A 115343-nucleotide genomic window follows, 5' to 3' on the forward strand; every position below is an offset into this window, starting at 1 on the left:
AAACGCTGTGTGTGCATTCAATTTGGCGATCTGTCGGTCAGATTTATTGCGATGACACATCAAGGCTTTGAGAAAAACATCAACTTTACGCCCGTGGGCGTCGTCATTCCAGCGCCTGCGCACGCGCCTGAGACTCTTTCGCCGAAGGTGAGATAGGCCCCAAGATCAGATCCGTAATTAACTGTGGTCGATGAACAGGAACCGGTTTCTCTGTATCGCTGGCTTCTGGAAAACAGCCTGTAACCGCAAGCCTTGTTTCTTGGTGGCTCTGCCAAATCTGTCGCTCTGTCTGGCGGAATAGTCGTATTTAGCTTTCGCAATTTTTGATTATTGCTGATCATCAGGGTGAATTTGATGTATTCTTGCTGAATGTGCTGGGAATTGACCAGGAGGACGACCCAAACAAAGCGCTTATACAAAATTAGAAGCGACTAGGGAGGAATTTGATGATGTACTATAGGCTAAAGGCGGTCAGGGGCTGTCGGATAATGATAGCTGCGCTGTTTTCTACTCTCTCTTTGAGTAATGCGATGGCGCAAAGTAACTCTGAGAGCGAAACCACAATCCCAGAGCCCGGGCCGTCCATCACCTTCACATCCTGGACCGGCCCTTACATGCGAAGTCAGATGCTTGGGTTTGTGCGCCCTTATGAGCAAGCCAAAAACGCCGATGTGCATGTTGCACATTACAATGGTGGCATCTCGGAAATCCGCGATCAGGTCGAAAGCGCAAATGTGATTTGGGATGTGGTCGACCTAACGCAAGCAGATTCACTGCGCGCCTGCGAAGAGGGCTTGCTGGAGAACATATCTGACATAGAACTGCCTGATGGCGTCGATGGTACACCATTTCGCGAGGATTTTGTCGAAGGTGCCCTGAATGATTGTGGCGTAGGAGTCATCGTATGGGGCACCGCATATGCGTATAACAATTCTCAATTCGCAGAAACGCCTCCATCAACCATTTCGGATTTCTTCGACACAGAAACCTATCCTGGGCCACGTGCCATCCGAAATGATCCGACAGTGATCATGGAATGGGCCCTTATGGCCGACGGCGTAGCCCGCGATGATGTGTATCCAACGCTCGAAACCGAAGAAGGTGTTGAGCGCGCGCTGAAAAAGATGGACGACATAAAAACCGGCCTGCAAATCTGGGAAACCGGGCGCGAACCCGTACGCCTGTTGAACTCTGGCGACATTGCTATGTCATCGATTTGGGCCACTACCGGTGCAACGGCCGCCCAGGAAGATGGTTCCGATTTTACGGTCAACATGGACGGCCGTGTGATTGAGCTGGATCTGTTCGGCATTCCAAAAGGAAGCCAGAATAAAGAAGAGGCCATTGATTTTATTCGCTTTGCTAGCAGCTCAAATTCGCTGGCCGATATGGTCGGGCACCTGCCAAATGGTCCAACCCGAAAATCTTCGATGACACTCCTGTCAGACGACGTTTTGGAGCGCATCCCGAACGGTCCGGCGTATGAAGACAATCTTTACATTCTGTCGGACGCCGAGTGGTGGGCCACCAACCACGGGCGCCTGGAAGAAGCGTTCCAGTCCTGGCTCGCAACCTCCGCCCGTCAGGGCGCTGCGGGTTCAACACGGTAAGCCGAAACAACAGGTCTAAGAGGTGCAAAATGAGTGATCAATCAACACAGAAACCTGACAATCTTGTAGCAAAGAGCGGCTTGTTCAAAGGTATGAATCCGACGATGGGTATCGCTTCGATGGTGATGATATTGGGGTTTGTGTTCTTCACGATCCGTGATGTTGAAGCTTCAAGTGCGATCTTTGCGACAGGTAAAAACTTCATCATCGGTAGCCTGGACTGGTTCTATGTACTGGTCGTTAACGCGGCACTGTTTTTTGTAATATGGCTTATGATCAGCCGGTTCGGACACGTGAAGCTGGGCAAGGATGATGACGAGCCTGATTTTTCAACGTTTTCATGGATTTGCATGCTGTTTAGTGCGGGCTTGGGATCTGGTCTGATCTATTGGGGCGTTGCAGAGCCGATGTTCCATATCCAAGGCAGCCCATTCCTTGAACGGGCGGGAATTGAACCAGGTTCGGTTGACGCCGCGGTTTCTGCAGTAACGATCACGAATTTCCACTGGGGTTTCCACGGTTGGGCCCTTTATGTGCTGGTTGGCCTCTGTCTTGCATATTTCTCGTACCGCCATGGGCTTCCTCTGACTTTGCGCACCGCTCTTTATCCTGTGCTGAAGGAACGGATCTATGGTCCCTGGGGTCATCTCGTCGATCTGATTGGCGTATTTGGTACAATCTTTGGCCTCGCAACCTCATTGGGGTTGGGCGTCACACCAATCGCCGCCGGTCTTGAGGATCTTGGCTGGATGGCAAACACCCAGACAAATCAGTTGATCCTCGTCGCAATCATCACCTGTCTTGGCACGGCTTCTGCTGCATCGGGTGTTGGCAAAGGCGTGCGTATCTTGTCTGAAGCCAACGTTATGGCAAGTGTTGGCCTGCTGCTCCTGTTCATCATTCTGGGACCGACGGCATTCCTGTTGGGCATAACCATATCCGGATTTGGAGATTACCTCTGGACGGTGATACCCATGGGTTTCTGGATCAACGGTGAGCCCGAAAACCAATGGCAGAGCTGGTGGACGATCTTTTACTGGGGCTGGTGGATCGCATGGTGCCCGTTTGTTGGACTGTTCATTGCGCGGGTTTCAAAGGGGCGGACGATCAAGCAATTCTGCTATTGCGTTCTTCTTATCCCAACCTCAGTCGTGATGCTCTGGATGGGTGTCTTTGGTGGCGCTGCAGCCGGGGTTGATCTGTTCTACGACGCAGGTGTCGTCGAGGCGGTCAACAATGACTACGCCGCTGGCGTATTCCAAACGGTCAAAGGATTTGGCTACACATGGTTGGTGTACCCGATCACAGTGTTGATTACGGTTCTGCTGATTTCGTGGTTTGTCACGTCTTCTGACTCGGGGACACTGGTGATGTGCACAATGCTGTCGATGGGTGACGAGCATCCGCCAATCAAGTTCCGTGTGTTTTGGGGTATTACCGCAGGCGTTGTTGCCGGTGTCCTAATGCTGGCCGGTGGGTTGAGCGCGCTACAGACAGCGTCCATCGTCGCAGGGCTACCAATCGCTGTGATCTTGTTGTTCATGATCTATGGTATTGTCTCGTCGCTTCACGCTGAGCATCCAGTGCCCGATGTTGAGGATAAGTACGAAATGGAGTTCCTCAACAGATAGGCAGCCATTGTGGTTCAATTTGTCGAGAGGCAGTTACATCTGCCTCTCGACAATTACAGACTTGGGTTTCGACCTGTCCGCGAAGCTTTCCTCGTTCTGATGTGAAGTTTGCCAAACTTTCTTGGAGCAAACGAATACGAAAGAACCTCTGCCTAATGGTTTCCACCAGCATCTCTGCTACCCGCGTGGTACAGAAACTGGATAGGCTTGTCCGGCTCTCTAAGGTGAGCCTCTCACACAATCCCGACCTGTGAACCAAAGGTACATTGTGGGGGATAGTCCGATCCTGGTCGTGATGGAGCGGTTTCTTTCGCCCATGCCTTCCATTGTCCCTTAAAGGTAATGCCCAGAGCCAAAAAACCAGGTTCGGAATGGAATGCAGGCTAAGTCTTCCGCCGTTTCGGGACAGAATCGCCACCTTTTGTAGATTTGGCCGCTGCGACTCGCGCTCGGTTCTTCTTGCTGCTTGACTTACCTTTGGGTGGAGGTGGACCCTTTGATGCTGTTCGGGCAGATTTGATATCGCCGCCTTTGGCTTCAGATTTACCGCCCTTACGTGCCTTTGACTTTGCACCAACCGGTTTGAACAAGGCATCTGTCTCGTCTTTTAAAGCACGCTGGCGTTCTACTTTGGCTGATTTGACGGCCCTTGTGGGGCGTTCTGCAGGGCTGGAAGGTGCCCGGCCCTCGGGTTCAGGCTTACGACGTCCATAGGTTGCAGTGCTGCTCCGTTCGGTCGGAGTCGTATCTCGTTTGCTCGTAATCGGTTTGCCTCTTTGCTTTCCGATGGGCTTGGTCCGGCCAGTTGCAGCAAAGTCCGGTGCCGTGTCCAGACGCACGAGATTCTTGACCTTTTCGATCTTCATCTCGGGCCCAACGGCTGTCAGAAACCCTTCGACGCTGGGCTCACGTATCTCGAAATAGGTCACATCATCGGCAATCCGGATGGCCCCAATGTCATCCTTCGTCAGATTGCCTGACTTGCAGATCATCGGCAGCATATAACGCGGCGACGCATTTTGATTGCGCCCCTCGGACAGCGAAAACCAGACGCTGGGGCCAAAGGCCGCGCGCGGTTTCTGGCTTTGCTGATCGACCGTCGCCAACTCTTCTGGCGCGGAATGACGCAGCTTGTACTGCCGCAGGTAAGCTGCTGCAATCTGCTCAGGGGAAAAGCTTTCTACCATTTTCTGAACTGCTGCACGTTCACTTTCCGTGATCTCTGCTTGCCAGTCATCCGATGCGAACATCCTCACCTGATCGCGTTCGGTCACCTCTTCGGCTGACGGGGCTGTCCCCCATTCGGCGGTCAGCTTGGCGAATTTCAGAATACGTTCCGCCTTTTTCCGCGACGCGGGTGCAACCACTAGTGCGCTAACGCCCTTGCGCCCGGCCCGGCCTGTTCGACCCGAGCGGTGCAGCAGTGTTTCATGGCTGTTTGGCAGTTCCGCATGGACCACCAAATCAAGGTTAGGCAAATCAATACCGCGGGCAGCAACATCCGTTGCCACACAGACCCTGGCACGCCCATCGCGCATGGCCTGCAAGGCGTTCGAGCGTTCGCTCTGGGTCAATTCCCCGGATAGGGCGACGACCGAAAAGCCCCGGTTTGACAGGCGCGCTGTCAGACGTGACACCATCGCGCGGGTATTGCAGAACACGATGGCGTTCGGCGCCTCATAATAGCGCAACACATTGATAATTGCATTCTCGCCGTCGCGCGGGCCGACCAACATAGCACGATAATCGATATCGGCGTGCTGCGTCTTTTCGCTGACGGTGCTCACACGTTCTGCATCGCGCTGATACCGTGTCGCCAAATTGGCAATCGCACGTGGGACAGTGGCAGAAAACAGCAAAGTCTGACGGTCTGATGGTGTTTCATCCAGAATGAATTCCAGGTCCTCTCGGAACCCGAGATCCAACATCTCGTCGGCCTCATCAAGAACCACGGCGCGAATGGCCGTCAGGTCGATCGAGCCCCGCATGATATGATCCCGCAGCCGTCCCGGAGTGGCGACAACAATATGTGCGCCACGCGCCAACGCACGGCGTTCATCCCGAATATCCATGCCTCCGACGCAGGACGCCAGAAACGCGCCCGCATCGGCGAACAACCAGCTCAGTTCACGCTTTACCTGAAGCGCCAGTTCCCTTGTTGGTGCTACAACAAGTGCCAGCGGTGCGCCCGAGGTTTCGAATGTCTCAGCGTCACCCAGAAGTCGCGGCGCAATCGCCAGACCGAATCCGATGGTTTTACCCGATCCGGTTTGGGCCGAAACCAGCATATCCTTCCCCTCCAGTTCGGGCCGGGTTACAGCCTGCTGAACTTGGGTTAAGGTGTCATAGCCCTTGCGAGCCAGCGCATTTGCAATGGTTTGTTTCACAGCGGTGGTTCTTTTCATCGGTCAGGAGATGGGATTGTGCGGTATTGCAATCAATGCATCATCCATAGGTAAAGACAGCCCCTTAACGAGTGTCTTGACTATTGTATAGCCACGAACCGGGGCAGATGCGCTGAAAATCCCGTATCCTGTCCGTACTGCTCCCTTTCAGTAGCGGCTTGAGACCCTCGCCACTTTCGGTTCGTTTTGTTGAGACGCGGCAGAAGCGCAGGCTTGGAATAATCAAAACAGGCGTTTTTCTGTAGAGCTTTCAACCGTCTGTAAACCAGCTGTCCCTGTCGGGCTGGCGGTCAACGTGACTACTCATTCGGGAAATCTACTACAAGCAGTCGGATTCGATAGCTTCTACGACCACGTTTTCTTCGAATTTAGGGCATGACGTTGAGCCAATGGCGCGGTCCCTCTTGCGTCTATGCAGACGCCAGCCGTTTCATTGCGCTCATGAGAGGCATAGCTCGCACACCTCCCTGCCCCGGCACTTCCTTTTCGTTGGCATAGACAAGGATGCGCTCTGAGGCGTCCAATTCTTCTGTCGCGATGTGAAACCCACGCGTGACCTTCGCTGATGTCGTCCGCTTGATCTCTATGGCCCAGAGGCCGCCGCGGGGAAGTTTCAATAACAAATCTACCTCAGCCCCTGCTGAAGAGCGATAGAAGCTTGCTTCTGTTCCGCGCGGTGCCGCGGCGATCAGGCTTTCGATGCAGAACCCTTCCCAACTGCCGCCGACAACCGGATGCCCCAGTAGGTCTTCTTGCGTTTCTATCCCAAGAAGCGCATGGGCCAGCCCGGAATCGCGAATATAAACCTTGGGAGATTTGACCAGACGCTTTCCGGCATTGGAATGCCAGGGCTGCAAACGGCGCACCAGCATCAGGTCGACCAGCAAATCAAGATAGCGCGCAACGCTCTGGCCCGATACGCCAAGGTTTCCCGCGAGTTTTGCCGCGTTGAGTAGCCCGCCCTGTTCATGGGCAAGCATCGTCCAAAACCGGCGCAATGTTTCCGCCGGGATGCGCAACCCAAAAGCCGGAACATCGCGTTCCAGATAGGTGCGGATGAAATCCTCGCGCCATGCCAGGCTGGTTTTGTCGTTCTTGGCAAGGAAGCTATCTGGAAACCCACCCCGCAACCACAGCGCAGAGATCGAGTCCGCTCCGGTTTCCGACAAAATGAAAGGCGTCAGCTCGTGATAGCTGACCCGGCCAGCCAAGGATTCTGCGCTTTGGTGCAGAAGCGTGTTCGAGGCCGACCCCAGCAGCAGGAATTGCCCAGTCCGATACCCTTGTCTTCGTCGTCGGTCAATCTGACCGCGTAATGCCTTAAACAGGCCTGGCATAAGCTGAACTTCATCGATCACCACCAGGCGCCCAACCTGCTCGTCGAGATAGAGGTCTGGCTCTTCGAGTACCTGGCGATCAGCAGATCTCTCCATATCAAGATAGACAGCGTCACGGCTTTCAGCGATATCCTGCGCGAGGGTTGTCTTCCCAACTTGCCGCGGCCCAAGCAGGACTACGCCCGCCTGGTTCTCGAGAGAGTCTTCAACTGACTTTCTATCACCGCGCTTGATCATACCTTGCATTTATTCCATTTGGTGGAAGATTTACAAGGATAAAATTCCAAATTACTGTCCAGTGAAACCCTATCGTCTCGGCCCTTCACCCCAGAACCATGACACGCAAATCTGGACCTTAGGTCGAGCATAATCGTGGAAAGCTGCGTCCCATTTGATCAAGAGAAAATTTAACCTGAGTACGTTCTTCTTTCTTAACTATTAAATTCGAAAAGTCCTCTTTGCGTCCCTCAATTTCATTTCCATTGCCCTGAAGGGCGAAGCCAACTAGGTACTTGCCGCGCACGAACCCCTAAGAATCTTCGAAAAATCAAATCGCAGAAAGGACCAGGATCATGACCATACCGGCAATCAAAAACGCTGACACAGGCACGCTGGCTGGCTCGGGAATGCATATTCTGGTCGATCATTACGGCAGCCTATACCTAACCGACGTAATGCGCATCGAAGAGGCACTGACCCGCGCGGCGCGGGAGGCTGGCGCAACGATACTGTCGGGCAAGTTCCACAAATTTGGCGGGCATGGCGGTGTGACCGGAGTGTTGTTGCTGGCAGAATCCCATATCTCGATCCACACTTGGCCGGAAAATGATTATGCCGCCATCGACATCTTCATGTGTGGCACAACGCAACCGGACAAAGCGGTCGCATATCTTGAGAAGCACCTGCGCCCTGCCCGAGTTGAAATTACGCGCGTCAACCGCGGTTTACCGGAACCAGTAGTCCCAACCGTCTAAGTAATATCCCATCAGTGCGTGCGATTGCAGTGTATTAGGTTCGGCATCGATCCGGTCGGTATCACCGCCAAAAATCTGTGCCGCTCGCCAAACATCATCGTCGAGATAGCTCAACCCATCCGGCAGTTCGATTCTACGGTCGGTCAATGGTTCAAATGTAGCCAGAACAAACCCCCATTCGCCGAAGCTCGGCACGTAGCTGTGATAGGGAACCGCCTGCAGTCCCCGCCCGGGCCTTTGCGGATTGCGGCTGCTCTCGATCGTTTCGGCCACCGACCAAAAGGCCTGCCGAGCAAAGAACGGTGATCCGGCCTGGGTGACAAAGACCCCCTGCCCGCTTAGCCGTTCGGCCAGCAAGCCGTAGAATTGCTTGGTGTATAACCGGGACAAGGCGATGGATTTGGGGTCTGGCAGATCAATGATCACCACGTCGTAAATCTGGGTTTCCCGCTCCAGAAATCTCCAGGCGTCTTCGTTGACAACCGTCACGCGCGGGTCGCTGAGAGCATTGTCGTTCAGCTTGGACAGATCTGGATGGTCGCGAAACAACTGCGTCACACGCGGATCAAGATCCACCAGCGTCACAGACTGCACCTCGGGATAGCGCAGCACCTCGCGCGCGGCCATGCCGTCTCCGCCCCCCAAGATCAGAACGTCAAGCGTGCGCGGCGCAAGGGCCATGGCCGGATGCACAAGTGGCTCGTGATAGCGGTGTTCGTCAAGGGAATCGAACTGGATCGAATGATCCAGAAACAGGCGCACCCGGTCGCGGTACCGGGTGACGGTGATCTGCTGATACGACGTGGCCTCGGACAGGATGACATCATCTTCGAACAGTTCGGCCTCGGCGACCGAGACCAGCCGTTCGGACTGCCACAGTGCGCCCAGAGTTGCCACAAAGGCCACCGCCCAGACTGCCACCTGGACCCGCGTAGCCCATTCCCGAAACACCAGCAGAGACAGGCCAGCCACGGCAAGGTTTAGACCGCCAAAAGCCAGACTCGCCGACATCAGCCCCAGATACGGGATCACCAATAGTGGAAACGCCAATGAGGCGACCAGCGCTCCGATGTAGTCGACGCTCAGCACGTTCTCAAATCGGAACTTCAGCGCCCCGATCTGTTCAAGCACCCGGGCAATTAATGGGATCTCCATCCCGGACAGGATGCCAATGGCAATCAAAGCGCCGTAAAGTGGCAAAGCCACCTGCCCCAACCACGCATAATTCAGAAACAGCACCGGCGCTAAAAATCCGCCAACGATGCCCAGTAGGATCTGCGCGCAGACAAAACCGGAAAACGCATCCGAGACAAAGCGCGACAGCCAAGCACCTACTCCCATCGCCGACAGAAAGATGCCAATTACCAGTGAAAACTGGCGGACGGAATCCCCCAGCAGATAACTGGACAAGGTGGCGGCAATCAGCTCGTAGATCAGCCCGGCGACGGCCACCAGAAAGGTGGCCAGCAACAACCACGCGGCACGCGCCTCAACCGCGCGGGGCGGGGTCATGACAAGATGACAGCCGCAATGATGATGGAAACTGCTACAAACAGCAGCCCAATCAGGATCGCCAGCGCGATGTTTTGATCCTTTTCGATTTCGTGGACGACCGAGAAGGGTGTCATCCAGTCGATCACCTTCCAAACAACCCACATCAGTGTGACGCCCAGAAGGGTATAAAAGATCGTGCTGATGATTTCTGCAATCTGAATTGCTGCTATATAATCCATTGATTCCTCGCTATTTTATCCGATTTGACCGATAGTACCCGCCGCCACCGCTGCCGACCCGAACCGAAGTGTCCAAGTCACGGCTTTCGGCCCAATACCCATGCCACGAGACATAACCCGTGGCGGCCACGGCCAGGGTTGAAATGACGATGAAAATGATCCTGAAAGCTGTCACTTTAATCCTCATCTACCCAATCAGTTCCCGACCACCGGGCGCGTTGATGCAACCATTTGCGCCCGAACTGAAACAGGAACAGCGCTCCAAAAACCCCGGCCAGCGCAAATGTCCAAAGACCGCTGGACAGTCCGGTTTTGACACTGACTTGCAACTGGCTGAACGGCTGCCCCGGCACATAGCCTGCGCCCCGCCCGTTCCAAAGCCCCTGCTCTGGCACGTCCAGTGCCAATGTGTAGTCACCCGTGCGATCTGGCCGAAACGTCAGGCTCGCAAATTTGCTGCCTTCACGCCATGTGCCGTCCGAGTCGCGACCGGTGTAATATTCGATTGTTCGACCCGCCTGGAACACCGGCTCTCCGTCCGGATCAAGCAGCTCGATGTCCAGATAGATCCAACTGTTTTCAACATTGCCCGAAAAGGTAACCTTCGTCAGTTGGCTATTGGCTTCAAGCGGGATTGTGATCTCGGCGGGGAAGTCGCCACGTTTTAGCGCCTGACGCTCTATCGCCCTCTCTCCTGATCGTTGAGAGAAGGAGACCGCCATCACAAGACAGAGGATCGTAAACACGAATGATACGACCAGCAGAAATCTATAGTTTGGGCCCTCGATGAAAGGTTGCAGCGGATGCACCCGATGTGGGTTCAGGTTCAATGAAACCCCAAAAGCTGCTTCGGCCTGATGTTTCGAAACATAGAACGAGCGATAGGTCTCGCGTTCGGACCCAGTGGTTGAAAACCCCAGCATCGCCGTATCAGACATCGCTGAAATCGTCGTTGTCTTTTCGCCCAGTGAAGGCGTCCAGGTGAATTCGCCCTCGACATAGGTGACCGCGCTTGTGGTGGTCTCGTAATACACAAAGCGCCCATCCTCGGTCGTCACAGAGGGAGGAGATTCCGCTGTTTCAACCCACCGCTCCGACATCCAGGCCGATCCGCGATAGCGTCTGGAAAACACCAGATGCCCCGCCTCAAGCGTTAGCCAGGCATAGCCGTGAGTTGGCGAATAGAGCTGATGGTCTATCCATTGATAGACCCGTCCGCCCCAGCGTTCGGCATGCTCGATCAGACCGATTATGGTGAACTCAGCACCATACAACGACCCACTCATCCCAATCGAAAGCGGAGTTTCCGGGCGTTTCTGATCCTTGAACTGGCGTAGAGTCCGGTAGTTGTTCTGTGCATCCAGTTCGGCCCCGCAATAGGAACAGATCTGCACGATCACCCTGCCCCCGCCCAGCACATCCAGACCGGCGCCGCAGCAAGTGCAGTTGATCGAAAGAAGACTTGGATTTCGGGTCATGACTGCCGCTGAACCTTCACATCAAACGCGTCGTACCACCGACCGTAGAACCAGATCGCATGACCCGGCCAGAATTCACCGGACAACAGTGCCTCGTCTCCGGCGGAAGCGTTCACGAATTCATGGCTTTCCCCGACCTTTAGCACCTCATCGAATTGTCCGCGCAGGGCGATGCATTCGGCATGTTCAACTTCGGTAACCGTGAATGTGGCCGCGTCGAAATCCAGCGTTTCGCCCAGCTTGAACGGAGGCATGAATTTCGGCGTGTCCTTTTCGGTCAAGCGTTTCTGCCGAACGACATCTCCCTCATCGAGCGATATCCAGCAGGTGCGGCCATCACCATCGACACCGCAGAACTCATCCCAGAACCCCCGCCCGTAGGAATAGCGCGCATGACCAAGAATCAATGTCGACGTTCGACCCAGTTGCACTTGATCGCCTATCCCGAACAAAAGCGGTGCATCGTGCATCTCACCCTGCTGGCCCGCCGATTGAACCTGGACATCATTGATCATCAACGTCGTACCGCAGGACGCACAGGTGGCAACCTTTATCCCTTTCAGCGCAATCGGGGTTTGCGCACCGCAGTTTGGACAGTTCAAAGTCTTCATGCTTTCAAGTCGCGCAAAGAAAATGAAAGTTCAAGCCGTTATTGGTTCTGGAGAATACACGTCCGGTGCCGCCTTGCCCTTGTTGCCAGAATTCAAACAGAACCACTTAGGTGGGACTGAACATGCTGGCGGTTATGTTAGAGATGCCGTCAGCCCCAGCAATCATCTGAGTTAGTCGTGAAATAGGATTTCAGCTGCGTCTTTGCTTATGGTTGTGCCCTTCCTGCCCGCAACGATATCCGCCAGATCGGCCAGTGCGCCGATGGCTGCGGATTTGCCGGTAAGCCGCGCAAACTGGGCGGCGGCCTCGACCTTTGGGCCCATCGAACCGGCGGCGAAATTGAACTTGGCCATGGCCTCTGGTGAGGCGGCTTTTATGCCACGCTGAGTATCGGTACCCCAGTCCAGATAGGCACAATCAGCATCCGTTGCCGAAATGAACAAATCGGCCCCGACCTCTCGGGCCAGCAGCTCCGAGGCCAGATCCTTGTCGATCACCGCTTCTATCCCCTCCAGATAACCCGGAGAAGTATAGGCCGTGGGAATGCCCCCGCCACCGGCACAGATCACCACGGTTTGCCGTTCCAGCAGCCATTTAATCGGCCTGATCTGAAAGATCCGTTTCGGCAGCGGAGATGCAACAACCCGTCGCCATTTGTCGCCATCCGCACGAATTTGCCAGCCCTTGTCGGCGGCCAATCGTTCAGCCTCGGGTTTGTCATATACCGGACCGATGAATTTTGTGGGGTCGTCAAAGGCGGGATCCTTGGCATCGACCTCAATCATGGTCAGCAGCGTGGCCAGAGGCGTCTCGGGCGGCAGACGGTTGCCCAACTCCTGCTCGATCATGTACCCGATCATGCCCTCGGTTTCCGCCCCAAGCACGTCCAGCGGATAGGCCTCATCCGGTTTATAGGCGTTGCCCTGTAGGGCCAGCAATCCCACCTGAGGGCCATTCCCGTGGGTCACAATCAGCTCGTTCCCCTCGGCAATGGTGGCCAGCGCCTGCGCGGCGATAGCGGTATTTTCACGCTGGTTCTCGGCGGTCAGGGCCTGACCGCGCCGCAGCAGCGCATTGCCCCCAAGGGCGACGACGATGCGCATGGCTCAGGCCCCCAAAGTAGCGACCAGAACGGCCTTGATCGTGTGCATCCGGTTTTCCGCCTGTTCGAACTGAATACCGGCGGGGCTTTCGAACACCTCTTCGGTGACCTCCATTTCGGTGATGCCGAATTTTTCGTGGATGTCCTCGCCCACTTTGGTCTCGGTATTGTGGAAGGCGGGCAGGCAATGCATGAACTTGACGTTTGGATTGTTTGCCGCCGCCATCAGCGCGCTGTTGACCTGATAGGGGGTCAGCTGCTTGATCCGGCTGTCCCAGACCTCGGGTGCTTCGCCCATCGAGACCCAGACATCGGTATGGATGAAATCAACCCCATCCACGGCGGCCGCAGGATCATCGGTGATGGTCAGCGTCGCGCCGTAGCGCGCGGCGGCTTCTTCTGCAGGACCACGGAATTCGTCCGACGGCCACAGGTCTTTTGGAGCAGCAATGCGTACATCCATCCCCATCATGCAGCCCGCGATCATCAGCGAATGGCCCATATTGGACCGCCCGTCGCCCACATAGGCGTATTTGATGTCATGTAGAGGTCTTTCGCCAAATTCCTGCATGGTTAGCAGATCGGCCAGCATCTGGGTCGGGTGGAACTCATCAGTCAGCCCGTTATAGACTGGTACGCCCGCATTGGCGGCCAGGGTTTCCGCCAGTTCCTGCCCAAAGCCGCGATATTCAATGCCGTCGAACATGCGGCCCAGCACGCGGGCGGTGTCCTTCATGCTTTCCTTATGCCCGATCTGCGACCCCGAGGGGCCCAGATAGGTGACACCAGCCCCCTGATCCATCGCGGCCACTTCAAAGGCGCACATGGTTCGGGTCGAGGATTTTTCGAAGATCAGGCAGATGTTCTTGCCCTTCAGATGCTGGATTTCAGACCCTGCATATTTTGCGCGCTTCAGATCGCGCGACAGGTCCAGCAGATAACGCAGCTCACGCTGGTCGAAATCGAGCAGTTTCAGAAAGCTGCGGCCTTTGATGTTGAATGCCATTGGTCAATCTCCTTTTTCAGTAATCCACGGGGTCGCGCCAAATCGGGCAGGTCATGCAATGCCCGCCGCCGCGTCCGCGCCCCAGTTCCGAGCCCGAGATCGTAATCACTTCGACCCCTGCCTTGCGCAGCAGCGTGTTGGTGTAGGTGTTGCGGTCATAGGCAACGACGACGCCGGGCTCTAACGCCACCACGTTGTTGCCATCGTCCCATTGCTCGCGTTCTTGGTTGAACGCATCGCCGCCGGTCTGCACGATGTTAAGGGATTTAATCCCCAGGCATTCGGCGGCCACATCGAACAGGTGCTTGTCATCGCGCCGGAAGTCGATCGTGTCCTCTTTGTTGCCGGGGCGCAGGCTGATGCATTGGATGTCGTTACAGACATCGACATAGGCAGTCGCGGTCTCACGGTCGCAATGGCTGAACACTGTATCCAGATGCATAGCCGCGCGGCTGCGGGGCATCTGACAGGCAACAACCCTCTCCGCCGCGCCTTTGGCAAACAGAGCGCGGGCGACCTGACCAACCGCCTGCGGACTGGTGCGTTCGCCCATGCCGATCAACACACTGCCATTGCCCCAGGGCATGACATCACCGCCTTCGACCGTTGCGGCACCGTGATCCTTGTCTGGGTCACCCCACCAGATCTCGAAATCTGCGTCGCGGAACTCGGGGTGGAACTTGTAGATCGCGGTCACCAACAGGGTTTCGGGGCGCCGCGCCGGCCAGTACATCGGGTTGACCGTCACGCCGCCATAGATCCAGCAACTGTTGTCACGAGTGAACTGCGTATTTGGAATCGGTGGAATCACAAAGCCCAATGGCCCCAGATAGCTGCCGAACATACCTGAGGGTTTGAACGGCATATCTTCGACCGCGATGCCGCCGATCAGATATCTGGCCAGATCCTTGGCCGCCATCTCATCCAACCAGCCGCGCAGCTCATTCAGCATACCGACGCCCACCTGATTTTCGGTAATGCGGCGGTCCAGAACCCAATTACGGGCTCCCTTGTCCTTCAGCGTTTCTGCAAGCAGCGTCTGGAATTCTAAAACCTGAACCCCGCGATCCTCCATCTTCATGCGGAAATCGGCATGGTCAGAGCGGGCTTTGTGCACCCAAAGAACATCGTCATAAAGCAACTCTGCCGCATTGCCAGGGGTCAGGCGGGAATGGGCCAGACCCGGTTCGCAGACCATCACCTTTCGAAGTTTCCCAATCTCGGAATGTGCGCCAAATCCAGTCATGATATCTCCTTTGATGTAATCGCGCCGGACTGCCAACGCAGCCAGACATGGATGGGCAACCCAGCCAACAGCAACAGGACGCCCCAGAAAACGACGTCTTTTCCAGCGCCGAAAATCGCCCAGAAGGAATAGACAAAACCGAGACCCGCCAGCACAAAGGCCTGCGGTGGCAGGCGGGTGCGTTCTTTGCGTTTTGCGCGGATCATAATTTCGGCACCTGCGCAAAGCAGGTAGGGAACCAGCGTGGATAGGGTGGCCAACAGAATGATGAATTCAAACTGTTCAGCCAAGGATCGGGTGTAGTTCATAGCGATCAAAGCGCTGGCTAGGAGGCTCGACGAGATCAGGCCAAATGCCGGCGTACCAGTCCGTGACACCCGGGCAAAACCGGCCGGGAACAATCCGTCACGCGCCGCGCCCAGTGGCACTTGCCCGGTCAGCAGCACAAATCCGTTGAGCGTGCCGAAGGTCGAAACGCAGGCCCCGACCGCGATGAATACCGCACCGCCAAACCCCCACATCACATGCGCAACATCCGCCAGCGGTGCGTTGCTTCCGGCCAGCGTGCCGGATGGCACCACCCCAAGCGCCACATAGGTCGTGGCGATATAGACCAATGCGGCAACACAGGTTCCGACAATCGTCGCAAGAGGGATCGTTTTGGTAGGGTTCCTGACATCGCCCGCCGGAACCGTTGCGGATTCGAGCCCCACAAAGGCCCAAAGCGTCAACGCCGCGCAGGCCGAGATCGCCGATATGTTCGACATACCGCTGAGGTTAACCGGCCGGAAGTTTTCAGGTTGGACATGGGACAGTCCCAGCAGGATCAGCACCAGCAGCGGGGCCAGCTTCATCACCGTGGTCACCACTTGCACAATCCCGGCCTGCCGAACGCCGCGCAGATTGACCCAGGTGAGCAGCCAAATCGCACCAAGTGAGACCGCCAATCCCGCGAGCGCAGTTTCCCCGATGGCGGGTACCATAAAGCTGAGATAGCCAGCAAAAGCGACGGCAACGGCGGCATTCCCAGACCACAGCGCAATCCAATAGCCCCATGCGATCAGGAAACCGGCAAAATCGCCAAAGCCCTCGCGCGCATAAGCGTATGGCCCACCGGTATTTGAAGACAATCGCGCCAGTCGCCCGAAGATTAACGCCAGAACAATCGCGCCTCCTGCGGTCAGAACCCATCCCGCCATCGAGATTGGCCCGAACGCGGCCAGAGAAGACGGCAGCAGGAAAATACCGGACCCGATCATATTGCCCACCACCAGCGCGGTGCACATCCAGAACCCAAGGGTTCCTTTGGGTTTAGATCGGGTGTCGGTGGGCATAATGCGACCTCATGCCAACGCGGAAAGGCTGAGCCCGGCCATGATGATGACGATCAGGATCAGTAAAAGCGGCCACATGAACCTGAGCCAGCGTTCATAGGGCACACGCCCCAGGGCAAGCCCGCCCATGACCACCGCAAAGGTGGGGTTAATCAGGTTCACCAAACCGCTGGCTGACTGATAGGCCGTCACGACCAAAGACCGTTCTACGCCGGAAAAGTCTGCTAGCGGCGCCATGATCGGCATCGTCAGAACCGCCAAGCCCGAAGATGACGGGACGAGGAAGGACAACAGCCCCTGCAAGGCGAACATCGCATTGATAAAGGCCACTTTGCCCAAACCATCCACGGCACCTTCTGCCCAATACAAAATGGTATCGGTGATGTTTCCTGCGTCCATGACCACTACGATCCCGCGTGCGATCCCGATCACCAGCGCAACGCCCAGCAAATCCCGGGCACCGTCAACGAAGGTCGAGGTGAATTCCTCTTCCCCGATCCGTGCGATCAATCCCACGACTATCGAGGACACAATGAACAGGCCGGACATCTCGGCCATCCACCAGCCTCCTGCCGCGACACCCCAGATCATCACGCCAAAGCTGGCCGCAAAGATCAAAAGGATCAGCCAATGCATACTCGTAAAGGTCGGAGCTTCACCGCCCGTGCGGCCACCTTTGAGGAAATGCGCCTCATTGCTTTCGCGCTTGTCGGCAACGATGGACAGATCCGGATCGGCTTTGACCTTGGCTGCATATCGCATGACAAAGACCACACAGGCCAACCAGCATGCCAGCAACAGCGCAAAGCGCAGCATTATGCCATTGGTGAAGGGCACCCCCGCCGCATCCGAGGCGATGACTGTGGCAAACGGGTTAATCGTCGATCCCAGCGTGCCAACCCCCGCCCCCAGCATGATGATGGCCACACCCACTACCGCGTCATAGCGCGCGGCAATCATCACTGGGATGATCAGCGCGTAAAAAGCCAGTGACTCTTCGGCCATGCCATAGATTGTGCCCCCCGCAGCAAAGAAGGCCATCAAGATGGGGATCATCCATTTCTCGCGCCCCTTTAGACACACCATTGCGCGCGCAATCCCGGCGTCAATCGCCCCGGTTCGCGTTACAACTCCCAAAAAACCGCCAATCACCAGCACAAAAAGTGCAACATCAATCGCCCGCGCTTCATAACTGACAGGGTCATAAAACCCCCCGATAGGGGCCAGTACGACATCATAGAACCCCTGCGGATTGGGCTCGACAACCTGATAGCTGCCCGGTACCGGAACATCGCGTCCCAGGGCTTCGTTAGCGACGCGGTCATATTGGCCAGCGGGAACAAACCAGGTTGCAATGGCGACCAGTGCTATCAACGCAAACAGAATTGTATATGCAGTTGGAAACTTGAGCTTCATGTCATCAAACTCCTAAAAGAGCTGAGATTGGGTTTCGAAACTTCCGGTCTCTTCATACAGTCTCAATATGAGATTACAAAGGATGAATGACCCCGAGGCGACCTGAACGGTTCTACATGAACGCCATTCGCTGGCGCTGCGCATTGACCTGCATCAATAGAATTCAGGCTGACGCCGGATTCAGGTTGGTCAGTTTTTGCTTTCCTACAGATCGTAAGTTGCTCATTTGAGTGCAGCGTTTAGCACCTTGCGATCCATCGCCCCAGTCTGGCAGAAACCCGCTTGAGACTGTGGTGATCATGTTGACATATCAGCCCATTTCCCTGAACCGGTAAGTCGCACATTTGCATTCGGCTTACCAAAGGCTAATGTGCAAGAAATTAAGGCGCAAATGCCCGTATCGAACAGTAACCCAAGGCTAACAACGTGAGCTCTGAAATTCCCAGGTCCCTGCCTGCCAGACATGAGTTGCGCAAGGTGCGCAACAAGGGGCTGTCATTTCTGGCACTGGCCTTCCTGTTCAGCATCTTTGTCAACCTGCTGATGCTGACCGGGCCTTTATTCATGCTGCAGGTTTATGACCGGGTCCTTGCCTCTCGGGCGGTTGAAACCCTCACGGCGCTGTTTCTGATTGTCGCTCTATTATATAGCCTTATGGCCATGCTGGATTTTGCGCGAGGACGTATCGTTGCGCGGTTCGGAGCGAGGTACCAGTCGCAACTGGACGAGCGGGTGTTCGAGGCAACGCTGCGAAAATCTCTTGTTCCGCAGGCCCGTGCAGCCCCAGCCACTGCCTTGCGCGACCTTGAGGCAATCCAGAACCTGTGTTCCTCTCCTGTTTTGCTGGCCGTAATGGATATCCCCTGGACACCGGTTTTTCTGGCAGCAATCTTCCTATTCCACCCGATGCTTGGATGGCTTGCCGTTGCGGGTGGTGCGATCCTGATTGTCATCGCTCTGCTTAATCAGGCACTCACTCATAGAAAGGTGGCCGCTGCGCAGCAGGCCTCGGCGCGGGCAGGCTCATTCTCGGAACATGCCAGACAAGCCGCTGAAGTTGTCCGCTCGCAAGGAATGCAGCATGACATCTCGCAACGCTGGCTGACCCAGAGGACCGATGCGCTGAGACAGACCATCTCGGCAAGCGACTGGACCGGAAGCTTTACCTCATTAACCAAGTCGATGCGGCTGTTCTTGCAATCTGCCATGCTGGCATTGGGAGCTTTGCTGGTTTTAAGAAACGAACTGTCCCCTGGGGCAATGATTGCAGGGTCCATCCTGCTTGGGCGCGCATTGGCCCCGGTCGAGCAGGCGGTGGGCCAATGGGCATTGGTGGAGCGTGCGCGATCTGCGTGGATTTCACTGAACCGATTCCTGGACACCACCCCGCCCGAGCCGGACCGGACCAAATTGCCTGTACCAGATGCGCGCCTGATCGCCAAAGGACTGACCGTTGTACCACCCGGCGCCGATTTACCGACACTCAGGAACGTTTCACTGAAACTAGAACCGGGCAAAGCTTTGGGCGTGATCGGCAAAAGCGGGTCAGGAAAATCCACGCTTGCCAAGGCCCTGTTAGGATTGTGGAAACCGGCCGTTGGCGAAATCAGGCTTGGAGGCGCTACGCTGGATCAATACGGCACTGATGATTTGGGCCAACACATCGGCTATCTGCCGCAGGAAGTCACTTTGTTCAACGGAACAGTGACCGAAAACATCGCCCGGATGTCCCAAAACCCGGATTCGGAAGCGGTCATCGCTGCAGCCAAAAAAGCCAAGGCACATGACCTGATCCTGACGTTGGAAAAGGGGTACGACACGTTTCTGGAAGGCAATGACAGTCAACTGTCGGGTGGCCAAAAGCAACGTATTGCTCTGGCGCGCGCTTTGTATGGAGATCCTGTCCTACTGATCCTGGACGAGCCGAACTCGGCTCTGGATGCTGATGGCACTGAGGCATTGAACACCGCGATCCGAGAACTGAAGGCCGCGGGTAAATCAGCCATCATCATGACGCACCGGCCACAGGCCATTTCCGAATGCGACGATCTTGCAGTTGTTGAAAATGGGCAGGTTGTGAAATCCGGCAGCCGCGACGAGGTGCTAAGCGCCATGGTTCAGAACGCAAATGCGATCAAAAAGGGTCTGGCACGGGTGGGTGAGTAATGCAAAAGCCCAATTATAATGACACGCGCCCTGTTTGGCGCATTACATTTCCTGCTCTGGTCGGGTTTCTCGCACTGGCTATTTTAATCGGCGGGTTGGGCTTTTGGGCGGTGCAGACCAGGCTGGCAGGCGCCATTGTATCGCAGGGCGTCATCGAAGTTCAAAGCAACCGCCAGGTAGTCGAGCATCCAGACGGTGGCGTGGTCGGCGAGATTTTTGTGCGCGACGGTGATTCCGTCACCGGCGGCGACATTCTGTTACGTCTGGATGACACGTTTCTGACCTCGGAAAAGACCATCGTTGAGGCGCAGCTGTTTGAATTACTCGTCCGAAAGGCGCGGCTTCAGGCCGAACGCGATGGCACTGATCTGACTGTTTTGACATCCGCGCTGAACGACGTTCAGAAACAAGAAGACATTGACCCTGAGCTGATCGCCGGCCAGCAACGCCTGTTCGAGGCACGTCTGAATACCCTAAATCAGCAGACTCAGCAGTTGAGCAAGCAACGCATTCAGATAGAAAGCGAGATCGAGGGCACCTTGGCGCAACTGGTCTCGCTGCGCCGTCAGGTCGATCTGATACAAGAGGAGCTGCAGGACCAGCAAAGCCTGCTTCAACGCGGTCTGACACAAGCCAGTCGGGTCTCCGCCTTGCAACGCGAAGAAGCCAGCCTGACAGGTGAAATAGGCAGGCTCGAAGCGGCTGCCGCGCGGCTCAAAGGCCAAATCGCGGCAACCGAGATCAAGATTGTAGAACTGCAGGCGACACGCCGCGAAGAAGCAATCACCGCCTTACGCGATGCGCAATCGAAAATCGCCGAACTGTCTGAACGCAGGCTCTCGCTGGCTGTTCGTCTATCGCGGCTGGATATTAGGGCGCCGGTTTCCGGTACAGTCTATGGAAGCCAGGTGTTTGCACTGCATTCGGTTGTACAACCGGCAGAACCGATGATGTATGTCGTACCACAGGAAATTCCTCTGCTGATTGCCGCTCGCGTAGATGCGATTCATGTGGACCAAGTGTATATTGGGCAGCCCGCCCTCCTGCGATTTCCCGCCTTCAACCAACGCGAAACCCCCGAAATCGAAGGGCATGTTGTCACGATTTCTGCCGATACGTTCACTGATGAGAACACCGGACACACATTTTATCGCGCTGAAATGTTACCTGATGCCAACCAGATCGAGCGCCTGAACGGACAACGCCTTGTACCCGGCATGCCAGTCGAAGCGATGATCAAGACGGACGAGCGATCCCCGTTTTCATATCTGATAAAACCGATGGCCGATTACTTTAACAGGGCCTTCCGGGAATAGATTCCGTTGTCTTTAAACCGCTTCGAGATTGCCCAACAGGATCGAAGTCATGTCAGTCGTGATCACTCCGTCTACCGCGACGACATCGACACCGGTTTCGTAGGTCACGTTTGAACTTGTGATCCCCGACAAATCGGCATCCGCGTCCAGAAACATCCACTCTGCCTCATACGCTGTGGGCAATCCGACGGCGATCTGCAAGATAGCCAGCGCATCCAGAGCGTTGATGAGGCCATCTTGATTGATATCCGCCGCAATCAGGTTTTCCGGTGCTGCCTGCCCCCATGTCGGGTCCAGTCCCACGGAAAGTCGCAAGACCTGCAATGCGTCCAGAGCGGTGATCTCGCCGGTTCCAGCCGAATAGGACTTTATGATATCCAGTTCACCGATAAATGTGCCCGAAGGCAGATCCAGATCGAACCTCCCTTCATCGTCGGCTTGGACACTAACCGTGCCGCCCCCTTCCGGGGTGAAACGTATTTCAGCGTTTGACAGACCGGGATTTGCAGCTTGTGAATCAATGGTAATATTCCCTTGAATGCCTGCCGAACTGTCCGGGTCGAGCACGCCCAAACCGTTCAAATCCACCGGAATATGGTCTGGCCCGCCAAATCCGGCGCCGAAGACATCTGAGCTGGTCAGCGGAGCACCTGACGCCGAAAACACCTGAACCACATTATCCAGATACTCGATCTGCGCACCTTGCGCGGTGGACGTAAAAGTGAGCTGTCCAGGTGAGCGCAGAAATGGATAGTCAAACAGATCCAGCCTGTCCGATCCGACTTCAAAATCGGTAATCGTTGTCATCGCGGTTCCGGTCTGCATCACAAAGATATCAGACCCGGAACCGCCGGTCATCGTAGTGGCCCCAATCCCCGCTATCAGGATGTCATCGCCGCCGCCGCCAAGTAGAGAGGCATCAAGGATGCTGCCACTGAGCATATCGTTCTGCGCGGTGCCAGTGACTGTCCCATAACCGTCCGCGACGATACCCAGGTCAGCGACCGAAAAAGTAAGCTGCGTCAACCCGGCCTCTTCTTGTGAGGCCGCAAAGATCTGAATTTCGTCCCCGACATGGGCCACGCTGAGCGATTCGACATTTTGCAGCCCGGTGCTCAACGTATCGGCAAAACTGTCCAGATAGACCAGTTGACCATCCGGTGTCAGGGTAAACAGTGTCACCCCATCATCGCCTCCCCCGGCCACGACAAACACCTGACCATTCACTTCGACCACGGCCAGGTCCTGAGCCGATTCAAAGCGGGTATTCAGTGTATCCAGCACATGATCGGTGGGTATCAACCGGCCATCACCAGACAGCTCCATGACGCTGATCGTGTTGCTTTCGCTGCCAGCAACGATGACCCAGGAATGGCCATGCGCCTGCGCAATTTCGACGGCCGTTGGGGCGCCAAAGCCCAAGGTCGCGACCCCATCGCCGGAATCTGCGAGGCTCAAGGTTCCTGCGCTGCTGTCCACCAAAAAGGTCGTTATCGAATTGCTGGTGGCGTCGGTTGCGACGACAAATTGATCCGACCCGGACTGAGCGGTCTTGATCGAGTCGGCCTGACCTGCAACGGCCCCCGCAAAGGTCAGTGAGCCGTCTGAGCCAACCGTATAGGTCGAAATCAACCCGCTGCCCTCTTGCGCCACGGCCAGAATGTCGACCGATCCAAAGGAAACCTGCACTAAGGCCGAATAGCCACCCCCACCGCTCAGGGTCCCGGTTTCCTGTAATTCTCCGATAGATCCGTCTGGAAGGATTTCGTAGCTGACAAGGCCGGTTGCGGACCTGACATCCAGAACGATGTGATCGCCCCCCAACAGAGAAACCGTTACCCCGGAACGTCCAACTGTGCCCGAGATTGTACCACTGAAATATTCTATGTCTTGCTGCTGGGGAACTGCGCCTTCGACGAGGTGCCATACAACAATGCCCCCTCCCTGTCCGGTCAGGCTGTACAGATACGTTTCCCCGTTAAACGTTTCTAAAGCCGTATCGCCGATACCTGAATCGAGCGCTGCGCTCCCTGTTGCAACTACTCCGCCGAACTGAAGCATCATACCAAATCACCCCACGCCAAAATCTGGCTCTTGAACAGGATGATCTGATGCCCGGTCCAATACCAAAGCGGGATTGTGGTGAAAACGAGGAGTTCGGTTTCAGTTTAACACAATTTTTTCTGGTCCGACCGCATGAACATCCGATGGGCAACACACATGAACAAAACGTCGCTGCCCATGATTTCAGCGCGGAAACAGCATGTGAGGGCAAGATGACCAAAACACCTGATATGACACGCAATCCTGCAAGTACCCGGCCCGATGCGGGTCAGCGGCAACAGATACGCAAGTGGATCGACAACAAAATGCGCCGCTGGGTCGGGCGCGGCATCGCAGGCAGCCTAAGTTCGGCCTTGCTTGCCCTTCCTGCGTTGGCACAGGCCACGACCGAAGAACTGGACACCTTCCAATTCGCTGATGCGATTCCCGGCGTTAACAGCGCAAAGCTACTGGCAAATGGCGATGTTCTTCTCAAACTGGAAGATGGGCGCACGATTTTGGTCTCGGCAGAGAATGTTCATATCCTGGACGGCGGCTCCATCATGATTGCCGAAGATGCGGCGGCGGAAGTCGCGCAATTCGCACTGGCCGCCGAAGCCGGGGGAGCCGCAGCAGCCGCTGGCGGCGTTAGCGGCGCCGGTGCTGTTTTGGGGGGCCTTGGTCTGGCGGGTGCAGCCGCAGCAGGAGGAGGTGGTGGCGGTGGCGGTGGAGATGACGAGGCTCCGGCGCCCGCTCCAAATTTCCAGAGCCTGAACCTTGCTGGTCTGCAAGCGAACGCATTGAACAGCGCCAGCGCAAACCTGATGGCACCGACCGGAACCACAACGGTCGAGGTGACAATCGGATCACTGACCAAGACGGCAACGCCCAATCCAGATGGCAGTTGGAGTATTTCCCTTACGGCGGTTGAGGCGGCTAGCCTTCCTCAAGGTGTGACAACAGTCACCGTTCGCAACCTGGATGGAACGGGTGAGGAAGTATCGGTCGAAACGGTAAGATTCGATGTGGACACTCTTCCACCGACGGTCAGCATTACGGGCTTTTCGGACGGGGCCATTCTGAATGCCGCCGAGCAAGCGACTGATCTTACAATCTCGGGCACTTCTGACGCCGAGAGAGGTCAAACAGTAACGGTATCTGTAAACGGGCAGACTTATACTGGGACAGTGAATGGCGGCGGCCACTGGAGTGTTACCGTGCCGGCCACAGACCTGGCCGCCCTGCCTGACGGGGTGACCGTTTCAGTGACTGCCGATGTCGACGACCGCGCAGGAAATCCGGCGATACAGACAAGCGCAAGCTTTGACACAGATTTTAGCGCTCCAACGATCACGCTTGATCCGGTCTCTGGCGGTTCGATTGGCCTGGGGGACATCGGCTCTGACCTGATTGTCACCGGGTCGACATCCGCCGCAGACGGGCAGACGGTCACCGTGACTCTCGATGGCCAGACATATACCGGCACCGCATCGGGTGGCACTTGGAGTGTTACCATCCCCAGCGGCGATCTCGGCTCGCTCTCCACCGGAAATCCGGCCTCGGTAAATGTTGTCGTTGACGATGTGGCAGGCAACCCATCGGTCCCGGCCACGGCTTCGGTACCGGTCGATCTGACGGGGCCTTCGGTGAATATCGCGCCATTGTCCGTTGGTGCGGTCCTCAACGCTGCCGAAACCGGGTCTGATCTGACAATCTCTGGCACAACAGGAAACGTTCAGGACGGCCAGGTGGTGACAGTCACCCTGGATGGACAAACCTACACCGGTACAGTCAGCGGCGGCAGTTGGAGCGTCACCGTCCCTGCAAGCGATCTTGCATCGCTGGCAGATGGGGGCGATTTCACGATCACGGCGGATGTGCTTGACACAGACGGCCTATCTGCACCGCAGGCAAGTGTCCCGCTTTCGAAAGATGCCACCGCGCCGACTGTAAGCATCGACAACTTTTCCGACGGCGCTGTCATGAATGCAGCCGAACAGGGCACTGATCTGACAATCTCTGGAACAACGAACGCTGAGGATGGTCAAACCGTAACCGTTTCCATGAATGGGCAGGACTACACCGCAACCGCCTCTGGCGGTACTTGGTCGGCGACCGTCCCGGCGATAGATCTTGCTGCCCTGTCCGATGCAGCAACCGTCAATGTTACCGCAGATGTCTCTGACGCGGCTGGAAACCCTGCCCTGCAGGCCAGCGGCAGTTTCACAACGGATTTCACAGCACCGGCGGTCTCTATCACCGGGTTGTCGGATGGGGCTGTCATGAACGCCGCGGAACAAGGAACCGACCTTACAGTGTCCGGAACCTCTGATGCGGCAGATGGCACGGTTGTGACCGTAGAAATCGTTCGGCAGGACGGCACAGTTGACGTCACCGGCACGGCGACCGTAACGGGCGGGTCCTGGACCTATACCGCCTCAGCCGCGGATTTGGCCGGACTTCAGGATAGCGAAACCTACGATGTCGAGGCATCTGCTTCGGATGCGGCTGGGAACACAACAGCGACATCAACCAGTTTTGACACAGACTTTACCGCGCCATCGGTCACGATCGACCCTCTTTCGGTCGGGTCAGAGCTGGATGTATCCGAAAAAGATAGTGACCTGACGATCACCGGGACAACGGATGCCGCCGACGGGGAAATGGTTACAGTCACACTGAACGGGCAGTCCTATACAGGCACCGCCTCTAGTGGCACCTGGTCAGCAACCGTTCCGTCCGGTGACTTGGGAGCGTTGGCAGACAGCACAACCTTCCAGGTTTCAGCGACGGTTACGGATTCTGCTGGCAATACCTCAACCCCGGCCACCGCGCCGTTAACCACGGATTTTCGGCCCGTCCTGGCAATAGACAACACTGGAACAAACGGCGCCGTTTCATTGGATGACGCGCAAAGTTCGGGTGTGGTTGTCTCTGGCACGTCAATAGGCCTTGCCGCGGGCGAGAGCGTAGATGTGACGTTGAATTCCGTGTCAGTTGGAACCGCTACGGTCGGCGCCGACGGAACCTGGACACTGGCGGTAAGTGCGGCCACCTTTGCATCGGTCGAGGCGGGAGATGATCTGGACTTTGGCGCAGCGGTATCTGTGGCAGGTGGACCCGACCCTTTGCCAGCTACGGATGAAAACACGGCCCATGAACCGGCAGCCTATGTAATTACTGAAGCCCGGCAAAGTGGATCCACGGTCACATTTGAAATCTACGCAGATCCTGATACGGATCTGTCCAGCGGTCTGGCGATCACAGCCGAACTGGGTTTCGATCCCTCAGTGGTGACGTTTGACACCGGATCAGATATCGAGAATGGGGCATTCGATTTGTTCCTGACGAACCCGGTGAGTGGATCAGCCGTCAGTTTTGCTGGCGCGGCGACCACCTATTCCGACCTGTCCCAACCCATCGTCACATTCACGATGACAGTTCTAGATGCCTCTGAACCGATTGTTCTGACGTTGACGACTCCGGATGGTGGTCCATCGGTGCTGCAGATCGGGACGTCAGGCGACGACACATTGATTGCAACCGACATCGACAACGTCATTCGTGGCCAGGACGGCGATGACACAGTGGATGTCTCAGGTGCTGGTCGGGACATTGTCGTGTTCGAGCCGGACCCAACAGCAAATGGCGTTGATACGATCACTGGCTTCACGACTGGACCCGCGACTGACACCGCTGATGCGATCATGTTCAGTGGATTGGATGTCGGCAGCCTGCGCGGCGACGGAACCGGTGTGGAAACGCTTTCAGTAGGGGATGCACTAGGCGCGGACACCGGAGTGGTTGGTTTGACGACAGAGCTGAGCGATCTGACGGCTCAAACCATCGAGACAGCGGTCGAAAGCCTTACCGGCGCCGAAGCAGGTGACGAGATCTATGTCCTGGCTACGGATGGAACTGACAGTGTGCTGGTCAAGGTCGACTATTCCGCATCCGATGCGGCGACAGTCGAAACGGTGGCCCATTTCACCGGATTGGATGACCTCAGCGGGCTTACTGCTGACAATATTCTGCATACCGATCCAACCGGGGCCAGTGCCTGACGCTCGACTACGCTGCCACCCTACGCGGGTGGCAGTACTCTCGATTTTCAAGAGGTAGAAATGGCACAGAATGGCCTAATTCCGATCAATTTCAACCGTCACAGTCATCGGTATTGGAAGCGTTTCACATCTTATGACTTTGCAGCTGAACGCACCGAGAGCGTGATCGTGGAAGAAGAGGTGCTCCAGATTGCAGCCACTTTTCCGATCGTGTTTCGCAGGACCGGCCCAGAAATTGAACCAATTGCGGTATATTCACTTCTTGCTGGTGAACCCTCGCCATTTGTTTCAACAGAAGGGCGTTGGCTGGCCAGCTATATTCCGTCCGAACTGCGTAGTCATCCTTTTACGTGCCGCCGGCTGGATAGCGGCAGCACCTTTCAGCTGGTGGTAGATGAAGGTTCGGGCCTGTTGACCGAAGAGTGCTCTGACAATCCCTTTTTTTCAGCTCCGGATAAGCTCGGCACTGAATTGAAAGAAGTTCAAGACTTCCTGAAAGCGCGCGCAACCTCTCAGATTAGAACTACCGAAATTTGCAAGATGATAGACGCTTTTGGGCTGTTTGAGCCCTTGAGCGACAATTTGGAATTAGGCTCTGCACATAACTGGTTGCAAATCAACTCTGCACGCCTGGAACAGCTATCGGCAAAACGCAAATTGGAACTGGTCGAAACAAAAGGCTTACGCCTGATCTATGGCCATCAGGCTTCATTATCCAATCTCAGATGGCTTTTTCAGGCGCAAAAGCAGATTTCCCAGGCCGGTGCATCTGTAAAATACACCGAAAATTCAGAACTTACCGGTTTCATGAATGCATTCGCCCAAGCCCAAACCGATGACGTAATCTGGCCCTAATGAAGTGTGAATGACAAATGCCCACATGCGGTCGCTTTTTGAGTTTTCTGATTTCTGCTCTCTCTTTCAGCATAGTATCGGCCTGTACCCAGCCACCTGACATTGCCGGGGTCGAGGCTTCTTTTTCGACCGGGGCCGTGGGTTTCCGCACACATGAACCATCTCAGAAACTGATTACCAGTTCCTTTGGCAAGCGTGTACGGCACGCTGTCGAGACCAGCCCCAACCTCGCGCGATCTATGTCCGCGCTGGATGTGGCAGTAGCCAACCACGACGCGGCAAAAGGGGCCTTTCTTCCGCAGGTTTCACTTGGAATCAACGCCAGATCCGAGCGGGTAGACTCGGACACAGCCAACGTGACCCCTTATCTGCGGATCTCACAGCTCGTTTATGACGGGGGGGCCGCGTCCGGTGATTTGACTGCTGCAGAAGCACGGGTTTTTGAAAGTCGCGGCGGCCAGTTATCAACAGCCTCGGCAACCGCTCTGGCTGCGATTGAGGCCTATATAGTGGTCTTGGATTTACGGAAAATCCTGGATATTTCGGTGAAAAATGTGGAAGTCCACCAACAGCTCGTTCAACAAATTTCCGAGAGGGCTGCATTAGGCGCTGGTTCGAACGCCGATGTATTGACAGCGCGGTCGCGGATGGCCGATGCACGGACGCGACTGGCGGATGCAAAAGCCAGAGTGGACCTCGCCGATGCCCGTTTTCGTGAAGTTTTTGGCAGCCCGTCAGGTGATCTGCAACCCCCAGTCGAAGCGCCGACGATCTCACAATCGGATCATAGTATCGTAACGGGAAGCCTGCAGATTCGACGTTCGGAAGCGGCCCTGCTTGCCGCCAAGGCAGAACGTTCTGCCGCTTTGGCACGCCGTCAACCCGGCGTGAATGTTTCGGCATTTGCGGATCGCGATGATAGCAATGACGCAAATTTCGGGGTCGACCTGTCCTTCAATTATGAGCTGGACTCTACTGGACAGCGCCGTGCCGCCATCACCGCGGCTGAAGCCAAAGTTCGCGAAGCGGAATTCGTTCATCAATCCCTAACGCGAGAAATACAAAGAGAGCTGGACACAATTCGCGCTGACCAAATTGCTGGAGCACAACGGCTTAGAGAGGCGCGAATAGCTGCGCAAGCGAATGCTGACAGTGTTGCAGCGGCGCGCGCGCAATTCACAATCGGACGACGCAGTCTGATCGAAATCCTTGACGCACAGCGCGACTATGTGAATGCGCAGGAAAGACTTATCCTAGCCGAACAGAACTATTTCCTGACAGACTACGCAATCCTTAGTTTGACTGGTGACATCCTGGACCTCCTTGGCATTTCAATCAGTTCCGTTGAGGGCTCTCAATGAAACAATTGACACCTGCCTTCGCAACGCCCGAGTTATCGTGCTTTGAAAAATGCCTGATGCACGCTGCGGCCCATCTTGACTGTCCGATCACTTTTGCTGGGATCCTCGCGGCCCAAACAGGCCCGAACGGAGAGCTTACAATCCGCGATTCATTGGAACTGGCACGGCGTGTTGGGGTCCAAGCGGGATACGGAAGAAGGGCTTTGTCAGCTTTTGACAACACTTTGGTTCCTGCGTTGTTGATTCTTGAAGGGGGAAGATACGTTGTGTTTCATGGCCGAACCTCAAATGGTCGGGTTCTGATCTATGATCCAGAGGTTGGTTCGGAAATAGGTGAAATTCAGCAAACCGATCTATCAGATGTCTATACAGGGTTTGCGATCCTGCTGCGGCGCAATCACCGTGAGGATTTAGCTACGGGGTCCAGTTCTGCTTCGGGCCACTGGTTTTGGTCCGCTATGACGGCAAATCGTTGGTCTTACACTCAGGTTGCGCTTGCGGCGGCGTTGGCAAATCTACTTGGTCTATCTACCTCGGTCTTTATCATGGTCGTCTATGACCGTGTTTTGCCAAACGAAGCCACAGAATCTCTGATTGCTTTGACAGCAGGTGTTGGGATCGCGCTACTTTTTGATTTCGCGCTCAAACTCCTGCGGGCAGGATTCATAGATCGGGCTGGCCAGAAAGTAGATATTTCGATGGGCCGTAGAGTCTTTGACCAGGTCCTCAACATTCGCATGAAGGCGCGCACAGGTTCGACAGGGGCCATGGCCAGCACCATTCGTGAATTTGAAACACTCCGTGAGTTTTTCACATCCGCCACCTTGGTGGCAGTCGTGGATCTACCCTTCATAGCATTGTTTGTCTTTGTCATTTACTTGGTCGGTGGCCCACTTGCACTTGTTCCAGCTCTGGCTGTGCCTGTCGTTTTGCTAGCAGGCATCATCGTGCAACCTATACTTTCTCGCCTTGCCGAGAAAAGCTTCACCGATGGTCAATCCAAGCAATCGGTTCTGGTCGAAACTGTATCCGGGTTGGAGACCATAAAAACGACAGCGGCGGCCCGGCCCATGAGGTCGCGGTGGGAGGCTGCCATACAGCTTCAGTCATCACATGGCGCGCGCAGCAGGGCAGTGACTCAATTTGCCTTGAATCTGACCGGATTTACCCAACAGGCCGCTCAGGTCCTTATCGTTTTCTACGGTGTTTTTCTTGTGATGGATGGTCAGGCAAGCATGGGCGCGCTTGTTGCTTCGGTCATGTTGACCGGCCGGGCTCTTGCGCCACTTGGGCAACTGGCACAGACCCTGACACGGGTTAATCAGGCCCGAAATGCCTATCGAAACCTTAATGCCTTGATGCAGGCCGACAGTGAGCGCCCCGAAGGGCGGAGCTGGATCAGTCGCGATCGCTTTGAAGGAAGATTAACCTTCGAAAATATCCAGTTTGCTTATCCCGAAAAACACGACAACGTCTTGTCCGGTGTTTCATTCACCATCTCGCCCGGAGAGAAGGTTGCAATCCTTGGTCCGATCGGCTCGGGGAAAAGCACGGTCGCGCGGCTAATGCTTGGCTTGTACGATCCAGACGCCGGGTCTGTTCAATTGGATGGGGTCGATATCAGACAGATTGATCCAGGTGATTTGCGGCGCAATATCGGCTCTGTTCTGCAAGATATTTGGCTGTTTTCCGGGTCAATCCGCGACAATATCAAAAGCGGCGCAATCAGGCCTAGGGATGAGGACCTGATTTGGGCGGGGCAAGTCGCTGGGGTCGAGGATTTTGTCTCTCGCCATCCCGGAGGCTATGACCAAAATCTGGCAGAGCGCGGTGAGGGATTGTCAGGGGGACAACGGCAGGCCATCGCCCTGGCCAGAGCCTTGATTGGTAAACCTCCGGTTCTTCTTCTGGACGAGCCAACAAGTGCCATGGACGTCAAAACCGAAGCTGAGGTCATTCAGCGACTCAAAAAGGCGACCCCCGACACTACTATGCTGATCGTAACCCATCGAAACAGCCTATTGGAACTTGTCGATAGGGTTATCGTCATAGAGGGCGGCAAAGTACGGGTAGATGGACCAAAAAGCATACTGTCACAGCATTCCGGAAAGCAACGGAGGCATCTGAATGTCGCAGCATCATGACCTAGCCTCGCTTGCCCGGGAAATGCGAGGCGGGTCACCGGTCAGGAGTTCATTGCTTCTCTTGGTAATCCTGACTTTCTTGGTGGCAGCAGCGTTTTGGGCCCATTTCACTGAACTTGATGATGTCACCCGTGTAGAAGGCCGCATCGTGCCGTCGGCGGATGTTCAGATGATTGAAGCTACGGAGTCCGGCATTCTGCAGTCATTGAATGTCCGAGAAGGCGAGGTTGTTGAAAAGGGGAAGTTGCTGATGGAGTTCGATACCACCCAAATCGACAGCAAACTCAGCCAAGAGGAACAGCGTGCATATGGTTTGAGAGCCCGATCCCAGCGCCTGCAAGCTGAGATAGACGGGACCGAGCTGACATTTGATACTATCCTGGTCCAAGGTGCGCCGACTGTTGTTCAGTCTGAGACAGCTCTGTTTCAAGGCCGGCGATCAGAGTTGCAGGCAGAAATCTCAATTCTGATGAGCCAACGGGAACAGCGGTTAAGAGAATACGAAGAAGGGCTTGTCGATACGGTGACCGCGGCCGAGACCTTGAAAGTTCTGGCCGAGGAACGGGCAATCATTACCCCCCTAGTAGAACAGCAGATGGAACCCGCGACGACACTATTGTCATTGCGACGCAGCGAGGCTGAGTGGCAAGGCCGCCGGACCAGGGCTGAAGCCGCTACCAACCGTCTGAAGACAGGATTGGAGGAAATTGATGATCGGGTTCGGGCGACACAAAGCAGGTTTCGAAGTGCGGCTTTGACCGAACTTGCATTGGCAACTGCGGAACTGGCTACTCTGGAACCATCACTGCCAGCCTTACGAAACAGAGCGGAACAGGCACAGATCAGGTCGCCGGTACGCGGCATCGTAAATCGCATTCATCGCACGACCATAGGCGGTATGGCACGGAGCGGTGAGGAACTGATCGAAATTGTACCGCTGGATGAGTCTTTGTTGGTCGAAGCCTATGTCCGCCCTGAAGACATCGCATTTTTGCACCCTGAACAGTTGGTTCGGATCAAGATTACTGCCTATGATTTTGCTCGATACGGGGCCTTGGACGGGCAAATTATCCGTATCGGGGCTGATACCGTGACGCGATCTGAGCGGGACGATGAAGAAGTTTTCGTCGTGGAAATCCGGACCAACCACTCGATGTTGGATGGGAACGGGGTAGCGGTTGAAATTATTCCCGGCATGATTGCCGAGGTGGATATTCTTGCGGGCAAGAAAACCGTTTTGGACTACCTGCTGCAGCCGATTGTCAAAGTCAAAGATCAGGCCCTTCGTGAGTAGTAATTGACCGGGCCAACGCCCATTACTTCTCGATGCCGTTCAGAATCTATGTGGGGCCCCGCCCATTCGGACTGAGCTTAGGATCCCGGAAGCTTGAATTGCTGGTCAAACAGTTGGCGGAACGTCCCGTTATGTTCGATTAGCGCATCAAGGTTGCCTTGTTCGATAACTTCACCGTCTTGAACAACCATAATGGTATCTGCCTGAAGCACAGTCGAAAGCCGGTGTGCGATTACAATGGTTGTTACATTCTCGGTCAACTTGTCCAGCGCAGCCTTAACAAGCGCCTCAGATTCCGCATCCAAAGCACTGGTGGCTTCATCCAAAAGCAAAATCTCGGCATTGCGCAGAATTGCCCGCGCGATCGCCAGACGCTGTTTTTGACCTCCAGAAAGAAACGCGCCGTTTTCGCCTACCTGCGTATCGTACCCATATGGCAGTTGTGAGATGAACACATCAGCATGGGCAGCCTTTGCGGCCTCAATCACCTCTTCATCGGTGGCACCAGGTCGCGCAAAACGAAGGTTCTCCATCACGGTTGTCGAGAACAGGAACGTGTCTTGGCCCACATAGGATATCTTCCGGCGCAAAGAGGCAAAACTCACATCGACAAGATTTTGGCCATCGATTTCGACCTTGCCCTGATCGGGATCATAAAACCGCATGATCAACCCAAAAATCGTGGACTTGCCACCACCGGACTGACCCACCAGAGCTGTCGTCTTGCCTGCCTCGAAGGTCAGGTTCATATCTCGGATTACTTTTTGCTCACCCTGATAGCCGAACGTCACGTTGTTTAGACGGATTTCACCCGGGCCGGATTTCAGCTTTTCAGGGTTCACGCTTTCGACCATCGGGTCTTCCTGATCGAGCAGCTCGAACATCATCCCCACTGGTACCAGGGCCGTTTCAATCACGACCCGCATTTTTGACAGGCGTTTGGCGGGTTCATAAGCCATCAAAAGGGCTGTGATGAATGACATCAGCTGACCTGCCGAAGTCGGTTCGCCGCCGGTAATATCAAGGGTACTGATGATCAGAACACCCGCAATCGCGACACCGGCCAGAAGCTCCATCAACGGGCTGGCAATCGACTGCAATCTGGAAATTGAGTTCGCCCGTTTTTCAACCGACCTGATCGCCCCATTCATACGGTCAGTCATGTTGTCTTCCAAAGCAAAGACCTTGATGACCCGAATGCCCGCAGATGTTTCCTGCAGAACCTTGATGATTTCAGACAGCGCCTTCATTTCTGACTGCATGATCGACCGCACACCTTTGAGGATGTAACGCACACTCAAAAGCGCAACGGGACCCACAAAGAAGAACAGAATTGACAGTACAGGTTCCTGGTAAATCATCACGAAGATGAGGCCGACCAATGTCAGGGCATCACGAACGAAGCTGGTCACCATGACGTCGATAAGCCGCCGCGCGGCCTGAGCGCCATGAGTTACGCGCATAAGAAGGTTGGACGATTCTGTTTCAGCAAAGAAACCAACACCGCGTTTCAGCAGCTTATTGTAAAGCCTTTCCTGTTGCACCGCGATGATCCGGTTGCCCGCACGCGCCAGAAAGATTGACTGGATATAAGAGGCGACAGCCTTACTCAAAAACAAGCCGACGACCGCTGCGGCAATCAGGTAGACTTGCGACTTCATCTCAGGCGTGGTCATCGCATTGACGATGTTCTCCATCATCCATGCGGTTCCCGCAGTTGTTGCTGCGACGACAATCATCGCCACCATGGCAACACCGTACAACCAACCCTGCTTCCGAAGACTTTCACTCAAAAGTCGACCGAGATGGCTGGATCGCCAGTTCGCTAAGGTCTCTTTGATCATTTTACGCTCCAAAACCTTTTCGAATTCGATATCTGATCACGTTTCAACCCAAGTTAGCCTTAGCCAAAGAACCGCGCGGTTGTGTTAGTTATGCCTGACTGTACCGAGAATCCAGTGCCTGCCGACAGATTATCAACACGCGACCGACAATAACGGGGTGGCGACCGCAATATCTACTTTAACGCCCCTACGTTCCGACAGCTTATGAGCCCGTTTCAAACCGAACGCCAGATGCACCCAGCTTCGTCATCATCATCGCCAGGCGACGTCGCCCAAAAAGATGTACCCTGCCCCATAGATGGTTTTAATCAATCGCGGGTTCTTGGGGTCCTCGCCCAGTTTTGTTCGCAATCGGGATATTCGCACGTCCATGGCCCGGTCAAAGCTGTCGCCCGCGCCTCCCCCGAGCGCTTCTTGCATCTGCGACCGGCTGATCAATCGTTTAGGACTATCTAGAAACAGACGTAACACCTCGGCCTCGGCGTGGCTGAACGGCGTTTCTGATCCGGAACCGTCTTCAAGAACATAGCGGTCGAAATACGCGGTCCAGCCGTTGAATTCTGCGATCTCTGACTGAGGCACTGGTGCCCGCGACGATCGAAGCCGCGCCCGGATACGAGCGACCACTTCGGCTGGATCAAAGGGTTTGGTGATGTAGTCATCCGCGCCAAGCTCCAATCCGGTGACACGATCCTGTACCTGTGCCCGCCCCGAAATAATGATGACTGCGGCACCTTGTTCCAAAGCCAGGCGATGAACAAGTGCCAAGCCGTCTGTGTCCGGCAAAGACAGGTCGACCAGACACACATCGGGCACCACTCTTTTCAACGATGCTTCAAATTCACGAGCACGGGAAAAACTTTGAGTGCGGAACCCCGCCTCTTCCAGTGTGTCGGTCAGGATACGACGTATCTCAGGCTCATCATCTAAGATGGTTACCAGCGGTTGGTTCATCATGCGGCCTCATTTCGGATTAAGGCAGTAAGCTGCGCTTGTGTGAACGGTTTGCGCAGAACTGGTGCCAAAGCCAGTGCCTGACGATGCAGCGGGTCGGAATAAGGCAGCGATGTCATTAGAATGCACGGCAAGGAAGGGTTCACTTTCTGCAAAAGGTCAAGCCCTGTCTCTGGTCCTTCCAGCCGAATGTCGGACAATATCAATGCGATGTCTTCGATCTGGTTCACCAATGAAAGCGCCTCATCGGTTGAGGTCGCCTCAATCACGGTGAACCCCATCTCCACAAGCATATCACGGAAATTCCGACGAAGTTGGCTGCTGTCTTCAACCAACAGAACCAGTCCTTCCAGCGCAGGCGGCGCGGCGCGGTATGGTAACCGAAGAACCACCATGGCGCCGCTTGGTGTATTGCGCAGGCTCAGATTTCCACCGGTCAGTTTGACCGTATCGTAAACCATGGGCAAACCCAAACCCGATCCCTTGTCACCCTTTGTGGTGAAGAATGGATTGAGTGCCTTGCCAAGCGCTTCTTCCGAAAAGCCCGGCCCTGTGTCCGAGACGGAAATCTCGACCCAGGTTCCACCAATCGTATGCGCGCTGATCGTGATCTGACCTGTTTCTCCGCAGGCATCTCGCGCATTTAGCACCAGATTCAGGATTGCGTCCTGCATCATCCCCTGATCCAGCATAAGTGCCACATCCGGCAATGTATTCACGACCGAAAGCCCCATGCCACGCGGCAGTGACGGCGTGGCGAGAATACGCAAATCCTCTAGCAGAGCACGCATATCCGTGGCTTTGGGTTGCGGCGTTCGGTTACCGGTCATGCCTGCTATGCGGTTCAGCAACTGCCCGCCACGTTTAGCAGTCTGGCGCGTGGCGGCCACCAGCTTTTGTGCGCCTTCCGGCAGGTCCATTTTATCAAGCTTGGCCTGCATCCCCAGTATAATTGTCAGCAAGTTTGAGAAATCATGCGCAAGACCGCTTGTCATTTGCGCCGCCATTTCCCGGCGGCGTGTTTGTTGCAGGGCCACACGGGCTTGCGTTTCTTCAGTGATGTCGACTGACATCACATAGACACCGCCTTCGCTGTCGGGCGTGAACGAAACACGGATTCGACGTGAATCCTGACCCTCTGTGAATTCAAATACCGTGGCTTCCCCGTCGTAGGCCCGGTTCAGGTTCTGTTCGATCCGCGCAAATGCGGCCGGTCCCAAAGCGTCAGAAATATGCATCCCAAGAATCTCAGAGGGTCGGCCGGGCAAAACCGAACTGAGCTTGCGATTGGAATAATCGTACCGCCCATCGGCATCCAGATGCGCAATATGCGCTGGCATCATTTCGGTTGTCATCCGGGTGCGGGCTTCGATTTCGGTTAACTGACGTTTTGCCTCTTCCAAAGCCGAAATGGTCGACGCTAGCTTTCGGTTGGTCGCCGCCATTTCCTCGGCCCGGGTCAACAATTCGTCCGACAATTCTTCGGAACGCGCCCGCAATAGCGCTTCGGCCTGTTTGGTATCTGTGATGTCGGTATAGACCGTTACCCATCCGCCGTTGGGCAGCGGTGCACCCTCGACCGAGATCACTTGCCCATTCGCCCTGACGCGCTCAATATAGTGCGGTTCAAAAGTGAGGGCCTGACTGACCCTATGTGCGACGATGTCCTCGACAACCTCATCATGGCCATACTCGCCGGTGCTCGCCAGAAAATGTATTGTGTCACGGAACAACGCACCCGGCCGGACCAGATCATCCGGAAGGTCGAACATCACCTGAAAAGGCCGGTTGCAAAGCACCAGCCGCAACTGACTGTCGTAGATCGACAACGCCTGACCGATCAGATTCAGCCCAGCTGTCGTCATTGCCTTTATCTGGTTATCTGTGATGTTCAATCTGCCCCCTCTCTGAAGCTATGCGTAACATCAGATTGATCGCAGGTGTAGCAGAGACAGGGCAACATTCCCGACTAATGCCTGAGCTTGGATTTTGGCCCCTCTTTGGTGATGGAATGCAGGGAAAGCGTATGGTCCATATTTCGCATACGGTGCCGCAGCATCTCGCGCCCCAACCTGGCCAGGTCTGTTGCGTATTCCGGGTTGCTCGCCACGTTTTCCATTTCGCCGCGACGCAGGTGGTCAAACAAAAGCGGTGGCAGGTTTGCCGCAAACTCGACCAGCGTAAACCGTTCGTCACGCAAGATGGACAGGCATGAATCGCTACTACCCGTTCCCAATTCCTGTTGCCAAAGGGTTGGATTTTCCGGCTCGGCAAAGTCAAGCTCGCTGAAAGAAAAGCTTCGCCAATCCTTGGGTCCCTGCCCCTGCAGAAACGGCATCAAAGACCGCCCATCCATAGAATTCGGGATACTCTGGCCCACCCAATCCAAAATGGTTGGCGTGATGTCAATCGACTCGGTCGGTGCCGTCACCACGGCTCCGGCCTGCGCCTGATTGCCTGGCATCCGGATCAGTAAAGGCGTGTGATAAGCTGCGTCATAGACGGTCATCTTACCCCAGCTATGTCGATCACCCAGCATTTCACCGTGGTCAGCTGTGATTACGATCAATGTCTCATCATATTGATTGCTGTCCTTGAGAAACTGGACAACGCGGCCGATATGATAATCGACCTCTGTTGCAAGACCCAGATAAACAGAGCGCAGCGCCTGAATATTGGCCGTGGAGGGTTGCACCTCATCAAAACCCAAAACGAAATCCGAAGCCGAATACCGCGCCATCGTTGGTCCAAAAAACGGGTGTATTGCCTGTTCATCTTCTGGGCTGACATGACCAACCGGCCCCGGCAACGCGACGGGATCGTACATATCGTTATAGGGAGCGGGTGCGACCAAAGGAGGATGAGGCCGGATATAGGTCAGATGCGCAAACCAGCTTTGGTCGCCGAAGGCCGCGATACTGTCCAGAAAAGCATTGGTCAAAAAGGCGGTGTCGCTGTCTTCGGCGCAGTACACCGCCGGGTCGTTCAATTTGGATGGCTCACCTGAGGTTGAAACAGGTTTGTGCAGATCCCAGTATGTGTCGAACCTATAACCTTTTTTCAGCAGGTCAGCGCGCCAGGGATAAGATTCTTCAAGCCGCATTTCCACGACCTCTTCAAACCCCTCCATGGGACGTTCGTAAGATTTCAGGATCGGGTCATTGGCATCGTAAACCCGTGGGTCAGCCGAGGTGTCGGTATACCCGTAGAGCAAGGGCAGATATCCCGCCTTACGCATCTCGGTTGCGATGTTTGGCGTGTCGTGCCGCAAAGGCGTTCCATTGCGAACCGATCTATGATTCATCGCATATTGCCCGGTCAGGATGGACGCACGCGACGGGCCACAAGGGTTAGTAACCGAGAAATGGCGCTTAAACGTTACGGCCTCGTCCATAAAAGCGCGCAAATTAGGCAAATTGACATGCTCGGCCAGCGCGCCGGTCAGACAATCTGCACGAAGCTGGTCAATCACGACAAACAAGACATTTCCGCGCTGCCGCATTCCCTGCCCCCGATTCCACCAAATAGGTCTCAGGGGCAGACTGTGTCGCGGTTCCGCCGCTTGCGCAACAGATTAGTCCAGCTCGTATTTTGTCTCGTAATTCTCCCTAAGCGCGGGATCCTGATCTTCCTTACGCAACAGGCAGTTCCCGATGGACAGGACCTCGATATCCGTTCCCATGAAACAGCGGAACGCATCGGTGGGCGTGCACACAATCGGTTCGCCGCGCACATTGAATGAAGTGTTCACCACCAAAGAGCATCCGGTCAGTTCTTTGAACTTTGAAATCAGCGCGTGATAGGCTGGGTTGGTCTCTTGGTGGACTGTCTGGATACGGGCAGAATAATCAACATGGGTCACAGCAGGGATGTCAGATCGTTTGACGTTCAGTTTTTCAATCCCGAACAGAGCATCTTCTTCCTCGGTCATCTTGCGCCGGATTTTTTCCTGCACATCCGCCACGATCAACATGTAAGGGCTATCGCCATCCAGTTCGAACCAATCGGCTACGTCTTCGCGCAGAACGGATGGGGCAAATGGGCGGAAGCTTTCGCGATACTTGACCTTCAGGTTCAGCGTTTTCTGCATCGAAGCTGACCGTGGATCGCCCAGAATGGAGCGGGCACCCAACGCGCGCGGCCCGAATTCCATCCGCCCCTGGAACCAACCAACGGCCTTCCCGTCAGCCAGCGCCTGCGCCGTCTGGTCAATCAACTCACCATTTTCATAGGTGGAAAACTTCGCACCGGCCGCCGCCAGTTCTTGCGCTATGTCGTCATCTTCATAACGCGGACCAAGATAGGCCCCCAGCATCTGATCACCCGAGGTCACTTGCCGCGGCTGCGCTAGCTCTTGATGCCAGGCCGCATAGGCAGCACCCAGCGCCCCGCCCGCATCACCCGCTGCGGGCTGCACCCAAACATTGTCGAAGGCGCCATCGCGAAGGATTTTGCCATTCGCGACACAGTTCAGAGCAACGCCTCCGGCCATGCAGAGGTTGCGTATACCATGCTCTTTCGCCAGGTCCCGAGTGATCCGCAGCATGATCTCTTCGGTCACGGCCTGAACCGAGGCGGCAATATCCATATGGAACTGCGTCAGCTGGTCGGTTTCGGCTTTTCGAACCGGTTGGTCGAACAGCTCTTCCATCGCTTTGCTCGTCATGGTCAGACCAGCTGTATAATTGAAATACTTCTGGTTCAGGCGGAACGAACCGTCCTCTTTCAGGTCGACAAGATGTTCAAGAATCAGATCCTTGTATTTGGGGTCGCCATAGGGCGCCAAGCCCATGACCTTGTATTCACCAGAATTCACCTTGAACCCGGTGTAATAGGTGAATGCAGAATACAGCAGACCCAGCGAATGCGGGAAATGCAGCTCTTTCACCATGGTCAGCTCGTTACCGCGACCAATACCCACGGTGGTGGTTGCCCATTCTCCGACTCCATCGACAGTCAGCACGACCGCGTCTTCGAAGGGCGAAGGATAGAACGCACTGGCCGCGTGACTGATGTGGTGCTCGGCGAACAGCAGTTTTTCGAGATCGAATTCCGGGTCGATTTTGCGAAGCTGCTTTGCAAGCAGATCCTTGAGAAATAGCTTCTCTCGCAGCCAGACCGGCATTGCCATGCGGAAGGAATTGAACCCGCGTGGCGCCACCGCAATGTAAGTCTCGATCAACCGTTCGAATTTTAGAAACGGTTTGTCGTAGAAAACCACATTGTCGACGTCTTCAAGCGCAACCCCCGATTCGGCCAGCACGTAATTGATGGCTTCTACCGGAAATCCGGGGTCGTGTTTGCGCCGTGTAAAACGCTCTTCCTGCGCGGCCGCAACGATCTTGCCGTCGCAAAGCAACGCCGCTGCGCTGTCGTGATACAGCGCCGAAATACCTAAAATGTATGCCATGTGATCAGAACAACGTGTAGACGAAAGGTGCAATCGCCGAGCCTTGGCTCAACACGATCAATCCACCAAACACACCCAAAACGATCAGAATGGGCAACAGCCAGAATTTCTTTCTGACTTTCATAAATGACCAGAGCTCGGATACGAATGTCACGCCTGGTACTCCCTTGTTAAAATTGCTGTTTCATGCTGCCGGGCTGCTCTTCACGAACAATCCAGTAGCTATCTGATGAACTGTCCAGTTTCTGTGACAGCAGGTCTTTTCCCAACAGGCGCGTAACCAGCCCAAACGGGACAAACGTAGTGATAAACACCAAAAACATGACGATTGGGGCCACAATCGCACCCAAAAGCATGCCGAGTTTGAACCAAAGCCGGTTCGGCACCTTCAGAGTAGCGGGTGCAAAAACTGTCAAAGCCAGAATAACCCCAGCGATAACCATTGGGATCAGGCGCACCGACCCTCCGCCCCACAAGGGCCAAAGAGCGATAATTATGAAGACAGCGGTGAAGACGTAACCAAAGCCCCGTTCGGACCCAATTTCGACTTCTACCTTCGCGTGATGATCAGACATTGAACACAACCATAATAACCAAACAAAAAACCTGCGCAAAGAATAACACTACTGGTTGCCGAAACAAGCCTTTTGCAAGCTCACACCATCATTCTTGCGATGAATGCCATCTTGCATCGCTTGATGGCTAAATACTTGAAGCGTGACAAAAACCCGTTGCAGCACCATGCAGATTCACATCAGATACCCCCATGACCCCGCCTACATTCACAACTGACCTGGATACGGATCAGGTTCACCTGCAGATATCGGGTGATCTTCACACCCAGTCTCTGGATATGGTTGAGCGTGAATTCGCGAATTTCCATCCCAACGGCGGAACGGTCACAGTTGATTTGACAGGCGTTAAGGCACTCGACACTGGCGGGGCTTGGCTGATTGCCGGCCTTGTCCGCAAGGTGAAGTCCAGCGGCGGGCAAGTAGAGCTGCACGGTGCAACCGCCGCGCATTCCGCGCTGATCGAAACGGTTTCCCGCAACATGCCGGACGAATCTGCCCCTGATCCCGGAAAGCCAGATTTTCTGGATTGGGTGGCACGTGTCGGCGAGCGTACAGTCGGTGGCTGGAAAGACAGCTTGTCGTTGCTTGAGTTTCTGGGCCTGACGCTACACCGGCTGGTCCGCACAATCTTGATGCCGCGGCGTCTGCGGCGGGCTGCGCTGGTATCGCAGATGGAAGAAACCGGTTTGAAAGCGATTCCGATCGTTGCCCTTATGGGTTTTCTGATCGGCGTTGTACTAGCATTTCAGGGGGCCACGCAGCTCAAGCAGTTCGGGGCCGAGATATTCGTGGTCGAATTGATCTCGATCTCTGTGCTGCGTGAGCTGGGCATTTTGTTGACGGCAATCATTGTTGCGGGTCGCTCGGGATCTGCCTTTACAGCTTCCATCGGCTCGATGAAGGTGCAAGAAGAAATAGATGCCATGCGGACGCTGGGCCTGGATCCGATCGAGGTTCTGGTCATTCCACGCGTTGTGGCGTTGCTGATCATGCTGCCAATCCTAGGGTTCATCGCCGATATCGCCGCCTTGATTGGCGGCGGTCTTATGAGCTGGATCGACCTTGGAGTCAGCCCCGGAATGTTCGTGACCCGCCTCAAGGAAAACACCGGCATCTGGCAATTTGCCATCGGTATGATCAAGGCACCGTTCTTTGCGCTGGTCATCGGTATCATCGCCTGTTGGCAGGCCTTACAGGTCAAAGGATCGGCACAAAGTGTTGGGCAAAGAACCACCGCGTCCGTGGTCCAGGCGATCTTCTTGGTGATCGCGCTGGATGCCATGTTCTCGATCTTTTTCTCGGTACTGGGGGTCTGAAATGGACGGTGTAACCCGCGAACAGATGCCGATTGGCGACACCCAGCGCGAGGCGGTGATACGGGTCCGCAATCTGACCAACCGGTTCGGACCGCAGATCGTGCACCAGGATCTGAATCTGGATGTCTGGCGGGGCGAAGTACTGGGCATTGTCGGCGGCTCGGGCACAGGCAAATCCGTCTTGCTCCGCACCATCGTCGGCCTGAACAAACCGGCCGCGGGAAGCATCGAAGTTCTGGGCGTCGACGTCCTGAACGGCCCCGAACAAGAGAGGCGGCGCATCGAACGCCGCTGGGGCGTCGCCTTTCAGGACGGCGCGCTTTTCTCGTCGCTCACCGTGTTGCAGAATGTCGTAGCCCCCCTGCGCGAGCATACAGGAATAAGTGAAAGCCTTATGTCGGCGCTTGGCGGTCTGAAAATCAGCTTGGTCGGACTGCCGCAGCTGAGCTGTGGCAAATTCCCGTCTGAACTGTCGGGCGGGATGCGCAAACGTGCCGCTTTAGCGCGCGCGCTGGCGCTGGACCCTGAGATCGTATTTCTTGATGAACCAACGGCCGGTTTGGATCCCATCGGCGCCGCTGCTTATGACGACCTGATTGGCGAGCTTCAGCAAGCGCTGGGTCTGACTGTGTTTATGGTCACGCATGATCTGGATAGCCTTTATGCGATTTGCAACAGGATCGCAGTTCTTGCAGAAAAACGTGTTCTGGTTGATGGTCCGATTGAAGAGATGACCAAAGTCGATCATCCTTGGGTCCAAGAATATTTCACCGGCCCCCGGGCGCGCGCAGCACAAAAAAAGGGTCAGGACAGGTAACACCCATGGAAACCCGAGCAAATTATATCCTGATCGGTGCATTCACCCTGGCTGGAATACTGGGTGCGTTTGGCTTTTTTCTATGGCTGGCCAAATTCGAGGTTTCCCGGCAATACGCCTATTACAATGTACTGTTCGACAATGTTTCCGGCCTGTCTGCGGCAGGTGGCGTCAGTTACAACGGACTGCCAGTCGGGCAGGTAATCTCCCTTAACTTGGATGACGAGCACCCATCCAAAGTGCGCGTCCGCATTGAAGTAGACGCAAGTATCCCGGTGACCGAGGATACCGTCGCCCAGTTACAATCGCTTGGGGTCACCGGGGTCAGCTATGTGGAACTGACCGGAGGCTCGGCCTCGGCCAAGCGTTTAGAACAGGACAGCCTGATCAAAAGCAAACGCAGCACCATCCAGTCCTTGTTCGAAGGTGCCCCTAAACTGTTGGAAAAGGCGATTACGCTGATCGAGGATATCGACAAGGTGGTGGATGACAAGAACCGCCAGCAGGTATCTCAGATTCTGGAGAACGTATCTTCGGCCACCGGAAGGCTGGACAAAACCCTTGCAGATTTCGAAAACTTGTCCTCAGATTTGGGTGGCGCAGCTAAAGAAATTTCAGCCTTCTCAAAACGCCTCGAAAAATTGGCAGACACCGCAGAAACAACGCTGGAAGCCGGAACAAATACATTAAATAGCCTGAAAACCGCATCCGACACAGCTGTATCGGCCCTAGACAGCGCAAAAGATACTTTTGACGCAGCAGATCGCATCATGCAGCAGGATCTGCAGCCCTTCATCGAACGGGCCTCGACCCTGGCAGACCACCTTACGGTCCTGACCGAAGATGGGCGCGTCGCGCTGGCCACGGTTTCCGAGACTTTCGTGAACGCAAACAAAACGCTCGGCTCCGTCACTGGTACGATGGAAACAGCAAAGGGCACTTTGACCTCAGCTGAACGCGCATTTGACTCGGCCAATGAGGTGATCAACAAAGATATCGGCGTCGTCATGGATGATGTCCGCAATGCCGCCAACCAAGTGGCGTCCACGGTGACGAAAGTGACAGACAGGCTTGATGATATTTCAGCCGATATCCTCAGCGCGTCCAAATCGGCCTCGGAACTTTTGGGAACGATCGACGGCATCGTTCAGGACAATCGCCGTCAACTGTCCGATTTCATGCGGGTTGGCCTGCCACAATTCACGCGTTTCATAGAAGAATCCCAACGACTGGTGATCAGCCTCGATCGTCTGGTGGACAAAGTTGAACGCGACCCCGCCCGTTTCCTTCTTGGGACCCAAGCATCGGAGTATCGTCAATGATCAGGCATTTGATAATGACCGCAGTTTTGGCGTCTTTGGGGGCGTGTACTGGACTGGAAACGCTGCGGCAGGCCTCAGAACCCAATGATCTCTATCTGCTGACACCCAAAAGCACGTTTTCTTCTTCGCTGCCACGCATCCAGAAACAGATCGTGGTCCAAGAGCCAACCGCGACTGCCGCGGTAAATACCGATCAAATTGCAGTTCAGCCGACACCTTTGCAGGTTCAATATCTGCCGCGTGCCAGATGGGTGGATCGTGCGCCGCTGATCGTCCAGGCGCTTTTGGTCGAAAGCTATGAAAACAGTGGACGGGTATCCGCCGTGGGTCGTTCGACCGTGGGGCTTCGTCCGGATTATGTGATTGTTCCCGATCTACGCGAGTTTCAGGGCATTGTCGTTAACCAGGATGGTGAAAGCTCGACCGTACGCGTCGAAGTTCGCATGAATATCAAGATCGTGGACGAGTTCGACGACAAAATCATCGCTTCGAATTCGTTCCAAGAGAACATAATTGCCGAAAGCAACCAGACCGAAGATCTGGTTACTGCCTTTGACGTTGCTCTGGGTAAAACCATGCGGGATGCTGTCGAATGGAGCATTCGTAGAATTAGTACCCATACAGCCAACAACCCTAGGTCATTCTAGTTTCTCCCAAGCCCGGACCTTACTCAGCCAGCGTCTGGGCCAGACGCATCAAGGTGACAGCTTCAGCCCGATATCCGAAAAAATCCTCATCTCGGGACAGCGTGGCCAGATCAATGGCATCCGCATAGGACCAGCCGCCAAGATATTCTCCGCCCCGGAGCAACTGACCAAATCCTGCAATCGCATAGGAAAAGCGGATGTCATCCGTGACTGTCCCTTGTCCGGGTAAAATAGGCTGCTCCATCAGATTGCTTTGATCTTCACCAGGAAGCTTGTAACGCATTTTGAAGAAACCAATTTCCGCTGAATCATCCGATATGGATTGTTCAGCATACCGCAACGGGCCGTTTCTGATCGCATCGGAACCAACTGGCGTGACCTCGTAGATCGCCGTTACAGTGTGACCTGCTCCAATATCACCAGCATCCACTTTGTCATTTGAAAAGTCCTCGCGCTGCAGGGATCGGGTTTCATAACCGATCAGACGGTATTCAGCGATCTGTAACGGGTTGAACTCGACCTGGATTTTGACGTCGTTGGCGATGGGAAAAAGCGCCCCGGTAAGTTGATCGACCAATACTTTTTGCGCCTCAACCAGCGTATCGATATATGCCGCCTGCCCGTTTCCGTTCTGGGCCAGAGCCTGCATGGTGGCATCGTCCAGATTGCCTCGGCCAAAACCCAGAACGCTTAGGAATGTACCACTGTCGCGCTTACGGGCGATAAAATCCTTCAGGGCATCAGGGTCTGACAGACCCACATTGAAATCGCCATCGGTGGCCAGAATTACGCGGGTCACCTCACCGTCCGCAGCCATACCTTCTGCCACTTGATAGGCTTGCTGCAACCCGGCCTGCCCCGCTGTCGAGCCACCGGCTTCGAGCCTGTCGAGGGCTGAGAGAATGGTCGTCTTTTCGGCTGCCGCGGTCGGTTGCAATACCTGCCCGGCACTTCCCGCATAGGTGACGATCGAAACCTGATCTTCCGGCCTGAGTTCAGACAGCATCAACCTGAAAGACTGTTTCAGCAGCGGCAATTTGTTAGCATCCTGCATTGAGCCCGATGTGTCGATCAGGAAAACCAGGTTCAATGGAGGACGGTCTTCGATCTGGGGAATGACCCCTTGGATGCCGACATGAACAAGCTGCGTCCCCTCATTCCAAGGCGTCGGTGTCACGGTGATCGTAGAACGGAACGGTTCCGCCCCATCAGGCGCTGGGTAGGAATAGGGGAAATAGTTCACCATCTCTTCAACCCGCGCCGCATCCTTGGGCGGCAGATAGCCATTCATCAAAGACGACCGAACAATGGCGTAAGAGGCGGTATCTACATCAATCGAAAAAGTCGAAACCGGTTCGTCCGTCGTGATCTTCAGCGAGTTGCTGTCCGCGTTCGCGAAAGTTTCGGTATTCTGTTCCGGCGCGGGAACAGTCTCATGTTGAATGTCAAATTTCCCGATCGCCGATGCCGGCGCGCGCTGTAAAAGGTCCGCAGCCCCCAGCTGCGCAACGGCCCCCTGCCTCTTGGCGGAAGGTTCGATTGTTTCTTCAATCACAACAGGCGCCTCAACAACTGGTTCTTCGAGATTGGCCTCGGGCATATCCGCCACCAATAGGTCAGACTCCTGCCGTGCGTCGGCGCGGTCCTCGGACCAGGGCAGTGGCGCAACAACTTCGTCGCGCGTCTGCGGCAAGATCACAATCAGAGCCACAGCAGCAACTGCGGTGGTAGCGGTCAGGGCACCGCGATAAGAGAGGGCATTCAACATGGCTTTCGCTCCTTCTGTCAGGCGGGCTATGAGGCCGCGCTTGACAGTGGGACGTCGCGCAGAGGTCGATCCTTGGATATTATCGAATTTTTTTTGCGCCTGGCTCAGATTTTCAATCCGTCGCGATGCATCCGGGGTCGGCGTGGCGGCGTCCATCAGCATCTTCAGCTTGTCCAGTTCATCGGTCATTGTGCCAGTTCCTCTTGCCGCAAGGCGCGCAGCCGTTTGCGGATATCTGACATCCTCCAGGACACTGTCCCTTCGGAAACACCCAGCACCTCTGCAGCTTCTGCATGAGTCATCTCATCCTCGAGGGTCAGGGCCAGAGTGTCTTGCAAGTCCTGTGGCAGGGACCGCATGGCCCGTTGCAACCAATCGACAGCCTCGGCCGTTTCCTGCACCTCGGCCCGGCGCATCTGCTCTACATCCCCCCAGCCGTGGGCCGCCTTTGTGTGACGGGTCGCGCGACGGCGTGCATCCTCGGCTGCATTGACAACAACACGGTACAACCATGTCGTAAACCGGGCTTTGGCACGAAAACCTACGATCTTTGACGGCAAGGTGGCGCATATATCCTGCGTCAGATCTTCGGCCTGATCCGCGCGTCCTGTCAGTCGAAAAGCCAACCGAAAGACCCTGTCGTAGTGGCGTGCCAATAGCGTGGCAAACGCATCAGCGTCCCCTGCAGCAGCGGCCTTTGCCAGATTCTCATCCGATGTTTTCATGCGCATCACAATGGGTAAGACGAACCAAAAACATCAATCCTTGGCAATGCACACAAAAAAATCAGAAATGATCCGCCGATGCGCGATTCCAGTCCTCTGCATATTCATCCGGAAGCGGAGCCTTCAGCAAAGCGCCTTCTTCAAGATGCAAATAGAGTTCAGCATAAGAGCGATCTCTTTCATCTGCAGTACGCCGAAGGATGTCCGAAGGGTGAAGTTCGGAGACCTTTTCCTTGCCCATGGCGCCCAGCAACTCGCGAAAGCTCTCTAATGTCGCGTCGTGATAGCGATGTACCCGTTGTCTTTTTTGCGGAACATTCACAGCGCGGCCTCGTACCGGATCCTGTGTGGCCACGCCGGACGGGCATCGGTTTGTGTTGCAGTGAAGCGCCTGAATGCATCCCACTGCAAACATCATTGCCCTTGCCGCATTACACATATCGGCCCCAAGCGCGCATTTCTCGATGATGTCATAGCCTGTGGCGACTTTGCCCGAGCAAATTATGCGGATCTTATCGCGCAAACCCACACCGCGCAGACAGTTATTCACGAAAATCAACGCCTCGTTCAAAGGCATGCCCAACCGGTTGGTGAATTCTACAGGGGCCGCGCCCGTGCCGCCTTCGGCACCATCAATGGTGATAAAATCAGGCAGGATGCCTGTTTCCAGCATGGCTTTGCATATCGCTAAGAACTCGGACGGACGACCAATGCACAACTTAAACCCAATAGGTTTGCCACCCGACATCTCGCGCAGATTTTGAACGAAATTCATCAAGCCGGTAGGTCCGTCAAATGCGGAATGAATTGGCGGAGAGATCACGTCCTGATGCAGGGGAACACCGCGTATCTGCGCAATCTCTTCATCCACCTTGGCCGCAGGCAACACCCCCCCGTGCGAGGGCTTGGCCCCTTGCGACAGCTTGATTTCAATCGCCTTGACGACCTCGTTCCTGGCTCTTTCGGTGAATTTGTCTTTGTCGAACCCGCCATCCGGTGCGCGGCATCCGAAATACCCAGTGCCAATCTGCCAGATGATATCCCCACCTTCGGCCAGATGGTGCGGCGACAGACCACCCTCACCCGTATTATGCGCAAAACCTCCATCCTTTGCCCCACCATTCAACGCTCGGATTGCATTGGCGCTGAGGGCACCAAAGCTCATCGCTGAAACGTTCAGGCGCGAGGCACTATAGGGTTGGGAACATTGCGGCCCGCCCAACATCACCCGTTCTTCGCTTTCCGGCACATGTTTGGGCGCAAGCGAGTGATTGGCCCTGTGATATCCAACGGTTTGGATGTCGTATTGGGTTCCAAATGCCTGGGTATCAACCTGCCCTTTGGCACGGGAATAAACCAGACTGCGAATGATGCGATTATAGGGACGGCCGTTTTCGTTGGTTTCAACAAAATATTGCCGTATCTCTGGGCTGACGAATTCCAGCATATACCGGAAATGTCCCAGAACCGGGTAGTTATTAAGTACGTTATGCCTGGTGGTCAGTAAATCATAGAGACCGGTCACCGCATATGGGATCAGGACAATAAGGAACCAATGAGCCGGTGGCCAGAAAAACCCAGCCACGATTGTCAGTGGCAGGCACACGAAGCTCAACACGTAATAGAGTCTGCGTATAATCATTCGTGCTCTCCCACTGTGGCTGTTAGCTGAGTCACCGTGGTACAAATTCGCGATTGCACGCAAGCCTTTACGCCCGAAATCACGTAAATGGTGAAACTTGTGATCCGCCATGCGCAGTTGATCCCGGCCGCGCCAATCGGTATCCCGGATGGCAGGGCAACGCGGGCAGGATCATTGGCTGTGAAAAAATCGCAAACAGCATGGGCCACGGCTCTCATGTTCTGCGCCGTTTTCACGGGTGGCGCGGCTGGGTCACTGGTCAGAGAAGCGTTGTCGCTCGGGATCTCGGGCCTGCCGATCTTGACCGAGACCTTTGGCATCAATATAGCCGCATGCTTTGTGCTTGGCTGGTTATACGCCATCCGGCACCGGGTGCATGCGCACGTCCTGCATTTGGGCGCGGTTGGGTTTTGTGGCGGGTTATCTACGTTTTCCTCATTTGTTGCGGAATTGGAACGTCTGGCCGAGGTCAGTTTCGGTTTTGCCCTCGCTGCGGCGGGTTTGGAAATTGTGGCGGGTCTGGCTGCAGCAATTTTGGGTGAAACTGTCGGGCGTCGCTTTTCAACACCGAGGTCGTCAGAATGAGCGATCTCTACCTGCACGCAATGTTTGGTTTGGGCGGCGGTTTGGGCGCGGTTCTGCGGCACTGGATCGCCATTCGAATTCGCCATGACCTGCCCGTGGCAACGCTGATCGTGAACGTCTTTGGCAGTCTGTTGCTTGGGCTTTGGGTCGGGTATCTGGGCGGACCGACGGGCGTCAGCCTGGAGGAACAGCGCCTGGTGTTCGGCTTTTGTGGCGGCTTTACCACTTTCTCCAGCTTTGCATACCAGTCCCTGGAACTGCGGCGCGAACGCACAATCGCTACGGCGGCGGGCAATATCGCGCTGAGCCTTTTGCTGTGTTGGGGCGCGCTGTGGCTTGGGCTGATGGTGATGCGCTGATCCGGTGCAGCCGGACCTACATCGGATAGGTATGCATCCGCACCGCCAGATTCCCCATTATCCAGACCGTCCCAACAATAATGATCAAAAGAACCATCGTGGAAAACAGGACTAGGTCCAGGTCCTCACGGCTGCTGCGTCGACGGTCGATATGCAGGAAATACACCAGTTGAACAATCAGCTGCGCCAGCCCCAACAAACCGATCGACAAATAAACACCCTTGGTCTCGATCCCGAACGTATAGGCAAGGGTAAAGACCGCCAGTGTCAGCAGCAGCGATCCGCCATAGCCAATCACATATCGGCGGCGTTCACGTCGGTGCATTTCGCTGCGCCTATCCATAGGTCAGCCCTCCGAAATAGACGATCGTGATTATGCCGATCCAGATGAGGTCGAGAAAATGCCAGAACAAGGCCAGACGAACCACCCGTGACATCAGAACGTCGGTTAGACCAAACACACGCAGCTGAATACCCAGAACGATCAACCACAGACACCCCGCAGCGACATGCAGCCCGTGCAGCGGCACAAGCCCGTAAAACGCTGACAGAAACCCGCTGCGCTGTGGAATGCCACCCTTTTCCGCCATAGCCAGAAAGTCACGTATCTCAAGTACCAGAAAGCTGAGACCCAGAACCAGAGTTACCGCGAACCAAAGCACGATACGGGGCCGTGGCAGGTTGTATTTCAACGCCAGCATCGCAAGGCCCACTGTAAGGCTGCTGGTCAACAGGATCAGGGTCTGGGCAAAAATGCTGGTCAGGTCGAACAGCTCATGCGGACCGGGCCCACCCGCCTGCGCGTCGATCATGGTGATATAGATCGCGAACATCAGGCCGAAATAGACCAGATCGCTCATCAGAAAGACCCAGAACCCAAAGGTGACCACTTCGCTGGCCTTGTCGGCACCCGGATGCCGTCGGCCCAAGTTTAGGCCCGGATAGCTGTGTGTCGGCGCGCGTTTCATGTAGTGGCCTCCAGATCGGGACGGGCCAGGCCGCGGTTCTCGGGCGCGTATTCATGATCGCGATTGACCGGAGCCGATGCGCGCACGAGATCAAGCCAGGCTTCATGCTCTTTGCGGACCTGCTCGGCCGGAATAACCTCTTCGGTGTCGGTTCTGAAAGTCCAGGCGATGAAGGCCGCCAACATCGCGGCTGTCGTCGCAATAGCCAGCCACCAGATCCACCAGACCAGCGCAAACATCCAGATACCGCTGAGCACGCACAGACCGAACCCGATCGCCGTATTGCGTGGCATGAGGATATCTTCATAGGCATCAAGGGACGGATAGGCGTTGCCGCGCTCTTTTGCGGCGGCAAAATCATCCCGGTCGGTCACATGCGGAATGATTGCAAAGTTATACGGAGGCGGCGGTGCCGGAATTGACCATTCCAGCGTGCGCCCATCCCAAGGGTCGCCAACCGGAACGCGGGTTTTTTCCCGGTCTCGAATGCTGACCCAAAGCTGGACAATGATCGACAGAAGCGCTGCGAGAATGACCATAGACCCAAGCACGGCGACGATCATATAGGGGTGAAAGCTGGGGTCTTCCCAACTGTAAGATCGACGCGGCATCCCCATCAGGCCGACAAAATAAAGCGGCAGGAAGGTCAACATAAATCCAACGGTCCACAACGCGACAGATATCCGTCCCCAGCCTTCATTCAGGCGGAAACCAAAGGCTTTGGGGAACCAATAGTTGTATCCCGCAAGCAGGCCAAATAGGACGCCAGGCAACAGCACATTGTGAAAATGCGCGACCAGGAACAGGGTGTTATGCACCTGATAGTCGATGGTCGGATTGGCCAGGATGACGCCCGACAACCCTCCGATCACGAACAGCATCAGGAAAGACAACCCATAGAGCATCGGGACCGAGAACCGGATACGCCCGCGAAACAGCGTGGCCATCCAATCATAGACTTTCACGCCAGTCGGTATGGCGATCAGCATCGTGGCAATCCCAAACACCGCATTGATCAGCGCGCTTTGGCCCATAGTGAAAAAGTGGTGCAGCCAGACCGTGAAGGACAGCACCGCAATCGACATCGTGGCAATGACCAGAGAATTATACCCGTACAGGCGCTTGGCCGAGAAGGTCGCAAACACCTCGGAATAGATACCATAGGCGGGCAGGACCAACAGATAGACCTCGGGGTGACCGAACAGCCAAAACAGGTTGGCATAGTTCATCATGTTGCCGCCTAGGTCATTGGTGAAAAAGTGGAAATCCAGGTACCGGTCTGCGGCCAGCATCAGCGCCGCAACACCCAGCGGCGGCATGGCAAAGACAATCAGGATCGAGCTGCAGATGATCGTCCAGCAATACATCGGCAAGCGCATGAACTGCATCCCCGGCGCGCGCATCTTGTAGATCGTAACGGCAAAGTTGATCCCGGTCAGCGTCGTGCCGATTCCCGAAACGACGATGGCCCAAATCCAATAATCCGGCCCAACGCCGGGATTGAAGGCTGCACCGGTAAAGGGAGGGTAGGCCGTCCAGCCCCCGGTCGAGAACTCTCCGACCACCAGGGAAACCATCAGCATCATGCCCGAGGACACGGTCAGGCCTAGGCTGATCTGGTTCATCACCGGGAATGCCACGTCGCGGGCGCCGATCATCAGCGGGATCAGGAAATTGGCGGCGCCGAACACAAACGGAACGGCCACGAAGAAGATCATGATCGTGCCATGGGTACTGAAAAGCTCGGCGAAATGCTCGGCTTCCAGAAAGCCTTCGCCCGGCCCTGCGGCTTGCTGGGCGCGCATGACAACGCCTTCCAGAACCCCCCGCGCCAGCATCACGATGGCAAAGACGATATACATGATGCCGATCTTCTTGTGGTCGGCGCTGGTCAGCCAGTCACGCCACAGCGGCCCCCACAGACGAAACCATGTCAGCAGCCCCACAACGGCAATGACGCCCACAATCACGATCCCAGCGGCAGCATTTGCCACGATCTCATTTGCGTTGGGCGACTGGATCAACCCGGTGATCGGAAAAGCATCCCAGTTTAGACGGCCGAAAAAACCAGTCTCGACATCGGTCATTGTGTTTTCTCCTGACCATATTCGGCAGTGCCCGGTTGCTGATCGGCAGGCAAGGGTGTGGCCCCGTGATAGCGGTGCAGGATCGACTGAAACAGATCACCATCGGCTAGCGTGAAATACAGCGCATCAGTCGGCATCTGATCATTGCCCAACATGGCCTGCACCTCGTCCCGGTCCGTTCGCATGGCAAGCGTTCGGTATGTTTCAGCGCTCAACGGAACCCCGTTTGCCCGGACATTCTCGGCCCAGTCATTGAACTCCTGAGACGACATGGCAATGGCTTTGAATTTCTGTTTGGTAAAGCCACGTCCGTTATACTGCGTATTTTCGCCCTGCATTGTTTCGGGCCTATCGGCGACAAGGTGCAATTTGGTCGTCATCCCCGGCATGGCATAGATTTGCCCGGCCAGTGCCGGGATCATAAAGGACTGCATCACCGTATCTGTTGTCAGTGTGACAGCCACCTGTTGGTTGACCGGGAGCCCCATCTCACCGACGCTGGCGATGCCAAGATCGGGGTAGATGAACAGCCACTTCCAGTCGAGACCAACAACCTGCACTTTCAGCGCCGGTTCTTCTCCGAATGAGGTCTCGTAAGGGTCCAGCCGGTGGGTGGCTTTCCACAAATAGAATGAAAGGATGGCCACAATAACAACCGGGATACCCCACATGAGAAACTCCAACCGGGCGGAAAAATCCCATTCCGGTCGATAGTCTGCCTGCCCCTCCTTTCGCCTTCGATACCGTATGGCAATCAAAGGCACCAGGATCAGAACCGGAACAACTGCGACCAGTATCAGAACAGTTGCCCGTAAAAGGTGGCTTTTCTGAAGGGCGGCGACGGGTCCCTGAGGGTCCAAGAAATTGTTGCTGGCTTCGGCAACCGGCACAAAGCCAAGACCTGCGATGGCGGCAGACAGGACAACCAAGGATGCAAAAGACGGTCTGGAATATGTCACGCCTGTTCATCCTCATTTCAAAATTGATTGGGACAACTATCGGCAGAGTCCTGAATTTTCACAAGGATTTTTACGCAGCTCTGCCAGTTTCCCGAGATTTGATCTTGCCACCCTAATCACAGCGGCAGAAACGCCGTTCTGGTAGGTTGACTTAAAGTAGATCGCAGGTGAGATCATAGGACAATGCGTTGGTTAATCCTTACTCTTGGACTTTGCTACCTGTCGACAAGTGCGACAGCACAGGATCGTGCGGCGATCGAGGCTCAGTTTCAGTCATGGCTGAAACACACGGTCTGGGCGCGGGCGAAATCCGAGGGTATTTCAAAGCGCACGATGAACAGGGCCTTCAACGGCGTCACGCTGAACTGGAAACTGCCAGATCTGGTGCCTCCGGGCACGGCAAAAGCAGTTCCCAAACAGCAAAAACAGGCCGAGTTCGGATCACCAGGCCGCTATTTCAACGCTGGTTCGGTTCAGGGGGCCACCTCTGTCGGGCGCAAGATGGCCCGGCGCTATAGCGCGACGCTAAGCCAGGTGGAATCCGATACCGGCGTCCCTGCGCGCATCATTCTTGCGATCTGGGGCCGCGAAAGCGGATATGGGCAGGTGGCTATCCGGCATAATGCATTTCAGGTTCTGGGCACCAAAGGTTTCATGAGCACCCGCTCAGAATATTTCACGTCAGAGCTTATCGCCGCGCTCAAGATTGCCGAGGCTGGCCACATACCGCCGGATCAAATGAAAAGCAGTTGGGCCGGTGCGCTTGGGCAACCGCAGTTCATGCCATCGAACTACCTGACTTATGCGGCCGATGGAAATGGCGACGGGCGCGCGGATATCTGGACCTCGGCCGAGGACACAATTTCATCGATCGGAAACTACCTCGACCAACATGGCTGGGTCTCGGGTCGTGATTGGGGGTTCGAAGTAACTGTCCCGTCTTCGGTTTCCTGCACCCTCGAAGGGCCGGATCAGGGCCGTCCTATTCGCGACTGGGCCGGGCTAGGGATCACCCGTGTATCTGGCAAGCCGTTTCCAAAACAAGAAATGCAGGGGCAAGGGTTTTTGATGATGCCCGCCGGGCGCAATGGCCCGGCCTTCATTGTCACCCCTAATTTTTATGTCCTGAAAGAATACAACAAAAGCGATCTCTACGCCCTGTTCGTCGGCCATGTTGGGGATAGGATAGAATATGGCGTCCAGGATTTCCGCGGCCGGTGGGACAAAGTCGGCGGTCTTTACCGATCGGATATAGCAGCCATGCAGCGCGCATTGGAACAGATGGGCCATGACGTCGGCGGCGCTGACGGCCTGCCGGGCTTTCGAACACGCCGCTCTATCGGGCGCTGGCAAGAGGCCACCAATCAGTCCGCCACATGCTTTCCTCAGACCCATATGGTCCGGGCACTGACCCAATAGCGATTCGCGCCAATTTTTGGAAAGCCGCAAAAGCGGACCTTGCGTCAACGCTCAACCGCGTACTCAAGAGCTTCACAAAAATGTCAAGAAACCATCGCGTATCATTATAATATTTCCGTTCTCCCGTGGAATTTTTTAGATTTCGGCCGCACCTGGCCATTTTGCACGCAAAGGCTTTAACCTTTTTTGAAATAGTGCCACGTTCTGCATCAGTGAAAGGCGACTTTCGCAACTACGTTTCCGACAGCAAACCGAAAGACTGCGACGCGGTGTTCATTGCGATCTGAAAAAGCAAAATTCGAACAAGTCCCGGTCTATCTGAGTCGGACAATCATGGTGGTCAGCGACCATCCTGAACGGATGTGCGTACCTTGCCACCACACAAATGGGAGTAGAAAGATATGAACAAATACATTCGGACATCTCTGGCGGGGCTACTGACCTCGACCATGATCACCGGCGCTGCATTTGCCGCCGGCACCCATCCCGAAACCGGCGAGGCGCTGGCGGATGATCAAACCTTCACCTATCGCGTTCTGGATGAGCACAGTTCGGTTGACCCGCAGGTTGTTGAAGACGTTACCGGCGCGGAAATTGTCCGCGACCTGTTCGAAGGCCTGATGAACCAAGACGAAGACGGCAATTTGGTGCCCGGTGTCGCAACCGGCTATACCACAAACGATACCAAGGACGTTTACACATTTACACTGCGTGATAACGCCAAATGGTCCAATGGTGATCCGGTCACGGCAGGCGATTTCGTCTTTGCATGGAAACGTGCCGTCGATCCCGCTCTGTCCTCGCCTTATGCGTGGTTCATGGAGCTGATGTCGATCGAAAATGCGGCCGAAATCATTGCTGGTGAGAAGCCGGTGGACGAACTGGGCGTAACTGCCATCGACGACCACACACTTGAGGTCAAGCTGAGCGCAGCACTGCCTTATTTCGCGCAAATGACCACCCATTCCACCACCTTCCCTGCCCCGCAGAAGGTGATCGAAGAGTTCGGCGACGCCTGGACTAAGCCGGAAAACATCGTCTCGAACGGCGCCTATGTTCTGACCGAACACCTGCCACAGGAACGCTCGGTCCGTGAGCGCAACGAGATGTATTGGGATAACGACAATACGATTGTCGAAAAAGTCGTGGCCCTTGTCATCAACGACGAAAACGTAGCCCTGACCCGTTACCTCGCAGGCGAGCTGGACCGCACTGAAGTACCTGCTGGTCAGTTCCCGCGCCTACAGAAAGAGCACCCCGAAGAGGCCATCAGCTTCCCGCGCCTGTGCAACTATTACTATACATTCAACCTGTCTGACAGCGGACCGGAAGAATTCAAGAACCCAAATGTACGTCAAGCCCTGTCTCTTGCAGTTGACCGCGACATCATCACCAAGAACGTCAAAGCCGGTGGTGAGCCGCCCGCATATACGTTCGCACCCGAAGCAACCGCTGGGTTCACCGTCCCTGAAGTCGAAATGGCTTCGATGACGCAAGCCGAGCGTGACGAGCTGGCCAAGGAGCTGCTGGCCGAGGCCGGATTTGGCCCCGACAACCCGCTGAGCTTTGACATGGTCTACAACACATCAGAGGCCCATAAGAAAGTCGCAGTGGCACTGAGCCAGATGTGGAAACAGAAACTGGGCGTACAGGTCGAGTTGGCCAATATGGAATGGAAAGTGTTCTTGGAAGAGCGCGGCAACCAGAACTTTGATCTGGCCCGTGGCGCCTGGTGTGGCGACTATAACGAAGCCTCGACCTTCCTGGACCTGTTGCAATCGGATTCCGGCTATAACGACGGCAAGTACAACAACTCCAAAGTTGACGAATTGCTGACCCAGGCCAAGACAGCAGATGACGCAGCACCACTGTATACCGAGGTTGAGCGGATCATTGCACAAGAGACTCCGGTTATCCCGATCTATCACTATGCTGGCGTCTACATGATGGACAGCGATGTAGGCAACTGGCCGGTCAAGAACGTAGAGCAGAACTGGTACTCCAAGAACCTCTACAAGATCGCCGAATAACCTTCCTTAGACCAAGCTTTGCCCCGAAGATCACCCCGGGGCAAAGCCAATAATGGGGGCATGAAATGCTTGCCTATATCATCCGGCGATTGCTGATCGCCGTTCCAACGATCCTGTTGCTGATCGTTGCCTGTTTTTTTCTGATGCACTACGCGCCCGGCGGGCCGTTTACCTCGGAACGGCCATTGCCGCCGCAGGTACTGGCCAATATTGAGGCGCGCTATGGTCTGGACCAGCCGCTGTGGAAACAGCTTTGGGACTATCTGTACAACATTGTCGTGCATTTCGATTTCGGCCCGTCCTTCAAGTTCAAGGACCGGGACGTCAATGATATCATTTCGCAAGGCTTCCCGATCTCGCTGACTTATGGGTCATTGTCATTCCTGCTGGCAAGTGTCGTAGGTATTGGCCTTGGGATCGCCGCAGCCATCCGACACAATAGCTGGATCGACTATTTTGCCGTAGGTCTGGGGATCGCTGCGCAGGCTCTGCCGAACTTCATCATGGGGCCGATCCTGATCCTGACTTTCACTTTGTGGTTGGGATGGTTGCCGGGTGGTGGCTGGAACGGCGGTCAGTGGCAATACCTGATCATGCCTGTCATCGCTTTGGCCACATCCTATATGGGGTCGATCGCGCGGATTACCCGTTCGTCGATGCTGGAAGTTCTGAACTCGAACTTCATCCGCACGGCCCGGGCCAAGGGTTTGCCTACCAGGACCGTAATCTGGCGCCATGCGTTGAAGCCCACGCTGCTGCCGGTGGTGTCCTATCTGGGGCCGGTCTTTGTCTATGTTCTGACCGGATCAGTTTTCGTCGACATCTATTTCTCGACCGGCGGTCTCGGGCAGGCCTATGTCGGCTCGGCCCTGTCGCGCGATTATGCAGTGCTGCTGGGGGTCACCATCCTCTACGGCACGCTGACTGTCATCGTGAACCTGCTGACCGATCTGGCTTATGCCTGGTTCGATCCGAAAATCCGGTACTGAGGGGCACAAAATGCTAGGAAAATCACAAAAAGCCGCCCATCTGGCCGAGGATATCACCGATTTCACGGCCGTTCAGGGGCGTTCCCTCTGGCAGGATGCGCGGATGCGGTTTGTCCGCAACAAAGCCGCAATGGCGAGTGTATTCATCTTGCTGATGATCGTTCTGTTCACAATCTTCGGCCCATATTTCGCCGTTTGGAGCAATGAGGAAATCGACTGGAACGTGATGGGTGACATCCGTGGCATGGGAATGCCGTCGATCGAGACCGGGCACTTCTTTGGCGTCGACGATCTGGGGCGCGACCTTTACAGCCGGGTCATTCAGGCCACAACAACATCGTTGTTGGTGGGGCTAGTCGGGGCGGCCACCGCGTTGATTGTTGGCACCTGCTATGGCATCGCCGCCGGGTATATTGGCGGGCGCCTTGACGGCGCGATGATGCGGTTCGTCGATATCCTTCTGGCCATTCCGACAACTCTGATCATCATTCTGTTGCTTGTAGTGGCCGGTCGGTCGTTCTTTACCCTGTTCATCGCATTGGGCGCGGTTGGTTGGCTAACCATGTCACGGATCGTCAGAGGGCAGACTCTGGCCCTGAAAAACCGCGAATTCATCGAGGCCGCGCGTGCCGCCGGTGTTAGCGAATTCACCATCATGTATCGCCATATCCTGCCCAACCTGCTGGGCGTGGTAATCGTCTATGCTTCGCTTCTGGTGCCCGAGATGATCCTGACCGAAAGCTTTATCTCGTTCCTCGGACTTGGCATCTCGGAGCCCTATACCTCGCTAGGCCGTCTGATCGCTGAAGGGGCAGGCACAATGGGGTACGGAACCCTCTGGCAGCTGATGTTCCCTCTGACATTCTATGTCGCCATTATCATCACGATGTTCTTCATCGGCGATGGGCTGCGTGACGCTCTGGACCCAAAGGATCGCTGATATGAGCCTGTTCTCTGTTAAGGACCTAAGCGTCCAGTTCGACACCCCCGATGGTGTGGTCGAGGCCGTCAAAGGCATCAGCTTTGACATTAATCCGGGCGAATGCCTTGGTATTGTGGGCGAAAGCGGGTCCGGTAAAAGCCAGACTTTCATGGCCGCGATGGGGCTGTTGCCTTCAGCGGGTCGTGCAATCGGTTCGGCCACACTGAATGGCAAGGAAATCCTGAATCTGCCGATCAACAAGCTGAACCAGATCCGGGGCGATGACGTCGGCATGATCTTTCAGGATCCGCTGACCGCCCTGACCCCGCATCTGCGGGTCGGGCAGCAAATGCGTGAGGTTCTGCAGGTTCACGAAGGGTTGCAGGGTTCGGCCGCTCGGGCGCGCTGTCTGGAGTGGTTGGATCGGGTCCGCATCCCCGAGGCAAACCGTCGTCTGGATCAATACCCGCACGAATTGTCGGGGGGCATGCGCCAACGTGTCATGATCGCCATGTCGATGTTGTGCAGCCCAAAGCTGCTGATCGCCGATGAACCGACCACGGCGCTGGATGTGACGGTCCAGGCCGACATTCTGGACTTGATGGTGCACCTGCAAAAAGACGAAGGCACTGCCATTGCACTGATCACGCATGACATGGGCGTGGTGGCACGGATGTGTGACCGCATTCAGGTCATGCGTCTGGGTCAGTTTGTTGAGGCCGGGGAAACACGCGAGATCTTCCGAGCGCCGCAGCATGAATACACCCGCACCCTGCTTGAAGCGATGCCGCGCATTGATGCCGGTGACGCGCCAAAAGCGCTGGCAGAAACCGATGAACCTCTGCTGCGGGTCGATGACGTCAAAGTGCATTTCCCGATCCATGTCTCGGGCGGGCTGTTCGGGCGCAAGGTGCCGCTGAAGGCCGTGGACGGTGTCAGCTTTGACATCCGTAAGGGCGAGACGCTGGGCGTTGTGGGTGAATCCGGCTGTGGCAAATCCACACTGGCGCGGGCGGTTCTGCAGCTGATCGAACCCAGCGGTGGCAATGTCAGCTGGCTGGGCCATCCGATAGTCGGGCTAAAGCGGGCCGAGCTGAACAAGTACCGCAAGGACCTGCAGATTGTGTTCCAGGATCCGCTGGCCAGCCTCGATCCGCGAATGACCATCTCGGCCTCTATCGCCGAACCGCTGAAAACCTATCGCCCGGATCTGACAGAGCGTGAGCGCAAGAAAATGGTCGGCGAAATGATGGAGCGGGTTGGCCTGCAGGCCAACATGATCAACCGCTATCCGCACGAGCTGTCCGGTGGGCAGAACCAGCGGGTCGGGATCGCGCGGGCGATGATCAACAAGCCCAAGCTGATCATTTGTGACGAGGCGGTCTCGGCTCTGGACGTGTCGATCCAGGCCCAGATCGTAGAGCTTTTGAAAGAGCTGCAGCAGGAATTCGGGCTGTCGATGATTTTCATCAGCCACGACCTGTCCGTGGTACGGACAGTGTCAAACCGGATCATGGTACTGTATCTGGGGCGCATCGTCGAATTGGGAGATGGAGAGGTGATCTGTTCGCAGCCTCTACACCCCTATACCAAATCGCTGATCTCGGCGGTCCCGATCCCCGATCCGGATGTGGAACGGCAACGCCAGCGCCTCAAATTGCCGGGCGAGCTGCCTTCGCCGATGGACCCGAAAGCGGCGCTCAGGTTCTTGCCCAGCCGGCTATCGGCCGGTCAGAACGATTATGTTCCACAGCTCAACGAGGTCGCACCAAACCATTTCGTGGCCGAGCATGACCCGCTTGAGACAATACTGGCGAACACATAAATCCCCTGTCCCCGAGGCCGCATGAACAGCCTCGGGGACAGGTTCGGCTTTGCACGACTTCATGACGATTCTTGGCGTATTCTTGCCAATGAATGGACGAAGGGCCGGATTGTACAACAAAACACCGGTAAATGACGGGTTTCAAAGGCATCAAACGGCGGTTCGTTTTGACTTCCCCTACCCCCGGTGGCACCTTCCTGTCAGATTTTAGACTGCGGCCGCGATGTCATTGATTGTTCTGACTGCGCAGCCTAATAGGAAACCCCGGCCTGCCCTACGCGGTCGGGCAAGAATTGAATTTGAGAGGTAACATGGTACGCAAGGTCACCAAGGCGATTTTCCCCGTTGCGGGATTGGGCACGCGTTTTCTCCCAGCGACAAAATCCGTCCCCAAAGAGATCATGACACTGGTTGACCGTCCTTTGGTTCAATACGCAATCGACGAAGCCCGTGCCGCAGGTATTACCGAATTCATCTTTGTAACTTCGCGTGGCAAATCTGCGCTGGAAGATTACTTTGATCACAACCTCGTTCTGGAACAAGAGCTCAAGGCCAAGGGCAAGGATGACCTGCTTGAGGCGCTGAATGCAACGAATATGGAAAGCGGCGCCATCGCCTATATCCGTCAGCACAAGGCGCTTGGGCTGGGCCATGCGGTCTGGTGCGCCCGCCGGCTGATCGGCGACGAGCCATTTGCCGTCATGCTGCCTGATGACGTCATTGCTGCTGATAAACCCTGTCTGCAGCAGATGGTCGAAGCCTATGCGGAAACCGGTGGCAACATGGTCGCAACGATGGAAGTGCCAAACGAAAAAACCAGTTCCTATGGCGTTCTGGATGTAGGCGAAAACGTCGGCTCAGTGGTTCGCGCCAGAGGAATGGTTGAAAAGCCCAAGCCGGAAGAAGCCCCCTCGAACCTGGCCGTTATCGGTCGGTATATTCTGGGGCCGTCAGTGCTGTACAATCTCAACCAAAAGAAAACGGGCAGTGGCGGTGAGATTCAGCTGACCGATGCAATCGCAGAAGACATCTGTAACGGTGTGCCCGTGTTTGGCTATAAATTCGACGGCCAGCGATTTGATTGCGGCTCGAAAGCCGGGTTCCTCCAGGCAACTGTTGCCTTTGCGCTGGCCCGTAGCGATCTGCGTGATGACCTGAGCCAATATCTGAACGAGATAGTCGCCGCCGGGAAGGCCGCTCAATAGCGCCCGCAACCTTCAGCATGTCGTTTCTAAAGTGACAAAGTCCAAGAACCTTCGAGGCAAGCCGCAATGACCACCATCCATCCCATCATACTCTGCGGAGGGTCCGGCACCCGACTGTGGCCCCTGTCGCGCAAAAGTTACCCCAAGCAGTTCGTCCCTCTGATCGGTGATTCAAGCCTGCTTCAGGATTGTGCTGAACGAATGCAGGGACCCAAGGACGCGCCTTATGCCAAGCCGCTGATCCTTACCAATGATGCATTCCGTTTTGTGGTTCCGGAACAACTGGGCGCGATTGGCATAGATCCTGGCCCCATTCTGATCGAACCCGAAGGGCGCAACACAGCACCGGCGGTTCTGGCCGCCGCGTTGTATCTGGCCGCCAGCAACCCGGATGCGATCATGCTTGTCGCCCCATCGGACCATGTCATCCCGGACAAAGCTGCGTTTCATCAGGCAGTTACCGAAGGCGCGCGCGCGATTTCGGATCGTGGGGATCTCGTCACTTTCGGGATCACTCCGGACCGGCCGGAAACCGGCTATGGATATCTCAAGCTCAGCCATGCCCCAGATACGGGCAACACCGCCATTGCGCTGGACCGTTTTGTCGAAAAGCCTGATCTGCCGAATGCCCAAGCCATGATCGCCGATGGCAGCTATCTTTGGAATTCGGGGATATTTCTGTTCGCGGTCAAAGACATAATCGCTGCATTCAAAGAACATGCGTCCGCACTGCTGGACCCGGTCGGCAAGGCCGTCCGTGAGGCAAAGACCGACCTCGGGTTTCTGCGCCTCGACCCCCAAGCCTGGGGCGCTGTCGAGGATATCTCGATCGACTATGCGGTCATGGAGAAAGCCCGCAATCTGAGCGTCGTGCCCTATGCGTCGGGCTGGTCGGATGTCGGCAGCTGGTCGGCAGTTCAAGAGCTGAGCAATCCAGACGCCGATGGGGTTGCCACCACGGGCCAGGTTACCACCATTGACTGCCGGAACGTATTGGTGCGTTCAGAAACCCCCACGCAAGAAGTTGTTGCGATGGGTCTGGAAAACATGATTGCGGTCGCCATGCCCGATGCGGTTTTGGTGGCCAGCATGGACAAGGCTCAGGACGTCAAACAGGCGGTTGCGGCCCTGAAGGCCAAAGGCGCCAAACAAGCGGAATCGCTGCCGGTCGATCATCGCCCTTGGGGCTGGTTCGAAAGCCTGGTCATCGGGGATCGGTTCCAGGTCAAACGCATACACGTTCACCCCGGCGCCTCACTAAGCCTGCAATCCCATCACCACCGGTCTGAACACTGGATCGTTGTACAGGGCACGGCAAAAGTTACGATCGACGAAGATGTGCGCCTGATCTCTGAAAACCAGTCTGTCTACATCCCGCTCGGTGCCGTTCATCGGATGGAGAATCCGGGCAAGGTGCCGATGGTTCTGATCGAGGTCCAGACCGGGTCTTATCTGGGTGAGGACGACATCATCCGGTACGAGGATGTGTACGCCCGCAGCTAACCCTTCACGGTGATTGGTAAACTTAAGGGCAGCTTCGGCTGCCCTTTTTCGTTGAATCCTGACCTTTGGCTACGCCCCATGGAATCCTCCAAACGTTAGCAAATGATTATTCGAACGTTCGGTCAGATCAGACCGGATTCATCCTGGGCACGGCAATGTGGCGCGCAATGCAATAGTCGGACCGACAGCTACAGGAGGACGCCGCCCGTGTCACAAAACTCACCCAGATTGGATTTACCTTTCCTGCAACCTTCGCAGGCCCAGAAACACGTCACCCATAACGAGGCGCTGCGTGCTCTGGACCTGATTGTCCAGCTGAGCGTAGCGTCGACAAACGCCTCGGTCCCGCCTGCGGTGCCGGAACAGGGCGAGATTCACGCGCTTGGCGCCAACCCTACCGGGGATTGGGCCGCGCAGCCGGGCGCCCTTGCGGCCTGGTTGGATGACGCTTGGCATTTTGTGACCCCGGGAATCGGCTGGCGGGCCTGGGATGAACAGGCCAACCGGTTGAAGATCTGGGATGGCGCAGACTGGTCCGAGCCTCAGGTCGCAACCCAGAACCTGGACGGTGTCGGTATCGCAACAGGGTATGACAGCACCAATCGGCTTTCGATCCGGTCGCCTGCGACGTTGCTCAGCCATGACGGGGCGGGTCACCAGTTGAAGATCAACAAGGCAGCGGCCGGGGATACCGCCTCGCTTTTGTTCCAGTCAAACTGGGTTGGCCATGCGGAAATGGGATTGTCTGGCAATACCGGTTTTTCCATCAAAGTCTCGGCTGATGGCGGATCCTGGACCGAGGCGCTGAGCTTTGACCCCGCCACCGGAATAGCCTCAGGCTCTGCCATTCAAAACGATGCCGAAGACATCACCGCAGGTCGTCTGATGCGGGCCGACTATGGCTACTGCCCCGGAAACCTGCTGGGCTCTGTGTCAGAAACCGCCGGGGTGCCAACCGGCGCGGTCGTCGAACGCGGATCAACCGCCAATGGCGAATATGTTCGGTTTGCGGATGGTACACAAATCTGCACGGGCGTTCTGACGGCCACCGATTGCGTGAACGCCGAAGGATCGCTGTATTCCAGCGCCGAGACCACCTGGAGCTTTCCCGCAGCCTTTGCGTCCGGAACCTCACCCTCGGTCGGTGGCAGTGGCGGCGCGACAAGCCGGTTTATAGGTTTGGGCGCGGCCACTGAAACACAAGTGCCCTTTAAGGTTCTATCGGCATCCTCGGACACAAGCAGCCTGTCCCCAACGGTAATCGCAACCGGTCGCTGGTTCTGAGCTTTAGACCGTCCGGAGCTATGCCCAGGCGGTCATTTGGCGCGCAAATCGGTGTCTGCCTGCTCCAGAAACCACGCATAGGTCTCGCGGATACCATCTTCGAGTCCGACGCGTGCGCGCCACCCCATATCGGCCAGGCGGGACACATCCATCAACTTGCGCAGTGTCCCGTCAGGCTTGCTGACATCCTGAGTGATCTTACCCATGAATCCGGTTGTCCTAGCCACCAGGGCCGCCAGCTCAGCGATTGAGATATCTTCGCCGCATCCCACATTGATATGGCTCAGCATCGGCTGGGTATTCGCATCATAGATATCGCGCGGCAGATCGAGCACGAACAGCGATGCCTCGGCCATATCATCAACATGCAAAAACTCGCGCCTTGGCTTTCCTGTGCCCCAAATCACCACTTCTTCCAGCCCGTCGCGCTGTGCCTCGTGGAATCTGCGGATCAAGGCCGGTAGGACATGGCTGTTTTCAGGGTGAAAATTGTCTCCGGGGCCATAGAGGTTGGTCGGCATAACCGACCGGTAATCGACGCCATGTTGGCGATTATAGCTTTCACACAGCTTGATCCCGGCGATCTTTGCAACGGCATAGGGTTCGTTGGTGGGCTCCAGCACCCCGGTCAGCAAAGCGTCTTCACGCATGGGCTGAGGCACAGCCCGTGGGTAAATGCACGAGCTGCCCAGCTGCAGCAAATGCTGAACCCCCGCTGCAAAAGCCTGATGAATCACGTTGCATTCAATCATCAGGTTTTCGTAAATGAAATCTGCGGGGTACGTGTTATTTGCGTGAATCCCACCGACCTTGGCCGCGGCTAGGATCACCATATCCGGACGCTCAGTCTGCATAAAATCACGCACGGCGGATTGGTCGGTCAGATCCAGTTCGGAATGCCTGCGCGTGATCAACTCCAGCGCTTCGCCTTCGTCCTTGCGGTTTTGCAAACGGCGCAGGATTGCACCGCCAACCATACCACGATGCCCGGCAACATAGATCTTACGCATGAGGGCCTCCTCAGCCGTTTTCCAGGCTCATTGGCAGCTCAAACCCGTGCTCTTTCAAAAGCGCGTGACGTTTGGCCGTCTTCAGGTCTTCGGTCACCATCTCAGCGCACATTTCCTGCACGGTCAGTTCTGGTACCCAACCCAGTTTGTTCTTGGCGTTTGAGGGATCGCCCAGAAGGGTCTCGACCTCGGCCGGGCGAAAATATTGCGGGTCTATCCGCATCACGACGTCACCGGGTTTCAATCCCGGGGCTTTGTCCCCCTCGATCGAGACGACAGTCGCGGTTTCGTCAACGCCTGACCCGGTGAATTCCAGTGAAACGCCAAGCTCGGCTGCCGACCATTCAATGAACTGACGTACCGAATACTGAACCCCGGTCGCAATCACGAAATCCTCAGGATTGTCCTGCTGCAGCATCAGCCATTGCATCCGCACATAGTCCTTCGCGTGGCCCCAATCCCGCAGACTGTCGATATTGCCCATGTACAGGCAGCTTTCCAGCCCTTGCGCAATATTTGCCAAACCGCGTGTGATCTTGCGGGTAACAAAAGTTTCGCCCCGGCGCGGGCTTTCGTGGTTAAACAGGATCCCGTTACAGGCATACATGCCATAGGCCTCACGGTAATTGACCGTGATCCAGTAAGAATAAAGTTTGGCAACCGCATAAGGTGACCGTGGGTGGAACGGGGTGGTTTCGCGTTGCGGGGTCTCTTGCACCAGACCGTAGAGTTCCGAGGTCGAGGCCTGATAGAAGCGTGTCTTTTTCTCGAGCCCGAGAAAACGTATCGCTTCCAGCAAACGCAAAGTACCAATGGCATCCACATCCGCAGTGTATTCCGGGGATTCAAAACTGACGGCCACATGGGACTGTGCGCCTAGGTTATAGACCTCGTCCGGCTGCACTTCGCGAATGATTCGCGTCAGGTTAGACGTATCGCTCAGATCTCCATAGTGCAGGTGCAGTTTGGGATTGGGAACGTGTGGGTCTTGATAGATGTGATCGATGCGTTGCGTGTTGAATGAGGACGCCCTACGCTTAATGCCGTGAACTTCATAACCTTTTTCCAACAAAAACTCGGCCAGATACGATCCGTCTTGTCCGGTAATCCCGGTGATTAATGCCGTTTTTGTCATAGTTCCGCCCTACGAAAACAAATGTGTATGATTGCCGACCCAAAAACAGCAAGAATCCCCGGAATGCAACCCAAGCACGCTGACAGGCATTGAAACCGGCGGAACTTTCTTCGAATGTGTGCGCGCCAAAGGCGGTATTTGTTAAGAAGGGTATTTTAGTATGCGTATTGCGATGATCGGAACCGGCTATGTAGGTTTGGTGTCCGGGGTATGTTTTTCCGATTTCGGCCATGATGTCATTTGCGTCGACAAGGCCGAACAGAAAATTGAGATGCTGCAGGCTGGCGAAGTCCCGATATATGAGCCCGGGCTTGACGTCCTGATGGCCAAAAACGTAGCCGCTGGTCGGCTCAGCTTTTCCACGGACCTGGCCGCAGCAGTGGATGGAGCGGATGCTGTTTTTATTGCCGTGGGCACGCCCACACGTCGCGGGGACGGTCACGCCGATCTGACTTATGTGATGGCCGCCGCAGAAGAAATTGCGCATGCGATTACGGGCTACACTGTGGTGGTAACCAAATCGACCGTTCCAGTTGGCACCAATCGCAAGGTGCATCAGGTCATTTCTGCCGCCAACCCGAAGGCCGAATTCGACGTCGCCTCGAACCCTGAATTCCTGCGCGAAGGGGCCGCCATTGATGATTTCATGCGCCCGGATCGTGTGGTTGTCGGCGTTGAATCAGACCGCGCCGCCGATGTAATGGCGGAAATATACCGCCCGCTTTACCTGCGGGACTTCCCGATCCTGACCACCGATCTGGAAAGCGCAGAGATGATCAAATACGCCGCTAACGCGTTTCTTGCGACCAAGATCACCTTTATAAATGAGATCGCAGGCCTGTGCGAACGTGTTGGCGGCGACGTGAAAGAGGTCGCCCGAGGCATCGGTCTGGATGGGCGCATTGGCAATAAATTCCTACATGCAGGTCCGGGATATGGCGGATCGTGCTTTCCAAAAGACACCGCCGCTCTGGCCCGGATCGGTCAGGAACATGCCCACCCGATGCAGATCACCGAAACCGTCATCCGGGTGAATGACGAGGTCAAGAAACGGATGATCCAGAAAATCCGAGATGTCTGCGACGACAGTTTCAATGGAAAAACGATCGCTGTTCTGGGCGTGACCTTCAAACCCAATACCGACGATATGCGTGATGCGCCCTCGTTAACTATCGTGCCTGCACTGATCGGTGGTGGGGCAACGGTGCGGGTTGTCGACCCTCAGGGGCGTTCCGAAGGTGAGGCCCTGCTGCCCGGCGTCGAATGGTGCGAAGACCCCTATGCTGCTGCTGCAGATGCGGATGTCGTTGTGCTGTTGACCGAATGGAACGAGTTCCGTGCGCTCAATCTGAGCGAACTAGCTGACACGATGAAATCCCCCCGAATGGTCGATCTGCGCAATATCTATTCCGAACCCGCCGTCAAGAAATCCGGCTTCGATAGTTACGTCGGTATTGGGCGCTGATCTTCGGATCAAGTTTGGATGGCCGATTCAAAACAACCGGCCATCCGTCATTCATTTTGTCAAAACGCCGCCAGATCCCTGAGGAACAGCGCGATACCCGGGAAGTAGATCAGCATAGCCGTCATCAGCGCCAGGATCGCGAAGAACGGCAAAGTGCCCCGGATCACCTCAAGATAAGGTCTGTTGAAAATCGCGATTGCGGTGAAGATATCGCAGCCAAACGGCGGTGTTGCTGATCCGATGGCCATCTGCAGCGTCACCATAACCCCGACAAGAACCGGATCAATCCCCGAGGCATCCACGATCGGAACGAAGATTGGCGTAAGGATGACAAGCACGACCAGCGAGTCGACGAACATACATCCCACGAAGAAGCACAGCGCGATGATGAACAGGATGTATTCCTGCGACGCGCCTTCCAGGTTCAGCGGCTCTAACAGGCCCTGTGGAATCTGTTCGAAGGAAATATACCAGGAAAACGCCTGACCGATCCCGACAAGGATGAACACAACCGCCGTAATCAATCCTGTGCTGAGAGCGGAATCCAAAACGTCGTTGAGTTTCAGTTCCCTATAAATCACGCATTCGACGATCAGCGCATAAAGCACCGAAAACGAGGCTGCTTCGGTCGGGGTCACTGCGCCGGTGTAGATACCGCCGACGATCAGGACCGGGAAACCAAGCGGCAGTATGGCCTTGCGAAACGCTGCGCGCCGCTCGGCACCGGATTTCTTTGGCACCCGCGCGATCAGATCGCCCTGCAGGACGCTGTAGAAATAGCAATAGACCGAAAACATCAGCGCCAGAACAACGCCCGGACCAATTCCTGCAATGAACAGCTCGCCCACGCTGGTATTGGCCAGCGTGCCGTACAGGATCATCCCGATGCTTGGAGGGATAAGGAAGGCGATGTCGCTGGCATTGATGATCAACGCCATGACAAAACTGTCCTTGTAACCGGCCTTCAGCAGCTTTGGCCGCATGATCTGACCAATCGAAACCACGGTCGCCTGAGTCGAACCCGAAACCGAGCCGAACAATGTGCAACTGATGCAGGCCGTGATCGGCAATCCGGCCCGGCGGTGACCGACAAAGGTTTCGATCAGCCCCAGCAGATTGTTGGCCGTATGACCTCTCGCCATGATATCGGCGGCGAATATGAACATCGGCACAGCGATCAGCGCGTTTGGCGAAATGCCAGTGACCATCTGCTGGATGATGACGCCAGTATCGCTTTGCGAGAAATGAACAAGGCCAATCAGCGTGGCAACCGCTAGCGGAACAACCATCGGGTAGCTGAGGAACAGCAGAACCACCATCGCCACGACCAGAGCAAAGGTGATGACATAGATATCCAGCTCACCAGCTATGACATCGCCAAGGAAATCAAGGAATCCGGGCATCTCAGACTCCTACATCCACTGCGTCATTGTCCTCGACCTCGTACGAGTGCCAGATGCCGACATGAGTGACATTCATGATGAATGCGATCAGATATTGCAGGCTGGCCATAAACAGGCCGACCGGGATCACCGAGTAGATGATATAGACCGGAAACTGCAGCGCCGGGCTCAGACGGTTCAGCTCTTTGATCTCAAGCACGTAGAACACGGACTTATAGGCCAAAAAGGCCAGCAGCATGCTGGTCGTGATCGAAATCAGCGTCAGGATCACTTTCTTGGACCGGCGGGACAGCGTGTCATAAACCGCCGTCATCCGAATGTTCCGACCTTTCCGAACCGCATAGGCAAATCCAAAAAAGGTCACGCTGACAATCAGAAACTGGTTCAGCTCTTCCGAGAAGAACAGGCTTTTGCCAAAGGCGTAGCGGCCAATGGCGTTAGCGGTCGAATTCACCATCATCAACAATATGGCCAGAATGATAACGAATTTCTCGATGAACTCGGTGCCCCTACTCAGGGCGACCAATGCGCTTTTCATGATTTTCCCTCCCTCGGCCCGCCAGTCAGCGTTCCGTAAATGAAAGACGCGACGCCTGAATGAGACGCCGCGCCTTTCAGTGATGTCAGCTTTTATTGCGACGCATTTCTCACCTCGTTAAGCAGGCCGTCGAGGATCTTCTGGGCTTGCGCGCGGGCAGCAGGTTTCTCGGCGTCGTCATAGGCGTTTTCGACCACATCGAAGAATGTTTCATGCAATGTGGCGCTTTGGGCTTCAAAGACAGCGCGCTCGTCCTCAGTCAAGACGATGACCTGCAGATCGGGGCGCTCGGCCTTGATCTTGTCCATGTTTTCCAGATTGATCTTGATCTGATAATCATGCGCAGCCTGCTCGCCCTCGGCGATGGCGTTCTTGACCATCTCTTGCTGATCCGCGGGCAGACCGTTGAACCATTCACTGTTGGTGGAAACGGTGCCGACGTAAGGAAGCTGGCCCGGGAAGATCAGGTAATCCTGAACCTCATGCCACTTGGCGTTGTAGATGAAATAGATCGGGTTCACCATGCCATCGACGGTCTTCAACTGCAGCGCGCCATAGACCTCGCCCCAGGACAAAGGCGTCGGGTTGGCGCCAAACGCCTTGAAGGTTTCCACCGGAATGGTCGAGGTGAAGGTACGGATCTTTTGACCTTCGAAATCAGCGGGGCTGCGGATCGCCTTGTTGGCACCCCAGGCCATGTCGCCTTCCGAGATCATAGTGAGCAGCTTGAGGTTCACTTTCTCGAATTTCTCGCTGAGGTCTTCATAGATGGTCGGGCTGGTGGTCAGAACCTCGCGGATCACGTCGATATCACCGCCCAGAACATAGGGCAGATCAAGAACCTGTGCCTCGGGCACATAAGATCCAAGATGACCGGTGCCAACAGATACGAACTGGACCGTACCCTTAGATGTCAGCTCGACAATATCGTTCTCGGTACCCAACTGACCATAGTAGTAGATGCGCACTTTGATGTCGCCATTGGACTGCTCTTTGACACTTTCGGCGAAGGCCTGTGCAAAGATATCCTGTACGTCGCCTTTGTCCTCTTCCGAGGCGAATTTCCAGGTGTCCGCAAAGGCAGCAGTCGACAGACCTGCCGCGAAAACCGCCGAGGTAATCAGCTTGCTAAAGATGGATGTCATTCTGTTAGTCCTTTCTTGCCCGCTCATGCGAGCCCTTCTGAGATGATGACAAGAGGACGTATTTCCTGCGTCCTCGCCTGTTGGTTGGTTCTCTTGCACAGGGCGCCGTAACCGGCCGCGCCTGACGGCGTGGTCGCGATTCCAAGTGCTGTGACAGCTTCTGCGGCTGCCTGGCCTTCTTCTTCGGAAAGGGTTTCGTAGCTCACGCCGCAGCGCTCGAGCACATCCCAGGCCACGATCGACGGTGCCTTGCAGTCAAGCCGACCCATATTCGAATCCGGCCCATCGCTGCGGGTGGCCCGTCCGGCCAAGTGACTGGCCCGCAAACAGGACGCAGCGCCGGGTTCGACAACGATCAGTTCAGGCTGTTCCGCCCAGTTCAGACGGATCATATGCGACATTGCAGCGGCCAACCCACCGACACCGGCCTGCAGATAGACATGCGTAGGCCACTGCCCCGAGGCCTCGAACCGCGCGCGCAACTCTTCGGCGATGACGCAATAGCCCTCCATCACCAGTTTCGGTATCTCGGTGTAGCCAGGCCAGGTTCCGTCAGCCAAAAGCGTGGCACCGGTGGTTTTGGCGTCAGCAATAGCGGCGGCGACGCTTTCGTCATAAACATCGCCCGAACGGACAACCTCGGCACCGAAGGTTCTAAGACGGTCGCCGAACCCTAGCGGTACGGTCTGCGCCAGATAAATTCGCGCCTTTGCGCCCATCGCCCGCGCCCCAGCCGCAACGCCCATTCCGTGGTTGCCTGCACTTGCGCAGACGAATGTGTGGCCAGATGCGAATTCTCGAAAATCGGCATCCTTCATCCGCGTGAAGGAGAGCGTTTCACCGGTATTCTCGTGCCATGCATCCTCGAGAAGGCGTGCAACCGCATAGGGTGCCCCCAAAGCTTTGAAGGCGCCAAGCCCCATACGCTCTGTCTCGTTCTTGGCCAGAATTCTCTGACCATCCGGCCCCGTGATTTCAATCAGCGGCGATACAGCATAGGTCTCTTGCCCCTGAAAAAACTCCTGCGCACGGACGAAATCCGGGGCGAAGCTTAGGTCGTCGGTCGCTGTCATGTATTTTTCATCCGCTTTTTCCATGTGCAGAGATTGTGCATGACCGACCTATTTCTATTTATCGTATTTGACCCTAATCTCGATAATATGTTTCAAACCTGCCTCTTCCATCGCGAGGATTTTTCATGAACCAACAACTTGATGATGCAGACACGATAATCCTCAGAACCCTGCAAAGGGATTGTCGAATCGGGCTGGAACAGCTGGCGCAAGAATGCAGTCTTTCAGTTCCCTCGGTGCAGCGGCGGCTCAAGCGGTTGCGAGATTCCGGGTTGATCTTGAAAGAGGTCGCGGTGCTCAACCCGTCGCGCTTTGACTATAAGATGACCTTCATCGTTCTGGTCGAACTTGACCGGGAATCGCTTCAGCAACTTGATCTGTTCCGCAAACGCGCCAGGAACGAGCCGCAAGTTCAGCAATGCTATTATGTGACCGGTGATGCCGATTTTGTTCTTATCTGCGTCGCGCAGGACATGGAGGATTTCGAGGACCTGACCCATCGCTTGTTTTTCGATAACTCGAACGTCCGCAGATTTCGCACATCCGTCGCGATGGACCGTACAAAGATTGGTCTGGAACTTCCGATCTGAACTTGGCGCTTTTGTGCAATTTTTTCTGCTTTAGGGCCGGAAATTTGATGCGAAACACGCAGCCCTATCCTGTAGAACCGATGCAACTCACACGCGGATGAAGAAATGAGCGATTTAGAAAACCGTATGATCGCGCTTCGGCGGGATTTGCACAGGCACCCGGAACTGGGCTTTCAAGAGACGCGAACCAAGTCGGTTGTCGCTGAACGGCTGCGCGCCCTTGGGATCGAAGTGCACGAAGGCGCAGGCGTTGTCGGTGTGCTTCGATCCGGCGGTGGCAACAAAGCCATTGGCCTGCGTGCTGACATGGATGCGCTTCCAATCACCGAAACCTCGTCCCATGACTATGTCTCTACCTCACCCGGTGTGATGCATGCTTGTGGCCACGATGGACATACAACCATGCTGCTTGGGGCGGCAGAGCGTCTGGCGAAAGAACCTACCTTTGACGGTACGGTTGTTTTTCTATTCCAGCCAAACGAAGAGCACGGCCTGGGCGCGCGCGCGATGATCGACGACGGTGTGCTAGAGCAATTTCCGGCCGAAGAAATCTATGCAATCCACAATTTGCCAGGCGCTCCAACCGGTCAGATTTCGACCCGCGCCGGTATTATCTGTAACAGTGAAACCCTGTTCGAGATCACGGTTAAAGGCCAGGGCGGTCATGCCTCGATGCCACAAACCGGCGTTGATGCAATTACCGTAGGGTCCGAGATTGTGGTGGCATTGCAGACCGTGGTGGCACGAAAGCTTGCGCCCGCCTCTGGCGCGGTAGTGTCCGTGACCGAATTCCTGACGGACGGCCAGCGAAACGTCTTGCCGGGCAACGCCACTCTCAAAGGAGATTTTCGCGCCAGATCGCCCGAAGACCGCAACGCCATCGAAGGTTTCATGCGCCAGATCACCGAAGGGATTGCGGCAGCACATGGCATTCAAGCATCGGTCAGCTTTGAGACGCAGTTCGTCGAGACCATCAACGCCCCCACCCCGGCCCTTGCGGTATATCGCGCAGCCGAAGCCGCCGGTTGTGACCTGATCAAGGATCGGCAGCCGATGAGTTTTTCAGAGGATTTCGCCCAGTTTTCGGCCGCCGTGCCAGGATGTTTCCTTTTGCTGGGCAATGGCGAGACCGGGCCACATGGCCAACCGCTTCATGCTTCTGACTATGATTTCAATGATGAACTGCTGCCGATCGGAGCTGAATTCTGGGTCCGATTGGTTCAGGACCGGTTGCCCCTGCGAAAGGATCAAAAGTCATGAACGCCCCACGACGTGGTTTTGACCAACAAGAATTCGCAACGCGTACCGCAGCGGCGCAGACAAAGATGGCCGAAACCGGTATGGCGGGCATATTGCTGACAACTGAACCGGATGTGCGCTATTTCAGCGGGTTCCACACGCTGTTTTGGCAAAGCCCGACCCGCCCATGGTTCCTGTTCATCCCGGCAACCGGCAAGCCCATCGCAATCATCCCTGAGATCGGCGCAGACCTTATGCGGCGAACCTGGGTCACAGATATCCGCACCTGGGGCGCACCTGCACCAAAGGATGACGGTATCGGGCTGTTGACCGATCTACTGGCGCCACATGCCAGCCGTGGTGAAACCGTTGGATTGATGAAGGGGCACGAAACCCATTTGCGGATGCCGCTTGGCGATTATGAGCGGCTGTTGGCGGGCCTGAACGGGCTAAAGATCACTGACGCAACCGAGATCGTTCGGGGCTTGCGAATGGTGAAATCCGAGGCCGAGATCGAAAAGCTCGCCTACATCTGCTCCATCGGGTCTCGGACGTTTGAGCAGGTGCCTGACTTCGCCCGCGAAGGACAGCCGCTTGAAGATGTGTTCCGCGCTTTCCGGCGCGAGGGGTTGGCGCAGGGGGCCGATGACGTCCCGTATTTGGTCGGCGGTGCGGATACGGGTGGCTATCACGACGTCATCTCGCCCCCGTCGCGCCGCCCGCTGGCGCGCGGCGATGTGCTGATGCTCGACACGGGGGCCAACTGGGACGGGTATTTTTGCGACTTCGATCGGAATTGGGCCATTGGCCGCGCCGATGACGCCTCACGCCGTGCATATGATGTTCTTTGGCGCGCGACTGAGGCCGGGATCGCCGCAGCTCGCCCCGGAGCGACTTGCCGAGAATTGTTTCAAGCGATGCAGAAGGTGATCGCTGAGCTCGACGATCAGGGTGGTGACGTCGGCAGGCTGGGTCATGGGCTTGGCATGCAGCTGACCGAATGGCCCTCGCACACCAGTTGGGATACAACTGAGATCACCGAAAATATGGTACTGACCCTTGAACCATCGCTTGGTTATGGAGACGGTCGGGTCATGGTGCACGAAGAGAACATCGTCATACGTGCAAGTGGGGCAGAGCTTATGACCAAACGCGCCGCGCCCGAACTACCAATCATCTGAGGCCAATCATGAAGCTTGATTTCAAAACAGACGAAGGCATTGGCACCCGCGCCAATCTGGGTGTGATTGTTCTTGAGACTGACGAGACGTTAGAAAACGAATTCTCTCGGATCATGCGCCTAGCTGGTGTCGCGCTCTATCACAGCCGGATTCCGATGGTGCCCGAAATCCGACCCGACACACTGGCGCGGATGGAACAGGACCTGCCTGCGACGGCACGGCTTTTGCCACCATCGCTCAGCTTTGATGCAATCGGATTTGGCTGCACCTCGGCCTCAACCGTGATCGGGTCCGAGAATGTGGCCAAGGTGATTAAGACGGTCTGCCCGGATGCACGTGTGACCGATCCGTTGGCGGCAATCATCGCTGCCGGTCAGCATCTTGGGGTCAGGCGATTGGGCTTCGTCACCCCCTATATTCCCGAAGTTTCCGCTGGGATGCGCACAAAGCTGGAACAGGCCGGTTTCGAAATCGCAGGTTTCGGGTCGTTCGAGGAAGGAAATGACCGCGTTGTTGCGCGGATCACAGAAGAGTCGATCCTTGGCGCTATTGAAAAGGTCGCGGCTCAAGCGCCCTGCGATGCTGTCATTGTCTCTTGCACGAACCTGCGATGCCTTGACGTCATTGTTCAGGCAGAAGAAAAGATCGGGATTCCAGTCATTTCCAGCAATCAGGCGCTTGCCTGGCATATGCTTCGATTGGCCGGCATTGAGGACCTCAACCCTCAGTTCGGACGGCTCTTTGGATAGAGCGAGAAGGGTGTCCGCCTAGGGCGCTTTCGTTCAAGCAGGCGATTTGAGGCCAAGCGTTGCCAGAGTTGCAGCCATTGTCTGGCCCCAACGGTCCTGCAATGCGCTGTTTGTATTGCGACGCAGGCCCATTGATTTCAACAGCTCGAACCGTTTCGGGTCATCGCCGCCGAAGGACACCGCAACCCGAGGCCACCAGTAAGTGACCGAGTTCTGCATGTCGTCCGCCGCGCCGTTCTCGATCAGTTTGACCGCCCCTTCCAATGCCAGCTCGCCATGATGCGCCTCGACCGGGGCGATGGATCGGAAGGCTTCGGCCAGAGGCTGATACGAGATGGTGGAATACTCGGCCAGTTGTTCGGCCACCGCGCGGCTCATCAGCAGGTTCATGACCACAGCGTCTGTCCAGCCGGACAGCGGATAGTTGAACACCGCCAGACGCATGTCATGCTCGGACCGGGTGGCCCCGATATCCGCATCCCGCGACAAGCGCATGGTCCAAGGATGGTGATTGGCATAGCGTTCGGTATCTGCGCCAAATTCGCCCATGATGCTGAGAACACAATTTGCGTGGTCTGACTTTTCCAGCACGATCTTTGCGGCGGCGATCCGTTCCTTGATCCCCGGCCCCTGATTGATGATGTCGGCGAACCCGGCGGCCCCGGCCAGTTCGCTGTCGACAAAAGTCGCCATCAGCTTCATCAGCTCGGCCCGATAGCGAGGCGGCACATTCGATGGGTTGGTCAGAACACCGCCTGCGGCCAGATAGCTGTCGAGAGTCATTGAATCGGACATATCTGCCCCCTTTCTACCGGTCGTAATCGACGACCACGCGGTCTGTTACCGGATAGGCCTGGCAGCTTAGCACATAGCCTTTTTCCACTTCGTAATCTTCCAGCGCGTGATTGGCGAGCATCTCGACCTCGCCCTCAAGCACCTTGCAGCGGCAGGTCGAACAGACACCCGCCTTGCAGGCAAACGGGGCATCCATAGCGTTTGCCAGGGCCGCCTCAAGAATGGATTGGTCCTTGGGTATGGTCACGGTCTGGGTGGATCCATCCAGCGTGATCGACGCGCTGCTTTGATTGCCCTGCGTACCCGTTTCTGCCGAAACGGGCTTAGCCTTGGCCCGTCCGGGCTGGGCGCTGGCGAACAGTTCAAACTTGATCTGGCTGTCATCCAGTCCGTGTTCGCGCAATGCGGCGGCAATGCCCAGCATCATCGGTTCCGGGCCGCAGATAAATGCGCTGTCGACATGGTCGATATCGACCCAATGTTTGAACAACTCTGCGCATTTTTCCTGGGTCACCAAACCAGTGAACAGCTCGATCTCTTGTGAATCCGTCTCAAGAACGTGGATCACGTTGAGGCGACCCATATAGAGGTTCTTGAGGTCTTCGAGATCCTCGCGGAACATGATCGTGTTGATGCCCTTATTGGCATAGATAAGGGTAAAGCGTGATTGCGGTTCCTGTGCGAGGGTCGTTTTGAGGATCGACAGGACCGGAGTAATCCCCGAGCCCCCTGCAAAGCCCAGATATTGCTTTTCCGCACCCGCATCTATCGGAGTATGAAAGCTGCCCATCGGCGGCATGGCCTCGACGATGTCGCCGACATTCAGTTCAGTATTCGCCCATCCGGAAAAGGCGCCGCCTTCAACACGTTTGATGCCAACCTGCAGCACGCCTTCTTCCTTGCCCGCGCAGATCGAGTAGGACCGGCGCAGTTCTTCGCCCTCAAATTCGCGACGAAATGTCAGATATTGACCGGCGGTGAAATCGAACTGATCTGCAGCGCCGTTCACAGGTTCCAGTGTCACCACCACCGCATCGCGAATGGTTTTGTGGATATCTGTGACTTTCAGGTCGTGGAAACGTGCCATCCGGTGGTCCTCCTCAGATGCACTTGAAATAGTCAAATGGTTCCAGGCAGTCGGTGCATCGCCAATGCGCCTTGCAAGGGGTCGAACCGAACTGGCTGACCTTCTCGACCGCTTTGCTGCCGCAGCGCGGGCAGCGATCCGGGCCGCCTGCCGGTTGTGGTGGGGCAATGCCATAGTCTTCCAGCCGTGCCCGGCCCTTTTCGCTGAGCCAGTCGGTGGTCCAAGCCGGGGCGATGCTGGTTTCGATCTGCACGTCACTGATCCCGCGATCGTGCAAGGCGGTTTCGATATCCAGGCTGATAATGGATGTTGCCGGACAGCCGGAATAGGTTGGAGTGACCGTCACCTTCAACGTCTCGTCCTGCCACTGCACATCGCGCACAATGCCAAGATCGACTACCGAAATCACCGGAATTTCAGGGTCAGGAACAGCATCCAGCCATTCCCAGATTTGTTTGGTCGATGCCCGATCCATCGGCGTTACCAGCTTGCTTCGGGATAGGCGCGTTGCAGCCACTGCATCTGTGTCAACAGATGACCCAGATGTTCCGTATGCATCCGCCCGTCACGCCCACCTTTATGGGCAAACGCGCCTTCCGGGATCGTCAAGGTCGCCTCGGACAGGATCCGCTGCACCAAAGCGTCAAACTCCGCGCGCAGATCCGCGGGGTTCGGCGCAATTCCCTCCGCGACCATCTCGGCATCAACTTCGTCGCTGATGAACATCTCGCCGACATACGGCCACAGGTAGTCCAGAGCCGACTGCATCCGAGCGTGGCTTTCCGCTGTTCCGTCCCCCAGACCAACCACCGTGTCGCCCGAGCGTTCCAGGTGATAAGCCACCTCTTTACTGGCTTTCGCGGCAATGGCCGCGACACGGTCATCCGTAGAGTTGAGCAAGCGTCCCAGCATGATGGAATGCCACGCATCGAACAGGAACTGGCGCATCAGGGTCCGGCCAAAATCCCCATTTGGAACCTCGACCAGCAGCACATTGCGGAAATCCCAGGCGTCGCGCAGAAAGGCCAGATCGTCGGCAGTTTTGCCGCCTTGGATCTCGCCCGCCAGACCCAACCACATCTGGGTTTGCCCGATCAGGTCCAGGGCCGTGTTGGCCAGCGCGATATCCTCTTCCAGCACCGGCGCATGGCCGCACCATTCACTGACGCGATGGCCAAGGACAAGGTCATTATCACCCATCCGTAGAAGGAATTGTACAAATGCCGCGTCCCGGTCCATCACATGGCCCCCACTTCATCGGGGATGTCGAAAAAGGTCGGGTGACGATAGACCTTGCTTTCGCTGGGCTCGTATAATGGGCCCTTGTCGCTGGGCGAGGAGGCCGAGATATTATTCGCCTCGACCACCCAGATCGACACACCTTCGTTGCGGCGGGTATAGACATCGCGCGCGTTCTTGATGGCCATCTCCGCGTCCGGGGCATGCAACGAGCCGACGTGACGGTGGCTCATACCATGCTGACCGCGGATAAAGACTTCCCACAGGGGCCATTCGTTTTTCATCGGGTTTCCTCCTCAGGGTCGACTTATTCGGCAGCCACTGTGCCAGAGCGTTTCTTTTCGGCATGGGCCATCAGCCCGTCGCGCACCCATTTGCCGTCGTCCCAGGCTTGGTTTCGGGCGGCCAGCCGGTCGGTGTTGCAGGGGCCATTGCCACTGATTACATCGAAGAACTCGGACCAGTCGGGTTCTGAGAAATCATAATGGCCGCGATCGTCGTTCCAATTCAGCTTTGGGTCAGGGATGGTCAGGCCCAGATACTCGGCCTGTGGCACAGTCTGATCGACGAATTTCTGACGCAGCTCGTCATTGGTGTTCATCTTGATCTTCCATTTCATCGACTGCGTCGAATGCACCGAGTCCTTGTCGGACGGTCCAAACATCATCAGCGATGGGTACCAAAAGCGGTTCAAAGCGTCCTGCGCCATTCGTTTCTGGTCCGGCGTGCCTTCGGCCATCTTGCGGATGGCGTCATAGCCCTGACGCTGATGAAAGCTCTCTTCTTTGCAGATGCGGATCATGGCGCGTGAATAGGGACCGTAAGACGTGCGCTGCAACGGCACCTGGTTCATGATCGCGGCGCCATCCACCAGCCAGCCAACGGCACCAACATCAGCCCAGTTCAGGGTGGGATAGTTGAAGATGGACGAGTATTTCATGCGCCCGTCCAGCAGCATTTCGGTGATCTCATCCCGGCTGACACCCAGTGTTTCGGCGGCGCAGTAAAGGTACAGACCATGCCCGGCCTCGTCCTGAACTTTTGCCAACAGGATCGCCTTGCGTTCCAGTGTGGGTGCCCGCGTGATCCAGTTCGCCTCGGGCAGTTGCCCAACGATTTCGGAATGGGCGTGCTGGCCGATCTGGCGGATCAGCGTCTTGCGATAACCTTCGGGCATCCAATCCTTGGGTTCGATCTTTTCGTCAGCGTCTATGCGCGCCTGAAAGGCAGCAAGCTTTGCAGGATCTTCCTGTGTCGCCTCGGACTTAACCATCTGAGCATACATGTCCCGTCATCTCCCCTATACGCGTTCAAGAATAAGCGCTGCGCCCTGACCGACGCCGACACACATGGTGCACAGCGCGTATCGCCCGCCCGTGCGCCGCAACTGATAGGCCGCAGTCATAACCAACCTTGCGCCGGACATGCCCAACGGGTGGCCAATGGCAATCGCGCCCCCATACGGGTTCACCTGCGGCGCGTCGTCTGGCAGGCCCAGTTCGCGCAGTGTCGCCAGACCCTGTGACGCGAAGGCCTCATTCAACTCTATCACGTCCATTTGCTCGATGCTCAGCCCGGCGCGAGCCAAAACTTTGCGGCTAGCCGGAACCGGGCCAATGCCCATGACACGCGGCTCAACCCCGGCGACAGACATGCCCACGACCCGGGCCATCGGGGTCAGGCCGTTCTTTGACGCTGCCGCCTCATTGGCCATCAAAATGGCCGCAGCGCCGTCATTGACGCCCGAGGCGTTGCCAGCGGTCACCGTCTTATCCGGCCCGTTGACACCTTTGAGACCAGACAGTTTGTCCACGGTAACATCCGGGCGCGGATGTTCATCCGTATCAACAATGATCGGATCGCCCTTGCGTTGCGGGATCGTGACCGGGGTGATTTCATCCCGGAACAGACCTGCCTCGTGCGCGGCGGCCCATCGGGCCTGACTGCGCGCCGCAAAAGCATCTTGGTCATCGCGGCTGATACCAAAGTCTTCGGCCACATTGTCGGCCGTTTGCGGCATCGAGTCGATGCCATAGGCCTGTTTCATCTTCGGGTTCACAAAGCGCCAGCCGATCGTCGTATCATAGACCGCATTGCTGCGGGTAAAGGCAGAGGTCGCCTTGGGCATCACAAAGGGCGCCCGCGACATGCTTTCGACACCGCCGGCCACAGCCAGATCATAATCGCCCGCCTTGATGCCCCGCGCCGCCATTCCAACCGCATCCATTCCACTGGCGCACAATCGGTTCACTGTTGTTCCGGGCACATCAACCGGCAATCCAGCCAACAAGGCCGCCATCCGCGCCACATTGCGGTTGCTTTCACCCGCCTGATTTGCATCGCCATAGATCACATCATCAACGCTGGCCCAATCAACCTGCGGGTTGCGCTCTTTCAAGGCGGCCAATGGAATCGCGGCCAGATCATCTGTCCTGACTGACGACAAAGCCCCCCCATATCGCCCAATCGGAGTGCGCGTCGCGTCGCAAATGAATGCGTCCATCACTTAGTTCTCCTGTAGGTGCTGATCCGTATCATTGACCGCATGGTCGGTTTTTAGGGCGTCCATCGATTCGAGGCAAGCTTTATGTTACGAGTTCTTTTTATTTTTTAGTTTTCTGTAACATTAAGCGAGAGAGAAACGCCCGCATTGATCGCCGAATGACCAGCATCGGGCAGATCAGATAGGTGACGTTATAGAAAACCTAGCTGTCCAGCTCGGCTTCCAAGGATGTTAAATCCGGGCGCGGCAGTTTTTCCAACAACTGAGATACAGCCGCCCGGCATGCAGGGCCTTTCCAGTCAGCGGGCAGAAACGCTGCAGGAAAGGCGGGATGGCGCAGAACAATACGACGCCAATTATGCACGATCAGGACACGCAGAATGGCCGTCTTCATCGGGTCGCCCGCCCCCTCGGGCGGCATCTCTTGGTCGATGATCTGTGTCGATCTCAAGAAATGATCATAGGCGGTTTTCAACGCCTCTGGCCCGCAGAGATCCCGAAGCCAGCCAGGAACAGAGATAGCGCTGCTTTCCACGCCCATCAGTTCTTCAAGACCCGCCGGAACCTGACCCGGAGCCATCGACGTTGCGGGATTGAGAGAGATGTAGTCCCCAGTCAGCATCAGGTCAGCCAATTCCTTGCGCGATGAATCCGAATTGCTGGCGATAAGTACATGCCAGAGGCCGGGTTCCGGCGTTTCCCTGGCATATATACGCGGTGCGGCGGTCACACTCTGATGACGGCCAAACGCGGTCAGGCGGTGAAAGCTGCTGCGCCCTTTGCGGGTGCTTTCGATCCAGCCATCCTTGCGCAGCCGATGCAGGGCAACACGCGTGGCTTCGGCCTTGATCCCGGCAAGGCTAGTCAGTGCGGTGATCACCGCACCACTTATCTGATCTGTTTCTTCCTGCGCCAGATCACCGAATATTGTCACCAGCACGGACCACACTCGTTGCGTACCCTCAGAGGTCAGATGGCTAACGCAGGTTTCAAACCAATCGGGGGCTGAATCTTTCATACGGCAAGTATAATCGGGCCAGATCGAATTACCATCCGGCCCAAGAATCTTAGTAGGCCACCATGGTCAGCAGCTCATATTCGGCCACAGGCTCATCATCTTGTTGGGTCAGGGTGACATGCCAGCGCACCTCGCCATATTCATCATTGCGGCGGGTTTTCTTTTTGACTGTCAGGCGCACCTTGATGCTGTCGCCTGCCTCTACCGGTTTCATAAAGCGCAGGTTATCGAGCCCAGTATTGGCCAGGACCGGCCCCTCGTTCGGTTCCACAAAAAGACCCGCCGCGAAAGACAGCAAAAGATAACCATGCGCGACCCGGCCCGGAAAGAACGGGTTACGCTCAGCTGCGGCCTGATCCATGTGGGCATAGAAGGTGTCGCCGGTGAATTCGGCGAAATGTTCAATGTCTTCCATGGTCACGGTCCGCGGTGCGGTGTGGATCGTCTCACCAATGGCCAGATCGTGATAGCGGCGTGTAAATGGATGGGCTGGCGTATTGACCTCCTCGGCGGCACCCGGCACCCATTTCTCGCCAATAGCTGTCAATATGTCCGGCGATCCTTGAATCGCCGTACGTTGCATATAATGCATCACACCGCGCACACCGCCCATTTCCTCGCCGCCGCCAGCACGGCCGGGACCGCCATGGACCATATGCGGCAAAGGAGAGCCATGGCCTGTGGATTCTTTCATCGAGTCTCGGTTGTTGAAATAGAGCCGCCCATGATAGGCCCCTGCCCCCATAACAAATTTGCGGGCAACATCAGCATCATGTGTGATGACTGAGGCCACCAGAGACCCCTGCCCTCGGTTCGCCAGCTCAATCGCGTGGTCGGTATCGCGATAGCCCATGATTGTACTGACGGGCCCAAAGGCTTCGGTATCATGCACACGTTGCGCGGCATCGGGATCGCTGCAATGGAACAGCATCGGTGGCAGAAAGGCGCCCTTATCTGCATCGGCCCCATCGACCACGAAGTCGTCCGGATTGCCAAAGACGCACTCGGCCTCGTGCCCTATAATCGCGGCCTTCTCCAAAACATCGCGCTTCTGACTGGCTGAGACCAGCGCACCCATTCGTGTGGTTTCCAGTTTCGGATCCCCGATGGTGGTCTTTGCCAAACGCGCGGACAGCGCCTCAATCACGGCCTGCACATGCGGCTCGGGCGCGATGATCCTGCGGATGGCAGTGCATTTCTGACCCGCCTTGGTGGTCATCTCGCGCTGAACCTCTTTGACGAACAGATCGAATTCGGGCGTTCCCGGCGCGGCATCAGGGCCCAGGACCGAGCAGTTCAAGCTGTCCTGTTCCGCCACGAACCGGACCGAATTTTCCAGGATTACGGGGTTCGCGCGCAGCTTCAGCGCCGTATCCGCCGAGCCGGTAAAGCTGACCACATCCTGCATGGTCAGGCGATCGAGCATGTCGCCCAGCCCGCCTGACACCAGTTGCAATGCACCGTTGGGCAATATGCCCGACTCGAGCATCAGCCGAACGCACAGCTCAGTCACATAGCAGGAATTTGTGGCCGGTTTGACGATGGCCGGAACCCCCGCCAGAAGAGTCGGAGCCAGCTTTTCCAGCATGCCCCAGACCGGAAAGTTGAAAGCGTTGATATGGATAGCAACACCTTTCAACGGGGTGCAGATATGCTGCCCCAGAAAGGTGCCATTGCGCGAAAGCTGCTCGACCTCGCCGTCGAGATAGACATGCCCGTCCGGCATCTCGCGCCGCCCTTTTGAGGCAAAGACGAACATCGTGCCAATACCGCCGTCAATGTCGATCAGATGATCCGCCTGGGTTGCGCCGGTATTGAAGGACAGATCGTACATCGCCTGCTTGTGCTTGCCCAGATGAACAGACAGCGCCTTGAGCATCTTGGCCCGCTTGTGAAACGTCATCTTGCGCAGCGCAGGACCACCAACATTGCGCGCATGATGCAGCATTCCCTGAACGTCCAAGGCGTTGTTTCCGGCTGTTGCGATCACCTCTCCCGTCACCGCGCTTGCGATGTTGCGGGCACCTGCCCCCGGCGCAATCCACTCGCCCGCAGCAAAACTGGAAATCTGTTGGATCGTCATAGGTCTCTCCTTACTCGCGGCAGGGCTAGCGCGCGGGGGCGTTTGCGATATCTTATTATTAACCGTACGGTCGGTCAATAATTTTCAGAACAAGCAGCGCGGCTAGTTCAAACCTGCGCGGGCAGGTGGGCGAACCCCCGAAACCGGATACGCCCCCCACGCTGAGCACTTTCCGTGATCTGGTAATCAGGGAACTGGTTCAAAAACCGGCTAACGGCAACTCGACCTTCCATCCGGGCCAAGGTCAAACCAACGCAAGTATGCGGTCCGCCCGCAAACGCGTGGTGCTTGTTGGGACGGCGATCCAACATCATGTCATCGGGGTAATCAAACTGTCGCGGATCGCGGTTGGCCGCGCCGATGCAAAGATGCAGATCGGTTCCTGCTGGAATGACATGTCCGTGAAATTCCACCTCTTCAGTGGTCAGGCGATTGCCGAACTGGTTCGGGCTTTCCAGACGCAGAAACTCGTCAACTGCCGTGGAAATCAGGTCTGGATTAACCAACAGCTCGGTCCGCTTATCCCTGTGGCGGTCCAACAGATCCAAAGCGTTGCCTATCAGGTTTGTCGTGGTCTCATGCCCGGCATTCAGAATGAAGATGCAGTTCTGGTACAGTTCAACCTCGGTCAGGCCGCCCTCGGTGTCATCCTGTATCAACCTGGTCAAAACATCGGTCTCCGGGTTGCCCGGGTTGGCCCTGCGGTCGTCGATGATATCGCGCAAAAAGGCTTTGAACTCGCGGACTGCGCGGTTGCCCCAATCTTCCTGCTCGGGCGTCAGCTGCGGTTCCAACGCCCCGAGAATGGCCAAGGACCACTCACGCAACGGCTCACGCTCGGACCGAGGGATGCCCAGCAGGTTGCCGATGATCTCGATCGGGATCGCCCCGGCAAAATCCTCGATCAACTCAACTGTGCCCTTGGCCTGCATTTGATCCAACAGCCCGTCGACAAGTTCAATCAGACCCGGCTCCATCTGCGCCAAAGCGCGCGGGTTCATCGCGCCCACCATCACCTTGCGGACACGCGAGTGCAGGGGCGGATCATTGAACACAAGACTGGTGGTGTGATGTTCAAACAATGGGCTATCCACCCCGTATTTGGGGCCAAACACGGCCTTCTTGTCCGAAATGAACCGCGTTGTGTCCCGATAGATGATGTCCAGATCCTGATGTCGTGACAGGATCACCGACCCATCGGGTTGCAGGCAGACGGGCGTATCTTCACGCAGCGCCCTATAGGTTGGATAGGGATCATCGTGGAACCCGTCAGGCAGCTTGGTCAGCGCAAACATCAGTGGCCCATCGCCCCCATCTGTTCCGGCAGAACCAGCACAAGCCAGGGCACCAGAACGATCAGGGCCAGCCGGAAGATATCGGCGATCCAAAACGGCGTGACGCCTCTGAAGATCGTCCCGGTCGACACATCCCCGACCACACCCTTCAGAATGAACACGTTCAGCCCCACGGGCGGGGTGATCAGGCTGATTTCGGTGACGACGACCACTACAATGCCGAACCAGATCGGGTCATATCCCAGCGATGTGACCAGAGGAAAAAAGATCGGCACGGTCAGCAGCAGCATCGACAGGGATTCAAAAACACACCCCAAAATGATGTAGATGCCCAGGATCATCAGGATCACCACAAAGGGCGCAACGTCATACGCTGTGACCATGGCGATCAGCGCTTCGGGCAAACCGGCGAGGTTGATGAAGTTCGAAAATATCTGCGCCCCGATCAGGACCGAGAACAGGGCCGCAGCGGTCGCCGTGGTTTCCTTCAAAACCTCGAATGTTGAACCCAGGCTAAGCCCGCCGCGCGACAAGGCAATCAAAAAGGCGCCCATGGCCCCCATCCCCGCCGCCTCGGTCGGGCTGAAGGTCAGGTTCAGCGGTTGAAAATCGAAGGCACCATAAAGCCCGCCAATGACCAGAAAGAACAGCAGCAACACGGCCCAGACTGAGCGCAAGGCCCTCAGGCGCTCGACCCAACCGTGGCGTTCGCCTGCCGGTCCCGCCTCTGGTTTGCGCCAGACGGTCCAGCGCACCGCGAAAAGATAAAACAGAATGCCAAGCACACCGGGGATAATGCCCGCAACAAACAGTTTGCCAATCGAGGTTTCCGTCAGCAGGCCATATATGACCAGGATCACCGAGGGCGGGATCAGGATGCCAAGCGTGCCACCCGCTGCAATCGACGCAGTCGAAAGCTCATCCGCATAACCATACCGGCGCATTTCCGGCATCGCGACCTTGGACATGGTGGCCGCTGTCGCCAGAGACGACCCGCAAATTGCCGAGAACCCGCCGCAGGCCGCGACAGTCGCCATGGCGATGCCGCCCCGGAAATGGCCGAGAAATGCATTGGATACCGCATAAAGCTCGCGCGCGAGCCCGCCTTTGTTCACGAACAGGCCCATCAGGATGAACAGAGGCACCACCGACAATCCGTAATCCTGTGCCGTATCGGTGATCTGGCGACCCACCATCGACATCGCCGCCTTCAAGCCGCGCTCCGAAAAGATGCTGCCGCCACGTTCGTAGGCGAACCCAAGCGTACCAACCAGACCCATCGCGAAGACGATAGGCAGACGCACCAGTACAAGCACCAGAACAAGGGCAAAACCGATAAGTGCGGCGGTCATTGAGAGGTCTCCGACAAGGATTGGGGGGAGAAGATAGTAATTAGGCCCGTGACAATCATCGCCATGGCCGTGATCGCAGTGAACCCGGCGATGAACCAGCCGACATAGAATACCGGGATCGACAGGTATTCAGTCACATCGCCATAGTCCCGTGCGCGCTCGGCAAGAATCCAGACGCGTTTGATCGGCCAGATGAGCATCACGCCCGACACAATATATACAACAGCGTCACGCGCTCGGCTCAGCCGCAAGCGGGAAAAAACTCCGTCCGTCAGGTCGACGGCGATCTGACCCTTTCCGGCTGAGATCATCGGCAGAACCGAAAACACCATGATCGCCATGAGAATACGTGTCAGCTCAGTCGCCGCCTCAATCGGGGCGTTGAAGACAGACCGCAGGATGACGTCAAAAAAGGTCATCACCATCAGGATGAACAGCGCGATACAGGCCAGCAGCGTCGGAGCGATGCTGACGCGACGCGCAAAAGTCACGAGAGATTGCATGATTGGGTCCCGGCTGGTGAATTTGGCTGGCGAAGAGACCCCGCCAGCCGGACTGCGTTATTGGGCAGCCATTTCATTTACGATCATGTCATAGGCCGCCTGTGCGTCAACACCGGTGCCGTTGACCTCGTCAATCACCTTGGCGCGGACATCAACGGCGATCGCGTTGAACTTTTCCAGATCTTCCGCCGAGGCCGCGTTGATTGCGTTGCCCTCAGTGGCTTCGGTCGCCTCGCGGCCGATCCCGTCGATCTCGTCCCAGATCTTGCCGATTTCGCGGCTCAGCGGTTCACCAAACACATTCTCCTCCAGCGCCTGCTGCAGCTCAGGGGGCAGGTCGGCAAACGTTTCTTCGTTCATGATAAAGGCGAACGACCCGCGATACAGACCGCCCGGAACCTCGTAAACGTTCTGGGCAACCTCGGTCAGCTTAAAACCCTTGCGGGATTCAAACGGCATGACAACGCCATCGGCTGCTTTCGAAGCAAGGGTCTCATAGACTTTCGGTGCAGGCACCTGGATGCCGGTCGCGCCAAGCGCTGTGCCGACGTCACCGCCGACCCCACCTGGGATACGGACCTTGAGGCCCGACACTTCATCCAGCGTGGTCACCGCGCTGCTGGAATGCAGCTGCGCCGGACCATGCGTATGCAGGGCGATCACTTTCACGCCGCGATGCTCGTCCGCGGCCTTGAGATGTGCGTCATAGGTGCGCCAATATGCAACCGATGCGGCCTCTGCCGAGCCTTCATATCCGGGCAGTTCTATCATCTTTGTGGTGACAAAGCGCCCCGGCTGGTAGCCGTGGAAAATGATCGAGGCATCCGCCGCGCCATCCATGATCAGGTCCATCTGTGCTGGTGGTGGCGCGATCCCCAACTTCAGTTCGGCGGTGACCTGACCGTCTGTGGCCTCTTCAACCATTTCCACGAATTTTGGCCACATCTTCGCGTTGATGCCGTGGGTCGGCGGCGCCCAGCTGGATATGGTCAGCGTATAATCTGCGGCCAGCGCCACGGTGCCCGAAACGGCCAAGGCGGCTGAGGCCAATAGCGTGCTCAAACTGTTGAATTTCATGGTTTTGTCTCCTCCCTCTGAAACATACATTGAATCTGCGTTAATAGTCCGTTTTGTAACCATCAATAGTCATGGTGATGTGGTCTGCCCCGCAATCCTCCAAGACCCGGGGCTTTCAGCGGCAACGGTCTCCATTATTCCCCGCGACACCTGCACCCCAATTTCATCCCGATAGTTCATCGGCCCGCCGCGCCAGCGCGGGAATCCGTAGCCATGGATCTGGACCATATCCACGGCCATCGCGTTTTCGGCGATACCCTCTTCGATGATCAATGCGCCCTCATTCGCAAGTACCGCGATCAAACGGGACGAAATCTCGGTGCTCGTAAACGCGCGCCGGGTGATGCCATGTTCAGCCGAGTTGGCTTCGATCAAAGCCTCGACCTGTGTATCACGGATCGGCGTACGGTCGCCGTCATCATAACTATACCAGCCTTTTCCGGACCGCTGCCCGAAACGCTCCATCTCGCAAAGCTGGTCGGCCACAGAGACATAGCGCTCATCCGGTGGGCGTGTTGCGGCATTGCGCTTGCGATTGGCCCATGAGATCTGAAGACCGGTCAGATCCTGCAATTCGTACGGACCCATGGGCATACCAAAGTCGCGCATGGCCTGATCCACTTGATAAGGCAGCGCACCATCTGCCAGAAGATAATCAGCCTCGCGCCGATAGGCGGCCAGCATGCGATTGCCGATAAAGCCATCGCAAATGCCCGATAGGACCGCCACTTTGCCCAGCTTTTTGCCAAACGCAAATCCGGTGGCGATGACCTCTGGGTCCGAATGCCCGGAATGTACGATTTCAAGCAGTTTCATGACATGGGCTGGGCTGAAGAAATGTAGACCTATACAGCGGGCCGGACTGTCGATACCGGCGAAAATCTGGTTTGGATCCAGATAAGATGTGTTGGTGGCAAGAATTGCGTTTGTGTCCATATGCCGGGCGAGTTCCGCGAAAACCTGCTGTTTGACAGATATGTCCTCGAACACCGCCTCAATGGCCAGTTGCGCACCCCGTGCGTCGGCATAGCTGTCAACGGCGCGAAAGGCGCTCAGGCGGCTCTGCATCTGCGCCTCAGTCAGCTTTCCCCGTTTGGCAGCGCCTTCGAGCAGGCCCTTAACACGCCCCAAGGCCGCCGCGGCGGCTTCGGCGTTCTGCTCAATCAACGTGACAGAAAACCCCCCATTCAGGGCGGCGGTTGCAATCCCGGCACCCATCAGACCGCCGCCGACCACCGCGATACGGCTGATGTCGCGCGGGGTTACGCCTCTGATCAAAGAAGGTTTGGACACGCTCCGTTCGGCAAAGAAAGCATGGCGAAGGGCTCGGCTTTCGGCACCTTGGCGCAGGGCCAAATGGCGGACGCGCTCTTTTGGCAAGGCATCGGCAAAGGGTTCGGTTGCCCACCCCAATGCCGTCAGATTTTCCAGCGGAGACTGCTGACCCTTTGACCGTTTCAAAAGTTCCGCGCGCGAAACCTCTATCAGGTTCGGTGCAAAGCTGGTGAGGCTACGCTGACTGACTGGCACTGGTCGCTGCGGCAGGTTGGCCGCAAAGGCCTCAACGGCAGCCTCAGGCTGTTCAGCGACAAGATCAAGGCCACCCAGCCCTAGTAACGTTTCTGCAGTCAGGATCTTGCCCCGGCAGGCCATGTCAATCGCGGCCTCCATCCCCACAAGACGGGGAATACGCTGGGTGCCCCCTGCCCCGGGGATCAGGCCGACATTGACCTCTGGCAGACCAAATCTGGTGCCCGACGCGGCAATGCGCCAAGCGCAAGCCATGGCAATCTCGAACCCGCCGCCCAGAACAGTACCGTGCATGCAGGCGATAAAGGGAACTTCACTGTCTTCGATCATCTGTACTACGTCAGGCAGATGTGGCTCAACCGGTGGGGCGTCGAACTCTGACATATCGCCACCGGCAACAAAGGTTTTACCCGCACATCGCAGGACAGCCACGCGCGCGCCTTTGATGGCACCTACCGCGTCGGCCAACCCCTGACGCACCGCAGCGGATGTCGCGTTCACTGGCGGATTGTTGATCGTTACCCAGGCAACGTCACCCTTCCGCTCAACGCTCACCACCGGCGATTTTGCCATAACCCATCCCTTTGATTTGCTCAGATTCGGCTTGCGTTTATATATTGACCAACCGTTCGGTTAATGCAATCATAAAGTTGAAACGATACCGGCCGAGGCAGTGATGAGCGATACGATTCTTGTAGAAAATCACGGGAACTGGGTCGAGATTACGTTGAACCGTCCAGACAAGCTGAATTCGTTCAACGAAGACATGCATCATGCGCTTCAGGCTGCCTTGAATTCCGCGCGCGATACAGGCGCGCGGGCAGTGCTGCTGACGGGCACCGGGCGTGGCTTTTGTGCCGGTCAGGACCTTGGTGACCGCGATCCGTCGAAAATGGACGGGCCACCGGATCTGGGCAAGACCGTCCGCAGTTTCTATGCCCCCCTCGTGCGTCTGATCCGGTCGTTGGACTGCCCTGTCATCTGCGCCGTGAATGGCGTCGCTGCCGGCGCCGGGGCCAATCTGGCACTGGCCTGCGACATGGTTCTGGCAGCGGAAAGCGCGAAATTCATCCAGAGCTTTTCCAAGGTCGGCCTGATCCCAGACACTGGCGGCAGCTGGCACCTGCCCCGCCTTTTGGGCGAGGCGCGCGCCAAAGGGCTGGCCTTTACCGCACAGCCGCTGCCCGCCAAACAGGCCGAAGACTGGGGCCTGATCTGGAAAGCCATACCCGACGATCAGCTATTGGCAGAGGCTCGTACGCTGGCTGATCAACTGGCCAATGGCCCGACCCTTGGGTTGGGCAAGACCAAGCACTGTATCCAAGCAGCGGCGACGACCTCTTTGTCCGATCATCTGGAATTCGAGGCTGATGCGATGAAAATCTGCGGCGAAAGCGCGGATTATGCCGAGGGCGTGTCCAGCTTTCTTGAAAAGCGCGCGCCCAATTTTCAGGGTAAATGACGATGACACCAAAGGAACGTGCCAGCAAATCAGCCGCTGCGATGTGGGCGAGTGACGAAGCCAGCAAATGGTTTGGCATGGAGCTTGTCGAGGTGGACGAAGGCTGCGCAGTTCTGGCGCTGACCGTCGTTGCGCATCACTGTAATGGGCACGGCATGTGCCATGGCGGCGTGACCCATGCCCTGGCCGACAGCGCCTTCGCCTTTGCCTGCAACAGCCGTAATCACGCGACCGTTGGCCAGCACACGATGATGAGCTATCTCGCCCCCGGCAAGCTGGGGGATCGCCTGACGGCCACCGCGACCGAGGTCTCGGTTACGGGCCGCAGCGGCATCTATGACGTGCGCGTCACCAATCAAGACAGCAACGTGGTCGCCGAATTCCGCGGCATGTCCCGCGCGATTGGTGGCACGAATTTTCAAGAATAGCTTCGCGACCGAAGGAGTAACGCGATGGAGGACCTGTCCCCTAACAAAGCTGACCTGGACCCGATCGAGATTGCCTCGGTTGACGAAATCCGCGCCACCCAGTTGGAGCGTCTGAAATGGTCCCTGCGTCACGCTTACGAAAACGTGCCGATATACACCCAGCGCTTCGACGATGCCGGCGTGCATCCAGATGACCTGCAACAGCTCTCTGACCTTTCGAAATTTCCATTCACCTACAAGAACGACCTGCGTGACAACTACCCGTTCGGCATGTTCGCCGTGCCGCGCAGCCAACTGGTTCGGCTGCATGCCTCATCCGGGACAACCGGCAAGCCAACCGTTGTGGGCTATACCAAAGGCGATATCGACAACTGGGCCGATCTGGGTGCTCGGTCGCTGCGGGCCGCAGGTCTGCGCAAGGGCGATATCGTGCATAACGCTTATGGCTATGGCCTGTTCACCGGGGGTCTGGGCGCGCATTACGGTATCGAACGTCTAGAGGCGACCGTCGTTCCGATGGGTGGCGGGCAAACCGAAAAGCAGGTTGGACTGATCACAGATTTTCAACCCGATGGGATCATGGTGACCCCATCCTACATGCTCAACATCCTCGAACAATTCCATAAGGTGGGTCTTGATCCGCGCGAAAGCTCTCTGAAGGTTGGTATCTTTGGCGCGGAGCCCTGGACCGACGCGATGCGCTCGGAAATCGAGGCTGCATTCGACATGCACGCGGTCGACATCTATGGCCTGTCGGAAATCATGGGGCCCGGCGTTGCCAGCGAATGCGTCGAAACCAAGGATGGCCCTGTGATCTGGGAAGATCACTTTCTGCCAGAAATCATCGACCCCGCCACCGGCGAAGTACTGCCCGACGGTGAAACTGGTGAGCTGGTCTTTACCACCCTGACCAAAGAAGGGCTGCCGATGATCCGCTATCGCACGCGCGATCTGACCTGCCTGCTGCCCGGAACGGCCCGTTCCATGCGTCGCATGGCCAAGATCACCGGCCGCAGCGACGACATGATGATCCTGCGCGGCGTCAATGTCTTTCCCAGCCAAATCGAGGAACAGGTCATGGCGACAGGAGGCCTTGCGCCTTATTACCAGGTCGAGCTGTATAAATCCGGCCGGATGGATGCCATGCGGGTCTTTGTCGAAGCCTCTCCGGGATCTACCGATGAAATGTCCAAGACGGCGGCCGCCCGGATGCTGACCAAACGCATCAAGGACATCGTTGGAGTTTCAACAGAAATTGTTGTAGGTGAGCCGGGCGACGTCGAACGCTCTCAGGGCAAGGCGAAGCGCGTCATCGACAACCGCGATAAGGATTAAGCCTTGGCCCGGACAATCGCAAAAGACCACGACCAAAAGCGGGAACAAATCCTGAAAACGGCAGCCAAAGTGTTTGCCGACCAGGGGTTTGATCGCGCTTCGATGACCCTTTTGGCCAATGAGTGCGGAATCTCCAAGGCTAACATTTACCACTATTACGACAGTAAGGATGCCATCCTGTATGACATCCTCGAAACCTATCTGCGCGAGCTGCGCGACCGCATTTGCGAAGTCGATCTGACGGGTCTTACACCCGAGCAAAAGCTGCGAAAGACCGTGCGTGAGATCCTGTTTGCTTATCAGGGTGCGGATGATGAACACCGGGTACAGATCAGCGGCATGAACGCCCTGCGCGACGATCAGCAAAAGCTCTTACGAGGGTATCAGCTGGATCTAGTGAATTTCGTCCGGGATATCCTGAAAGACCTGTCTCCGGACTCGTTTGGCGATGACAAGGACAAGCTGCGCGGTGCCACGATGTCAGTTTTTGGCATGCTGAACTGGTATTACATGTGGAACACCGGCTCGGGCACCAAAGCACGTGAGGATTACGCAGATCTGGTCAGCACCCTAACGCTCCACGGAATACGCAAACTCTAGACCCAGGACGGGCCGCTTCGCAGGACAGTTGCCTGACAGAATAATTTAGGCTCACCCCCCAACTCCGATCCATACCATTGGGTCAGAAATTAGGGGGATAAGCCTGCTTTCAATCTGTTACAGCTGGATGCGGAAGGCCGCAAAACCATCTGCGCCCTCACCGACATCCTCGATCGAAACACCTTTGACGTCACTCATATAGTCACGCGCCTTCGGGCCTGTTTCGAACAGGACCGTGGTGCCGTCCAGCGGCGCAAACGACCAGTTGGCATCTGCTTTGGGGTCAATCGTGCCCTGTTCGACGATATAGCGGACAATCACGTCGCGGTTGGTGTCCGGCGCCTCGAACACAACCGTGTCGCCCATCGCGCCGGGGAAAGATCCGCCACCGGACGCTCGGTAATTGTTGGTGGCAATGATGAACTCCATATCATCCGTGACCGGAGAACCATTGAAGGCAAGGTCCACGATCCGGGCCGCGCCAGGGTTGACCTCTTCACCCTTGGGTCCAAACCGCGATGGTTGGGACAGGTCGATCTGATAGGTGACGCCGTCCATCACGTCAAAATTATAGGACGGAAACTCTGGGTTCAGCAGGACCGCGTCGCTTGCGCCCGGTTCGACCTGATTGAACATCCCGGCAGACCGCTCCAGCCAACCTCGGACCTGCGCTCCGTTCACCCGTACGGCGCGCACGGTGTTGGGATAAAGGTAAAGGTCGGCCACGTTTTTGATGGCAACGTCACCCACCGGGACATCGGTGTAATATTCCGGGCCACCACGACCGCCGGCCTTGAAAGGCGCCGCGGCTGACAGAATGGGCAGGCCTTCATGTTCCGTGCCCTTCATCATTTCTTCGACGTACCATTTCTGCGCTATCGACACGATCTGTACAGATGGATCATCCGCTACCAGCGCAAAATAGCTGTGCAGCGGGGCCGACGTCTTGCCGACCGCACGGCGCACATAGGCTAGTGTTTCGTCGTGATCTTTCGCGACCGAGGCCAGCACGGCCTGATCGTCCTCGACCAGCGCCGTGATCGAGCGATCTTCGTTGCGAACCGAAATCGGGCGCGCCTCAGACGTTGTGGTCACCACACGCCACTCGTTCCCATCGCGCTCCAGCAGCAGGTCCAGAAGGCCAAGATGTGATCCCCAGAACCCGCCCATGACGGCGGGTTTGCCCATCAACGTCCCTTTTGCAACGTCGATACCGGGACGGTCGGCAAATGTCTCGGACGGGAAAACAAGGTGGTTGTGACCGGTCACCAGCGCGTCAATCCCGTCAACGCCAGCCAGCACAACCGAGGCGTTTTCCATACCGTCGGAATGGTCGGCATCGCCAATCCCCGAATGCGAAAGCGCGATGATCAGGTCGCAGCCCTGCTCTTTCATCTCAGGCACATAGGCCTGCGCTGTCTCGACAATGTCGCGGGCCTGCACGTTTCCTTCGAGATGCTTGCGGTCCCAGTTCATGACCTGCGGCGGCGTAAACCCAATGACGCCGACCTTGATCGGGTGTTTGCTGCCATCGCCCATTTCGATCTGGCGGTCGAGAATCGCATAGGGTTTGACCAGCGTTTTATCCTCACGCGGGTTTGCCCCCTGTTCCTTTGCGACGTTGGCCAGTACAACCGGGAAATCCGCGCCAGCAAGCGCCTTTTCCAAAAAGTCCAAACCGTAGTTGAATTCGTGATTGCCCAATGTGGCGGCGTCATAACCGACTGTGTTGAAGGCGGTGATAATCGGGTGGCTGTCGCCCTCTTTCATCCCGCGCTCATAGGCGATGTAATCGCCCATTGGGTTGCCCTGCAGAAAGTCTCCGTTATCGACCAGCAGAGAATTCGTCGCCTCGGACCGGATGCCGTTGATGATCGAAGCGGTGCGGGACAGGCCTACCGTGTCGCGAGGCTTGTCGGCGTAATAATCGTAAGGGAAGACATGCACATGAATGTCCGTCGTCTCCATTATCCGTAAATGCGACTGATTATTGGCAGCCGCCGCAGAAAAAGGATGAAGTGTAATGGCCGCGGCGCTGGCGGTAGTGGTCGCAAGGAACTGACGGCGGGACATCAAGCTGGGGTTGGAAAATGGCATGTGACACCTTTCATTTTCGTTTGTCGACGCGACTTGTGCAGGCCCTGCGAAACTGTGGTGTGACACTGGCTGGCAGGTCCTGCCACGCGTCGAACTGGGCATGAACCAAGTCAGTTTGCCCACAAGTTTCAGGGCGCGTAAAGCAATCCCGGGGTCTCAATTCGATTTTTGTAAAATCTTGCCAATGCCCAAAGCCGCGTTCAGGCAATCAATCGGGCAACGCTTTCGGCTGTATCCAGCTAAGGATCGGCGATGAAAGGTCCAAGGCTGTCGCTGAACTGTTCTATGAATTCCAGCGTGACCAGCGATGGTTGCTTCAAAACCGGTCGCACCAGCGACAGCGTATGAGGCAGAAATGGCCTGAAAGGCCGATAGCTCAACCCCCTGTTCTGATATTGTACTGCGTCCAGTTCGCTAACGACAGACACCCCAACGCCCTTCACCACCAATTCGCAAGCGGCCGTGAATTGCCGAACCTCGATATGCGAGTTCAGTTCGACATTCGAGTTTTGAAATGCACGCGACAGGCGCGCGAAAAAGTCGCTGTCGCGCCGGGTGTGGATGATCTTCTGATCGGCAATATCTGCCGGTGTCACGGTCGAAAGGTCTTCCAGCGCATGGCCTGCGGGAAAGACGCAAACTGTGCGGATATCAATATGGGTGCTTTCGACAGCCGGGTGGCCATTAAACCCATCTGTGATTCCGAAATCATATTGCTCGCCGATCATCCACTCCAGGATGCGCTCGGGCCGATCCGGCTCTATCGTCATGGTGACGCCAGGCCGGTCACTCAGAAATCCGGCAACAACGTCTGGTAAGTGACTGGTGGCGAAGCCAGGAAGGCAGGCGACGCGAATATGCCCGGCTTTGCGTTGCGTGATGTCCTGACTCACATCCGAGATCTGCCGCATCAGTTCCAGCACGCGCTCTACGCTGGGTTGCAGATAGCGAACTTCCTGCGTTGGGACCAATCGACCTTCGCGGCGGTCGAACAGTTGAAACCCAAGCGATTTTTCCAAGTCTGAAAGCAACCTGCTGACCGCAGGCTGGCTGACCCCCAGATCGGATGCGGCAGCCGTGACCGAGCCATTGACGGTCACCGCCATAAGTGCCTCAAGCTGCCTAATTCTCAGGGTTTGGCTCATGGAGCGTCCTGTTTTTGATGCAAACCTCGGTCAGTTCATAACATCGTATTATATTTTTTGCTAGAAAATCAGGCTTGAATTATATTTCTGTAACGTTAACGTCGTGAAATCGTCATGTGTGCCGATTACGCGTAGCGCTCGGTATTCAACGAAGCATCGCCTTTGATGCATGGGAGGAATCATGAAAACGAAATTGCTTGGCGCTCTTGCCGTATCAACAGCCTTGTCCCCGATCGCGGCAATGGCGCAAACCGAAGTTCAGTTCTGGCATGCCTTTACCGGCCGCCTGGGTGAGCTTGTGAAAGCTCAGGTTGAAGAATTCAACGCCAGCCAGGGTGAATATGTCGTGGTTGAAAGCCACAAGGGCAACTATTCTGAAACCCTGAATGCAGGCATCGCCGCCTTCCGCGCCGGTGAACAACCGCAGATCCTGATGGTCTTTGAGGTTGGCACCGCAACTATGATGTCGGCCCAGGGCGCGATCAAACCGGTCTATGAGGTAATGGCCGAAAGCGGTGCGTCATTTGATCCGGACGCCTATATCGGCTCGGTCAAAGGGTATTATACGACCACAGATGGCGACATGCTGTCCCTGCCCTTCAACTCGTCAACACCGGTTCTATGGGTCAACCGCAACGCCTTCGAAGCGGCGGGCGTTGATCCCGACACCGATCTGTCGACCTGGGAAAAGGTCGGGGACACGCTGGATCAGCTTAAGGCCGGTGGTGAAGATTGCCCGTTGGTCACTGCATGGCAAAGCTGGATTCATCTTGAGAACCTGTCAGCCTATCACGACGTCCCCTTCGCATCGCAGGATAACGGCTTTGCCGGTCTGGATACCGAGCTGATGCTGAACGGCCCGGCCCAGGTTGCGCACCTGACCGCGATGGGTGACTGGGCCAAGGACGGCAAATTCATCTACACGGGCCGCCGCAACGAAGGTGGCGCGAACTTCCGGTCCGGCGAATGCGCCCTGTTCACCGAAAGCTCGGCAGGATACGCTGGGATCAAAGCCGAAGCCGAGTTTGATTTCGACGTGCGTCCGCTGCCCTATTGGGAAGCTGTCACGGCCGAGCCGCAGAACACCATCATCGGTGGTGCCTCACTGTGGGTCATGGAAGGTCATGAGGCCGATGAATACAAAGGCGTCGGCGAATTCCTCAGCTTCCTGTCCTCGTCTGACGTTCAGGCAGCCTGGCACCAGAACACCGGCTATCTGCCCATCACCACCGAGGCGGGCGAAGCGACCCGAGCGTCTGGTTTCTATGACGAAAACCCAGGCACCGACATCGCCGTCATCCAGATGACCGCGAAAGAGCCGACGGCAAACTCGAAAGGTCTGCGTCTGGGATCATTCGACCAGATCCGTGGCATCATCGACGAAGAGCTTGAGGCCATCTGGGCCGGTGAAAAGACCGCCCAAGAGGCGATGGACAGTGCGAAGGAACGCGGCGACGCGCTGCTGCGCCGGTTCGAATCCGCCAATCAATAAGTCGTAATCTGATGCGGGCCTCGTTGGGCCCGCATTCTACTCTGGTGGGCCAATAGAATGGAAAAACGCGTCATTTTTCGCGGCTGGCTGCTGCCGCTTGCGCTGATCGCCCCGCAGGTCATCATTTCCGCCGTCTTCTTTTTCTATCCTGCTGGTCAGGCCGTATGGCAATCGTTGTTCATTCCCGACCCGTTCGGGTTGTCATCTCAGTTCGTGGGCTTGGGCAATTTCGAATTCCTGCTGAGCGATAAATACTACCGCGCCTCATTCGTGACGACGGCGGTGTTTTCTACGCTTGTGACCCTGTGCTCGATGATCCCGGCCTTGTTCCTGGCAGTCATCGCAGATCGACTGATCAAGGGCTCGGGCGTGTATCGGACCTTGTTGATCTGGCCCTACGCCGTTGCCCCCGCGGTGGCGGGTGTGCTGTGGCTGTTCATGTTCAACACCCGCGTTGGTGTGGTCGCATGGTATCTGGGCCAGCTCGGCTATGACTGGAACCACGTCCTGAACGATGCCGAGGCCATGGGGCTGGTCGTTGTCGCCTCGGCCTGGGGGCGCATCAGCTATAACTTTCTGTTCTTCTTTGCGGCGCTGCAATCCGTGCCCCGCTCGGTCATCGAAGCAGCGGCGATTGATGGGGCCCATTTTTGGCGCCGGTTCTTTACCATCGTACTGCCGCTTTTGTCGCCGACCGCGTTCTTCCTGCTGGTCGTGAACATTGTCTATGCCTTCTTTGAAACTTTCGGCGTGATCCACACGATCACCGGAGGGGGTCCGCAACAAGCCACAACCATCCTGGTCTACAAAGTCTTTTCCGATGGGTTTGTGGGCCAAGATCTGGGGTCGTCTTCGGCCCAGTCGGTCATCCTGCTGGTGGTTGTCGGCCTGCTGACAGTGATCCAGTTCAAATATGTTGAGAAGAGGGTGCATTACTGATGGCGGCCCAACAACATGGAATGGTCGAGAAACGTGGTGCGGGCCTGTGGCTGACCCATGCGTTTATGATCCTTGGCGTTCTGGTCATCTTCTTCCCGATCTGGCTGGCCTTTGTGGCCTCGACCGTCACGCAGGCCGATATCATTTCGCCCCCGATGCCGGTTGTGCCAGGTGATCAGTTCTGGGTGAATTACAAGGCGGCCCTGTTCTCAGGCGTGAACGTCCCGGTCGCAACGATGCTGTTCAACAGCCTGGTGATGGCGATTGGCATTGCCGTGGGCAAGATCGTCATCTCGCTGCTGTCAGCCTTTGCCATCGTCTACTTCCGCTTTCCCGGGCGGAACACGTTTTTCTGGCTGATCTTCCTGACCCTGATGCTGCCGGTTGAGGTGCGGATTGTCCCGACCTTCGAGGTGGTGGCCGGGTTTGGTATGCTCAACAGCTATTCGGGGCTGATCTTTCCGCTGATCGCCTCGGCCACTGCCACGTTCCTGTTCCGCCAGTTCTTTCTGACCATCCCGGACGAACTGGCCGAGGCCGCGCGGGTGGATGGCGCCCGCCCCATGCGGTTCTTCGTTGATATCGTGATCCCGATGAGCCGAACCAACATCGCGGCCCTGTTCGTGATCCTGTTCATCTATGGGTGGAATCAATATCTCTGGCCGCTGCTGATCACCACCGATCCTGAGATGAACACCATCGTGATGGGCATCAAACAGATGTTCCCCTCGGGCGATGATTTTGCCCATTGGCCGACGATCATGGCAACCTCGATCCTGGCAATGATCCCACCGGTCCTTGTGGTGGTGTCGATGCAAAAGCTTTTTGTCCGCGGCCTTGTCGATAGCGAGAAATAAGAAATGGCAACAGTATCCCTTGAGAACGTCAAAAAGAGCTTTGGCCCGACGGACGTCATTCATGGCATCGACGTCGATATCGCGGATGGCGAGTTTATCGTGATCGTCGGCCCCTCGGGCTGCGGCAAATCCACTTTGCTGCGGATGGTGGCCGGGCTTGAGACTGTGACATCCGGCGAAATCCGGATTGGCGAAGAGCGCGCCAATGACAAGGAGCCGATGGACCGGGACATTGCGATGGTGTTCCAGAACTATGCTCTGTACCCCCATATGTCGGTACGCCAGAACATGGGCTATGGTCTGAAAATCGCCGGATTGCCCAAGGCTCAGATTGACCAGAAGGTGACCGAGGCCGCTAAGCTGTTGCAGCTTGAGCCGCTGCTTGACCGCAAGCCCCGTCAGCTTTCAGGCGGTCAACGCCAAAGGGTTGCCATGGGCCGCGCTATTGTCCGCGAACCTGCCGTGTTCCTGTTTGATGAACCGCTCTCAAACCTGGATGCAAAGCTGCGTGTCCAGATGCGCCTGGAAATCCGCGAACTGCAAGAAAAGCTGGGTATCACCTCGCTATACGTGACCCATGATCAGGTCGAGGCCATGACCATGGCCGACAGAATGATCGTGATGAACGGTGGTGTTGCCGAGCAGATCGGCACCCCGCTTGAGGTCTATGAGACGCCGCGGACGCTGTTCGCTGCGCAATTCATCGGCAGCCCGGCGATGAATACCTTTGATGCAGAGCGCCAGGGCGGAAAGATCAGGATCAACGATACCGAGATTGGCCCCTCGGACGGGCCCGATGGCCCGTTCAAATTGGGCATACGGCCAGAGCATCTGTTCCTTGATGAAAACGGGCCCTTTGATGTCGTAGTTCAGATAGCCGAACCGCTGGGGGCGAATACTTTGTTGCACGGTCAGGTGTCAGGCTCTGGCGCGGCAATCACGATCAGCCTTCCGGGTGTTCATCCGATCGAAGGCCGTCATCCCAATATGCGTTTTTCTGTTGCGCCAGAGCATATGCATCTGTTTGACCCGGCCTCTGGCATAAGGCTCGAGGGCTGATGCCTTTCCCTCAGGTCGAGGCGTTTCGCGGCGGTAAAAACCTGATCCGTGTAGTAGGGCACCGGGGGGCACGCGGCGTCCTGCCCGAAAACAGCATGATCGGCTTCGATTTTACGCTGTCCATCGGGGTTCCGCTTCTTGAGTTTGACGTGGTGCTGACGGTGGATGATGTGCCCGTCATAACCCATAACCATCGGCTACATGCGCCGACCTTTCGGGATGCCAGCGGTCAGTTTTTGACCGGAAAAGAACCCAAAGTCTCGTCCCTGTCCTTCGACCAGATTCAACAGTTCGAAATCGGGCGCTTGGACGGACACTCGGATTATGGTCGACGGTTCCCCGATCAGGCCCAACTGGACGGCGTTCGCGTACCAAAGCTGCAGGATCTGCTGGATCTGATCAATCGGCCGGAATACGGCGAAGCCAATCTGATGCTCGAACTGAAATCTGATCCGGATCTGGCCCATGACGCAGCCTATCTGGACCGCTTTGTCGAACGCGTGGTACAGCAGGTTCGGGCCGCTGGCCTATCCGATCGCGTGTTGCTGCACAGCTTTGACTGGACCCTGTTGGAAGTCTGTCAGCGGCAGGCACCTGACATGCCGTCATCTTACCTGACGCAGCTTCCCGAAAATGTCGATGACGTTGGCGAGGATTCCTCCAAGGCCGTTTGTCCGGACTTTCGAGGCCAAAGCGAAAAAATCCCGCAAATGGTCAAGCAAGCGGGCGGCGCGCTTTGGTGTCCGTATTTCGCAGATGTGATATCTGAGGACGTCGCGGTTGCCAAAGAACTTGGGCTTTGCGTAGCCGTATGGACGGTCAATGAACCGACGGATATCAGCAGGATGATTGATCTGGGTGTCGATGCCATCGTCTCGGACTATCCTGGACGGGTTCAAAGGCATCTGTCGGATTTGGGCATGAGATGGGTGTGATCCAGCCGCGATTTCCGACACGATCGCCATCGCTAATGACGGGACCATTCAGGATCACATCGACTCGCTGTCGGGTTAGTTTATAGCTGGGCCGCGCGGTTGTTGCTGCACTACGTGCGCGAGGCTTCGAACGCCGCCCATGCTTGTTCAAAGGCCTCAAAATCGAACTCTGACGCGCGTGCTGGGCCAAGAATAAGCTTTTCGGTTTCAAGCAATTTGCGGATCGCCTGTTCCAGGCTGTCCACCACTTCGGGTGGGATCACCAAAGCGCCGTGCCGGTCCGCATGCACCAGGTCCCCGTCCTTGATCGAGAGGCTGAAGATGGTCACCGGGGTGCCCACCTCTTTGACGTGCACGAACCCGTGGCTTGGACCGACCGAGCCCGCCACAACCGGAAACTCATCCGGCAAATCGCCCAGATCCCGCATCACTCCGTTGGTCAACGCACCGCTGATGCCAAACCCTTTGTGGACCGTGGTATTGATCTCACCCCAATAAGCACCGATGCAGTCCGGAAAATCCAGATCTTCGACAACCGTAACAGCCGGGCCTGTGCCCGTTGCCATGTGCCGGTAGTAATCCATCCGGCGCTGACGGATCACTTCGGGAGGGTCTTCGGGAGGGTTCACCGCCGCGATCTTTGCCGTTCTGGCATAACCGACCATTGCCCCCGCCTCGGGATCCGAGCACAGCATTGTGCCCCGCGTGAAATTGTCGAACCCACGCTTGCCTTGCGCCACTTCGATCGCATTGCAAACGGTGGGGGTGTCGACGGATTTCAAAAGGTCCAGCAAGGGTTTTTTCATTGTGCCTCCAGCCAACGGCACAGCGCCGCTGTCGTCAGTTCGGGTTGTTCAAGTGTAGGCAAATGCCCCGCCTGCTCGATGACCTCGAAACGGCTATTCGTGAGAAGTTCATGCATCAAGACGTGTCGCGAAACCGGGCACAGAGCATCATCTTTCCCGCACAGGATCAGGGCCTGTCCGGAATAGCTGCGCAAGGTATCGCTTTGGTCGGGACGATCTCGCAATGCTTTGGACTGGTTGATAAAAACATCCGGTCCAAGACCCAAGGCCATATCCATGCACAGGTTCAGAATTGCCTCGCGGTTCGGGCCATCGGTCAGGTAGTTTGGTTTCATCTCCTCGGCCATGACCCGGCCCAAGCCCCCACTGGACACAGAGGCGATTTGTGGACCACGCCTGGCTTTGACGTCATCCCGTTCGGCCAAGTGGTTGGTATCCATCAGCGCCACGCTGACGACGCGCTGCGGTTGCTGCCGGACTATTTCCATCGCAACGATGCCACCCATGGACAGACCCGCAAGGACAAAGCGCGGGGGCGCATAAGACAACACTTCGGCGGCCAAAGCCTGCACCGTGTCATGCCCCCCAATCGGCGCGTAGAGGACAGGATTGCTGCTCGAAAGCGCCGCGATTTGCGGGGCAAAAAGCCGGGCATCGCACATCATGCCGGGCAACATAACAAGTGGTTTCATGTGACCAATGCAGCCCCGTCGGCCAGAGATCCAAGCTTGGCAAAGGCGATATCAGGATCAACCGCACCAAATCCGGCAAAAGTGCCAAATCCGCAATCCGAGCCCGCGATCACTCTTTCGCGGCCAACAATATTCGAAAACCGTTCAATACGTTGGGCGACCAGTTCCGGATGTTCGACAAAATTTGTCGTGGTGTCGACAACGCCAGGTACAAGCACTTTGTCCGCTGGTATTTCGGCTTTGCGGTCACGGAACACCGTCCATTCATGCGCATGACGGGGGTTCGAGGTTTCGAACAGGACATAGCGGGATTTGGTCGACATCAGCGTGCCGAATACTTTGTCCATTCCAATGTCGCAACAATGCGGTCCTTCGTAATTGCCCCAGCAAATATGGACGCGCACCTTGTCAGCGGGAACGTCCTGCAATGCGTGGTTCAGGGCCTCAACATGCAAATTGGCGACTTTGACAAATTCTTCGTCCGAAAGGTCAGAGAACAGCATATGGCGAGACAGGGCCAGGTCGGGGCAATCCAGCTGTAGATCCAGACCGGCCCCCACAATGGTTTCGTACTCTTGCTTCATCGCATCGGCGAGTGCAGCCAGATAGGCTTCACGTGTGGGGTAGAAATCATTTTGCAGAAACAGTGAGATGACACCCGGGCTGGCCGCGTTCATAAAACCACGCTCGACACCATGCGCGGCCATGGCGGCCTTGAGGTTGTCGATGTCTTTTTGCAGTTCACCTTGCCCTTTTGACCGCACCTCACCCACACACATTGGGCGCGCATATTGTGGCGTACCGCCATCATCAGCCAAGCGTTTCAGGAAGCCGGGAAACATCTTCAGATCCGCTGGCGCGTTGCGCGGGCTGTCCCCGTCAAAACCAGTATAGCGATCTTTGACATAGGTGGCGTATGAGATCTTCGACGTCTCGCCATCTGATACGATATCGACCCCGGCTCCGACCTGTTTGCGCACTGTCTCGGACACTGCCGAGGTCATACACGCATCAAAAGCATCCGCGTCAAATGGCTCTGCACGCTCGCGCGCAAAGATGAAATCCACGACCTCCTGACTACGCGGAAGGCTCCCTACATGTGTGGTTGAAATGCGGGTCATTCCTTCTTCTCCCTCTGCAAGTCTAATCTGCGCCGCCCGGAAGGCAGCGCAGTTTGTTTCATGCACCTGTCCAAGTTGTACCGGCCGGATCTTCGGTTGCGGTAACGCGATAGAGCCCCGCGTCACCGGTCATCGAAGGCGTGACGCCATAGCTTTCGCCGGGCAGAACCAGTGCGGTATCCCCATTTGTCAGGGTTGTTTCAACATCCTCAATCGTAATCCGCCAGTGGCCACTGGCCGGCATCAAGACCACAGGCTTTTCGGCTTTAACCGGATCAGACACGCACGAGCCGCGACCAAGGAAATCAACCTCGAAACCCGGCTTGTCCTTGATCAGGCCGTTTTCACCGATCACAACGGCAGGCCTGTTTGATGACAGCGCCATCAAATCCCAATAGCGGGCCACGTAATTGCCAATCACATTTTCGACGGGGACCTCGGGATAGGCTTTCAACTGCTCTTCAGTCAGCAAGGGCATGGGCTGTACATTATGCGGCAGCGTTTCCCCTTTTTTGCTGTCGTAAAGAATCCCATTGTTTCCCAGCATCAAGCCATGGGCCTGCGCATCCTGAATAACCTGCGGCGCCCAGGTGACCCCGCCCCCGGCATCGTCACCGCCAAGGACCGCCATGATCATCCCGTAGTCCTGCCCCACATTTTCAAACCCGCGGAAGATACCGGTCGGGATGTTGAAGATGTCTCCTTCTTCGGCAATGAACTCGCCAGCCGATCCGTATCTGCCCCAGAAGAACCGCCAACGGCCTTTGGCAACAAAGAACACTTCGGCCGTGGTGTGGCTATGCAGAGAGTTCCGGCATCTCGGCGGTTGGCCCGCAGCACCGATGTTGAAACCGATCTTATCGGTGATGTGGACGTGTTGATCGGGGCTTTCGGATACGCCCCCGCCGACGATGGTGAAGTTTTCCTTTTGATCTGACCCCGGGGTATGGGCGTCGATGAACGCGGTTTTACAGGGTTTCAATTCGCCATAACGGACGATGCGGCTTTGGATGGTACTCATTTCTGTCTTCCTTTTGGTTGGAGTTCGCTGCGGTCAAACTCCGAAACCAGGCGGGCGGTTGTTCAGTCGCCGGGCACGCAGGCTGGCCCGGTGGGCGTGAAAACGCCGCAGCGCCTGCCCAGCCTCCAGATTTGAGAGACGATGCGACATTTACAGATCACCGGTTTTCAAAAGGATCTGTTTCCAGACCGACGTTTCATCAAACAGAGTGTACTCACGGCGCAGGCCCCAGGGGCCGAATTCGGCGTGGCTAATACCCAGCACAAAGACCTCGGCCCCCGTCGGCGTGCCGAACACACCCCATCCATCATGCTTGCCATGCAGCGACCAGCGGATCGCGGCGCGGGGCGGCATCATTGGGTCATCGCGACCGATCTGATGTTGAATTTTGAACTCGGCATTCGGGAAAGAGGCGCGAAGTCCCATCCAAAAGCGATCGACCGGAGCCCAGCTGTGACCAGTCGTGCCGCGCGGATATTCCGATTGCACGGCGCGGTCATACTCGGCGCTGATCACGCTCAGGTCTGCAGACATGACCCGGTTCAGAATGTCGGCGTATTTCTGACCCCATTCATTGTCATTGCCACGCCCTTTGTAAGGTCCAGGCTGATCATTCGCCGGCGTGTAAGGCTGGGCGCAAGCCTCTGGGCCGCCTTCGCGGGCGATCAGATCGCGGGCATATTCTTTTGGGTCCCAACCCATCTGTTGGACAATCGCACCCTGGTCGCGGATCAGCCATTCATCGTTGATCTGGTTGTTGATGGCGTGACAGTCAGCAAGGATACGGTAGACCAGCTTTTTCCCGGTAGCCTTCCCATAGGCACCGTCGCCCAGATGGGTCGCAGTCGACAAAAGCCTGTGCGAGGACAGCATGCCATCTTCCGGTGTGCCGGACCAAATCACATCCTCACCCAGCAATGTGCGGTCGGGGAACTCGGCAAGCGTTGCCATGGTAGCGGCAATGACGCCCTGATTGCCAACGACAACTGACCCCGGGGATCGAACTACGATATCGGGCGCATAGTAATGGTGCAGCGTGGCAATGCCCCGATCTTCCCAGATTTCTTTTGTGATCCCAATAATATAGTCAGGAAAATCTTTGAATTTCGGGTCAAATCCCTTCATGTCTTCCATCCTTCAGGTATACGTGCAGAACCGCGAACAATCAGCGGTCCATCTATTTCCAATCGGTGCGGACCAACATCGGGCCCTTCGATTTTGCTCAGCAAAATGTCCACGGTTTCGGCAACCATGCGGTTAGCAGGCTGTCGTACGGTGGTCAGGCTATAGGTTGGCCAGGCGGCCACAGCCACGTCGTCGTATCCGACAACCGAAACATCTTCGGGAATCCTTAGGCCCAACTCGAATCTGAGGGTGTCCATCACTGCAATAGCCATGTGGTCATTGGCCACAAAAACGGCGTCGGGCGGGTCCGAGGCAAACATCTCCAGCGTTGCCGCCCGCGACTGTTCGCTGGTGAAGTTCCCAACGCCGCGCACATGCAGTTCCGCCCCCGCATCATGCAAGGCGGCCCTGAAACCTGATTCGCGGTCGCGCTGGGTCGACGCGCCTTCCCAACCGGCTATGTACCCGATCTTTTTATGCCCCCCGGCCAAAAGGAATTCGGCAGCCTTGCGCCCACCCGCGATATTGTCCGAGGTGACCGCCGACATGGCCGGGTCGTCCTGAACCCGGTTAAACAGCACCATCGGCACACCGGCAGCCAGACAACGATCCGACAGATCCGACGACAAAGCCACCGAAGCCGCGATAATCCCGTCAACCTGAAAATCCAGTATTTCTTCGATCACGTTGTCTATGTTGCCGGCCTGATGCGACGCCATGAAGACCAGCACGTGGTAGCCGCGCTCTTGCAACTTGTTTGTCAGCTTTTCCAACGCTTCAGGATAGAACTGATTGTTCAGATAGGCGACCACAAGTCCAATGATCCGACTTTTGCCCGAGACCACCGCACGGGCCAGAAAATTTGGCCGATATCCCAGTTCATCCGCTGCCTTGCGCACTTTCGCGACCGTTTTTTGCGAGGCCGATGCACCAGGCGTAAAGACCCGGCTAACGGCGGATTGGCTGACCCCGGCCAGCCGGGCAACGTCCAACGATGTAACTTTCTGAGTAACCATCAGTCTGCCGTCCAGCCTCCGTCCACCAACATTGCTGTTCCTGTAACCAAAGCCGACGCCTCTGATGCCAGGTACACTACCGCGCCCATAATATCCTCAATCTCTCCCGGGCGGCCTAGCTTGATCTTGTCCAAAATCCAGGCCCGTTTGGTCGGGTCCTCGAATGTAGGCCGGGACAAATCCGTCAGGATGAAAGTCGGGCAAATCGTGTTGACACGGATCTTTGCGGGCCCGAATTCCAGCGCCATCGCCTTGGTAAAGCCCTCGACCGCAAACTTGGAGGCGCAATAGACCGCGCGTTCCTGCCCGCCGACATGGCCCATCTGGCTTGAGATATTTATCAGCGATCCGGGACGCCCGGCCTCAAGCAACCCTTTGGCAACGGCTTGGGTTAGGAAATAGGCCCCCCGGACATTGACGTTCATGACCGAGTCAAAATCTTCGGGCACCGTTTCGACCGCCTTGCTATGACGTGCAAACCCTGCGGAGTTCAAAAGGATGTCAAACGGCCCGTTTTCGGCGACAGCCGCGGCAGTTCCTGCTACATCGGTGACATCCATCTCAAGCACCTTGGCAGACCATCCCTTGGCAGTCATCTGATCGGCTATCTCTTGTAACGCACTTGCGCGGCGCGCCGCCAATGTGACCTCGGCCCCATGCTCTGCTAGCGCTACGGCGCAGGCCAGACCTATGCCCGACGATGCCCCGGCGACTAGCGCACGTTTGCCGCCTAGACTGAAACTGGGGGTACTGGGAAAATTGAGCATATCAGACCTCGCCGACTGGGTATGGAATTTCACCCGCGACACGCGCTTTGTTGAATTCGCGCAGGCGGGCAAAGACATCTACGCCCAGTTGCCGGTACACGTCCAGCAGGTCGACCAACACCCAGTTTTCCCGGATCAGGCCATCTTCCAATCGCCAGAAATCCAACGATCTCATGGTGATGCGCTGGCCAGAAGGGGCGATACCCATCCAGCCGTCATGAGTGATGGTCTGGATCATGTCCGGCCAGCCGGTAACAGCTGCATAATCACCGTCACCAAAGAAATGAAAGGTGATCTCGTCGGCGTATTTGCCTCGGTCCGGCATACCACTCAGGAAAGGGATCTGGTGCCAGTTGCGAAACCCTGCAATGCCGCGCCCGGTGCCGATCCCGGCGGGTCCGTACCAGTTCATGCGCGGATGCCAGAACCTTTCCATCTCCATCACTTCGGGGCCACCCTGACTGGGATGCTTTTCCAGATGTTCAAGCATGGAAACGATATGGTCGCAGGAGGCCTTCGATTTTGCCTCATCCCAGGGGCCCCGCACGATACCGTCCAGCGTCGCCGGGCCGGGAATACAGAACTCCTGCCCCAAAGACGGGGCCATCGGCCAGGCCTTCGCTTGCATCATCACTTCGGGAATGTCCCAGAGTGCCTGGATTTCGACAACTTTGCGATCTTCGAAGCGGTAGAATTCGTGGAACCGCATATGGGTCAGATGCCCGGTCGGCGGGATGTCCAACCAAGGGGCGACGAAGGTGCCTACGTAGTGGCCGCCACAGCAGACCCAATCATTGCCATGTTGCGTCGGCCCGCCCATCACAATCCAATCCCGGCGTTCCAGATCAGGCATGGATTTCAAAAGCGGTGTGTAGCAGGCATCATAGAGTTCCTGCGGCCCGGTCAGGTCGCCGAATGGATGGGGCATGTGGATGACGGCATCGGGCGCAATCACCGCCTGCAGTGCAGCTCGGACGCCGGTTTCGTCAAAGTTATACATGGCTTCGCGCAATGGCGCGATCAGGGCCTTATGGGTAGAATGTGTGTCCATTGCGAAATCTCGCATTGTGTTATCTGCTTTTCTTTCAAAACCCGTGGTGCCCGGGCAAACCCCAAGCGCAAGTTCTGCAGCAATGACCTCACTCTTATGAGGACGCGTCTGCAGCCTCGCGATAAGCCGCACCTTCGCCGTAAGGTACGTTGATACCCCCATAACGCCGGACGCGAATATTGCATTGCTCGGCATGGCCGACAAAGCCTTCCAGCATACACAGGCGTGAGCCGAATTCGCCGATCATTGCCGCAGCCTCGTCGGTAACAACCTTCTGGTAGCTATGAGTTTTCATGAACTTGCCGACCCACAAACCGCCGGTATAACGTCCGGCCTTTTTGGTCGGCAGCGTGTGGTTCGTGCCGATCACCTTGTCACCGTTTGCAACATTGGTCCGCGCCCCAAGAAACAGCGCGCCATAGCTGGTCATGTTTTCCAGGAACCAGTCGTCACGGTCGGTCATCACCTGCACATGCTCAGAGGCGATATCATCGGCAACTTGCAACATTTCGTCATAAGTGTCGCAGACAATGACTTCCCCATACTCCTCCCAGCTGACTTTTGCGGTTCCGGCGGTAGGCAGGATGCCGAGGATACGGTCGATCTCGCTCAGCGTTTCTTCGGCCAGCTTGCGCGAGTTGGTGACCAGAACACAGGGGCTGTTGTAGCCATGCTCGGCCTGCCCCAACAAGTCGGTCGCACAAAGTTCTGCATCGGCAGCGGTTTCGTCGGCAATGACCATGGTCTCGGTCGGGCCCGCAAAAAGGTCGATGCCAACGCGACCAAAGAGCTGCCGTTTGGCTTCTGCCACAAAGGCGTTCCCGGGGCCGACCAGCATGTGGACCGGATCAATGGTTTCCGTACCGATCGCCATGGCACCAATCGCTTGGATACCACCCATGACATAGATCTCATGCGCCCCACCCAGATACATGGCAGCGATCACGGCCGCATTGGGCTTGCCCTGAAACGGCGGCGTGCAGGCGATGATGCGAGGCACACCGGCCACTTTAGCGGTCGCAACCGACATATGCGCCGAGGCAACCATCGGGAATTTACCGCCAGGAACATAACAGCCAACAGACTGCACCGGGATGTTCTTGTGGCCGAGGATGACGCCCGGCAAGGTTTCAACCTCGATATCCAGCATTGAGTCGCGCTGCGCCTGGGCGAAGTTTATCACCTGTTTCTGAGCGAACTTGATGTCGGCCAGCTCGCGTTCGGTCAATGAGGCGATCAGCTCGTCGATCTGTTCCTGGCTCAGGCGGAAGCTTTCCGGCGAGTAATTGTCAAACTTTTCCGACAGATCACGCACTGCCGCATCACCGCGGGTTTCGATGTCTTTCAGCGTCGCTTCAACGACAGCGCGGGTTTTGGCGTCATCTTCGGCTCGGTCGGCCTCGGGTTTGCCGCTTTTCAGATATTCGATAGCCATTGTCCTAATCCTCAATTTTCGGGCCGGGGCGGAATTTCTTCTCCCCGGTCAAATGTTTCCCACCCTTTGCCCTGGAACAGATCGACGCCAAGCTGCGAGGCGACATGGGCAAAATCGACATTCACCCAGTTGTCGACGATCTTGCCGTCGACAACTTTCCAGAAATCCATGTAACGGATCTCGACGCGCTTGCCGGTGGGCGCAATCCCCAGAAATTCGCCAGAATGGGTTGCTTCCTGGCGGCCAAAAGCTGCCGCCCACTCGCCCATATAAAGCCGGGCCTCGTCGATGCAGGTCTTGTCGGAAAACGCAGCCTGGAACGGGCGTTGCCAGTTTTCCTGGAATTCCTTCAGGCCCGTCTTGGTGCCGCAACCCTGGTTGCCAAGCCAGCGGAACCCTTCGGCGAAGAATTCGCCGATGTCTTCGATACGGTGGTCGTTCAAACCATCGACCATCCCCTCGATCACGGCGCGGGTCTCGTCGGTTTTGCTCATGTCCGTGTCACGTGTCAGCACGGCTTGTTCGGGGCGGGAGCCCTTCATGTTTCTCTTCCTTTTATGGTTACCAAGGGATCTTCTGTGTGGAGGGCGAGGATTAATCCGCCGTCAGAAAATCCCTTGGCATCCGGTTGAGCGCCGGATGGCGCGCAACGGCGTTATGTCTGGCAGAGCAGCTCATGCAGCCTGCTCGGCGATTTCAGCAAAGAGGTCATAGCCCAGTTGCAACAGCACATGCGGGACATCGACGAAAACCCAGTTTTCGACCAGCAGATCGTCCTCGCGGCGCCACCAGTCACAGACCCGCATGAAGACGCGTTTGCCACTTGCGGACTGGCCGAGGAAAGGTTTCACTTGGACGCCAGTTAACGAGGGCCAACCGCCCGAGCATACGTAGTTACCTTCGCCATAGCGGGTGAAATGCGCCGTCATACCGTTGCCCGCAGTGCCGCCAGACCAGCCTTCAAAGGTGGCTTCGAAAGGCACCTGGAAGCTGGCAAAACTCTCGACCCCGACGAAAGAACCGAACGCGCCGGGGCCGTACCAGACCATGTTGTCATGCCAGTAGGGGCGCCAAGCCTCGTTCTCGGTAGCAAGCCCGGCCAGCATTTCTGTGACCATATGATAGCTCTTGGCACCCTCGGCAGGATCCTGCGGAGTGGTCAAGATGCCATCATGGCTGGCAGGGCCCTGAATCATGCCGGTGAAACCGCGGGTCTTGCCCGGGCTGTCGGGGATCGGCCATTGTCCAGCGGCCAGCATCAGCTCTGGAATATCGAGGAAGATATAGCTTTCCACCGCCTTGCCGTCCTTCATCCGGTGGAACTCGCCGAAGCGCAGATAGGCAAGCTCGCCTGTGGCCCGGATGCCGAGCCAGTCGCGCGAGAACCGACCAACGAAATAGCCGGTGGCGCTGATCCAGTCCTGCCCGTCAAATTCGCCGGCCATGACGATGTCATCGCGCCGAAAAAGCCCGTCGAAGGCAGCGGCGAGCGGGGCGATGACGTGATCGTGCAGCCCGAGGCCGCCCGCGACCTCATTGAAGGGATGCACCACGTTGACATGTGCACTGGGGGCGAAGAAAGCGTCAAATGCCGGCCGGAAGTTGCCAGGATGGCGTTGTGCTTCGGTGAAACTCAGAAAGGGTTTGCGGTCGAGGTTTTTCATCTTC

At 56.4% G+C, this 115343-nt stretch carries 98 protein-coding genes; 38 read left to right on the top strand and 60 right to left on the bottom strand.

Annotated elements, in window-relative coordinates; translation table 11 throughout:
• Positions 1 to 530 precede the first annotated feature (530 nt).
• A complete protein-coding gene (locus AC2FH9_RS05640) occupies positions 531 to 1610 on the top strand; it encodes an extracellular solute-binding protein (RefSeq protein ID WP_185956670.1) in 1080 nt (359 codons plus the stop codon).
• A gap of 29 nt (positions 1611 to 1639) precedes the next feature.
• Positions 1640 to 3241: a BCCT family transporter gene (locus AC2FH9_RS05645; RefSeq protein WP_496698393.1), complete on the top strand. Its 1602-nt coding sequence runs from the start codon at positions 1640 to 1642 to the stop codon at positions 3239 to 3241.
• 383 nt (positions 3242 to 3624) lie between these two features.
• Here the strand turns inward: AC2FH9_RS05645 and AC2FH9_RS05650 are convergent, their stop codons facing one another.
• Together AC2FH9_RS05650 and AC2FH9_RS05655 are read right to left on the bottom strand one after the other, a co-directional pair.
• Positions 3625 to 5646 carry a DEAD/DEAH box helicase gene (locus tag AC2FH9_RS05650; protein ID WP_496871036.1) on the bottom strand — a complete coding sequence of 674 codons (2022 nt, stop codon included), beginning with the start codon at positions 5644 to 5646 and terminating at the stop codon, positions 3625 to 3627.
• A 410-nt stretch (positions 5647 to 6056) separates the two neighbouring features.
• A complete protein-coding gene (locus AC2FH9_RS05655) occupies positions 6057 to 7229 on the bottom strand; it encodes an ATP-binding protein (RefSeq protein ID WP_496871037.1) in 1173 nt (390 codons plus the stop codon).
• Positions 7230 to 7555: 326 nt separating this feature from the next.
• On the opposite strand from AC2FH9_RS05655, the gene speD reads away from it, so the two are divergent.
• The gene (gene speD / locus AC2FH9_RS05660; protein WP_281995110.1) at positions 7556 to 7957 is read left to right on the top strand and encodes an adenosylmethionine decarboxylase; all 402 of its coding nucleotides are present in this window, start codon (positions 7556 to 7558) and stop codon (positions 7955 to 7957) included.
• Here the strand turns inward: speD and AC2FH9_RS05665 are convergent.
• From AC2FH9_RS05665 to AC2FH9_RS05710, 10 genes are all read right to left on the bottom strand, one after another.
• Positions 7928 to 9469: a polyamine aminopropyltransferase gene (locus AC2FH9_RS05665; RefSeq protein WP_496871038.1), complete on the bottom strand. Its 1542-nt coding sequence runs from the start codon at positions 9467 to 9469 to the stop codon at positions 7928 to 7930. The genes speD and AC2FH9_RS05665 overlap by 30 nt on opposite strands.
• The gene (locus AC2FH9_RS05670) at positions 9466 to 9690 is read right to left on the bottom strand and encodes a DUF350 domain-containing protein (protein WP_142636390.1); all 225 of its coding nucleotides are present in this window, start codon (positions 9688 to 9690) and stop codon (positions 9466 to 9468) included. The genes AC2FH9_RS05665 and AC2FH9_RS05670 overlap by 4 nt, the downstream gene beginning before the upstream one ends.
• Before the next feature lie 10 nt (positions 9691 to 9700).
• Complete coding sequence (locus AC2FH9_RS05675) at positions 9701 to 9865, bottom strand: hypothetical protein (protein ID WP_496689284.1); 165 nt, start codon at positions 9863 to 9865, stop codon at positions 9701 to 9703.
• 1 nt (position 9866) lies between these two features.
• Positions 9867 to 11168 (bottom strand): DUF4178 domain-containing protein, encoded by a 1302-nt coding sequence (locus AC2FH9_RS05680; RefSeq protein WP_496871039.1) that lies wholly within the window; start codon positions 11166 to 11168, stop codon positions 9867 to 9869.
• Positions 11165 to 11779, bottom strand: a complete 615-nt coding sequence (locus AC2FH9_RS05685) for a DUF4178 domain-containing protein (protein ID WP_496727765.1) — start codon at positions 11777 to 11779, stop codon at positions 11165 to 11167. The genes AC2FH9_RS05680 and AC2FH9_RS05685 overlap by 4 nt, the downstream gene beginning before the upstream one ends.
• 171 nt (positions 11780 to 11950) lie before the next feature.
• Positions 11951 to 12883 carry a carbamate kinase gene (gene arcC / locus AC2FH9_RS05690; RefSeq protein WP_496693770.1) on the bottom strand — a complete coding sequence of 311 codons (933 nt, stop codon included), beginning with the start codon at positions 12881 to 12883 and terminating at the stop codon, positions 11951 to 11953.
• 3 nt (positions 12884 to 12886) lie between these two features.
• Positions 12887 to 13888, bottom strand: coding sequence for an ornithine carbamoyltransferase (gene argF / locus AC2FH9_RS05695; protein ID WP_496871040.1), 1002 nt, complete (start codon positions 13886 to 13888; stop codon positions 12887 to 12889).
• A gap of 16 nt (positions 13889 to 13904) precedes the next feature.
• Complete coding sequence (locus tag AC2FH9_RS05700; protein WP_142636397.1) at positions 13905 to 15134, bottom strand: arginine deiminase; 1230 nt, start codon at positions 15132 to 15134, stop codon at positions 13905 to 13907.
• Positions 15131 to 16468, bottom strand: coding sequence for an amino acid permease (locus AC2FH9_RS05705; protein WP_496749846.1), 1338 nt, complete (start codon positions 16466 to 16468; stop codon positions 15131 to 15133). Before AC2FH9_RS05705 ends, AC2FH9_RS05700 begins: the two co-directional genes overlap by 4 nt.
• Before the next feature lie 9 nt (positions 16469 to 16477).
• Positions 16478 to 17884 (bottom strand): YfcC family protein, encoded by a 1407-nt coding sequence (locus AC2FH9_RS05710; RefSeq protein WP_496871041.1) that lies wholly within the window; start codon positions 17882 to 17884, stop codon positions 16478 to 16480.
• Between the two features lie 426 nt (positions 17885 to 18310).
• Between AC2FH9_RS05710 and AC2FH9_RS05715 the strand changes: the two genes are divergently transcribed.
• On the top strand, positions 18311 to 20050 hold the full coding sequence (locus tag AC2FH9_RS05715; RefSeq protein WP_496871042.1) for a type I secretion system permease/ATPase: 1740 nt from the start codon (positions 18311 to 18313) through the stop codon (positions 20048 to 20050).
• On the top strand, positions 20050 to 21366 hold the full coding sequence (locus AC2FH9_RS05720; RefSeq protein WP_496749848.1) for an HlyD family type I secretion periplasmic adaptor subunit: 1317 nt from the start codon (positions 20050 to 20052) through the stop codon (positions 21364 to 21366). The genes AC2FH9_RS05715 and AC2FH9_RS05720 overlap by 1 nt, the downstream gene beginning before the upstream one ends.
• A gap of 12 nt (positions 21367 to 21378) precedes the next feature.
• Here AC2FH9_RS05720 and AC2FH9_RS05725 read toward each other — a convergent pair whose 3' ends face one another.
• The gene (locus AC2FH9_RS05725) at positions 21379 to 23430 is read right to left on the bottom strand and encodes a beta-propeller fold lactonase family protein (RefSeq protein WP_496871043.1); all 2052 of its coding nucleotides are present in this window, start codon (positions 23428 to 23430) and stop codon (positions 21379 to 21381) included.
• 212 nt (positions 23431 to 23642) lie between these two features.
• Between AC2FH9_RS05725 and AC2FH9_RS05730 the strand changes: the two genes are divergently transcribed.
• The 5 genes from AC2FH9_RS05730 (at position 23643) to AC2FH9_RS05750 (ending at position 33127) form a co-directional block, all read left to right on the top strand.
• The gene (locus AC2FH9_RS05730) at positions 23643 to 27473 is read left to right on the top strand and encodes a beta strand repeat-containing protein (RefSeq protein WP_496871044.1); all 3831 of its coding nucleotides are present in this window, start codon (positions 23643 to 23645) and stop codon (positions 27471 to 27473) included.
• Positions 27474 to 27533: 60 nt separating this feature from the next.
• Positions 27534 to 28328: a SapC family protein gene (locus AC2FH9_RS05735; RefSeq protein WP_496871045.1), complete on the top strand. Its 795-nt coding sequence runs from the start codon at positions 27534 to 27536 to the stop codon at positions 28326 to 28328.
• A gap of 137 nt (positions 28329 to 28465) precedes the next feature.
• Entirely contained in the window at positions 28466 to 29689 is a 1224-nt protein-coding gene (locus AC2FH9_RS05740) for a TolC family protein (RefSeq protein ID WP_496871046.1), read from the top strand.
• Complete coding sequence (locus AC2FH9_RS05745; protein WP_496871047.1) at positions 29686 to 31833, top strand: type I secretion system permease/ATPase; 2148 nt, start codon at positions 29686 to 29688, stop codon at positions 31831 to 31833. The genes AC2FH9_RS05740 and AC2FH9_RS05745 overlap by 4 nt, the downstream gene beginning before the upstream one ends.
• A gap of 22 nt (positions 31834 to 31855) precedes the next feature.
• The gene (locus tag AC2FH9_RS05750) at positions 31856 to 33127 is read left to right on the top strand and encodes an HlyD family type I secretion periplasmic adaptor subunit (RefSeq protein WP_496871177.1); all 1272 of its coding nucleotides are present in this window, start codon (positions 31856 to 31858) and stop codon (positions 33125 to 33127) included.
• A 77-nt stretch (positions 33128 to 33204) separates the two neighbouring features.
• Here AC2FH9_RS05750 and AC2FH9_RS05755 read toward each other — a convergent pair whose 3' ends face one another.
• From AC2FH9_RS05755 to AC2FH9_RS05785, 7 genes are all read right to left on the bottom strand, one after another.
• Entirely contained in the window at positions 33205 to 34971 is a 1767-nt protein-coding gene (locus tag AC2FH9_RS05755) for an ABC transporter ATP-binding protein (protein WP_496698356.1), read from the bottom strand.
• A 252-nt stretch (positions 34972 to 35223) separates the two neighbouring features.
• On the bottom strand, positions 35224 to 35925 hold the full coding sequence (locus tag AC2FH9_RS05760) for a response regulator transcription factor (RefSeq protein WP_496698399.1): 702 nt from the start codon (positions 35923 to 35925) through the stop codon (positions 35224 to 35226).
• On the bottom strand, positions 35925 to 37790 hold the full coding sequence (locus tag AC2FH9_RS05765) for a PAS-domain containing protein (protein ID WP_496871048.1): 1866 nt from the start codon (positions 37788 to 37790) through the stop codon (positions 35925 to 35927). The genes AC2FH9_RS05760 and AC2FH9_RS05765 overlap by 1 nt, the downstream gene beginning before the upstream one ends.
• A 104-nt stretch (positions 37791 to 37894) precedes the next feature.
• Positions 37895 to 39427 carry a sulfatase-like hydrolase/transferase gene (locus AC2FH9_RS05770; protein ID WP_496871049.1) on the bottom strand — a complete coding sequence of 511 codons (1533 nt, stop codon included), beginning with the start codon at positions 39425 to 39427 and terminating at the stop codon, positions 37895 to 37897.
• A gap of 72 nt (positions 39428 to 39499) precedes the next feature.
• Entirely contained in the window at positions 39500 to 41335 is a 1836-nt protein-coding gene (locus tag AC2FH9_RS05775) for a carbamoyltransferase family protein (protein WP_142636420.1), read from the bottom strand.
• A 4-nt stretch (positions 41336 to 41339) separates the two neighbouring features.
• Positions 41340 to 41489 (bottom strand): DUF5989 family protein, encoded by a 150-nt coding sequence (locus AC2FH9_RS05780; protein ID WP_142636421.1) that lies wholly within the window; start codon positions 41487 to 41489, stop codon positions 41340 to 41342.
• A gap of 16 nt (positions 41490 to 41505) precedes the next feature.
• Complete coding sequence (locus tag AC2FH9_RS05785) at positions 41506 to 41910, bottom strand: SxtJ family membrane protein (protein ID WP_142636423.1); 405 nt, start codon at positions 41908 to 41910, stop codon at positions 41506 to 41508.
• 191 nt (positions 41911 to 42101) lie between these two features.
• Here AC2FH9_RS05785 and AC2FH9_RS05790 point away from each other — a divergent pair, with 191 nt between their 5' ends.
• Genes AC2FH9_RS05790 through AC2FH9_RS05805 form a run of 4 tightly spaced genes read left to right on the top strand, consistent with a single transcriptional unit; the run spans position 42102 to position 46012 of the window.
• Positions 42102 to 43226: an ABC transporter permease gene (locus AC2FH9_RS05790; RefSeq protein ID WP_496693778.1), complete on the top strand. Its 1125-nt coding sequence runs from the start codon at positions 42102 to 42104 to the stop codon at positions 43224 to 43226.
• A 1-nt stretch (position 43227) separates the two neighbouring features.
• On the top strand, positions 43228 to 44043 hold the full coding sequence (locus tag AC2FH9_RS05795; RefSeq protein ID WP_271949003.1) for an ABC transporter ATP-binding protein: 816 nt from the start codon (positions 43228 to 43230) through the stop codon (positions 44041 to 44043).
• 5 nt (positions 44044 to 44048) lie between these two features.
• Positions 44049 to 45365 carry an MlaD family protein gene (locus tag AC2FH9_RS05800; RefSeq protein WP_142636429.1) on the top strand — a complete coding sequence of 439 codons (1317 nt, stop codon included), beginning with the start codon at positions 44049 to 44051 and terminating at the stop codon, positions 45363 to 45365.
• Between the two features lie 14 nt (positions 45366 to 45379).
• Positions 45380 to 46012 carry an ABC-type transport auxiliary lipoprotein family protein gene (locus tag AC2FH9_RS05805; protein WP_496871050.1) on the top strand — a complete coding sequence of 211 codons (633 nt, stop codon included), beginning with the start codon at positions 45380 to 45382 and terminating at the stop codon, positions 46010 to 46012.
• Positions 46013 to 46031: 19 nt separating this feature from the next.
• Here AC2FH9_RS05805 and AC2FH9_RS05810 read toward each other — a convergent pair whose 3' ends face one another.
• The 3 genes from AC2FH9_RS05810 to AC2FH9_RS05820 form a co-directional block, all read right to left on the bottom strand.
• Positions 46032 to 47969, bottom strand: coding sequence for a vWA domain-containing protein (locus tag AC2FH9_RS05810; RefSeq protein WP_496871051.1), 1938 nt, complete (start codon positions 47967 to 47969; stop codon positions 46032 to 46034).
• Positions 47966 to 48505 carry an RNA polymerase sigma factor gene (locus AC2FH9_RS05815; RefSeq protein ID WP_496677288.1) on the bottom strand — a complete coding sequence of 180 codons (540 nt, stop codon included), beginning with the start codon at positions 48503 to 48505 and terminating at the stop codon, positions 47966 to 47968. The genes AC2FH9_RS05810 and AC2FH9_RS05815 overlap by 4 nt, the downstream gene beginning before the upstream one ends.
• A gap of 61 nt (positions 48506 to 48566) precedes the next feature.
• Positions 48567 to 50147: an FMN-binding glutamate synthase family protein gene (locus tag AC2FH9_RS05820; protein WP_496871052.1), complete on the bottom strand. Its 1581-nt coding sequence runs from the start codon at positions 50145 to 50147 to the stop codon at positions 48567 to 48569.
• An 87-nt stretch (positions 50148 to 50234) separates the two neighbouring features.
• Between AC2FH9_RS05820 and AC2FH9_RS05825 the strand changes: the two genes are divergently transcribed.
• Together AC2FH9_RS05825 and AC2FH9_RS05830 are read left to right on the top strand one after the other, a co-directional pair.
• A complete protein-coding gene (locus AC2FH9_RS05825; protein ID WP_496788787.1) occupies positions 50235 to 50732 on the top strand; it encodes a fluoride efflux transporter FluC in 498 nt (165 codons plus the stop codon).
• Positions 50729 to 51091, top strand: a complete 363-nt coding sequence (locus tag AC2FH9_RS05830) for a fluoride efflux transporter FluC (RefSeq protein WP_496749858.1) — start codon at positions 50729 to 50731, stop codon at positions 51089 to 51091. The genes AC2FH9_RS05825 and AC2FH9_RS05830 overlap by 4 nt, the downstream gene beginning before the upstream one ends.
• A 16-nt stretch (positions 51092 to 51107) precedes the next feature.
• Here the strand turns inward: AC2FH9_RS05830 and AC2FH9_RS05835 are convergent, their stop codons facing one another.
• From AC2FH9_RS05835 to AC2FH9_RS05850, 4 genes are read right to left on the bottom strand one after another with little or no spacing between them, the layout of a single operon-like run.
• A complete protein-coding gene (locus tag AC2FH9_RS05835; RefSeq protein ID WP_496871053.1) occupies positions 51108 to 51416 on the bottom strand; it encodes a cytochrome o ubiquinol oxidase subunit IV in 309 nt (102 codons plus the stop codon).
• A gap of 10 nt (positions 51417 to 51426) precedes the next feature.
• Positions 51427 to 52059 carry a cytochrome c oxidase subunit 3 gene (locus AC2FH9_RS05840; protein ID WP_142639822.1) on the bottom strand — a complete coding sequence of 211 codons (633 nt, stop codon included), beginning with the start codon at positions 52057 to 52059 and terminating at the stop codon, positions 51427 to 51429.
• Positions 52056 to 54146: a cbb3-type cytochrome c oxidase subunit I gene (locus AC2FH9_RS05845; RefSeq protein WP_496871054.1), complete on the bottom strand. Its 2091-nt coding sequence runs from the start codon at positions 54144 to 54146 to the stop codon at positions 52056 to 52058. Before AC2FH9_RS05845 ends, AC2FH9_RS05840 begins: the two co-directional genes overlap by 4 nt.
• Complete coding sequence (locus AC2FH9_RS05850; protein ID WP_496749862.1) at positions 54143 to 55105, bottom strand: cytochrome ubiquinol oxidase subunit II family protein; 963 nt, start codon at positions 55103 to 55105, stop codon at positions 54143 to 54145. The genes AC2FH9_RS05845 and AC2FH9_RS05850 overlap by 4 nt, the downstream gene beginning before the upstream one ends.
• A 183-nt stretch (positions 55106 to 55288) precedes the next feature.
• On the opposite strand from AC2FH9_RS05850, the gene AC2FH9_RS05855 reads away from it, so the two are divergent.
• The 8 genes from AC2FH9_RS05855 (at position 55289) to AC2FH9_RS05890 (ending at position 66282) form a co-directional block, all read left to right on the top strand.
• The gene (locus AC2FH9_RS05855) at positions 55289 to 56524 is read left to right on the top strand and encodes a lytic murein transglycosylase (protein ID WP_142639828.1); all 1236 of its coding nucleotides are present in this window, start codon (positions 55289 to 55291) and stop codon (positions 56522 to 56524) included.
• A 401-nt stretch (positions 56525 to 56925) separates the two neighbouring features.
• Positions 56926 to 58554: a peptide ABC transporter substrate-binding protein gene (locus tag AC2FH9_RS05860; RefSeq protein ID WP_142639830.1), complete on the top strand. Its 1629-nt coding sequence runs from the start codon at positions 56926 to 56928 to the stop codon at positions 58552 to 58554.
• A 65-nt stretch (positions 58555 to 58619) separates the two neighbouring features.
• The gene (gene oppB, locus AC2FH9_RS05865; protein ID WP_142639832.1) at positions 58620 to 59543 is read left to right on the top strand and encodes an oligopeptide ABC transporter permease OppB; all 924 of its coding nucleotides are present in this window, start codon (positions 58620 to 58622) and stop codon (positions 59541 to 59543) included.
• Positions 59544 to 59553: 10 nt separating this feature from the next.
• Entirely contained in the window at positions 59554 to 60483 is a 930-nt protein-coding gene (locus tag AC2FH9_RS05870) for an ABC transporter permease subunit (RefSeq protein WP_142639834.1), read from the top strand.
• Position 60484: 1 nt separating this feature from the next.
• A complete protein-coding gene (locus tag AC2FH9_RS05875) occupies positions 60485 to 62290 on the top strand; it encodes an ABC transporter ATP-binding protein (RefSeq protein ID WP_496871055.1) in 1806 nt (601 codons plus the stop codon).
• A gap of 311 nt (positions 62291 to 62601) precedes the next feature.
• Positions 62602 to 63495: a UTP--glucose-1-phosphate uridylyltransferase GalU gene (gene galU / locus AC2FH9_RS05880; protein ID WP_496749864.1), complete on the top strand. Its 894-nt coding sequence runs from the start codon at positions 62602 to 62604 to the stop codon at positions 63493 to 63495.
• A 66-nt stretch (positions 63496 to 63561) separates the two neighbouring features.
• Positions 63562 to 64998, top strand: a complete 1437-nt coding sequence (locus AC2FH9_RS05885) for a mannose-1-phosphate guanylyltransferase/mannose-6-phosphate isomerase (protein WP_496749865.1) — start codon at positions 63562 to 63564, stop codon at positions 64996 to 64998.
• A gap of 207 nt (positions 64999 to 65205) precedes the next feature.
• The gene (locus tag AC2FH9_RS05890) at positions 65206 to 66282 is read left to right on the top strand and encodes a DUF2793 domain-containing protein (protein WP_496698329.1); all 1077 of its coding nucleotides are present in this window, start codon (positions 65206 to 65208) and stop codon (positions 66280 to 66282) included.
• 32 nt (positions 66283 to 66314) lie between these two features.
• Here AC2FH9_RS05890 and fcl read toward each other — a convergent pair whose 3' ends face one another.
• Together fcl and gmd are read right to left on the bottom strand one after the other, a co-directional pair.
• On the bottom strand, positions 66315 to 67292 hold the full coding sequence (gene fcl / locus AC2FH9_RS05895) for a GDP-L-fucose synthase (protein WP_496871056.1): 978 nt from the start codon (positions 67290 to 67292) through the stop codon (positions 66315 to 66317).
• Between the two features lie 10 nt (positions 67293 to 67302).
• Positions 67303 to 68427, bottom strand: a complete 1125-nt coding sequence (gene gmd / locus AC2FH9_RS05900; RefSeq protein ID WP_142639846.1) for a GDP-mannose 4,6-dehydratase — start codon at positions 68425 to 68427, stop codon at positions 67303 to 67305.
• 160 nt (positions 68428 to 68587) lie between these two features.
• Here gmd and AC2FH9_RS05905 point away from each other — a divergent pair, with 160 nt between their 5' ends.
• Positions 68588 to 69892: a UDP-glucose dehydrogenase family protein gene (locus AC2FH9_RS05905; protein ID WP_496871057.1), complete on the top strand. Its 1305-nt coding sequence runs from the start codon at positions 68588 to 68590 to the stop codon at positions 69890 to 69892.
• Between the two features lie 59 nt (positions 69893 to 69951).
• Here AC2FH9_RS05905 and AC2FH9_RS05910 read toward each other — a convergent pair whose 3' ends face one another.
• The 4 genes from AC2FH9_RS05910 to AC2FH9_RS05925 form a co-directional block, all read right to left on the bottom strand.
• Entirely contained in the window at positions 69952 to 71235 is a 1284-nt protein-coding gene (locus AC2FH9_RS05910) for a TRAP transporter large permease (RefSeq protein WP_496871178.1), read from the bottom strand.
• Between the two features lie 61 nt (positions 71236 to 71296).
• The gene (locus AC2FH9_RS05915; protein ID WP_271949035.1) at positions 71297 to 71833 is read right to left on the bottom strand and encodes a TRAP transporter small permease; all 537 of its coding nucleotides are present in this window, start codon (positions 71831 to 71833) and stop codon (positions 71297 to 71299) included.
• A 92-nt stretch (positions 71834 to 71925) separates the two neighbouring features.
• Positions 71926 to 72978: a TRAP transporter substrate-binding protein gene (locus tag AC2FH9_RS05920; RefSeq protein ID WP_496871058.1), complete on the bottom strand. Its 1053-nt coding sequence runs from the start codon at positions 72976 to 72978 to the stop codon at positions 71926 to 71928.
• 23 nt (positions 72979 to 73001) lie between these two features.
• On the bottom strand, positions 73002 to 74075 hold the full coding sequence (locus AC2FH9_RS05925) for a pyridoxal-phosphate dependent enzyme (protein WP_496871059.1): 1074 nt from the start codon (positions 74073 to 74075) through the stop codon (positions 73002 to 73004).
• A gap of 101 nt (positions 74076 to 74176) precedes the next feature.
• On the opposite strand from AC2FH9_RS05925, the gene AC2FH9_RS05930 reads away from it, so the two are divergent.
• From AC2FH9_RS05930 to AC2FH9_RS05945, 4 genes are all read left to right on the top strand, one after another.
• Positions 74177 to 74641 carry an Lrp/AsnC family transcriptional regulator gene (locus AC2FH9_RS05930; protein WP_271949042.1) on the top strand — a complete coding sequence of 155 codons (465 nt, stop codon included), beginning with the start codon at positions 74177 to 74179 and terminating at the stop codon, positions 74639 to 74641.
• A gap of 105 nt (positions 74642 to 74746) precedes the next feature.
• Entirely contained in the window at positions 74747 to 75901 is a 1155-nt protein-coding gene (locus AC2FH9_RS05935; RefSeq protein ID WP_496749869.1) for an amidohydrolase, read from the top strand.
• Positions 75898 to 77061, top strand: coding sequence for a M24 family metallopeptidase (locus AC2FH9_RS05940; RefSeq protein ID WP_496749870.1), 1164 nt, complete (start codon positions 75898 to 75900; stop codon positions 77059 to 77061). The genes AC2FH9_RS05935 and AC2FH9_RS05940 overlap by 4 nt, the downstream gene beginning before the upstream one ends.
• Before the next feature lie 8 nt (positions 77062 to 77069).
• Positions 77070 to 77810 carry a maleate cis-trans isomerase family protein gene (locus tag AC2FH9_RS05945; RefSeq protein WP_496749871.1) on the top strand — a complete coding sequence of 247 codons (741 nt, stop codon included), beginning with the start codon at positions 77070 to 77072 and terminating at the stop codon, positions 77808 to 77810.
• Positions 77811 to 77843: 33 nt separating this feature from the next.
• On the opposite strand, the gene AC2FH9_RS05950 is transcribed toward AC2FH9_RS05945, so the two are convergent.
• The 14 genes from AC2FH9_RS05950 to AC2FH9_RS06015 form a co-directional block, all read right to left on the bottom strand.
• The gene (locus AC2FH9_RS05950) at positions 77844 to 78605 is read right to left on the bottom strand and encodes a Phenylacetic acid catabolic protein (RefSeq protein WP_271949049.1); all 762 of its coding nucleotides are present in this window, start codon (positions 78603 to 78605) and stop codon (positions 77844 to 77846) included.
• Positions 78606 to 78618: 13 nt separating this feature from the next.
• Positions 78619 to 79692: a 2Fe-2S iron-sulfur cluster-binding protein gene (locus AC2FH9_RS05955; protein ID WP_496871060.1), complete on the bottom strand. Its 1074-nt coding sequence runs from the start codon at positions 79690 to 79692 to the stop codon at positions 78619 to 78621.
• 13 nt (positions 79693 to 79705) lie between these two features.
• Complete coding sequence (gene paaD / locus AC2FH9_RS05960; RefSeq protein ID WP_142639942.1) at positions 79706 to 80167, bottom strand: 1,2-phenylacetyl-CoA epoxidase subunit PaaD; 462 nt, start codon at positions 80165 to 80167, stop codon at positions 79706 to 79708.
• 5 nt (positions 80168 to 80172) lie between these two features.
• Positions 80173 to 80931 (bottom strand): 1,2-phenylacetyl-CoA epoxidase subunit PaaC, encoded by a 759-nt coding sequence (gene paaC / locus AC2FH9_RS05965; protein WP_496871061.1) that lies wholly within the window; start codon positions 80929 to 80931, stop codon positions 80173 to 80175.
• Positions 80931 to 81215 (bottom strand): 1,2-phenylacetyl-CoA epoxidase subunit PaaB, encoded by a 285-nt coding sequence (paaB, locus tag AC2FH9_RS05970; protein WP_142639870.1) that lies wholly within the window; start codon positions 81213 to 81215, stop codon positions 80931 to 80933. The genes paaC and paaB overlap by 1 nt, the downstream gene beginning before the upstream one ends.
• A gap of 23 nt (positions 81216 to 81238) precedes the next feature.
• On the bottom strand, positions 81239 to 82216 hold the full coding sequence (paaA, locus tag AC2FH9_RS05975) for a 1,2-phenylacetyl-CoA epoxidase subunit PaaA (RefSeq protein WP_496698310.1): 978 nt from the start codon (positions 82214 to 82216) through the stop codon (positions 81239 to 81241).
• A gap of 15 nt (positions 82217 to 82231) precedes the next feature.
• Positions 82232 to 83434 carry a 3-oxoadipyl-CoA thiolase gene (pcaF, locus tag AC2FH9_RS05980; protein WP_496749874.1) on the bottom strand — a complete coding sequence of 401 codons (1203 nt, stop codon included), beginning with the start codon at positions 83432 to 83434 and terminating at the stop codon, positions 82232 to 82234.
• A gap of 202 nt (positions 83435 to 83636) precedes the next feature.
• A complete protein-coding gene (locus AC2FH9_RS05985; RefSeq protein ID WP_496749875.1) occupies positions 83637 to 84452 on the bottom strand; it encodes a PaaX family transcriptional regulator C-terminal domain-containing protein in 816 nt (271 codons plus the stop codon).
• Between the two features lie 49 nt (positions 84453 to 84501).
• Positions 84502 to 86535 carry a phenylacetic acid degradation bifunctional protein PaaZ gene (paaZ, locus tag AC2FH9_RS05990; protein WP_496749876.1) on the bottom strand — a complete coding sequence of 678 codons (2034 nt, stop codon included), beginning with the start codon at positions 86533 to 86535 and terminating at the stop codon, positions 84502 to 84504.
• A 107-nt stretch (positions 86536 to 86642) separates the two neighbouring features.
• Positions 86643 to 87830 carry a cytochrome P450 gene (locus AC2FH9_RS05995; protein ID WP_496871062.1) on the bottom strand — a complete coding sequence of 396 codons (1188 nt, stop codon included), beginning with the start codon at positions 87828 to 87830 and terminating at the stop codon, positions 86643 to 86645.
• Positions 87830 to 89182: a TRAP transporter large permease gene (locus tag AC2FH9_RS06000; RefSeq protein ID WP_496693796.1), complete on the bottom strand. Its 1353-nt coding sequence runs from the start codon at positions 89180 to 89182 to the stop codon at positions 87830 to 87832. Before AC2FH9_RS06000 ends, AC2FH9_RS05995 begins: the two co-directional genes overlap by 1 nt.
• A complete protein-coding gene (locus AC2FH9_RS06005; RefSeq protein ID WP_496691527.1) occupies positions 89179 to 89685 on the bottom strand; it encodes a TRAP transporter small permease in 507 nt (168 codons plus the stop codon). Before AC2FH9_RS06005 ends, AC2FH9_RS06000 begins: the two co-directional genes overlap by 4 nt.
• Positions 89686 to 89742: 57 nt before the next feature.
• Positions 89743 to 90762 (bottom strand): TRAP transporter substrate-binding protein, encoded by a 1020-nt coding sequence (locus AC2FH9_RS06010; RefSeq protein ID WP_271949076.1) that lies wholly within the window; start codon positions 90760 to 90762, stop codon positions 89743 to 89745.
• Between the two features lie 69 nt (positions 90763 to 90831).
• Positions 90832 to 92865, bottom strand: a complete 2034-nt coding sequence (locus AC2FH9_RS06015; RefSeq protein ID WP_496871063.1) for an FAD-dependent oxidoreductase — start codon at positions 92863 to 92865, stop codon at positions 90832 to 90834.
• A gap of 103 nt (positions 92866 to 92968) precedes the next feature.
• Between AC2FH9_RS06015 and paaG the strand changes: the two genes are divergently transcribed.
• Genes paaG through AC2FH9_RS06035 form a run of 4 tightly spaced genes read left to right on the top strand, consistent with a single transcriptional unit; the run spans position 92969 to position 96117 of the window.
• A complete protein-coding gene (gene paaG, locus AC2FH9_RS06020) occupies positions 92969 to 93754 on the top strand; it encodes a 2-(1,2-epoxy-1,2-dihydrophenyl)acetyl-CoA isomerase PaaG (RefSeq protein WP_496792048.1) in 786 nt (261 codons plus the stop codon).
• 2 nt (positions 93755 to 93756) lie between these two features.
• The gene (gene paaI / locus AC2FH9_RS06025; RefSeq protein ID WP_142639944.1) at positions 93757 to 94182 is read left to right on the top strand and encodes a hydroxyphenylacetyl-CoA thioesterase PaaI; all 426 of its coding nucleotides are present in this window, start codon (positions 93757 to 93759) and stop codon (positions 94180 to 94182) included.
• Positions 94183 to 94206: 24 nt separating this feature from the next.
• The gene (gene paaK, locus AC2FH9_RS06030) at positions 94207 to 95517 is read left to right on the top strand and encodes a phenylacetate--CoA ligase PaaK (RefSeq protein WP_142639891.1); all 1311 of its coding nucleotides are present in this window, start codon (positions 94207 to 94209) and stop codon (positions 95515 to 95517) included.
• Positions 95518 to 95520: 3 nt separating this feature from the next.
• A complete protein-coding gene (locus AC2FH9_RS06035; protein WP_496871064.1) occupies positions 95521 to 96117 on the top strand; it encodes a TetR/AcrR family transcriptional regulator in 597 nt (198 codons plus the stop codon).
• Between the two features lie 117 nt (positions 96118 to 96234).
• On the opposite strand, the gene AC2FH9_RS06040 is transcribed toward AC2FH9_RS06035, so the two are convergent.
• Both AC2FH9_RS06040 and AC2FH9_RS06045 read right to left on the bottom strand, forming a co-directional pair.
• Complete coding sequence (locus AC2FH9_RS06040) at positions 96235 to 98214, bottom strand: bifunctional 2',3'-cyclic-nucleotide 2'-phosphodiesterase/3'-nucleotidase (protein ID WP_496871065.1); 1980 nt, start codon at positions 98212 to 98214, stop codon at positions 96235 to 96237.
• A 239-nt stretch (positions 98215 to 98453) separates the two neighbouring features.
• Positions 98454 to 99359, bottom strand: a complete 906-nt coding sequence (locus tag AC2FH9_RS06045; RefSeq protein ID WP_496691522.1) for a LysR substrate-binding domain-containing protein — start codon at positions 99357 to 99359, stop codon at positions 98454 to 98456.
• Positions 99360 to 99540: 181 nt separating this feature from the next.
• Here AC2FH9_RS06045 and ugpB point away from each other — a divergent pair, with 181 nt between their 5' ends.
• The 5 genes from ugpB to AC2FH9_RS06070 are packed head-to-tail and all read left to right on the top strand — an operon-like array spanning position 99541 to position 104641.
• Positions 99541 to 100851, top strand: coding sequence for a sn-glycerol-3-phosphate ABC transporter substrate-binding protein UgpB (ugpB, locus tag AC2FH9_RS06050; protein WP_496871066.1), 1311 nt, complete (start codon positions 99541 to 99543; stop codon positions 100849 to 100851).
• Between the two features lie 57 nt (positions 100852 to 100908).
• Entirely contained in the window at positions 100909 to 101790 is an 882-nt protein-coding gene (gene ugpA / locus AC2FH9_RS06055; protein WP_142639899.1) for a sn-glycerol-3-phosphate ABC transporter permease UgpA, read from the top strand.
• 20 nt (positions 101791 to 101810) lie between these two features.
• Positions 101811 to 102647 carry a sn-glycerol-3-phosphate ABC transporter permease UgpE gene (gene ugpE, locus AC2FH9_RS06060; protein WP_271949133.1) on the top strand — a complete coding sequence of 279 codons (837 nt, stop codon included), beginning with the start codon at positions 101811 to 101813 and terminating at the stop codon, positions 102645 to 102647.
• 3 nt (positions 102648 to 102650) lie between these two features.
• A complete protein-coding gene (locus AC2FH9_RS06065; protein WP_496871067.1) occupies positions 102651 to 103706 on the top strand; it encodes a sn-glycerol-3-phosphate import ATP-binding protein UgpC in 1056 nt (351 codons plus the stop codon).
• Positions 103706 to 104641, top strand: a complete 936-nt coding sequence (locus AC2FH9_RS06070; protein ID WP_496871068.1) for a glycerophosphodiester phosphodiesterase family protein — start codon at positions 103706 to 103708, stop codon at positions 104639 to 104641. The genes AC2FH9_RS06065 and AC2FH9_RS06070 overlap by 1 nt, the downstream gene beginning before the upstream one ends.
• A 110-nt stretch (positions 104642 to 104751) precedes the next feature.
• Here the strand turns inward: AC2FH9_RS06070 and AC2FH9_RS06075 are convergent, their stop codons facing one another.
• From AC2FH9_RS06075 to AC2FH9_RS06125, 11 genes are all read right to left on the bottom strand, one after another.
• Entirely contained in the window at positions 104752 to 105447 is a 696-nt protein-coding gene (locus tag AC2FH9_RS06075) for an RraA family protein (RefSeq protein ID WP_496871069.1), read from the bottom strand.
• Positions 105444 to 106139, bottom strand: a complete 696-nt coding sequence (locus tag AC2FH9_RS06080) for an alpha/beta fold hydrolase (RefSeq protein ID WP_496871070.1) — start codon at positions 106137 to 106139, stop codon at positions 105444 to 105446. The genes AC2FH9_RS06075 and AC2FH9_RS06080 overlap by 4 nt, the downstream gene beginning before the upstream one ends.
• Positions 106136 to 107260, bottom strand: coding sequence for a cobalamin-independent methionine synthase II family protein (locus AC2FH9_RS06085; protein WP_496871071.1), 1125 nt, complete (start codon positions 107258 to 107260; stop codon positions 106136 to 106138). The genes AC2FH9_RS06080 and AC2FH9_RS06085 overlap by 4 nt, the downstream gene beginning before the upstream one ends.
• A gap of 58 nt (positions 107261 to 107318) precedes the next feature.
• The gene (locus tag AC2FH9_RS06090) at positions 107319 to 108281 is read right to left on the bottom strand and encodes a cupin domain-containing protein (RefSeq protein WP_496792042.1); all 963 of its coding nucleotides are present in this window, start codon (positions 108279 to 108281) and stop codon (positions 107319 to 107321) included.
• A 150-nt stretch (positions 108282 to 108431) separates the two neighbouring features.
• Positions 108432 to 109406 carry a nuclear transport factor 2 family protein gene (locus AC2FH9_RS06095; RefSeq protein WP_496871072.1) on the bottom strand — a complete coding sequence of 325 codons (975 nt, stop codon included), beginning with the start codon at positions 109404 to 109406 and terminating at the stop codon, positions 108432 to 108434.
• The gene (locus AC2FH9_RS06100; protein WP_496871073.1) at positions 109403 to 110422 is read right to left on the bottom strand and encodes a LacI family DNA-binding transcriptional regulator; all 1020 of its coding nucleotides are present in this window, start codon (positions 110420 to 110422) and stop codon (positions 109403 to 109405) included. Before AC2FH9_RS06100 ends, AC2FH9_RS06095 begins: the two co-directional genes overlap by 4 nt.
• Positions 110422 to 111189 (bottom strand): SDR family NAD(P)-dependent oxidoreductase, encoded by a 768-nt coding sequence (locus tag AC2FH9_RS06105; RefSeq protein ID WP_281995153.1) that lies wholly within the window; start codon positions 111187 to 111189, stop codon positions 110422 to 110424. Before AC2FH9_RS06105 ends, AC2FH9_RS06100 begins: the two co-directional genes overlap by 1 nt.
• A gap of 1 nt (position 111190) precedes the next feature.
• The gene (locus AC2FH9_RS06110) at positions 111191 to 112255 is read right to left on the bottom strand and encodes an ester cyclase (protein ID WP_496871074.1); all 1065 of its coding nucleotides are present in this window, start codon (positions 112253 to 112255) and stop codon (positions 111191 to 111193) included.
• A gap of 79 nt (positions 112256 to 112334) precedes the next feature.
• Complete coding sequence (gene hisD / locus AC2FH9_RS06115; protein WP_496871075.1) at positions 112335 to 113675, bottom strand: histidinol dehydrogenase; 1341 nt, start codon at positions 113673 to 113675, stop codon at positions 112335 to 112337.
• 11 nt (positions 113676 to 113686) lie between these two features.
• Positions 113687 to 114217 (bottom strand): ester cyclase, encoded by a 531-nt coding sequence (locus AC2FH9_RS06120; RefSeq protein WP_142639920.1) that lies wholly within the window; start codon positions 114215 to 114217, stop codon positions 113687 to 113689.
• Positions 114218 to 114349: 132 nt separating this feature from the next.
• Complete coding sequence (locus AC2FH9_RS06125; RefSeq protein ID WP_496749890.1) at positions 114350 to 115339, bottom strand: nuclear transport factor 2 family protein; 990 nt, start codon at positions 115337 to 115339, stop codon at positions 114350 to 114352.
• Positions 115340 to 115343 lie beyond the last annotated feature (4 nt).

The sequence above is a fragment of the Ruegeria sp. CDSC081 genome (assembly GCF_059610485.1).

Bases quoted from the DNA above. Each gene is read 5' to 3' on its own strand.
- paaG (WP_496792048.1), top strand. From the start codon at position 92,969: ATGAGCGATACGATTCTTGTAGAAAATCACGGGAACTGGGTCGAGATT.
- AC2FH9_RS05750 (WP_496871177.1), top strand. From the start codon at position 31,856: ATGCGAGGCGGGTCACCGGTCAGGAGTTCATTGCTTCTCTTGGTAATC.
- AC2FH9_RS05945 (WP_496749871.1), top strand. From the start codon at position 77,070: ATGAAGCTTGATTTCAAAACAGACGAAGGCATTGGCACCCGCGCCAAT.
- argF (WP_496871040.1), bottom strand. From the start codon at position 13,888: ATGGCATTCAACATCAAAGGCCGCAGCTTTCTGAAACTGCTCGATTTC.
- paaK (WP_142639891.1), top strand. From the start codon at position 94,207: ATGGAGGACCTGTCCCCTAACAAAGCTGACCTGGACCCGATCGAGATT.
- AC2FH9_RS05955 (WP_496871060.1), bottom strand. From the start codon at position 79,692: ATGGCACGTTTCCACGACCTGAAAGTCACAGATATCCACAAAACCATT.
- AC2FH9_RS05640 (WP_185956670.1), top strand. From the start codon at position 531: ATGGCGCAAAGTAACTCTGAGAGCGAAACCACAATCCCAGAGCCCGGG.
- AC2FH9_RS05935 (WP_496749869.1), top strand. From the start codon at position 74,747: ATGAGCGATTTAGAAAACCGTATGATCGCGCTTCGGCGGGATTTGCAC.
- AC2FH9_RS05785 (WP_142636423.1), bottom strand. From the start codon at position 41,910: ATGTCTGATCATCACGCGAAGGTAGAAGTCGAAATTGGGTCCGAACGG.
- AC2FH9_RS05770 (WP_496871049.1), bottom strand. From the start codon at position 39,427: ATGCGGCAGCGCGGAAATGTCTTGTTTGTCGTGATTGACCAGCTTCGT.
- fcl (WP_496871056.1), bottom strand. From the start codon at position 67,292: ATGCGTAAGATCTATGTTGCCGGGCATCGTGGTATGGTTGGCGGTGCA.
- AC2FH9_RS06015 (WP_496871063.1), bottom strand. From the start codon at position 92,865: ATGGCAAAATCGCCGGTGGTGAGCGTTGAGCGGAAGGGTGACGTTGCC.
- AC2FH9_RS05805 (WP_496871050.1), top strand. From the start codon at position 45,380: ATGACCGCAGTTTTGGCGTCTTTGGGGGCGTGTACTGGACTGGAAACG.
- AC2FH9_RS06070 (WP_496871068.1), top strand. From the start codon at position 103,706: ATGCCTTTCCCTCAGGTCGAGGCGTTTCGCGGCGGTAAAAACCTGATC.
- gmd (WP_142639846.1), bottom strand. From the start codon at position 68,427: ATGACAAAAACGGCATTAATCACCGGGATTACCGGACAAGACGGATCG.
- AC2FH9_RS05820 (WP_496871052.1), bottom strand. From the start codon at position 50,147: ATGATTATACGCAGACTCTATTACGTGTTGAGCTTCGTGTGCCTGCCA.
- arcC (WP_496693770.1), bottom strand. From the start codon at position 12,883: ATGCGCATCGTCGTCGCCCTTGGGGGCAATGCGCTGCTGCGGCGCGGT.
- AC2FH9_RS05760 (WP_496698399.1), bottom strand. From the start codon at position 35,925: ATGAACCAACCGCTGGTAACCATCTTAGATGATGAGCCTGAGATACGT.
- AC2FH9_RS06095 (WP_496871072.1), bottom strand. From the start codon at position 109,406: ATGAAGGGATTTGACCCGAAATTCAAAGATTTTCCTGACTATATTATT.
- AC2FH9_RS05825 (WP_496788787.1), top strand. From the start codon at position 50,235: ATGGTGAAACTTGTGATCCGCCATGCGCAGTTGATCCCGGCCGCGCCA.
- AC2FH9_RS06040 (WP_496871065.1), bottom strand. From the start codon at position 98,214: ATGCCATTTTCCAACCCCAGCTTGATGTCCCGCCGTCAGTTCCTTGCG.
- AC2FH9_RS05815 (WP_496677288.1), bottom strand. From the start codon at position 48,505: ATGAAAACATCGGATGAGAATCTGGCAAAGGCCGCTGCTGCAGGGGAC.
- AC2FH9_RS05730 (WP_496871044.1), top strand. From the start codon at position 23,643: ATGACCAAAACACCTGATATGACACGCAATCCTGCAAGTACCCGGCCC.
- AC2FH9_RS05915 (WP_271949035.1), bottom strand. From the start codon at position 71,833: ATGAAAAGCGCATTGGTCGCCCTGAGTAGGGGCACCGAGTTCATCGAG.
- AC2FH9_RS05905 (WP_496871057.1), top strand. From the start codon at position 68,588: ATGCGTATTGCGATGATCGGAACCGGCTATGTAGGTTTGGTGTCCGGG.
- AC2FH9_RS05875 (WP_496871055.1), top strand. From the start codon at position 60,485: ATGAGCCTGTTCTCTGTTAAGGACCTAAGCGTCCAGTTCGACACCCCC.
- AC2FH9_RS06125 (WP_496749890.1), bottom strand. From the start codon at position 115,339: ATGAAAAACCTCGACCGCAAACCCTTTCTGAGTTTCACCGAAGCACAA.
- AC2FH9_RS06085 (WP_496871071.1), bottom strand. From the start codon at position 107,260: ATGACCCGCATTTCAACCACACATGTAGGGAGCCTTCCGCGTAGTCAG.
- AC2FH9_RS05655 (WP_496871037.1), bottom strand. From the start codon at position 7,229: ATGCAAGGTATGATCAAGCGCGGTGATAGAAAGTCAGTTGAAGACTCT.
- paaI (WP_142639944.1), top strand. From the start codon at position 93,757: ATGACACCAAAGGAACGTGCCAGCAAATCAGCCGCTGCGATGTGGGCG.
- galU (WP_496749864.1), top strand. From the start codon at position 62,602: ATGGTACGCAAGGTCACCAAGGCGATTTTCCCCGTTGCGGGATTGGGC.
- AC2FH9_RS05775 (WP_142636420.1), bottom strand. From the start codon at position 41,335: ATGGCATACATTTTAGGTATTTCGGCGCTGTATCACGACAGCGCAGCG.
- AC2FH9_RS05920 (WP_496871058.1), bottom strand. From the start codon at position 72,978: ATGACATCCATCTTTAGCAAGCTGATTACCTCGGCGGTTTTCGCGGCA.
- paaC (WP_496871061.1), bottom strand. From the start codon at position 80,931: ATGGACCGGGACGCGGCATTTGTACAATTCCTTCTACGGATGGGTGAT.
- AC2FH9_RS05995 (WP_496871062.1), bottom strand. From the start codon at position 87,830: ATGTTTGCGCTGACCAAGCTGCCTGACGGGTTCCACGATGATCCCTAT.
- paaB (WP_142639870.1), bottom strand. From the start codon at position 81,215: ATGAAAAACGAATGGCCCCTGTGGGAAGTCTTTATCCGCGGTCAGCAT.
- AC2FH9_RS05940 (WP_496749870.1), top strand. From the start codon at position 75,898: ATGAACGCCCCACGACGTGGTTTTGACCAACAAGAATTCGCAACGCGT.
- AC2FH9_RS05710 (WP_496871041.1), bottom strand. From the start codon at position 17,884: ATGAAGCTCAAGTTTCCAACTGCATATACAATTCTGTTTGCGTTGATA.
- AC2FH9_RS06065 (WP_496871067.1), top strand. From the start codon at position 102,651: ATGGCAACAGTATCCCTTGAGAACGTCAAAAAGAGCTTTGGCCCGACG.
- AC2FH9_RS06100 (WP_496871073.1), bottom strand. From the start codon at position 110,422: ATGGTTACTCAGAAAGTTACATCGTTGGACGTTGCCCGGCTGGCCGGG.
- AC2FH9_RS05735 (WP_496871045.1), top strand. From the start codon at position 27,534: ATGGCACAGAATGGCCTAATTCCGATCAATTTCAACCGTCACAGTCAT.
- oppB (WP_142639832.1), top strand. From the start codon at position 58,620: ATGCTTGCCTATATCATCCGGCGATTGCTGATCGCCGTTCCAACGATC.
- pcaF (WP_496749874.1), bottom strand. From the start codon at position 83,434: ATGGACGCATTCATTTGCGACGCGACGCGCACTCCGATTGGGCGATAT.
- AC2FH9_RS05670 (WP_142636390.1), bottom strand. From the start codon at position 9,690: ATGGATTATATAGCAGCAATTCAGATTGCAGAAATCATCAGCACGATC.
- AC2FH9_RS05755 (WP_496698356.1), bottom strand. From the start codon at position 34,971: ATGATCAAAGAGACCTTAGCGAACTGGCGATCCAGCCATCTCGGTCGA.
- AC2FH9_RS05665 (WP_496871038.1), bottom strand. From the start codon at position 9,469: ATGACCCCGCCCCGCGCGGTTGAGGCGCGTGCCGCGTGGTTGTTGCTG.
- AC2FH9_RS05745 (WP_496871047.1), top strand. From the start codon at position 29,686: ATGAAACAATTGACACCTGCCTTCGCAACGCCCGAGTTATCGTGCTTT.
- ugpA (WP_142639899.1), top strand. From the start codon at position 100,909: ATGGAAAAACGCGTCATTTTTCGCGGCTGGCTGCTGCCGCTTGCGCTG.
- AC2FH9_RS05885 (WP_496749865.1), top strand. From the start codon at position 63,562: ATGACCACCATCCATCCCATCATACTCTGCGGAGGGTCCGGCACCCGA.
- ugpB (WP_496871066.1), top strand. From the start codon at position 99,541: ATGAAAACGAAATTGCTTGGCGCTCTTGCCGTATCAACAGCCTTGTCC.
- speD (WP_281995110.1), top strand. From the start codon at position 7,556: ATGACCATACCGGCAATCAAAAACGCTGACACAGGCACGCTGGCTGGC.
- AC2FH9_RS05800 (WP_142636429.1), top strand. From the start codon at position 44,049: ATGGAAACCCGAGCAAATTATATCCTGATCGGTGCATTCACCCTGGCT.
- AC2FH9_RS05765 (WP_496871048.1), bottom strand. From the start codon at position 37,790: ATGACGACAGCTGGGCTGAATCTGATCGGTCAGGCGTTGTCGATCTAC.
- AC2FH9_RS05650 (WP_496871036.1), bottom strand. From the start codon at position 5,646: ATGAAAAGAACCACCGCTGTGAAACAAACCATTGCAAATGCGCTGGCT.
- AC2FH9_RS05950 (WP_271949049.1), bottom strand. From the start codon at position 78,605: ATGTCCGATTCAATGACTCTCGACAGCTATCTGGCCGCAGGCGGTGTT.
- AC2FH9_RS06075 (WP_496871069.1), bottom strand. From the start codon at position 105,447: ATGAAAAAACCCTTGCTGGACCTTTTGAAATCCGTCGACACCCCCACC.
- AC2FH9_RS05985 (WP_496749875.1), bottom strand. From the start codon at position 84,452: ATGAAAGATTCAGCCCCCGATTGGTTTGAAACCTGCGTTAGCCATCTG.
- AC2FH9_RS06105 (WP_281995153.1), bottom strand. From the start codon at position 111,189: ATGCTCAATTTTCCCAGTACCCCCAGTTTCAGTCTAGGCGGCAAACGT.
- paaD (WP_142639942.1), bottom strand. From the start codon at position 80,167: ATGGATCGGGCATCGACCAAACAAATCTGGGAATGGCTGGATGCTGTT.
- AC2FH9_RS06010 (WP_271949076.1), bottom strand. From the start codon at position 90,762: ATGAAATTCAACAGTTTGAGCACGCTATTGGCCTCAGCCGCCTTGGCC.
- hisD (WP_496871075.1), bottom strand. From the start codon at position 113,675: ATGGCTATCGAATATCTGAAAAGCGGCAAACCCGAGGCCGACCGAGCC.
- AC2FH9_RS05835 (WP_496871053.1), bottom strand. From the start codon at position 51,416: ATGCACCGACGTGAACGCCGCCGATATGTGATTGGCTATGGCGGATCG.
- AC2FH9_RS05720 (WP_496749848.1), top strand. From the start codon at position 20,050: ATGCAAAAGCCCAATTATAATGACACGCGCCCTGTTTGGCGCATTACA.
- AC2FH9_RS05680 (WP_496871039.1), bottom strand. From the start codon at position 11,168: ATGACCCGAAATCCAAGTCTTCTTTCGATCAACTGCACTTGCTGCGGC.
- AC2FH9_RS06045 (WP_496691522.1), bottom strand. From the start codon at position 99,359: ATGAGCCAAACCCTGAGAATTAGGCAGCTTGAGGCACTTATGGCGGTG.
- AC2FH9_RS06110 (WP_496871074.1), bottom strand. From the start codon at position 112,255: ATGCGAGATTTCGCAATGGACACACATTCTACCCATAAGGCCCTGATC.
- AC2FH9_RS06090 (WP_496792042.1), bottom strand. From the start codon at position 108,281: ATGAGTACCATCCAAAGCCGCATCGTCCGTTATGGCGAATTGAAACCC.
- AC2FH9_RS06080 (WP_496871070.1), bottom strand. From the start codon at position 106,139: ATGAAACCACTTGTTATGTTGCCCGGCATGATGTGCGATGCCCGGCTT.
- paaA (WP_496698310.1), bottom strand. From the start codon at position 82,216: ATGTATGCTCAGATGGTTAAGTCCGAGGCGACACAGGAAGATCCTGCA.
- AC2FH9_RS05870 (WP_142639834.1), top strand. From the start codon at position 59,554: ATGCTAGGAAAATCACAAAAAGCCGCCCATCTGGCCGAGGATATCACC.
- AC2FH9_RS05830 (WP_496749858.1), top strand. From the start codon at position 50,729: ATGAGCGATCTCTACCTGCACGCAATGTTTGGTTTGGGCGGCGGTTTG.
- ugpE (WP_271949133.1), top strand. From the start codon at position 101,811: ATGGTCGAGAAACGTGGTGCGGGCCTGTGGCTGACCCATGCGTTTATG.
- AC2FH9_RS05845 (WP_496871054.1), bottom strand. From the start codon at position 54,146: ATGACCGATGTCGAGACTGGTTTTTTCGGCCGTCTAAACTGGGATGCT.
- AC2FH9_RS06005 (WP_496691527.1), bottom strand. From the start codon at position 89,685: ATGCAATCTCTCGTGACTTTTGCGCGTCGCGTCAGCATCGCTCCGACG.
- AC2FH9_RS05645 (WP_496698393.1), top strand. From the start codon at position 1,640: ATGAGTGATCAATCAACACAGAAACCTGACAATCTTGTAGCAAAGAGC.
- AC2FH9_RS05705 (WP_496749846.1), bottom strand. From the start codon at position 16,468: ATGCCCACCGACACCCGATCTAAACCCAAAGGAACCCTTGGGTTCTGG.
- AC2FH9_RS05795 (WP_271949003.1), top strand. From the start codon at position 43,228: ATGGACGGTGTAACCCGCGAACAGATGCCGATTGGCGACACCCAGCGC.
- AC2FH9_RS05855 (WP_142639828.1), top strand. From the start codon at position 55,289: ATGCGTTGGTTAATCCTTACTCTTGGACTTTGCTACCTGTCGACAAGT.
- AC2FH9_RS06000 (WP_496693796.1), bottom strand. From the start codon at position 89,182: ATGACCGCCGCACTTATCGGTTTTGCCCTTGTTCTGGTGCTTGTACTG.
- AC2FH9_RS05930 (WP_271949042.1), top strand. From the start codon at position 74,177: ATGAACCAACAACTTGATGATGCAGACACGATAATCCTCAGAACCCTG.
- AC2FH9_RS05925 (WP_496871059.1), bottom strand. From the start codon at position 74,075: ATGGAAAAAGCGGATGAAAAATACATGACAGCGACCGACGACCTAAGC.
- paaZ (WP_496749876.1), bottom strand. From the start codon at position 86,535: ATGACGATCCAACAGATTTCCAGTTTTGCTGCGGGCGAGTGGATTGCG.
- AC2FH9_RS05725 (WP_496871043.1), bottom strand. From the start codon at position 23,430: ATGATGCTTCAGTTCGGCGGAGTAGTTGCAACAGGGAGCGCAGCGCTC.
- AC2FH9_RS05685 (WP_496727765.1), bottom strand. From the start codon at position 11,779: ATGAAGACTTTGAACTGTCCAAACTGCGGTGCGCAAACCCCGATTGCG.
- AC2FH9_RS05860 (WP_142639830.1), top strand. From the start codon at position 56,926: ATGAACAAATACATTCGGACATCTCTGGCGGGGCTACTGACCTCGACC.
- AC2FH9_RS05790 (WP_496693778.1), top strand. From the start codon at position 42,102: ATGACCCCGCCTACATTCACAACTGACCTGGATACGGATCAGGTTCAC.
- AC2FH9_RS05840 (WP_142639822.1), bottom strand. From the start codon at position 52,059: ATGAAACGCGCGCCGACACACAGCTATCCGGGCCTAAACTTGGGCCGA.
- AC2FH9_RS05700 (WP_142636397.1), bottom strand. From the start codon at position 15,134: ATGACTGGATTTGGCGCACATTCCGAGATTGGGAAACTTCGAAAGGTG.
- AC2FH9_RS05810 (WP_496871051.1), bottom strand. From the start codon at position 47,969: ATGACCGATGAACTGGACAAGCTGAAGATGCTGATGGACGCCGCCACG.
- AC2FH9_RS06120 (WP_142639920.1), bottom strand. From the start codon at position 114,217: ATGAAGGGCTCCCGCCCCGAACAAGCCGTGCTGACACGTGACACGGAC.